Source organism: Streptomyces sp. NC-S4 (assembly GCF_054353315.1).
Genome location: NZ_CM135937.1, coordinates 1,295,471 through 1,410,813 on the forward strand (window position 1 = coordinate 1,295,471; position 115,343 = coordinate 1,410,813).

Consider the following 115,343-nt stretch of genomic DNA (forward strand, 5'->3'; position numbering starts at 1 on the left):
CCTGGCGGGAAGCGGCCGGGGCGCTCCTGCGGGGCCCTGCACGCCCGGTCCCTTCGCACCCGCGGCGCACTAGCATGCGACCTCATCGCGCGCGGCCGGTCGGGACACCGAAGCCGCGCGGGGAGCCGCCGTCGACGGAAGCGAGAGAACCTTGACTTTCCTCACCATCGGTCACCGCGGGGTCATGGGTGTCGAACCGGAGAACACCCTGCGGTCGTTCCTGCGGGCGGAACGCTGCGGCATGGACGCCATCGCTCTGGACCTGCGCCTGAGCAAGGACGGAGCCCTCGTCGCCGTGCACGACCCCGAGGTGGACCGGACCACCGACGGCTCGGGGGCCGTCGCCGATCTGACCCTGGCCGAACTGCGCGGGCTGGACGCCGGACAGGGCGAGCACGTGCCGGTCCTGGAGGAGGTCCTGGACGCGGTCCGGGTGCCCCTCCAGGTCTTCGTGGCCGACCTGGCCACGGCCCCGGTCCTCGCCGAGCTGGTCCTGCGCCGGGACCTGACCTCCCGGGTGGAGGTGGCCTCCGACCGGGAGGCGGTGCTCGCCGAGACGGCCCGGCTGGTGCCGGGCGTACGGACCGTCCTGTACGCGGCCTCCCCCGGCAGCGGAGCCGCGTCCGTCGTGGACCGGGCGCTGGCCGTGGGCGCCGCGACGATCGCCGTGTACATCCACCGGCTCAGCCTGGACACGGTGGAGTCGGCGCACGCGGCGGGCCTGCGCGTGACGGGCCGGGCGGTCGACACCCTGGGCCTGTTGCGGCTCGCGCGGGCGCTCGGACTGGACGGCGCGTCCACGGACTTCCCCGAGATCCGCAGCACCGGCCGCTTCACCGCCTGACGGCGGCGGGACCGGAGTCCGCCGTGCGGCGGCCCGCGCTCAGAGCGACTTGACCAGCAGCTCGAAGGCGAGGTCGTCGCGGAGCGGGACGCCGAAGCGCTCGTCACCGTAGGGGAAGGGGCTCATCTCGCCGGTGCGCCGGTAGCCGCGGCGCACGTAGTAGGCGATGAGCTCCTCCCGTACGTGCACCACGGTCATCCGCATCTCCTTGGCTCCCCACGTCTCGCGGGCGCGGCGCTCGGCCTCGGCCAGGATCTCCTTGCCGAGGCCCGCGCCCTGGAGGCCGGGGCGGACGGCGAACATCCCGAAGTAGACGTGGTCGTCACGGTGTTCGAGCTGGCAGCAGGCGACGAGCTGGCCCGCGCGCTCGACGACGAGCAGGACCCCGTCCGGTGCGGCGATGACGGCGCGGACCCCGTCCGGGTCGGTGCGCTGGCCGTCCAGGTAGTCGGCCTCGGTGGTCCAGCCGGCCCGGCTCGCGTCACCGCGGTAGGCGGACTCGACGAGTTCCACCAGTTCCGGCACGTCCGCCTCGACGGCGCTTCGGAAACTCAGGGCGGCGTGCTGGGCGGTCGACATCGCGTGCTCCGTTCGGTACGGCGGCATATGACATGCCTGGAAGGCAGGGAGAGCGTATCCCGGAGCCGCGTGAGGGTGCTGTGAGAGGGGCATCTCTCCCCGTGACGCCGACGAACCGGGAGGTTCCGCCGTGCACGGTTCCGCCACTTCCCTCGCCTCCTCCGTCTCCTCCTGGCTGCTGGTGCTGCTGTGTGCGGTGAGCGGCGCGTACTGCCTGCGGCGGGCGCGGGGGGCGGGCGGCGGCGCCGGGGAGGCGGTGATGGGATTCGGGATGGCCCTGATGGCCGTGCCCCTCGGCGGGCGCGGCGACGAGTGGCGGGCGCCCGTGCTGGGGGTGGTCTTCCTCGGGGCGGCGCTGCACTCCCTGTGGCTGCTGCGGGACGGACCGCACCACGCCCACCACCTGGTGGGCTCGCTGACGATGGTCTACATGACCTCGATGGCCTGGACCGGGCCGGAGCACGGGCCGCAGCACCCCCAGGCGGCCGGGCCGCCCCTGCTGACGGGAGCGCTGCTCCTCTACTACGCCGGATACGTGGTCCTCGGCGGAACCCGGCTGGTCACCGCGGGCGATGCCCCGTCCCGGCGGCCGGCCGCCGGGCGGGGCGGACCCGCCGTACTCGTCCGCGCCTGCCGACTCGCCATGGGAATGGGGATGTTGGCCATGCTGCTCACGATGTGACGGCACCGGCGGACGTGTCCTGCGTCACCAATGGCCCGCGGACGTACCCGCGGGTAGTCCCTCGCTCATAGGCTGGCGGCCATGATGGTCCCCGCCGTTCTCCTGTTGCTCGGCGCCCTGACCGCGGTGCTCGCCCCCCGTCTGCTGGCCCGGGCCCGATGGCCCGAGCGTGAGCCGGTCGTCGCCCTGTGGGTGTGGCAGTGCGTGGTCGGTGCCGTGCTCCTGTGCTTCGGGCTGTCGATGCTGCTGAGCTCGGCGGCCGCCTGGCAGGCGGTCCGGGGCCGGCTGTTCGCCTCCGCCCCGCACGGGGTGGCCGACGCGTACGCCCTGGGTGCGGCCGGCGGGCCCTGGGCCGCCGGCACCGCGCTCGCGCTGGCGGGCGGCGGGCTGTGGACCGGGGCGATGCTGACCGGCGAGGTGCTGCGGGCGCGGGCCCGGCGGCGGGCGCAGGGCAGCGAACTGCTGGTACGGGCCCCGCTGCTGCCCGGGGAGGATCCGGCGGGCGCGCGGCTCGTCGTCCTGGAGGGTCCCCGGCCGGACGCCTGGTGGCTCCCCGGAGCGGCCCCGCAGCTGGTGATCACGACGGCGGCGCTGGGCCGGCTGAAGGGCAGCCAGCTGGACGCGGTGCTGGCGCACGAGCAGGGACACGCGGCGGCCCGGCACGACTGGCTGCTGCACTGCTCGCGGGCGCTGGCCCGGGGCTTCCCGCAGGTTCCGGTCTTCGCGGCGTTCGAGGCGGAGATGCACCGGCTGGTGGAGATGGCGGCCGACGACGTGGCCTCCCGACGGTACGGACGGCTGACGATCGCGCTGGCGCTCGTCGGACTCAACGAGGACCGGGGGGTGTTCGCGGCATCCTCGCCCGAGCACGCGCACGTTCCGCAGCGGGTGCGCAGGCTGCTGTCGGCGGCGCCCCGGCTCTCCCCCGGCCGCCGGCTGCGGCTGACGGCGCTGGCCACGCTGGTCCCGGCGATCCCGCTGCTGGTGGCCTTCGTACCGGGGCTGAGCGCCCTGGCGTGAGCCGCACGCACGGCGCTGCCCCGCGCCGCATCGCGGGCGGCGGTGCGAGGATCGCGTCATGCGGAACGATCACTTGCGGTGGACGGGCATCGGCTGCGCCCTGCTCGGAGCGGTCCTGACGGCGCTGGTGGTCGCGCAGTGGAAGCCGCTGCTCGCCCACGACGAGCGGGTCGCGCAGGATCTGCACGCCCACGCCGTCGCCCACCCCGGGATCACGGACCTGATGCGGCTGCTCAGCGACTGGGTGTGGGACCCCTGGACCATGCGGGCGCTGGCCGCGGTCGCCTGCGTGCTGCTGTGGTGGCGGGGCGACCGGGGGCGGGCGCTGCGCGTGGCCCTGGTGACACTGGCGGCCTCGGCGCTGCAGCAGGGGCTGAAGGCACTGGTGGGGCGGGAGCGTCCGGTGTGGCCGGATCCGGTGGACTCGGCCCAGTACGCGGCCTATCCGTCCGGCCACGCCATGACGGCGACGGTGGTGTGCGGACTGCTCCTGTGGCTGCTCCCCCGTCCCGGCCGGGTGCCGGTCGCGCTGGTGGTGGCAGCCTGGGCGGTGGCCGTCGTCTCGGTGCTCGGGGTCGGCTTCACCCGCGTGTACCTCGGGGTGCACTGGCCGTCGGACGTGCTGGCGGGCTGGCTCCTGGGCGTGGCCCTGGTGGCTCTGGCGACGTCCGTGCCCGTCCGCGAACGCGGCGGCGACCCGGTGGAGCGGTGAGGGTACGGCGTGCCTGCCCTGGATGATCCCCCGTGTCACCCAGAGCAGGCGACCCCGTGCGCTGAGTATATTGGCCAGGAGCCAGTCAACGCAGGAGTAAGCATGTCCCCGCGCAGCGCATCGGTCAATGAAGAATTGCGCAGACGTTCCCGGGAGCGGCTGCTGCAATCCACGGTCGAACTCGTGGCCGAACGCGGCTTCGAGGCCACGACGCTCGGCGACATCGCCGACCGGGCGGGCGCGGCGCGCGGCCTGGTCTCGTACTACTTCCCGGGCAAGAGGCAGTTGCTGCAGTCCGCGGTGCACCGGCTGATGCACCTCACCCTGTACGCCGCCCTGGAGCGGGAGCCCCGCAGCGAGTGCGGGCGCGAGCGGCTCGCGCGCGCCGTCGACGCGGTCCTGGGGCTCGCCCGGGACGAACCCCTGCTGATGCGTACGCACATGGCGGGCATCCTCACGGCCGAGGGCTTCGTGCAGTGCCCCGAGCAGCAACGGCTCGCGGAGCTGCTGCGGGACACCGTCGTGCGGTACGGGTCGGCGGACCCGGACGCGGACTACCCGCTGCTGCGGGCCCTGCTGATGGGCGCGGTCGTGGCGGTCCTGCTGCCCGGCGCCCCGATGCCGGCACAGCGGCTGCGGGCCGAGCTGTTCCAGCGCTACGGGCTGGACTGGGAGCTCGGCGTCCCGCCGGACGGCGGGCCGCCCGGCGGAACGCTTCCCTCCTACCCGTCACACCCTTCGCACCCCTGAGGTCAGTGGTACGCGGGCTGGGTCTGGACGTTGAGCCGGTCCATCCGGACCCACTCGGCGCTCTCGGTGCGCCGGTCGTCGAGCCGCAGCACGTCGAGGCCCTTGACGATGTCGTTCGAGTAGATGTGCCCGTTGTAGTAGTACGCCGACCAGGAGCCGCCGAGTCCGAGCGCGTCCGTCGTCAGCGGTCCGCGCTCGAAGTAGGCGATCTCCCGGGGCCGGGCGGAGTCGGTGAACTCCCATACGGAGACGCCGCCCTGGTACCAGGCCTGCACCATGATGTCCCGGCCGCCGCCGACCGGGACCAGCGAACCGTTGTGGGCCACGCAGTTCTCGGTGTCGGCCTGGTGGCGCGGGATCTTGAAGTAGCCGCGGAAGGCGAGCTTGCGCTGGTCCCCGCGTCCGGTGATGTCGTAGATCCCGTCGGCGCCCCGGTTCGGGCCGGTGGCCTCGTTGCAGGTGGCGCCGCCACCGCCGCCGAGTTCGTCGGTGAACACCACCTTGTTCGCCCGTTCGTTGAAGGTGGCCGAGTGCCAGAACGCGAAGTTCACGTTGTCCTGGACCCGGTCGATGACCCGCGGCTGCTCGGGCTTGCTGATGTCGAAGAGGATGCCGTCGCCCATGCAGGCCCCGGCGGCCAGGTCCTTCGACGGCAGCACGGTGATGTCGTGGCAGCCGGTGGTCTTGGAGACGCCCGGGTTGGTGGGAGCGCCCGGGTTGCCGCCGTCGGGGAAGAGGACCGGGAAGGCGACGACCGCGGCCCGGGTCGGCGCCTTCTTCGGGACCTTCACGACCGAGATGCCGTCGTGCGGCGGCTTGCAGTCGGGGAAGGCCTCGTTCGGGGAGTACGAGGCGACGTAGAGGTAGATGTCGCGGTCGCCCGGCACCAGGGTGTGGGTGTGCGAACCACAGGCGGTCTCGACGGACTTGACGTACCTGGGGTTCTTCTTGTCCTTGATGTCGAAGATCTTGATGCCCTCCCACGAGGACTTCTCCGTGGCGGGCTGCGGGACGCTGTTGCAGGAGTCGTCGCTGCGCGAGGAGTCGGTGGAGAGGAAGAGCAGGTCGCCGTGGACGGAGACGTCGTTCTGGCCGCCGGGGCAGAGCACCTGGGTGACGGTCTTCGGTGCCTTCGGGTTCGCGATGTCGTAGATGGTGAAGCCGCTGTAGCTGCCCGCGTAGGCGTACCTGCCCTGGAAGGCCAGGTCGGTGTTGATCCCCGCGGGGTCGGTGCTGGGGATGTTGGCCAGGGGCTTGACGTTGGCGCTGTGCACGATCTCGTCCTGGCCGGGGATGTCGCCCGGGGCGAGCTCCCGGCCCTCGGCGAGGCCTGCGCCGTGCCGGTGCGCGCTGCCGGGTACCAAGTCGCCGGGGTCGGGGGTGGCGGCCGCGGGACCGGCCGCCAGGAGCGTGGCGAGGAGCCCGGCCGCCGCGACGGCCACCCCCACCGTCCTGTTCCGTAACCGCCTGGTGTGGAGCGAGGTCACTGTGCCCTCCCTTGAGAGCCCGATCGGTTCCGCCCGCAGGGGAGCGGAACCTGGACCCCGGAAGTATCTTCCCTTCATGGACATGGCAAAAGACCTCAGGGGTCGTCGCCGGGCCTTACCGGCCCCGCCCGTCCGGTTCGCCGCGGTGGTGGCGGCCGCCGCCGGCCTCCTGCTGACGCTCTCCGGCTGCCAGGGGGACGGCGGATCGGACCGGGCCGAGGACGGCCGGGCCACGATCGTCGCCCCCGGCCGGCCGGGCGAGGAAGCCCGCCGCCTCACCCCCGAGGAGGCCGCGAAGGCGAAACCCGACGACAGCCCGAACGCCGCCGACCACGCCTACGTCTCGCACATGATCGAACATCACCGGCAGGCGCTGACGATGAGCGCGCTGGCACCGGAGCGGGCCGCGGCGGACGGGGTCAAACGGCTGGCGGAGCGGATCACCGCGGCCCAGAAACCCGAAATCGGCGCGATGGAGAAGTGGTTGGCCCGCCACCCCGCCACGGCCGCACCCGGGGCACCGGCGGCGGGCCACGATCACGGCGCGATGCCGGGCATGGCGTCCGAGCAGCAGCTGGCCGAACTGACCGCGGCCAGGGGGACCGACTTCGACCGGCTCTTCCTGAGGCTGATGACCGCCCACCACGAGGGCGCCGTGAAGATGGCCGGCGAGGCGCTGGCGGGCGGGTACAACGTGGCGGTGGAGGAGATGGCCACCGAGGTGGTGGCCACGCAGAGCGCCGAGATCCACCGGATGCGCGGGATGGGCTGACTGCGCGGAGGGCCGGTGTCATGCTGGAAACACTTGCGGGAGGAGCTCCGCCGTGCTTCGTGTCGCCGTCGTCGGTTCGGGCCCCAGCGGGGTCTACGCGGCCCAGACGCTGGTGCAGCAGCGCGAAGTGCCCGGGGTGCGGGTGGACGTGCTGGACCGGCTCCCCGCCCCCTACGGGCTCGTCCGGTACGGGGTCGCCCCGGACCACGAGAAGATCAAGTCGCTCCAGGGCAACCTGCGCACCGTGCTGGAGGACGAGCGGATCCGCTTCCTCGGCAACGTCGAGGTCGGCGGGGAGGCACTGCCCACGGACCGGCTGCTGGAGCTCTACCACGCGGTGGTGTACTGCGTGGGCGCCGCCCGTGACCGGATGCTGGGGATCCCCGGCGAGGAGCTGGCCGGGGTGCACTCCGCCACTGCCTTCGTGTCCTGGTACAGCGGGCACCCGGACGCCGCCGCCGAGACCTTCGGCCTGCCCGGCGTGGATGCGGCGGTGGTGGTGGGGGCCGGCAACGTCGCGGTGGACGTGACGCGGATCCTGGCCCGGGGCCGGGCCGAACTGGAGCCCACGGACATGCCGCAGCCGGCGCTGGGCGCGCTGGCGCAGAGCGGGGTGCGCGGGGTGGCGATGGTGGCCCGGCGCGGTCCCTCGCAAGGCAGGTTCACCACCAAGGAGCTGCGCGAACTGGGCACGCTGCCGGGTGTGGACGCCTGGGCGGATCCGGCCGAACTGGCCCTCGACCCCGTGTACTCGGACCCGGCGGCGGCCGCCGCCCTGCCGGCGGTGGCCCGGCGGAACCTGGAGGTGCTGCGCGGCTGGGCCGGGGAGGCCCCGGGTTCGGGACCGCGCCGGATCGCGCTGCGCTTCTACCTGCGGCCGGTGGAGATCCTCGGCGGGCCGGACGGCCGGGTCACCGGGATGCGCTTCGAGCGCACCGCCCCGGACGGCCGGGGCGGGGTGACCGGGACGGGCGTGCACGAGGAGATCGAGGCGCAGTTGGTGCTGCGCTCGGTGGGCTACCGGGGCGTCCCGCTGCCCGGTCTGCCCTTCGACCCGGCGAAGGGCACGGTCCCGCACGCGGCGGGCCGGGTGCTGCGCGCGGGCCGGGCCTCGGTCGGCGAGTACGTGGCGGGCTGGATCAAGCGAGGTCCGACCGGGGTGATCGGCACCAACCGGCCCTGCGCGAAGGAGACCGTGTCCTCGCTGCTCCAGGACGCGGGGGCACTGGCCCGGCGCGACCTCCCCGAGGACCCGCTGGGCGCCCTGCGTGCGGCGGGCCTGCGCCCGGTGGAGTGGCCGGGCTGGCTGGCCATCGAGGCCGCCGAGGCCGATCTGGGCCGTTCCCTGGGCCGCCGCTCGGTGAAGATCCCCGACTGGACCGGTCTGCTGGCCGCGGCGGGCCCGGACCGGGCCTAGGTCGTCTCTTTCGGGTCTTGTCGGCCGAGCCCGCGGCGTCCGGTGCCGTACCCGGCAAGGCGGAGGTGCGCCCTGCGTACTGGACGTACTCGGGCGCGCCGACAACGCGGCCGGGTGCGGTGCCGGGCGTCGCGGGCCCGGCAGGATCCGAAAGAGACGGCCCAGGCCGGTGCCCGCGGGTCTCCGCTGCCCGGCGGAGCACCGACCGATGTTCCGCGGCCGCGGGGCGGGGCTCCTGGGGCGCCCTCGACCTGGTGCCGCACGGGCTGTTGGCCGTCGGCCGCGGCCCGGCCTTCGCCGAGGTGCTTCCGGGTGGTCATCCGGCCGCAATGCCCTCGTGCGAGGAGTGTCGCCGGGCCTGCCCGCGCGTACAGGCCGATCATGTCGCGGGAGCGTAGCCCCCGAGCAGCATGCGGATGGAGTGTCATGGCGCCGAACGGATTCCGCCGGTCATGGGCCGGGTGGCGGCCCTGGATCCTCGGGGTGGCGACGGCGGCACTGCTGGCGTCGACGCCCTCGTACGCGGCGGCGGCCGGGACGGGCCCGGCTGCCGGTGGAGGCGCGGCGGTCCACGCCCAGCCGGGCATCGCGAGCCGGGCTGCCGGGGGTGGCTTCCGGTGCCCGGACCACACCACGCAAGGCGGGCACCAGGGGTGGTGTCCCCCGCCCCGCTGCGACGCGGGGCCTCCCGGCTGCGGGGGCCCCGGCGTGCCCCTCGGTGCCGTCACGGTGGTCAAGGAGGACGCGCAGACCGGCGGCCCCCTGTCCGGCGCGGTCTTCCAGCTCTGGGAGGAGACCAACGGCATCCCGGGGCTCCAGACCACGGGCAGCGACCCGGACACCCGGATCGGCGACACCTGCACCACCGCCAACGACGGAACGTGCACGCGCACCATGCCGACGGGCCTCTACTACTGGCTGGAGACCCAGGCCCCGCCCGGCTACGACCTGCCCGTGAACCCGGTGTTCGGCCCCCTGCTCCTGACGGAGGAGAACATCTCCGAAGGCGTGACGGTGACCGCCGAGAACACGCCCACGCCCGTGTGACCGCCGGGCGTCTCAGCCGGTCCAGATCCTGTGGGTCATGTCGACCCGCCAGCCGTCGCCCAGCTCGCGGCACAGGGCGGCGAAGGCGGCGTCCGCCTGCCGGCGGAACAGCCGCCACTCCTCCTGCGGCCACGGCGACGGGCCCGGCGGATGGTCCCAGTCGATCGACGACTGGTACCACTGGCACAGGCGCGCCAGTTCGGTCCGGGTCCCCGCGCCGATCGGCAGCCGGTCCAGCTCGCAGGGGGAGCCGTACGGGCCGTCCAGGTCCGGGGCGGCCGGCCACAGCGGGGTGTGCGTGACGCCGGCTTCGAAGAAGAACCGCAGATGGGGCATGACGCCCTCTAGGCGCTGAGCCGTGCGGCCTCGGCCGCGGCCGCCGCGAGGACGCTGTCGAGGAGACCGGGGAAGAGCCCCTCCAGCTCCTCCCGGCGCAGGGCGTTGAGCTTGGTGGTGCCGCGGTAGGCCTGGCGTACGACGCCGCTCTCGCGCAGGACGCGGAAGTGGTGGGTGGACGTGGACTTGGTGACCGGCAGGTCGAAGGACGAGCAGGCCAGGTCCTCGGCCGAGGCAGCCAGGTCCAGGACGATGGACAGCCGGACCGGGTCGGAGAGCGCGTGCAGCACGCCTTCCAGACGGATCTCGCCCGCCTCGGGGTGGGCGAGGGTGCGGGAGGTGTCCTGTTCCGTCATGTCCCTGCTCCACTCGGTCGATCGGTCCGCTTCGGATGCCGCGCGCCCCCATCGTACGAGAGTCGTCGAAGAAGACGGACGGGGCCGTGGAAACCGGTGGTACGGCTCCGGGGCCGCCGGCGGCGCCGGAGCCGTACCCGCGTCACCAGGAGCGGTGGTACTGATCGGGCGTACGGACCTCCCCGCCCAGCTCCTTGGCCGCGCGGCGGGCCCAGTACGGGTCGCGGAGCAGTTCCCGGCCCAGCAGGACGGCGTCGGCCTCCCCGTTGGCGAGGATCTTCTCGGCCTGCTCCGGTTCGGTGATCAGGCCGACGGCGGCCACCGGGAGGGTGGTCCCGGCCTTGACCCGGGCCGCGAACGGGACCTGGTAGCCGGGGCCGACGGGGATCTGCGCGTGCGGTGCGAGGCCGCCGGTCGAGACGTCGAGCAGGTCCACACCGTGCTCCCGCAGCAGGTCCGCCAGCAGGACCGTCTCGTCGGCGGTCCAGCCGTCCTCCTCCAGCCAGTCGGTGGCGGAGATGCGGAAGAACAGCGGGAGCTCCTCGGGCCACACCGCCCGTACGGCGTCCACCACTTCGAGGGCGAAGCGGGTGCGGTTCGCGAAGGAGCCGCCGTACTCGTCGGTGCGCCGGTTGCTGTGCGGGGAGAGGAACTCGCCGATGAGGTAGCCGTGGGCACCGTGGATCTCGACGACCTCGTAGCCGGCGGCCAGAGAGCGCTCGGCGGCGGCCGCGAACTGACCGGTGATCTCCCGGATCTCCTCGACCGTCAGCTCGTGGGGTACCGGGTACCCCTCGGAGAAGGGCACGGGGCTCGGGGCAAGCGGCTGCCAGCCGTGTGCCTCGGGCCCGACCGGCCGCCCGCCCTTCCAGGTCCGGTCGGTGGAGGCCTTGCGGCCTGCGTGGGCGATCTGGATGCCGGGGACGGCGCCCTGCGCCTTGACGAAGGAGGTGATCCGGCGCAGCGCCTCGACCTGGGTGTCGTTCCAGATGCCGAGGTCGTAGGGCGAGATCCGGCCTTCCGGGGAGACGGCGGTGGCCTCCTGGACGATCAGCCCGGTGCCGCCCGTGGCGCGTGCGGCGTAGTGCGCGAAGTGCCAGTCGGTGGCCACGCCCGCGTTCGGTCCGAACGCCTCGGCGCTGTACTGGCACATCGGGGCCATCCACACCCGGTTGGGGATGGTGACGGAGCGGAGCGTGTAGGGCGCGAACAGGGCGGCGAAGGCGGCGGGTACAGCACTCATCGGGCTCTCCAGATACGACCGGGCGTGCCGGGGGGATCAACTAAGTACGAGAGACACCGTACTACGAATTTCCTCGTACTACGAGACCTCTCGTACAAGCTCGTCGAGTTCCGCGCGCAGCGCCCCGGCCAGGGCCGCCAGATCCGGGACGGCCGCCGCGTCGGCGACCAGTCCGTAGTGGACCGTCCCCTTGTACGTGGAGACCGCGACCGCCAGCGACTGCCCCCGGGCCAGCGGGGCGAGCGGGTACACCTCGCGGACCGGGCTGCCGCCGAGGGTGAAGGTGAAGCTCGGCAGCGGCACGCTGGTGACCAGGATGTCGAAGAGCAGCCGGGCGGCCTGGGCCACCAGCGGGCCACCGAGCCGGTGGCCGAGCGGGTGGACGTGGTCGGCCAGCAGGGCGACGGCCCCGGCGCCGCGGGCGGGTCCGGCGTCCTTGTTGCGGTCCATGGCGGCGCGCACGCTGTCCAGGCGGCGCAGCGGGTCGGATTCGGCGAGCGGCAGCCGGAGCAGATATCCGGAGAGCCGGTTCCCGGCACCCCCCGAGCCTCCGGGCCCGCGGCGGCGGGAGACCGGGATCAGCGCGCGCGGGCCCGCACCCCAGGGCTCGGGGTCGCCGCGCTGCGCCAGCCAGCGCCGCAGCGCGCCCGCGACCAGGGCGATCAGCACGTCGTTGACGGTGCCGCCGGCACCCTTGCGGACGAGGTTGACCTCGTCCAGGTCGAGCGCGAGCCCGGCGACCGCACGGGCGCCCGAGCCGGTGGAGTCCGCGGTGAGGGCCGCCGGCACTCCGAGCGGCAGTCCGGCGCGGGCCACGGCGGCGCCGATCTCCAGGGCCTGCCCGACGTCCTGGACCCGGGCCGCCAGGACTCCGGGGAGCCGGCGCAGGACGGATCCGCCCCGCTGCTCGGGTACCGGGCGCGCCGGCGGCCGCGGGGCCGTCGCCTCGTCGAACAGGGTGGCCGCGAGGGCCAGCGCGCCCATGCCGTCGGCGAGGGCGTGGTGGAACTTGAAGAGCACCGCGAAGGAGTCCGGATCGGGCCCGGCCAGCACGTGCGCCTCCCACGGAGGCAGCGCCCGCTCCAGCGGGCGCGCCATCAGCGGTCCGGCGGCGGCGTGCGGGACGCTCTCGTCGGTCCGGACGAGGAACACGTGGCGGGCCGGGTCGAAGCCGGGATCCGGCGACCAGGCGGCCGCGCCGACCGGCAGCAGCACGTCACGGATCCGGCGGCGCAGGCGCGGCACGGCCGCGCAGCGGGCGGCGAGCAGGCCGGCGGCCCGCTCCGCGGCGCCGGGGCCGGCGGCTCGGAAGACGGCGAGGGCTCCCAGGTGCATGGGGTGGTCGGCGGATTCGATCCGCCAGAAGGCGAGGTCGAGCGGGGACAGGTGCTCGGTGGCCACATATGTCCTCTCGCGTGCGGCGGCAGTGACCTGAAGTCAATCCATTACAGACACCCGCATGCAAGCAACAATCATTTCGGGGCGGTAAATGATCGGTATTGATCTGCTCATCAGCAACCCCGCGCCGTCCACCGGGTGACTGTCACCGGACAGGTGCAGACTGGCCGAAAAGATACCCCGCACGGAGGTGCCGGCCATGGCCGACGCAGTACTGCTCGTGGGAACCCGCAAAGGACTCTTCATCGGACGTCGCCGCGGTGCGGCGCCCTGGGTGTTCGACGGGCCCCATTTCAACGCCCAGGCCGTCTACGCCGTCGCCATCGACCGGCGGGGTCCGGCGCCCCGGCTGCTGGTCGGCGGGGACAGCTCCCACTGGGGGCCGTCCATCTTCAGCTCCGACGACCTCGGAGTGACCTGGCGGGAACCCGCCGCACCCGCCGTACGGTTCCCCCAGGACACCGGGGCCTCCCTGGAGCGGGTCTGGCAGCTGCACCCGGCCGGCCCCGAAGCCCCCGGCGTGGTGTACGCGGGGACGGAACCGGCCGCGCTGTTCCGCTCGACCGACCGGGGCGACTCCTTCGAGCTGGTCCGCCCGCTGTGGGAGCACCCGAGCCGCGCGAAGTGGGTACCGGGCGGCGGCGGTGAGGGCCTGCACACGGTGATCACCGACCCGCGCGACCCGGACGCCGTGACCGTGGCCGTGTCCACCGCCGGGGTGTTCCGGACCCGGGACGGCGGGGCCAGCTGGGCGCCGTCCAACGAGGGGGTCTCGGCGGTGTTCCTGCCGGACCCGCACCCCGAGTTCGGCCAGTGCGTGCACAAGATCGCCCAGGACGCCGCGGACACGGACCGGCTGTACCTGCAGAACCACTGGGGCGTCTACCGCAGCGACGACGCGGGCGGCCGGTGGACCGACATCGGCGGCGGCCTGCCCTCCGACTTCGGGTTCGCGGTCGCGGCCCATCCGCACCGGCCGGACACCGCCTACGTCTTCCCGCTCAACGCCGACTCCGACCGGGTCCCGGCCCAGCACCGGTGCCGGGTCTTCCGCACCCGGGACGCGGGTGCGACCTGGGAGCCGCTGGCGCGCGGGCTGCCGGCCGGGGACCACTACGGCACGGTGCTCCGAGACGCCCTCTGCACGGACGACGCGGACCCCGCGGGCATCTACTTCGGCAACCGCAACGGCGAGCTGTACGCCAGTCACGACGACGGCGACAGCTGGCAGCTGCTCGCCGAGCACCTGCCCGACGTCCTGTGCGTGCGGGCGGCCACGTTCGGCCAGTAGAGTGATCCACCGTGGCAGCACGACCGTTGAACGAGATCGTCGAGCCGGGCTGGGCCCGTGCTCTGGAGCCGGTGGCGGGGCAGATCGCCGCCATGGGCGACTTCCTGCGCGCCGAGATCGCGGCGGGGAGGACGTACGTACCGGCCGGGGCCAATGTGCTGCGTGCCTTCCAACAGCCCTTCGACGAGGTCAAGGTACTGATCGTCGGACAGGACCCCTACCCCACACCGGGACACGCGGTGGGCCTGTCCTTCTCGGTCGCCCCCGACGTACGGCCGGTACCGCCGAGCCTCGACAACATCTTCCTGGAGATGCACCGGGACATCGGCACCGGCCGCCCGGCGAACGGCGACCTCACCCCGTGGACCCGTCAGGGCGTCCTGCTGCTCAACAGGTCGCTCACGACCGCGCCGCGGCGCTCCAACGCGCACCAGGGCAAGGGCTGGGAGGCCGTCACCGACCAGGCCATCCGGGCCCTGGCCGCGCGCGGCAAGCCGCTGGTCTCGATCCTCTGGGGACGGGCGGCCCGCAACCTGCGGCCGCTGCTCGGCGAACTGCCCGTCGTGGAGTCCTCGCACCCCTCCCCCAAGTCGGCCGACTACGGGTTCTTCGGCTCCCGGCCGTTCAGCCGGACGAACGAGCTGCTGGTGGGCCAGGGTTCACAGCCTGTGGACTGGCGCTTGCCGTCCGTCAGTTGAACGTATCTGATATTCACCGGATAAATACGGACAGATGCCCCGCTGGAAGGCCCTGCCCGAACACCTTGTTCCGATAAGCCAGTAGCATGCGGCGCCATGAGCTCCCCCACTGGGCCCGCAAATGGCCTGCCCGTACGAATGCCGCGACCCCGCCAGACCGGACGGCACCGCCGGCCCGAGCCCGCGGTGGCGCCCGAGGGCGCGCCCGCGCTGGTGCTCGCCGTGCCCGGTGCCCCCTCGGCCCCCTCGCGAGGGCTCGCGGAAGAGATCATCAGCATCGGCCGCTCCGAGCTGCCGGGCCTCGACGCCCGGATCGGCTTCCTCGAAGGTGACGACGACACCGAGTTCCCGTCGCTGTCCGGCGTGCTGACCGCCGTCGCGACCGAGCGCGTCGCGCGCGCGGAGTTCGCCCGCGCGGCCGGCCACGAGGTGCCCGCGCCGACCGGCCCGGACGCCGTGGTCGTACCGCTGCTGGCCGGCCCCGACAGCGATCTGCTCCGCCGGATCCGCCAGGCGCTGATGGACTCCTCCGCCGCCGCCGAGCTGGCCGACGTGCTCGGCCCGCACCCGCTGCTCGCCGAGGGCCTGCACGTGCGGCTGTCCGAGGCGGGCCTGGCCCGTGCCGACCGCGCCCGGCTCTTCACCGTGACCACCGCCGCCGACGGCATCGTCCTGGCCACCACCGGTGGCGAGGAGGCCGTACAGGCCGCCGGGATCACGGGCATGCTGCTCGCCGCCCGGCTCGCCGTGCCCGTCAAGGCCGCCGCGCTCGACCAGGAGGGCTCGGTGGCAGCGGTCGCCGAGCAGCTGCGCCGCGAGGGCTCCACGCTGCTCGCGCTCGCCCCGTACCTGATCGGCCCGGAGGCCGCCGACGGGCTGCTCGACACCGCCTGCAAGGAGGCCGACTGCGCCACCGCCGAGGTGCTCGGCGCCTACGGCGCGCTCGGCAAGCTGGCCGTCGCGCAGTACACCGCGGCGCTCGGGATCACCCAGGACGCCGCCGCACACTGACCCGCCCGTACGAAGCGAAGGGCCCCCGACGGCCACGGTCACCCGTGGCCGTCGGGGGCCCTTTCCCATGCCCCGCGCGCCCGTGTCAGCCGAGGACCACGCAGGTGGCCGCGGGCACGGCCAGCGAGCCGGCCCGGTGCGGCTGGCCGGTCAGCGGGTCCACCTCGAACCAGGTGACGTCCCCCGAGCGCTCGTTGGCCGCGTAGAGCCGGTTCCCCGAGGGGTCGGGGGCGAGATCGCGCGGCCACGCGCCGCCGCAGTCGACGGCGCCGGTGAGCCGCGGCCTCCCGGGCCCGTCGGCGAGGGAGAGGGTGACGATCGTGTCGGCCCCGCGGACGGCCGCCCAGACGAACCTGCCGTCGGGCGAGGCGACGATCGCCGAGGGGTAGGCCCGTACGGCCCCTGAGGCGCCCGCTGAGGCGACCGGAACCTCACCGACCGGTTCCAGTCGCCCGGACGCCCCGTTCCAGCGGCAGACGGTCACCTGCGGCTCCAGCTCGTGCAGTACGTACGCCACCGCGCCCTCCGGATGGAAAGCGAGGTGACGGGGACCGGTCCCGGCGCGCAGCACGGTCTCGGTGTGCACCCGCAGCACCCCGGTGGCCGGGTCCGGCGCACAGACCCGTACCGAGTCGGTGCCGAGGTCCACGCTGAGCACCCAGCGGCCGGTCGGGTCGGGCAGCACCTGATGGGCGTGGGGTCCCTCCTGCCGGCTCATGTCGGGGCCCGAGCCCCGGTGGGGCAGGACCTGGGCGGGCCCGCCCGGGCGGCCGTCGGCGGCGAGCGGGAGGCTGCTGACGCTGCCGGAGGTGTAGTTGGCGGTGAGCAGCCTGCCCCCGGCCAGGCTGAGGTGGGTGGGTCCGGAGCCCCCGACGCGGACGGCCGTGCCGAGGGGGGCGAGGCCCGCCGCGGTGGGCCGGTAGGCGGCGACCGCACCGCGCTCGGTCTCGTTCACCGCGTAGAGCACGCCGGTGGCGCGGGAGAGCGCGAGGTACGAGGGGTCCTCGGCGGCGGTGACCGCGAGCGGGGTCAGCGCCCCGGTCTTCGGGTCCACGGCCGCGGTGGTGACGCCGCGGCCGCCCGCCGAGGTGAACGAGCCGATGTAGGCCCGGGATTCACCGTTCCGGTCCCTGCTGTCCGCGCCGCCCACGTCGAGCCCCTCTCACCGCTGCCGGATCCGTCCGGAGCCGACCGTAACAGAAGGTCTAGACCAAATCCCGCCCTTGGGCCCGCTCCTGCGCGCCGCGGTGGTGGACGTAGGCCGTACTGCTGCTGCGGTCCTCGTAGGTGCGGTGGAAGACCGGGGTGGCGGAGCCGGAGATCGGCGGCACGATCCAGGACCAGTCGGCACCCACCTCGCGCCCCTTTCGCTCCTCCCGCTCCATGTGCGCCAGGAAGCGCCGGGACTCGGTGTGGTGGTCGGCGATCGTGACCCCGGCGCGGTCGAAGGAGTGCAGGACGGCCCGGTTCAGTTCGACGAGCGCGCGGTCCTTCCAGAGGGAACGGTCGCTGGAGGTGTCCAGGCCCATGCGGCGGGCGACGGCGGGGAGCAGGTTGTACCGGTCGGTGTCGGCGAGGTTGCGCGCGCCGATCTCGGTACCCATGTACCAGCCGTTGAACGGCGCGGCCGGGTAGTGGATGCCGCCGATCTCCAGGCACATGTTGGAGATGGCGGGTACGGCGTGCCAGCGCAGCCCCCAGTCGGCCCAGCCGTCGCCGTCGGGATGGCCGATCGGCACCTCCAGGACGGCGTCCGCGGGGGTGTCGAACCAGCGGGGTTTGTCGTCGACGCCCTGGACCACCAGCGGCAGGAGGTCGAAGGGGGTACCGGGGCCGCCGGGCCAGCCGAGCCGCAGGAGGGCCTCGGTGAGCGGGGCGTTGCGGGCGTCGCCGACGGTTATGGACGGGTGGTCCCCGTAGCCCGCGTATCTGACCAGCTGCTCGCTCCAGATCAGCGGGCCGGGCCGGTCCGGGGCGTCCGGGGCGAAGACCGTGATCATGGGCCTGACCCGGCCCCGGTTGGTCGCCTCGCGCAGGTGGTCGAAGCACTCGGCGGCGACGTCGTCGGCGTCGGTGACCCCGCGGCGGTCGCGCACCCGCAGCGCGTTCCAGTAGAGCCGCCCTATGCAGCGGTTGCTGTTGCGCCAGGCCACCCGGGCACCGTGGGCCAGTTCCTCGGGGGTGTGCACATAACTGCCGGTCTCGGCGAGTTCGGCCCGCACGGCGGCGAGCCGGGCGCGCGGATCACCGGCGTCCGCGTTCTCCCGGTGGAAGAGTCGGATGAACTCCTCGGCCGCTTCCCACACCTGAGCGGTGGTGGAGCGCTGTTGAAGAATTTCCATTCCGGGCGGTTACCCCCTGTCCGACCAGATCCACCCTGTGCATGCCGGATGAATGTGCAGCAATCAATTACCCGTTGTACATGTCGCAGGTCAGCGTGGGGCGGTCGGGCATGAGGGAGCACTCCTCCGGGTGATCCCTCATGGATCGGGCTGCGGCAGGCCGCGCGGGGGCGTACGATCCGGCGCATTGCGGGAGTTGGCCACGCGCCGGTTCAGCGGCAGGGCCGACTCATGTACAGCGCCTGTTCGCCGGCCGCCGGAGTGCCTCCGTACAGCGCGGTGTCGAGACCGCAGAAGGTGAATCCCATCCTCAGGTAGGCGTGCACCGCCGGGGCGTTGACCGAGCTGACCTCCAACCACAGGTGCTCCGCGCCCCGTTCGCGGGCGAACCGCTCGGCGCGGTCCATCAGCGCGCGGCCGATGCCGCGGCCCCGGTGACCGGGCGAGACCTCGATGTCCTCGATGGTCAGCCGCCGGTTCCAGGGGGCGTAGCCGACGGCCGCGAACCCGCAGAGCAGGTCCCCGTCGAGGGCCACGAAGGTCCGCGCGTCGGCGTCCGAGTCCTTCCCGCCGCCGAAGACCTGCTCGTCGTGCTCCTCCGGCGGGAACACCTTGTGCACGGGCGGGTCCACGGGGACCTCGCGGAGCAGGAAGCCGAAGCCCGCGCCGTCGCCCGATCCGGGGTCGCTCACCTCGAAGACCGTGGTGGTGGTGAAGGAGCTGTCCAGGGCCTCGATGGCGCCCGCGTCCTCGGGACGGGCGAGGCGGTAGACGATTGCGTCGGCCGAGCCGCGTGCGGTGGTCATGGGATCCACCGTACGCAAAAAATCCCCCGGCCGAATTTACTGCCGAGGGAGAAGAGCGCGTATATTAAATGGTTCACGACTTCGCTCGAATCGAAGTCACAGTGAAGCTCACGAGCACACCATATCGCGACAGGAGCGCAATTGTCAACCGAGGAATTCCGGAAAGAGCAGCAATTCGTCACCGACCTCTATCGGCGCCTCGACGCTCTGCGTGACCAGGCCGAACGGGCGGTCGAGGGGGCGCTGCGCGATGTCGGTACCGGGCTTCAGGCACGCCTGGAACGGGACGTCCTGGTCGCCGAACAGTCCGGTCTGCTTTCCGCCCTGAATGCGGGCGAGAACGGCCTCTGTTTCGGCCGTCTGGAGTTCTCGGACGGCCGGGACCACCACATCGGCCGGCTCGGTATCCGGGCCGACGACGCGCAGCGCACTCCGCTGGTCCTGGACTGGCGGGCGGAGGTGGCCCGCCCCTTCTACCTCGCCACCGGGCACACCCCCATGGGGCTGCGCCGCCGTCGGCACATCAGCAGCCGGGAGCGCGAGGTCACCGCACTGCACGACGAGATCCTCGACCTGACCGACGCGGAGCGCACCGGCCACGAGGGCGCCGACGCGGACGCCGTGCTTCTCGCCGCGCTCGACGCCGCCCGGACGGGCCGGATGCACGACATCGTGCGCACCATCCAGGCCGAGCAGGACCGGATCATCCGCTCGACGCACCGCGGGGTGCTGGTCGTCGAGGGCGGTCCCGGCACCGGCAAGACCGCGGTAGCGCTGCACCGCGCCGCGTACCTCCTGTACGCGCACCGGGAACTGCTCGCCAAGCGCGGTGTGCTGATCGTCGGACCGGGCCCGGCGTTCCTCGGCTACATCGGCGGGGTGCTCCCGGCCCTCGGCGAGACGGGCGTACTGCTGGCCACCCCGGGTGAGCTCTTCCCCGGCGTCCACGCCACCGCCGCGGACCGCCCCGGGGCGGCCGCGGTGAAGGGGCGGGCCGCGATGGCGGAGGTCCTCGCCCAGGTGGTGGCCGACCGGCAGTGCCTGCCGGAGACCGTACCGGCGGACACCGGCGAGGAGTACGACACCGTCCCCGAGCCGGCGCTGGAGATCGACCACGAGGAGTACGGGACCCTGCTGCTGGACCGCACCATGGCGTACGAGGCGCGGGACCGGGCCCGGGCCACCGGGCTGCCGCACAACCAGGCGCGTCCCTTCTTCGCCTTCCCGGTCATCGACGCGCTCACCGCGCAGCTCGCCGACCGGCTGGGCGCCGATCCGTACGGCGGTCCGAACCTGCTGGGCTCGGATGACATCGCCCAGCTCGGCAAGGAGATCGCGACGAGCGCCGCCGTACAGGCGGCGATCGATTCGCTGTGGCCCTCCCTCACCCCCCAGCAGCTGGTCCGCGACTTCCTGGCGGACCCCACGCACCTGCCCGCGCACGAGGCCGACCTGATCCGGCGCGCGCCCTCGGCCCGGCCGGACTGGACCCCGGCCGACGTGCCGCTCCTGGACGAGGCCGCCGAGCTGCTCGGCGAGGACGACACCGCCCGGCGGGTCGCCGAGGAACGGGAGCGGCAGCGGCGCATCGCCTACGCGCAGGGGGTGCTGGACCTGTCCGAGGGTTCCCAGTCGTACGAGTTCGAGGACGAGGAGAGCGAGTACCTCGCGGCCCACGACATCATCGACGCGGAGCGGATGGCCGAGCGCCACGAGGAGGCCGACCACCGCAGCACCGCCGAACGGGCCGCGGCCGACCGTACCTGGGCCTTCGGGCACGTCATCGTGGACGAGGCGCAGGAGCTGTCCGCGATGGCGTGGCGGCTGCTGATGCGGCGCTGCCCGACCCGGTCCATGACCCTGGTCGGCGATCCGGCGCAGACGGCCGACGAGGCGGGCTGCGGCTCGTGGGAGGGCGTCCTCTCGCCCTACGTGGGCGAGCGCTGGGAGCTGGTACGGCTGGCGGTCAACTACCGCACGCCGGCCGAGATCATGGAGGTGGCGGCGGCCGTGCTGCGGTCGCGCGATCCCGGCTTCGAACCGCCGCGTTCGGTACGGGCCACCGGGGTGCGGCCGTGGGCGCACGCGACCGGCGACCTGGCGGCGGCGACCCGGGATGCCGTGGCGCGGGAGCTGCCGGCCGAGGGCCGGCTCGCGGTGATCGCGCCGCGGGCGCGGCACGCGGCGCTGGCCGCCGTACTGCCGGGGGTACGGGCGGGCGCGGAGCCGGACCTGACCCGGGAGGTGGTCCTGCTGGACCCGCGCCAGGCCAAGGGGCTGGAGTTCGACACGGTGATCGTGGTCGAACCGGACGAGCTCCGGCCGAGCGACCTGTACGTGGCGCTGACCCGGGCCACCCAGTCCCTCGGGGTGGTGCACACCGCCGGCCGGCTGCCGGCGGGGCTGGCGGACGCTCCGGAGGCTCTGCTCAGGCGCTGATGACCAGCGGCGCCCGGGGGTCGGTGCGCAGCGGGGTCGCCAGTGCCACGAGGGTGTGTTCCAGGCCGTGGAGGTGGGCGAGGGCCGGTTCCTCGGCAGCGGGCCGGGGGTGCGGCACGGTGGCGGGCCCGGGGGCGCCGTGCGGGGCGGTCAGGGCCTCCACCGCGGCCTCCACGCGCCAGCAGGCGGCGGCCAGCCGGGCGTCGTGCGAGGCCTGCGGGTCGGCGGCGACGGCGACCAGTCCGCGCACGTCCCGGGCGCAGTCGTCGAGCAGCGCGAGCACCTGCCGGGCCCGGGCCTTGCGGGCGCGCAGCGGGCTCAGCGGGTGGACGAGCGGCGCGAGCGCCATCCGTACCCGGCCCAGCAGCAGCTCCAGCTCGGCGGCGTGCGGGGCGGGGTCGGCGTCCGGGTCGCCCGCGAGGCGTTCCAGGGCGGCCGCGGTGGAGGCGCGCACGCAGTGCAGGGCGCGCTGGATCCACGCGTCGTTGGCGGCGTGGGTGGTGACCGGAAGGATGAGCACGACGGCGAGGGCGGCGCCGAGGGCGCCGATGGCGGTCTCCTGGAAGCGCAGGAGCAGCAGTCCGGGGTGCAGGACGCCGAGGAGGCCGTAGAGCAGCCCGGCCATGACGGTGACGAAGAACATCATCCAGGAGTACGAGGGCGCGGCCGTGTAGAAGATCCCGAAGACGCATACGGCGACCAGCGCCGCGGTGGGCACCGGCGCGCCGTGCAGGGGTACGGCGATCAGCAGGCCGGCGGCGATGCCGACGACGGTGCCGAGGACGCGGCGGAAGCCCCGTACGAGGGTCTCGCCCCGGGAGGCGGTGTTCACGAAGATCCACCAGGAGGTGCCGACGGCCCAGTACCAGCGGTCGTCGGAGAGCGCCTGGCCGATGCCGAGCGCGAAGGCGCAGGCGGCGGTGGCCTGGAAGGCCTGCCGGGTGGTGGGCCGCGCGAGCCCGGTTCCGGGCAGGCCGGGCGGGGCCGCGGGGGGCGGGGTGCGCCGCTCGATGGGCCACAGCAGGAAGCGCACGGCGCCGGCGGCCAGGAGCGCCAGGCCGACGGCGGCGTACAGCTCGGGCAGCTGTCCGGGCCGGGCGTGCAGGAACTGGGTGACGAAGAACATCATGAACGCGAAGATCCCGAGGGCGTGTCCGCGCGGGCCGAAGCGGCGGGCGTACACCCCGGCGAAGACGACGGCGAGGAAGGCGGCGTCCCGGGCGAGGGGCACCCCGTGCAGGGCGGTGGCGAGGGCCAGGACCGGGAACCCGGCGACGGGCAGCAGGGCGGTGGTGCGGCGCTGGGCGCGGACGTCCGCGTCGAGGACGGTGAAGAGGGCGAGCAGGGCCGCCAGTCCCCCGGTGATGGAGGCGGTCAGGGAGAGACCGCACACTTCGGCGAGGGCGACGGCGGCGGCGACGCCGATCACCGCGCGGGCCGAGTTCCGCAGTCTCATACGCCCCGGATCCGGAGCCACGAACATCCTCTTCACGGCGGTGTGCCGCCCCCCTTGCAGTGCTGCGCGCCGGCCCGGCGCCGCCCGGGGGTGGTGGGCGGTGGACGGGCACGGCGAAGGCGCCGCGCTCCGGAACCGGCTTCGTTGCCGTCCGGCGCTGCGCGGCGCCGTAAGTACATGGATACGCCACAGATAAGCATCCGGGAGCACACTGGCTCAACCGGGCTCATGAGGACTGGGCCATTGGTACAGTGCCCGACCGGAATTGTCGGCCACGGGACTGCCAACGGACCAGCCCGGCGACCCCCTCCACCGACCCGGGTCACCACGCCCGAGGGGTCGGCGCGCCGGCCGGGTCACGCCGCCGTGGCCGACTCTCGTCCACGTGACCACCCGCTGTTATCGTGCAGCGACCCGCGGGACGTACGGAAGGGGACCGACGTTGGCGCGCACGGTGGAGTCCGGGGAGGCCGAGGCGTTCAGCCGGGCCGCAGTGGCGGTCTTCCGGCTGAACGGACGGTTCACCGCGGCCCTCGACCGGCTCACGCTCGCCTCGGGGCTCAGCGCAGCGCGCTGGCAGATACTCAGCACGGTGACGGACGAATCACTGTCGGTGTCCGCCGTGGCGCGCCGGGTGGGGACCACCCGGCAGAGCGTGCAGCGGATAGCGGACCTGTTGGTACGCCAGGGGCTCGCGGCCTATCTGGACAATCCGGCACACCGGCGGGCCAAGCTGCTCACCGCCACCGAGCAGGGCGTGGCCGCGAAACGGGAGATCGACTCCTGTCTCGCCGAGCTGGCGCGGCAGCTGTGCGAGGGCCTCGGGGGCGAGGACGAGGTATACCGCACGGCCGAGGTGCTGCGGGGCCTGTCCGGCGCATTGTCGTCGCTCGGATCCGATGACCCTCAGTGATGCCCGCGCACGTGTCCACCGCTATACGGACAAGCTGGCCTGAAACTGACGGTGTTTTTCCCAAGAGTTGACTGCACCGAGGAACGCTCTTTGCGGTACCGTTCGCGCCTGACGGGGGTTTCAAGGCCGGGGGACCTTTTGAATCGGTTTGTCTTCAGAATGCTGGGGCCGCTGCTCGTCCAGACCGATGACGGTCCGCTGCGCATCAACGGCCGGCGCCAGGCCACGGTCCTGTCGATGCTGCTGCTGTACGCCGACCGAATCGTTTCGGTGGACACCCTGGTGGACGCCGTCTGGCCGGAATCTCCCCCGGCGACGGCCCGCAACCAGATCGCGATCTGCGTGGCGACCCTCCGCAAGACCTTCAAGCAGGCCGGGGTGACCGATCTGCTGATCACCTCTCCCCCGGGCTACCTGCTGGCCAAGGGGGAACACCGGATCGACGTCCAGGAGTTCATGGAGCGCGCCGAGCAGGGACGGGACGCCGCCCGGCACGGACGGACCGAAGAGGCGTGCACGCACTTCGAGGAGGCGCTCAGCATCTGGCGGGGCTCCGCGCCGGACGAACCGTCCGGGTCCCGGCTGGAGGCGGAGACCACCAGGCTGGAGCAGATGCGGCTCGCGCTGATGGAGGAGCGAGCCGGACTGATGCTCCAGCTGGGCCGGCACCGCGCGCTCACCGGCGAGCTCGGCGAGCTGGTGGCCCGGCACCCCCTGCGCGAGCAGTGCCGCGAACACCTCATGCTGGCCCTGTACCGGTCGGGGCAGCGGGCCGAGGCCCTGGAGGTGTTCCTGGACGGCCGCCGGTTACTCACCGACCAGCTCGGGATCGAACCGGGTCCCGGGCTGCGGCAGCTGCACGAGCTGATCCTGCGCGACTCCCCCGAACTGACCCGGCCGCCCGCCACGGCGACGCCCGCGCCGGCGGCCCTGAGCACCATCCCGGCACAACTGCCCGCGGACGTCATGGCGTTCACCGGCCGACAGCCGGAGATGACCTCCCTGGACCGGCTCCTGAAGGAGCCCTACAACCCGCACACCCCGGCGCTGGCGACCATCGTCGGCGTGGGCGGGGTGGGCAAGACCGCACTCGCGGTGCACTGGGCGAGCCAGGTAGCCGACCAGTTCCCGGACGGCCAGCTCTTCGCCGATCTGCGCGGTTACGACGAGGAGCACGCGCCGGTGTCCCCCGCCGCCGTGCTGGACCGCTTCCTGCGCGCCCTCGGGATCGGCGCAGCCCAGATACCGGCGGACCCCGACGAGCGGGCCTCGCTCTTCCGGAGCCTGCTCAGCACCCGCAAGACACTGATCGTCCTGGACAACGTACGCTCCTTCCACCAGCTCAGACCCCTGCTCCCGGGCGGCGGACGCAGCGTGGTGCTGGCCACCAGCCGGGAGAGCCTGGGCGATCTGACCGGGGACTACACGGCGCTGACCCTGCGGCTGCGGATGCTGGAGCCGACCGAGGCGACGGCGCTGCTGATCAAACTGGCCGGGGCCGACCGGTTCGGCAGCGACCCGGTGGCCGTCGAACAGCTCGGCGCCCTGTGCGACTGCCTTCCGCTCGCACTGCGGATCGCCGGGGCGAGGCTGGCGGCCAAACCCAACCTGAGCGTACGGAGCCTGGTGTCGCGGCTGCGCGACCACCGCTCCCGCCTCGACGTGCTGAGCCCGGGCGAGGGCGGGGTGCGCGCCGGCTTCCGGCTCACCTACCGCGACCTGCCGCCGGAGACGGCCCGGATGTACCGCAGGCTCGGCCTGCTGCGCACGGCGGACTTCGCCGCCTGGGCGGGGGCGGCCGTCCTGGACACCGACGTGTGGCACGCGGAGGAGCTGATCGACCACCTGGTCGACGCGCAGCTGCTGGAGGTGGCCGACACCGAGCCCGGGCGGGCCGCCCGCTACCGCTTCCAGGACCTGCTGCGGCTGTTCGCCCGCGAGCGGGCGGAGTCGGACGAGCCGGAGGGGGAGACCGACGCCGCACTGGAGCGGGCCTTCGCGTCCTGGCTCTGGCTGGCCGAAGAGGCCCACCGGCGGATCGACGGCCGCCGGTTCCCGGTGGGCCGGACGGCGGCACCGGCCCCGCGTTTCCTGCCGGAGCTGGCCGACGAACTGCTGGCCGCGCCGATGGACTGGTTCGAGTCGGAGCGCACCGCCGTCACGGACCTGGTGGCGCACGCGGCGGAGACGGGCCGGGCCCGGTACGCGTGGACGCTGACCGAGAGCGCGGTTCCGCACTTCGAGACGAAGAACTACCTGGAGGACTGGCAGCGCTGCGCCGAGCAGGCGCTGGCCTCGGCCCGGCGCACCGGCGACGAGCCGGGCGAGGCGACGATGCTGCGGCTGCTGGGGTCGCTGGCGATCTACCAGCGGCGGTACGAGCAGGCCGAGGGCTGGAACATGGCGGCGCTGCGGCTGCTGCGCAACACCGGTGACGTGGGCGGAGCGGCGCTCGCCCAGCGGAACCTGGCCATGTGCGCGCGGTTCCAGGGGGACTGGGAGCGGGCCCTGGAGTACTGCGAGGCGGCCCTCAGCGGCTTCCACACCTCGGGTGACATCGGGAACGAGGCCCATCTGCTCGGTTTCCAGGCGCAGATCGAGCTGGACCGGGGCAACGTGGGCGGGGCGCTGCCGCTCGCGGAGCAGGCGGTGGCGCTGAGCCGGCGTACCGGATCGGTACGGGCGGAGGCGCAGAGCGTGTACCGGCTGGCCGAGGTCCGGCTGCGCGCGGGGGATCTGGGCGAGGCGGCGGAGGCCTTCGGCGCGGTACTGCGGCTGACCCGGGGCGAGGGCGACCGGGTCGGGGAGGCCCACGCGCTGCGGGGGCTGGGGCAGACGCAGTGGAGCCAGGGCCTGCTGTCGGCGGCGGGAGGGACGCTGCAGCAGGCCCTGGAGATCACGGACGAGCTGGCGGACCGGTTCCTGTACGCCCGGGTGGAGACCGATCTGGGATGCGTGGAGGCGATCGGCGGCCGCCCGGCGGAGGCGGCGGAACGCTTCCGCCGGGCGCGGGCCGCGTTCGGAGAGGTCGGCGCGCCGCCCTGGCGCGCGCAGGCGGGCCGGCTGCTGGCGGCGGTCCAGGACGCGGCGGGCGAGGCGGGCGGCGGGGGCACCGGTGAGCTGCCGCATCGTTCCTTCACCGCGGCGGAACTGACCTCGCTGCTGACGTGTCCGGAGGGCTGATCGGCCTGACGGCCGGGGGCGCTTCGTAGGGCGGAGCGGGGGGCGGGTCAGCCCCAGGGCATGTCGCCGTGCTTGCCGGCGGAGCCGGGGTGCGGGGGGACCAGCGGCTTGACGACGCCCCAGGGCATGTCGTCGTCGGCCTGCGTGGTGGAGTGCGTGTCCGCCAGGACGGCCGACGCTCCCCCGGCGCCGACGAACACCCCCGCAAGAACGAGCAGGCAGGCCGCCGCCGTCGTGTTCGCCGTCTTCACCGTCAGCGTGCTGCGCATCTGGGAATCCCCTCTCGGTGGTGCATCACTGCCGCTCGCTGCGGCATGAATGGAACAGTAGGGACGCCTCCTTTTCCTTCTGTGTTCCATCGATTTCGTGACCCGGTCCGCCCTCGAAATCGCCACGATATCGAGGAGACAACGCACTCCACTAGCTTCGTTCAGAGATTCTTCTCCATGAATCACGGATGGGGCGGTACATGGAATTCCGAGTGCTCGGGCCAGTCGAGGTACGGCGGGACGGCCGCCGGGTCGCGTTCTCCGGGGCGAAGCTGCACACCGTGCTCGCGGCGCTCCTGGTGGCCCGTGAAGAGGTGATCTCCGACGAACGGCTGTGCCGGCTGCTGTGGGGCTGGGCTCCGCCGGCCACCGTCAGCGCACAGCTCTACACCTATGTTTCCCGCTTGCGCAAGATTCTCGGCAGCGATGTTCTGATCGATCGTCGGCCGCCCGGATATGCCATGAGCATCGGTAATGCGACCCTTGACCTGAGCGAATTCGAGAAGATGGCGCTCAGCGGCCGCGAAGCGCTGGTCGCCGAGGACTTCGAAAAGGCCGGTGAGCTGCTCCGCGGCGCCCTGGCCCGGTGGAACGGCCTGCCCTTCGCCAACGCCACGGAATACCTCGCCGACGCCGAGGCGCCGCGGCTCAACGAGGCCCGGGCGGTCACGCTGGAGCACCGCATCGCGGCCGATCTCGCGCTGGGCCGGCACGAGCAGATCACCGGCGAGCTCACCGGCCTGGTCGCCGAGTTCCCGCTGCGCGAGCGCATCCGGTGCCAGCTGATGACCGCCCTGTGCCGGTCTGGGCGGCAGGCGGACGCCATCCACCTCTACCACCACGGCCGCGCGGTGCTCGCCGACGAGCTGGGCGTGAACCCCGGCGAGGAACTCCAGGCCACCTACCGGGCGCTGCTGGAGGGCACGCTGGACCGGCGGCCGCGCACCGCGCCCGCCGTACTGGCCGGCCCCCGGCGGGACGCGGCCGACCGCCGGGAGGGCGCCCCGGCCATGCTGCCCCCCGACACCGTCGACTTCACCGGCCGGGAGCCCGAACTGGAGCTGCTGTGCCGTGCGCTGGACCCCGACGCGCAGGGCTCCGGGCGGCCCCGCCGGGTCCTGGTCACCGGTATGGCCGGACTCGGCAAGACCGCCCTGGCCGTCCACGCGGCGCACCGCTGCCGGCGGCACTTCCCCGACGGGCAGTTGTACGCCGACCTGCGCGCGCCCGACGGCACCCCCCGGCACCCCACCCGGGTGCTGCGCGGGCTGCTGCGCGCGCTGGGGCCGATGGACGGCGTACCGGACGGCGACGACCAGGAGCAGCTGGTCCGGCTCTACCGGGAGCGGACCCGGGGCCGGCAGCTGCTGATCGTCCTGGACAACGCCTCGGGGGCCGCCCAGCTGGGGCCGCTGCTGCCCAACACCCCCGAGCCGGCGGTCCTGGTCACCGGGCGGACCGCCCTGCCCACCGTGGCGGGGGCGCACACCGTGGCCCTCGCTCCCCTGGCGCGGCGGGACTCGCTGGAGCTGCTCTCGGCCGCGGCCGGTCCCGCCCGGGTGGCCTCGGCGCCCGGGGCGGCGTCCGCGATCGTCGAGCACTGCGCCGGTCTGCCGCTGGCCCTGCGGATCGTCGGGACCCGGATCGCCGCCCGGCCCCATTCCACCCCGGACCGGCTGGCCCGCCGGCTGGCGGACCCCGTCACCCGGCTGCGGGAGCTGCACTCCGGCGACCTGGACGTGCACAGCTCGCTGCTGCCGTCCTGGCGGGCGCTGGACCCCGAGGTGCGGGCGGCGTTCCCGGCGCTGGCCGCACTCGGTCCGCAGCCGTTCCCGGCGGCGGAGGCGGCGCTGTCGCTGGGCCTGCCGGAGACCGAGGCCGAGCGGCTGCTGGAGGCGCTGGCCGACGCGGCCCTGCTGGAGGTCAGCGGCGCGGACGAGTGGGGCCAGCCCTGCTACCTGTTCCATCCGCTCGTACGGCTCTTCGCGCTCTCCCTGGGCGAGGGGGCCGCGGCCGACCGCGGTGCCGCCGCCCGGACGGAGCATAACCGGCGGCTAACTCACCGCCCCTAGCCTCGCCCTGCCCCGCAGCAGGGCGCTCCGGCCCGTACCCACCCCGGGCAGGCACCAGCCAACGACCCTTGACACCGAATGGAGTTGGACCATGACCGAGCTCCTGCCCGCTCGCGCGGACAGTGCCGCGTCCTTCCCGATGACCGAGACGCAGCAGGCACTGATGATCGGGCGAGGTGAAGCAGTCGAGCTGGGCGGTATCGGCTGCTACGGATACTTCGAATGGGAGCGTGCGGACCTCGATCCCGAGCGTTTCGCCGCCGCCTGGCGCAAGGTGGTCGCCCGGCACGACATGCTCCGCGCGATCGGCCGCACGGACGGCACCCAGTGGGTGCCGTCCGACCCGCTGCCGTTCGAAATACCGGTCGTGGACCTGAGCGGGCTGACCGCCGAGGCCTCGCGGGAGCGGCTCGCCGCGCTGCGGGACGAGATGAGCCACGTGGTCTTCCCGGTGGGCAGCTGGCCGTTGTTCGACCTGCGGATCATCCGGCTGGGCGGTCCGGGGAACCTCAGCCGGGTCCACCTCGGGATCGACCTGCAGGTGCTGGACGCCTCCAGTGCCTTCCAGGTGCTCTTCCCCGAGCTGGTCGACCTGTACGAGGACCCGGACGCCGAACTCCCGGAACCCGGTATCGGCTTCGCGGAGTACGCCCGCTGGCGCGCCGACGCCCTGCCGCACACCGAGGCCTTCCGCACCGCCCGCGACTACTGGCTGGAGCGCGTCCCCACCCTGCCGCCGGCCCCCTCGCTGCCCACGGGCGGCTCCGCCGACGGCGGCCGCGAGGTGCGCTTCGACCGGCGCGAGCACCGGCTCTCCCCCGAGGACTGGCAGCTCTTCTCGGCCCGGGCCCGCGAGGCGGGGCTGACGCCGTCGGTGCTGCTCACCGCCGCCTTCGCCGAGGTGGTCCGGTGCTGGGCGGAGGAGTCCGACTTCACCATCAACTACCCGATCTTCCAGCGCCCGGCGGTGCACCCGGACATCAACGGTGTCCTCGGTGACTTCACCAACGCCGTGATGCTCGCGGCCGACGGTTCGGGCGCGACCTTCCTGGACCGGGCGCACGCCCTGCGCGACCAGCTCGCCCGCGACGCGGAGCACGGTGCCTTCAACGGCGTCCGGGTGCTGCGCGAGCTGACCCGGCTGCACGGGGTGGGCGCGCAGGCCGGCATGCCGGTGGTCGTGACCAGTCTGCTCGACTACCCGGTGCGCAGGCCCGTCACGGACCTGGGCCGGGAGGTGTACTCGATCTCGCAGACCCCGCAGGTCTCGCTCGACGTCCAGCTGCGGGAACTGGCCGGTGAGCTGCGCGTCATCTGGGACTTCGTCGACGGGGCGTTCGCGCCCGGCTTCGTCGACGCCGCCTTCGGCGTGTACGTGGACCTGCTGGAGCGGCTCACACGGGACCCGGAGTCCCTGCACACCCGGCGCTTCGACCTGATCCCGGCGGCCGAGCGGACCCTGCGCCGCCAGGTCAACGACACCGCCGGGCAGATCCCATACACCACCTTGCACGAGCTGTTCGCCGAGCAGGTGGAGCGCACGCCCGACGCCGAGGCCGTGGTGGACGCCTCCGGGCGGCGGCTGAGCTACCGGGAGCTGGCCTCGTACGCCTGGCGGATCGGGCACACCCTGCGCGAGCACGGGGCGGCCCCGGGCGAGCTGGTCGCAGTGGTGATGGAGAAGGGCTGGGAGCAGTACGCCGCGGTGTACGGGATCCTCGCCTCCGGCGCCGCCTATCTGCCGCTGGACCCGTCCGTGCCGCCGGAGCGGCTGCGCCGGCTGCTCACCGAGGCCAAGGTCGACCGGATCCTCACCCAGTCCCGGCTGGACTCCCGGATCGCCTGGCCCCCCGCGGCCCGCCGCTACCGGGTGGACCAGGACTTCGAGTCCGGGACCGGCACCCGGCCGGACACCGCCCAGACCCCGGCGGACCTCGCGTACACGATCTTCACCTCGGGCTCGACCGGTGAGCCCAAGGGGGTGATGGTCGACCACATCGGCGTGGTCAACCTGGTCCGCGATGTCGCGACACGCTTCGAGGTCGGTGCGCGGGACCGGCTGCTGGCCATCTCCGGGCTGCACTTCGACGCCTCGATCTACGACGTGTTCGGGGTGCTGACGCAGGGCGGGACCGTGGTGCTGCCGCCGCCGTTCGAGCACGCCGAGCCCGACGTCTGGGCCGATCTGGTCCACGCCGAGCGGGTCACCCTGTGGAACTCCGTACCCGTCCTGATGGAACTGCTGGTCGGCGAGGCCGAGGTGCGCGAGCGGCGCGGCGGCGGCCGGCCGCTGGAGTCCCTGCGGCTGTCGGTGCTCTCCGGCGACTGGATCCCGCTGACGCTGCCGGACCGGCTGCGGGCGCAGAGCCCCCGGATCCAGGTGGTGGGTTCGGGCGGCCCGACCGAGACGATCTGCTGGTCGCTGTTCCAGCCGATCGGCGAGGTCGACCCTTCCTGGACGAGCATCCCGTACGGCAAGCCGATCACCAACCAGCGCTACTACATCGTCGATGCGGCCGCCTACGAGCGCCCGCTCGGGGTGGTCGGCGAGATGGCCGTGGCCAGCGACGTCGGGCTCGCGCTCGGCTACTGGAACGACGCCGAGCGCACCGCGAACCGCTTCGTGCACCTTCCGGAGAGCGGTGAACGCGCCTATCTGACCGGTGACCTGGGGCGGTACCTGCCGGACGGCAGCATCGAGATCCTGGGCCGGGACGACTTCCAGGTGAAGATCCAGGGCCATCGGATCGAGCTCGGCGAGATCGAGGCCGTGCTGCGCCAGGACGCCGAGGTCGAGGCGGCCGTGGTGGTCGCCCCGGCCAGCGCGCACGGGGTGCGGCGGCTGCACGCCTTCGTCGTGGCAGGGGCCGGGGCCGGGGCGGCCGGACCGGTGCTGGAGCGGCTCGCCGCGCAGCTCCCCGGCCACATGGTGCCGGCCGCGCTCACGGTGCTTCCGGAGCTGCCCCTGACCCGCAACGGCAAGGTCGACCGGCTGCTGCTGGCCTCTTCCGCCGGGCGGCAGCAGTCCGCCGACGAGGAGGCCGTGCGCGACGCCGGGGACGGGCCGGGCAGCCCGCTGGAGCTCGTGCTGTGCGCGGCGGTCGCCGACATCCTCGGCCTCGACGGGGTGGCGCCCGGTGACAACTTCTTCAGCCTGGGCGGCGATTCGCTCAGCGGTACCCGGCTGGCCGGTCTGCTGGGGGAACTGCTGGGGGTGCCGGTGCCGGTGAAGACCGTGTTCCAGAACCCGCTGATCTCCGAACTGGCCGGGAAGATCGCCGCGGACGAGCAGCACGGCGCTGATGCGGTCGCGGCCGCCGAGGCCTTCGGTGAGCTGGACGCCGACGAGACGGACACCGCCGATGCGGACGGCTGAGGACACGAGCCGGTTCAGCACGGCCATCACGGACGATTCCGAGAGGGGACAGTCATGAGCCTCACCCTGCCCGCACCCGTCACCGATCCGCTGGACGAGGACGGGCTCCGGGACGGCGCGCCGCACATGCCCGCGCCCGACCTTGTCGACTTCGCCGCACACGCCAACACCCGTCTGAGAGAACGCGATTCGGTCCTTTACGACCTGCTGGCTCGGGAGTCGGCGCGCCAGCGCGACACCCTGATGATGGTCGCGGCGTCCAGCGTCGCCGATCCCTCCGTCCTGGCCTGCGAGGGCAGCGCGCTCGGCAACCTGACCGCCGAGGGCTTCCCCGGGAACCGCTACCACGCCGGCTGCGGGGTCGCGGACGAGATCGAGCGCCTCGCGATCGAGCGGGCGTGCGCGGCGTTCGGGGCCGAGGACGCGATCGTGCAGCCGCACTCGGGCTCCTCCGCCAACCTCGCCGTGATCACGGCGCTGCTGAGCCCCGGTGACTCCCTGCTCGGGCTGGACCTGGACTGCGGGGGTCACCTCACCCACGGCTCCCCCGCCTCGGTGACCGGCCGCTACTACCGCGCCCACGGCTACCGGGTGACACCGGAGGGGCTGCTCGACTACGACCAGATCCGCGAACTGGCCCTGGAGCACCGCCCGAAGCTGATCGTCTGCGGGGCGAGCGCGTACCCGCGCAGCATCGACTTCGCCCGGTTCCGGGAGATCGCGGACGAGGCCAACGCCTATCTCCTGGCGGACATCTCGCACATCGCGGGACTCGTAGCGGCCGGCCTCCACCAGAGCCCCGTCGACCACGCCCACGTGACGACCACCAGCACCTACAAGCAGCTGTACGGCCCGCGCGGCGGGCTGATCCTGCTCGGCAAGGAGGCCCGCAAGGCCGGACCGGAGCGCGGCACCCTGGCCGCGACCCTGCGCCGCGCCGTGTTCCCCTTCACCCAGGGCACCCCCGACCTGGCGTCGGTGGCGGCCAAGGCGCGCGCCCTGGACTTCGTGGCGAGCCCCGACTTCGCCGAGGTCGCCAAGCGGCTCGCCGACGGCGCGCAGGCGATCGCCGAACGGCTCCTGGACCGGGGGTTCCGGCTGGTCACCGGCGGCACGGACACCCATATGGTGCTGCTGGACCTGCGCGGCACCGGCGTCACCGGGGACATCGCCGAGCAGGCCCTGGAGTCCTGCGGGATCGTCGTCAACCGCAACCGGGTCCCCGGCGACACCACACCGGTCCGGGTGACCGGCGGCCTGCGGCTCGGCACCAACACGCTGGCCGCGCGCGGGATGGACCACTCGGTGGCCGCCGAGTGCGCCGACCTGGTCGCCGACGTCCTCACGGCGCTGCGCGCACAGGGCGGCGCACTGCCGGACGTGCTGCGCGACCGGGTGCGCACCCGGGTGTCCGAGCTGTGCGCCGCGCACCCCCTGCCGGGGTATCTGCCGTGACCTTCAGCGGCTTCCCGCCCTCGGCACTGCGCCTGTACGAGGACCTCGCGGCCGACAACAGCAAGGAGGCGTGGCGGCTGCGCCACCGCGAGCGGTACGAGCGTGACGTACGTGCGCCGATGGACGAGCTGGCCGCTGAACTGAGCACGCACTTCAAGGGGCCGGACTTCGAGGAGTCCACCGGGGCGGGCGGGGTGCGGGTGCTCGGCCCGGTCCGGGACACCCGGATGTCCCACGACAAATCCCCGTACAAGACCTACCAGGGCGCCTATCTGGATCTGCTGCCCTGCCTGGGCCTCTGGGTGCACCTGGACCGGCACGGCCTCTACGCCTCCGGCCGCTGGTACCCCTACGCCGGGGCCGAGGTCGCCCGGTACCGCGCCGCCGTCGAGCAGGAGGACGGCGGCGCGGAGCTGGCCGCGATCGCGGCCCGGCTGGAGGACCAGGGGTTCACCCTGGGCGGCGACCGGCTCAAGTCCCGGCCCCGGGGGGTCCCGGCGGACCACCCGAGGCTGGGGCTGCTGCGCCACCGCAAGATCGACGCGGGGCGCCGCCTCGGTCCGGACGCCGGGCTGCACACGGCCCGCGCCGGGGAGCTGGTACGGGAGACCTGGCAGCTGGTGCGCCCGCTGCTGGACTGGGTGGCGGCCCGCGAACTCACCCCACGGCCCCGCGAGCGAGGAGTTGACGTACCGTCATGAGCATCGGGAGTTTCGAGACCGTCGATCTGCGCAGCGACACGGTGACCCGGCCGGGCCCCGGGATGCGGGCGGCGATGGCCTCGGCCGAGGTCGGCGACGACCTGTTCGGCGAGGACCCGACCGTCCGCGCGCTGGAGGACCGGCTCGCCGGGCTCTTCGGCTTCTCCGGGGCCCTGTTCACCCCGTCCGGGGTGATGGCCAACCAGATCGCCCTCCAGCTCCTCGTCGGTCCCGGCGAGGAGCTGGTGTGCGACGCCGAGGCGCACATCCTGGCGCACGAGGAGGCGTCCCCGGCCCGCTACGGCGGGATCCAGACGCGCACGGTGGCGGCGGAGCGGGGGGTGGTCACCGCGGCCCTGCTGGCCGCGGTGGTCCGGCGGGGGAACCCGTACACCCTCGGGACCCGCGCGGTGGAGGTGGAGCAGACCCACACCCGGGCCGGCGGTACGGTCCACCCGCTGGACACGCTGCGCGCCGTCCGGGACCTGGCGTCCGGCGCGGGCCTGGCGGTCCACATGGACGGGGCCAGGATCTGGAACGCGATGGCCGCGACCGGCACTTCGGCGCGCGAGTACGGGCGGACGGCCGACTCGCTGTCCGTGTGCCTGTCGAAGGGGCTGGGCGCGCCGGTCGGGTCGGTGCTCCTGCTGTCGGCCGAAAGGCTGCCGCGGGCCCGCAAGCTGCGGCACGGTCTGGGCGGCGGCATGCGCCAGTCGGGCATCCTGGCGGCTGCGGGACTGTACGCCCTGGACCACCACGTGGAGCGGATCGCCGAGGACCACGCCAACGCCGCGCTGCTGGCGGCGGGGCTGCGGGACGCGGGGTTCACCGTGCGCCCGCCGGAGACCAACATCGTCCTCATCGAGGTCCCCGGCGCCGACGAGGTCGTCGCACGGGCCGCGCAGGAAGGAGTACTGGTGACCGCGCCCGGTCCGGAGACGGTCCGGCTGGTCACTCATCTGGACGCAGGACGACAGGCGTGCCGGCGGGCCCTCGGGGTGCTGGCCGCCGTGATGACCGATGTCGTCACCGGGTCGCGGGACACCGCGGCCGCGGGGCGCTCGTAAGCAGCGGAAGAGAGCGAAGTAGCAGCATGAGTTTAGAAGTACGGCCCGCCACGGCGGATCTGTGGGACGACATCCGCCAGGTGCTCCAGCCGAAGAAGAGCGCGCACACGTGCTGGTGCATGGCGTGGCGGCTGTCCACCGGCGAGTACGGGCGGCTCACGGCGGACGAGCGGGGCGAGCACCTGCGCGGCCTGATGGAGAAGGCCGATCCGCCGCCCGGGGTCCTCGGGTTCCTGGACGGCGAGGTGGCGGGCTGGTGCAACGTGGCCCCGCGCCGCCAGCTCGACCGGCTGACCTCCTCGAAGACGATCACACCGGTGGACGATCTGCCCGTGTGGTCGGTGACCTGCTTCGTCGTGCGCAAGGACTTCCGCGGCAAGGGGGTCGCCTCGGGTCTGCTGGAGGGGGCCGTCGAGCACGCGCGCGCCCACGGTGCGCCCGCCGTCGAGGGGTACCCGGTGGACCCGGAGGGCGGCCGGGTGAATCCGACGCTCGCCTACGTCGGGACGATGGACATGTTCGAGCGGGCGGGCTTCCGCCGGGTCCACCGCACCGAGGCCAAGAGCGACAAGCGGCACCGCTGGGTCATGCGCCGCGACCTGGTCTGACGGCCCTCGCGATACACGGAAGGGGCCCCCGCGGTGCGGGGGCCCCTTCCTCGTGTGCGCCGGTCAGGGCGTGTGCGCCGCGATGTCCCAGAGGTGGGCGGGGCGCCCGCAGCGCATGGCTTCCCAGGCCGCGCGCCGGTAGCAGCCCGCCACCAGGCCGTCGCGGACCAGGCCCGAGGCGCCGTGCAGATGGACCGCGTCGCGGGTCACGTCGAGCGTGGTCTCCGCCGTGAGGGCGATCAGGCCGGCGGCCTCCCCCGCGGTGAGCCGGTCCTCGTCGAGGTCGCGGGCCGCGTCGCCCACGGCCCAGCGCACCGCATCGAGGCGGGCCAGCAGGCCGGCCACGCGCAGCCGGGGGCCCTGGTGCTTGACCAGTGCCTGGCCGAACTGCTGCCGGCCGCGGATCCGGGTGACGACCGCGGTCAGGGCGGACGCCGTGATCCCGGCGAGCAGCGAGGCCTGGTGGACGGCCGCGCGCAGACCCACGCGGGCGAGGGCCTGTTCGGCGGCGAGGCCGCTCAGCAGCACCGCCCCGGGGGGCAGCCGTACCTCGTCGAAGACGGCACCGGCGACGGCACCCCCGCCGTGGTCGCGCAGCGGGCGGACCCGGACGCCCTCGGTGGGCAGGGGTACGAGGGCCACGCACGGGCCGTCGGGACCGTCGGCCAGGACCAGCAGGGCGCCCGGGCCGACGCCTGCGGCGAAGGGGCCACCGGATCCGGTGAGGACGACGGCGCCGGTGTCCGCGTCGGGCTTCCAGGTGATGCCCGGAGGTACGGTGCCGCGCGGATCGGGCAGCCGGCCCGGCACGGCGATCTCCAGTTCCCCGGTACGTACCCGGTCCAGGAGGCTCACGGCGGCTTCGGGTGCCAGCGGGCCGAGGCCGGAGACCAGGTCCAGGGCGAGGACGGTGTCGGTCAGCGGGACGGGCTGCATCGCGTTGCCCGCCTCCTCGCACACCATGGCGATGACGGCCTGGCCGAGGTCGAGGCCGTCGTGGCCGATGGGCAGGGCGAACTCCCACGCGCCGACCTGGGTCAGGGCCTCCCAGGCGCCGGCGGGGGTGTCCCCGTCGACCTCCAGGCCCTGGCGCACGGTGAGCCGGAGCTGCCGGAAGAGCGAGTCCTCGTCCTCCCGTACCCGCCAGCGCTCGGATGCCGTCGCCGGCCCCTGGCCGCCCGTGCCGTTCCCGCCTGCCGCCCGTGTCGTCACGGCCGTACCTCCGCCCCTGAGTCGAGACGCAGCCGGGCCAGCGTCTCCAGCATCATTTCGGCGGTGCCGCCCGATATCCGCATTCCCGGGGCTTCGCGCAACGCCGCGTCGAGTGGGTGTGCCACCCCGTCGACCTCGGGGTCGTCGAGGGTCATGCTCGTGTCGCCGTCGAGTTCCGCGGCCCACCAGGCCACCTCTGCGGCGAGCTCGGTGGTGTACCACTTGGCGGCGGCGGCTTCGTCCTCGTTGAGTTCGCCGCGGTCCAGGCGGGTCAGGACGCGGCGGACCAGTGTGCCCGCCGCGAGCAGCCGGGCGTTGAGCTTGGCCAGGCCGATCTGGTCGTGCTGGCCGGCCTCCAGCCGGTCGGTGTGGACCTCCAGCCGTTCCACCGCGGCCCGGTACCAGCGCAGCGCCTTGACGTAGTAGTCCAGGCCGGTGCGCTCGAAGGCGAGGGTCTTGACGACGATCGCCCAGCCCTGGCCGGTCTCGCCGACCACGTCGTCGGCGGTCACGGCGACGCCGTCGAGGGTGACCTCGTGGAAGGCGTCATCGCCCATGCCCGGGATCTGCCGGATGGTGACCCCGGGCTGGGCCAGCGGGACGAGGAACAGGCTGAAGGCGTCGTCCTCGCCGCGGGCCAGGCACAGGCCGTAGTCGGCGAGCCGGGCGAAGAGCGAGTGGACCTTGGTGCCGTACAGCTTGTAGCCGCCCTTGCCGTCGGAAACGGCCCGGGTGGAGAGGATGTTGAGGTCGGAGCCGGCCTGGGGTTCGCTGAACAGCACGCAGCCGAAGGCCGTGCCGGCCGCGAAGCCGGGCAGGTGCCGGGCCTTCATCGCCGGGCTCGCGACGTTGAGCAGGGTGGATCCGACGATCTGCACGGTGAGGGTGTGCAGCAGGTCGGGGACGTCGTGCATGGCCAGTTCCTCGACCAGTACGGCGGCCGCGACCTGGCTGATGCCGCGGCCGCCGTACTCCTCGGGCCACTGGGGGGCGAGGAGGCCATGCTCGCCCAGGGCCCGGTGCAGGGGCCGGGGGTCGCGGGTGCGCCGGGCCTCGGCCACGGGGGCCGAGACCAGGATGTCGTGAATGTCCTCGCGCAGGGCCCGCATGGGGGTGCGGGGCACGCCGGCTCCGCTCCGTACGAGCCCGCAGTCCGCGGGCGCACGGTAGAACTCGGTGGTGAGCACGGGCAACTCCCTAGGTGGTGAGTGGGGATGCGGGCGCGGCTACGGCCCGGTCCAGCACGTCCTCGATTCCGGTGAGCAGCCCTCGCACGTCCTCGGGCGTGGCCGCGTGGCGGTTGTACTCGGCGGTGCCGCCGATCTCGCCGTCCCGTTCCACGAGGCCGATGCAGGCGAGCGCGGCGGCCGGATCGGGGCTGTAGAGCTCCAGGTGCCGGGCGGGCGGGCCGGGCAGCTGGCCGACCTCGATGCCCGGCAGGTCCAGCGGGACCGACGGGTAGTTGTGGAGGGCGAACAGGACGTTGTACGGCGGGGGTGCGCCGTCGCCGAACAGGACGTCCACGGGCAGCCGTTGGTGGGCGAGCGCCTCGGCCACCGCGGCCCGGGTGCGGTGCAGCAGCTCCCGGAAGGCGGGGCCGCCCGCGAGGTCGAGCCGGATCGGTACGACGGTGGTGAACTGCCCGACGGCGCCTTCGAGCGGTCCGGCGAAGCGGCCGGCCGCCGGGGTGCCGATCACCACGGAGGTACGGCCCTCCCGGCGGGCCAGTACGACGGCCAGCGCGGCGAGCAGGGTCATGAACGGGGTGGCTCCCTCGGCCGCGCCCAGCTCCAGCCCGGCGTCGACCGGCCCGCGGGCGAGCCGTACGGGCAGGTGGCCGCGATCGAATCCGCCGGGCGCCCGGGGTGCGGGCGGATCGGCGGCGAACACCGCCCGGCGGCGGGCCAGTTCGGCCGATCCGTCGGGTCCGGCGAGCCACCGGTGCTGCCAGTCTGCGTAGTCGGGGAACTGGAGCTCGGGCGGGCCGAGGCCCTCGGGGCCCTCGCGGTAGCCGGCGGCCAGGTCCGCGAGGAAGACCCCGGAGGACCAGCCGTCGAAGACCGCGAGGTGGGAGGCGAGGATCAGGACGTGCTCGTCGGGGGCGAGCCGCAGCAGCCGGAAGGCGCTGGTGCGGCCGCTCTCCAGGTCGAGGACGGTGGAGGCGCTCTCGGTGCTCTGCAGGGCGGCGCGTTCGGCGGCGGCCTGCGGGGTGAAGCCCGAGAGGTCGGCCCGGGTGAGCCGCAGTACCGGTTCCTCGTCCACGTGCAGACGCGGCTGGCCGGTGGTGGAGACGGTGAGCCGGGTGCGCAGCGCCTCGTGGCGGCGCAGCACCCCGGTGAGGGCCGCCACGAGCCGCTGCGGATCGAGCGGTCCGGTCAGCCGCAGGGCGTGCGAGCCGGTGGCGACGGCCGGGTGGGTGCGTTCGCGGCGCCACAGCCGGGACTGGAGCGCGGTGGGCGGGACCGGCCCCGCGCCGGAGCGCGGGACCGGGTGGGCGGGGACGGGCCGGCGGGCGGCCAGCATCAGGCGGGCGAGTTCGCGTTTCGCCTCGGGGAGCGCGGCGAGCGCTCCTTCGAGTCCGGCCGGGTCGGCCATCAGGAACCGTCCGGCTGCTGGAGGGAGCCGAGGAGGGCGGCGGCCTCCTCGTCGCTCATGTTCTCGATCTGCTCGAAGACCGCGAGGAGCCGGTCCTGTTCGCCGGCGGCCTCGGCCTTGGCGGTGCGGACCAGTTCGGCGAGGCCGGAGACGGTCGGGCGGCCGAAGAAGTCGGCGAGGGCGATGTCGATGCCGAAGAGGGCGCGGACCCGGGAGACCACGATCGTGGCCTGCAGCGAGCTGCCGCCCAGGGCGAAGAAGTCGCCCTCCACGTCCGGGTTCTGCCATTCGAGCAGCGGGGTGAGGATGTCCCGGCAGATCTGCTCCTCGATGGCGTCGCGCGGGGCGGTGCCGCCCTCTCCCGACTGCTCGGTGGGCTGGGGCAGGGCAGCGGTGTCGACCTTGCCGTGCGGGGTGAGGGGCAGTTCGTCCAGGACGACGACGACCGGCACCATGTAGCCGGGCAGCCGGCCGGCCGCGTAGGCGCGCAGGCCTTCGGCGTCGGCGACCTCGGAGGCGTACGAGCCCACCTGTTCGACGGTGACGTAGGCGGCCAGCATGCGCTCGCCGCCCGCGGCGGGCTGGGCCACCACGACGGCCTGCTGCACGGAGGGGTGTCCGGTGAGTACGGCCTCGACCTCGCCGGGCTCGATGCGGTGGCCGCGGACCTTTAGCTGGCGGTCGGTGCGGCCGAGGAAGTCCAGGTTGCCGCCGGGCAGCCAGCGGACCAGGTCGCCGGTGCGGTAGAGGCGGGCCGTCTCGGGGCCGTCCGCGTAGGGGTTGTCGGCGAAGCGGTCGGCGGTGAGGTCGGGGCGGCCCAGGTAGCCGCGGGCGACGCCGGGGCCGGCGACGCACAGTTCGCCGGGTACGCCGGGCGGGACCGGGCGCAGCCGCTCGTCGAGGACGAAGGCCTGGTGGCCGGGCATGGGGCGGCCGATCGGCGGGTTGCGGTCGTAGCTGCCGGTGCAGTCCATGAGCGTGACGGCGACGGTCGCCTCGGTGGGGCCGTAGCCGTTGACGAACCGGCGCTCCCCCGCGGTCCATTCGGCGACGAGCCGGCCGGGGAAGGCCTCGCCGCCCACCGAGACCAGTCGCAGGTCGGGCAGGTCGGCCTGGTCGAGCAACGGCAGCAGGGCGGGCGGGAGTTCCGCGACGGTGACCGCGTCCTCGCGCATCCGGGTCCGGAGCAGCGCCGGGTCGCGGCGCTCGTCGTCGGTGGCGATGACGAGCGAGCCGCCCGCGAGCAGGGTGGTGAAGATCTCGAAGACGGAGACGTCGAAGGTGAGCGGGGCGAACTGCAGGACGCGGTCCTCGGCCCGGATCTCGTAGGCCTGGGCGATGGTGCGGGAGAAGTGGGTGACCGAGCGGTGCTCGATCATGACCCCCTTGGGGGTTCCGCTGCTGCCCGAGGTGTAGAGCACGTAGGCCAGGTCGCCGGGGGTGGCGGTCGGCGCGAGGGAGGGGACCTCCCGGACCGGGGCCGCCGTTCCGGTGGTCACCAGCTCCAGCGGTACGGGCAGTTGCGCGGACTCGTCGACGAGGGCGTGCCTGACCTTGGCATCGGCGAGGACCGTACGGGTCCGCTCGGCCGGGGCGGCCGGGTCGACCGGGATGTAGTGGGCGCCCGCCTTGAGGACGCCGAGGACTCCGGCGACGGCGGCCGGGCCGCGGGACACGCACACGGCGACGGGGTCGCCGTGGCGGACGCCGCGGTCGCGCAGCCGGTGGGCGATGGCCTCGGACCAGCGGTCGAGGGCCGCGTAGTCGAGCCGGGTGGAGCCGTGGCGGACGGCGACGGCGTCGGGGTGGATGGTGGCCCGCTCGCGGAACGCGCGGTCCAGGGTGGTGGTCCAGGCGGCCTCGTCGACGGGGCCGCCGCGGGAGAGTTCGCGGGCGTGCCGGGAGGCGGCCGGCTCCTCGACCAGGCTGATGTCGCCCACCTGGAGGTCGGGGTTCTCGGCGACCTGCTCCAGGACCTGGCGGAAGGCGGCGAGCAGGGCGCTCGCCGTGCCGTGCCGGTAGAGGGAGGTGTTGTACTCGAGGGAGAGTTCCAGGCCGTCGTTCTCGCCGACCAGGAAGCTCATGTCGAACTTCGCCGCACCGTCGTGCAGTTGGTCCATGGTGAACTCGACGTCGGCGGCCCGTGCCCGGTGGGTGCCCCAGCGGCCCAGCGAGGTGAACTCGATCTGGAAGAGCGGGTGGCGCAGCGGGTCGCGCACCGGGCGGACGGCTTCGACGACCTGCTCGAAGGGCAGCTCGCTGTTGGTGAAGGAGTCCATGACGGAGGACGCGGTGCGGGTGACCAGCTCGCGGAAGGTGAGCTGGTCGGTGACCTCGGTCCGCAGGGTGATCATCTGGACGAAGCAGCCGATGACCTGCTCCAGGTCGGGGTGCGGCCGGGAGGCGCTGGCGGTGCCGACGACGACGTCCTCGGTGCGGGTCCAGTGCCGCAGCAGCGCGTTGAAGGCGGCGAGCAGGGTGGTGAAGACGGTGGTGTTGCCGTCGTCGGCGAGCTCGGTGAGGCGGTCCAGCAGCTTCTGGTCCAGGGTCAGTTTCAGACCGCGGCCGTCGCCGCGGGTCTCGGGGCCGCGCGGGTGGTCGGGCAGGACCTCGGTGGCGACGGCGCCGGCCAGGATCTGGCGCCACTTGGTCGCGAGTGCCCGGCCGTGCTCGTCCTTCTCCAGCTTGGCGCGCTGCCAGGCCGCGAAGTCGGCGTACTCGACGGCGAGCCGGGATGCTTCGGGGCGCTTGCCCGCGGCGGCCGCCGCGTATCCGGCGGTCAGTTCCTCGGTGAAGATCCGGGTCGAGCCCGGGTCCCAGGCGATGTGGTGGACGACCCAGAGCAGGACGTGGCGCTCGGCGGCGAGCCGTACGAGGTGGGCGCGGACGGGCGGGCCGGCGGCCAGGTCGAAGGGGGCGGCGGCGCAGCTCGCGGTGAGCTCGGCGAGTTCGCGGTCCGCGTCCTCGCTGCCGGACAGGTCGGTGCTCTGGACGCCGAGCACGAAGGAAGGAACGGGCTCCTGCCAGGGGACTCCGTCGATCTCGACGAGTTTGCTGTGCAGCACCTGGTGGCGGGCGACGACGGCGTTCAGCGCCTCGTGCAGGGCGGCCCGGTCGAGGGGGCCGCCCAGGCCTATGGCCAGGGCTATGTTGTTGCGGGCCTTGCCGGCGCCGAGCTTGTCGACGAACCACATCTGCTCCTGCTGGAAGGAGGAGCGCGAGCGCGGTCCGTGGTCGGCGCGCCCCAGTTCGATGCGGCGGCCCACGCCGGCCGTCATCTGGTTGCGCATCCGCCCCAGCAGCCGGGAGCGCTGTCCCTGGGGCAGACGGCCGAGCCGTTCGGCGAGATCAGACATGGGTTCCTCCGTTGCGGTGCAGGTCGGCGAGGAGAGCGGCGAGCCGGTCGGGCAGGTGCTTGGCGAAGTAGTGGCGGCCCCCGGGGATCACGGCGAGGCGTACGTCGGCGGCGTACCGGCCCCAGGCGCGGTAGCCGTTCTCGTAGCCCTCGGTGGCGTCGTCGGCGTCGCCGATGATGCAGGTGAGCGGGGTGTCCAGGGGCCGGTCGTAGCCGCCCGGGGTGCGGGCGAAGAAGCGGGCGGCCTCGGTCATGTCGTGGCGGACCATCCGCAGGACCGCGGTGAGGTCGCTGTCGTCGAGGACGCCGTCGAAGCCGTCCATGGTGGTCAGGTAGGCGACGAGGTCGTCGTCGCCAGAGACCCGTTCCATCTCCAGGGCGTACTCGGGGTCCTCCTCGGGGAGGGCCGCGGCGAGGTCCAGGGCGATCGGGCGCTGCCCCATCCGTTCCAGTACGTGGGTGGTCTCCAGTGCGGTGACGACTCCGGCGCAGTGGCCGTAGACCGCGTACGGTCCGCGCACGGTGCGGACGATCTCCCGGGCGGCGATCTCCGCGAACTCGGGGACCGGCAGCATCGGGCCGGGGCGCAGCGGGTCGTGTCCGGGCGGGGACACGGCCAGGAGCTCGATGTGCGGCGGGAGCTGGGCGGCGAGGGGCTGGTAGGCGATGGCGTCGCCGCCGCCGTGCGGGAAGCAGACGAGGGTCAGTGTGGTGGTGCCGGCGGGGCGTTCGGGGGTGAGCCGGTGCAGCAGGCCGTGCGCCCGGGTTCCGGCCGCGCCGAGTTCGGCGGTCCGGGCGGCGAGTCCGGCGGGCGTCGGGTTGCTGAAGAGGTCGACGACGCGCAGGTCGGCGGCCGCGCCGTCCGGCAGGGCGGTGGCGACGGCACGGACGGCGCGCACGGCGGCGAAGGAGTCCCCGCCGAGGGCGAAGAAGTCGTCGCCGGGGGCGACGTCCGCTATCCCGAGCACCTCGGCCCAGACGGCGGCGATCCGCAGGGCGACCGGGTCCGCGTCCGCGGGTGCGGTGGCGGGCCGGTCCGGTGCGGGGGCGGCGGGGCGCGGGTCGGGCAGGGCGCCCCGGTCGACCTTGCCGTTGGGGCTCAGCGGCAGCCGCTCCAGCACGGCCAGTTCGGCGGGGACGCAGTGCGGGGGCAGGACGGCGGCGAGGGCGGTGCGCAGGGCGGCGGTGTCGAGGTCGGCGCCCTCCTCGGGCACGACGTAGCCGACGAGCCGGTCGGAGCCGGCGGTGCGGCGGGCGGCCACGACGGCCTCGCGGACGCCGGGGCGCTCGCGCAGGGCGCTCTCGACCTCGCCGGGCTCGATGCGGAGCCCGTTGAGCTTGATCCGGAAGTCGGTGCGGCCGAGGAGTTCGATGGTGCCGTCGGCGCCGTAGCGGGCAAGGTCGCCGGTGCGGTAGAGGCGTTCGGTGCGGCCCGGCTCCAGCTCGACGCGGACGAACTTCTCCTCGGTGAGCTCGGGCCGGTTCAGGTAGCCGCGGGCCAGTCCGACGCCTCCCAGGTGGAGTTCGCCGGGGACACCGACGGGGACGAGGCGGTCGTGCGGGTCGAGGATGTAGGTGAGTTGGTTGGCCATGGGCCGCCCGTACGGGAGCTTCGTCCACTGCGGATCGACCCGGCCGACGGGGAACTCCACCGAGTGGATGGAGGCCTCGGTGGCCCCGCCGAGCGCGACGAAGGACAGCCCGGGCGCGAAGGCGCGGATCCGGTCGGGCTGGGTGACGGGGATCCAGTCGCCGCCGAGGAACGCGGTGCGCAGCTTCGGCAGCCGGGGCCCGCCGGCGTGTTCGAGCTGGTCGGCCAGGAGGCCGAGGAGGGCGGGGGCGGAGTTCCAGACGGTGACGCCGTGCCGCTCGACGAGGTCGGCCCAGTGCGCCGGGTCCTTGGCGGCGGCCGGGTCGGGCAGGACGAGCGTGCCGCCCGCGGCCAGGATGCCGAGGGTCTCGTAGACGCTCATGTCGAAGCTGGGCGAGGACAGGGCGAGGACCGAGTCACCGGGGCCGATGCCGTACGAGCGGTTGAGGTCGAGGAGGTTGTTGACGACGCCGCGGTGCTCCAGGGCGATCCCCTTGGGGGTGCCGGTGGAGCCGGAGGTGAAGATGACGTAGGCCAGGTCCCGGGAGGTGACGGGGACGGCCGGGCGGGTCGCGGGCAGCTCGGCGAGCGCGGCCCGGTCGGTGTCCAGGAGCACCTGCGCGGTGCCGGCGGGAACGGGCAGCCGGCCGATGAGCTCCGCGTCGGAGACGACGATGGGCGGCGCGGAGTCCCGCAGCAGCAGGGCCAGGCGCTCGGCCGGGTAGTCCGGGTCGAGGGGGACGTAGGCCCCGCCGGCCTTGAGGACGGCGAGGATCGCGGTGACCAGTCCGGGGCCGCGGCGCAGGCACAGGGCCACGGTCCGGTCGGGGCCCGCGCCGGCTTCGACGAGCCGGTGCGCGAGCCGGTTGGCGCGCTCCTCCAGCTCCCGGTAGGTGATGCTCCAGCCACCGAGTCCGCCCAGGACCACGGCGGGCGCGTCGGGCCGCCGGTCGGCGTGCTGCTCGAAGAGGTGGTGCAGGCAGGCGTCCTGGGGGAAGGGGGCGCGGGTGGCGTTCCAGTCGTCCAGGGCGGCCCGGCGCTCGGCGTCGGTGAGCAGCGGCAGGGCGGACAGCGGGGCGCCGGGGCGGTCGAGCGCCCCTTCGAGGGTGGTGAGGAAGTGGCCGAGGAGCCGGTCCACGGTCGCGGCGTCGAACAGGGCGGTGGGGTACTCCACGAGGGCGCGGACGGCGGTGCCGGTGTCGTGGACGCTGATCATCAGGTCGTACTTGGTGGCGTGCGAGGAGAAGTCGATGGGCTCGGTGGCGACCCCCGCGAGGCCCGGGGCGGTGTCCGGGGTCTCGTCGAGGAGGAACATCACGGAGGTGAGCGGCGGCCGGCTGGGGTCGCGGGGCAGCCCGAGCGCGTCGACGATCAGATCGAAGGGCAGTTCCTGGTGCGCGTACGCCTGGAGGGTGGTGTGGCGGGTGGCGCGGACCAGTTCGGCGAAGCCGGGGTCTCCGCCGGTTCTGATGCGCAGCGGCAGGGTGTTGACGAAGAAGCCGATGAGCTCGCCGAAGGCCGGGTGGTCGCGGCCGGACACGGAGGTGCCGATGACGATGTCCTCCTGGCCGGTCCAGCGGCGCAGGGTGGCGGCGAAGCCGGCCAGCATCGTCATGTAGAGGGTGGCGCCCTCGGACTTGCCGAACTCCCGCAGCCGGGCGATGAGCCGGGGCGGGAGGTCGATGTAGCGGGAGGCGCCGGCGTGGCCGAAGACGGGCGGTCTGGGCCGGTCGGTGGGCAGGTCCACGGGCGTGGCGCCGCCCAGCTCCTCCCGCCAGAAGGAGGTGAGGCCCTCCAGCCGGTCCCCGCTGACGCGGCGGCGCTGCCAGGTGGCGAAGTCGGCGTACTGGAGGGCGAGCGGGGCCGCCGCCTCGGCGGACGCCCCGGTGCGGGCGGCGTAGGCGCGCTCCAGTTCGGTGTAGAGGACGCGCATGGACCAGCCGTCGGTGACGATGTGGTGCAGGTTGAGGACGAGGACGTGGTCCTCGGCGCCGATCCGGCCGAGCCGGGCCCGCAGCGGGACGGCGCCGGCCAGGTCGAAGGGGGCGCCCGCGTCGGCGTCGTAGAACGGCCGGGCCGCCGCCTCGTCGGGCAGTTCGGTCAGCGGCAGGGGCAGCCGGTAGCCGTCGATCACGCGGGGCACCGCCTCGGTGGCGCCCTCCTGGTACGTGTAGACGGTGCGCAGCACCTCGTGGCGGTCCACGATGTCCTGGAGCGCCGCGTGCAGGGCGGGGACGTCGAGCGGGCCGCGGATGCGGGTGGCGACCGGCACGTTGTAGGCGGGGCTGCCGGGCTGCAGCTGGTCGATGAACCAGAGCCGGCGCTGCGCGAAGGAGAGCACGGGCGCTTCGGCGGGGTCGCGGGGGGCCGGCTCGGGGTCCTCGCGTACGGCGGCGCGCCCGCCTCCTCGGCCGGTCAGGGCCTGGAACAGGGCCCGGCGGGACTTCGGCAGTGCGGCTATGCGTTCGGCGAGGGACTCGCTCACCTTGAGCCTCCGTGCGTCTTCGGGAGAGGGAGTACGGCAGGGAGCGCCGCGGGCGTGCGGCGCGGGCGTGCGGCGCGGGTGTACGGGCGTGCGGGCGCGGGCCTGCGGGCGCGAGGTGCGGGTGTGCCCGTGCGGGCGTGGGTGCGGGTGTCGGGAGCGGGTGCCGCTGGGCGGGCACCCGCTCCCGTGGGGCCGGGACGGACCGTCAGGCGGTGATCCTGCTCTCGTCCGCCGCCGGAGATCCCTCCTCGGCGGCGTCGTCTCCGCCGGGCATTTCCTTGATCTTGGCGACCGGCCCGCCGAGCAGCGTCAGGCCGCCGACGATGGTGACGGCACCGGCCACCGCGAGGCCGCCGGTCAGGCCGATGGCCTCGCCGAGCGCGCCGCCGGCGAAGTAGCCCAGCGACAGGGCGCCGTACACCGCGGAGAGCGCGGTGCCGCTGACGCGGCCCATCTGCTCGTTCGGGGTGACGCCCTGCACGAGGCTGAGGACGTGGATGTCGAACATCGGGGAGACGAAGCCGATGATGGCCTGGACCACGATCAGTCCGACGAAGCCGCCGATCGCGCCGCCGGTCGGGACCAGGATGTAGCCGGCGCCGAGCACGACCGCGGTGATGACCAGCAGGCGGCCCACCGAGAGGCTCTTGGAGACGACCTCGGAGAGCACCGCGCCGACGATGACGAAGACCGACATGACGGCGAAGGCGGCGCCGACCTGGCCGGGGCTGAGGTCCAGCACCTTGTAGGCGTAGACGATCAGGATGGCGTCACCCATCGCGGCGCCGAGGTTGACGACGACGTTGGCCGTGAACAGGCCGCGCAGGACCGGGTTGCCGAAGAGGGTCCGCATGCCCTCCTTCATCTCCGCCTTCGCGGAGGCCTTGCGCTCCTCGGTCCGCTCGCGCACGTCCCGGTGGCGGATCACCAGCAGGGCGACGAGCGAGATGAGGAAGGTGAACGCGTCGGCGGTGATGGCGCGTGCGGCGCCGAGCAGCTGGATGAGTGCGCCACCGGCGCCCGCGCCGACCGCTTCGGCGACGCTGCGGCTGATCTGGAGTTTGGTATTGCCTTCGATGAGGTTCTCGGTGCCGATGAGCTGGGGCAGCCAGGACTGGTAGGAGACCTCGAAGAAGGTGGTGAGGCAGCCGGTGATGCCGGCCACGATGAAGAGGTGGGTCATGCTGACGGAGTCGAGCGCGAACGCCAGCGGAATCGTGGCCAGGGCCAGGAAGCGGCCCAGGTCGGCGACGATCATGACGGTGCGCCTCGACACCCGGTCGGCCACCAGCCCGGCGATCGGGGCGAGCAGCAGGAAGGGGAGGAAGCGCAGCGCGCCGAGCACGCCGACCTCCAGGGCTCCGCCGTCCAGCACCACGACCGCGAGGGTCGGTAGCGCCAGGAGGGAGATCTTGTCGCCGAAGTTGCTGACGGTCTGCCCGAACCACAGGCGATTGAAATCGGAATGCCGACCGAGTGCCATGTCGACGCCCTTTTCTGATTGGGTACGGAATTGTCGGACGGCACTGACGCTATGGACCACGGGTTAGACCCCGGTTATGAATTCCGGGACTATAGAACGCTTGTAGACATGCGATGGGTTCAGCTGGAGAACCGTGCGATGTCGGCGCTCTCGCGGGCGATTCCGGCGGCCACGGCGGGGGTGGGCGGCTCGGCTCCGGGGAAGGGTTCGACCGTCACCGGCGCCCCGCGGCGGCCGCCCGACCAGGTGCCGACGGCCAGGCCGTCGACCAGCACGGTGGCGCGGATCTGCCCGCCGCCGGGCCACACCCGGCGTTCGTGCGCGGCGGGCACGGACAGGTCCCGGCTGCGGTAGCCGACGAGGTAGTTGTCATAGGCCGGCAGCAGCCGTACGTCGGGTTCCCCGGGGGCGGGCGCCGGCTCGGGCCCGGTCTCCCGTACGGCGGCCCACGCGTTCTTGCCGGTGGTGGCCTTGAGACCCGACCAGTGGACGAAGTCCAGCGCGTCGGAGGGTCCGTACGCCACGCGGTAGCGGCGCGCGAGTTCGCGTTCGGCGGCGGCCCCGGCGAAGGGCAGGGAGCCGGTGGCGGGCAGCCAGTCGTCGAGGAGGACGAAGGTGGCCTCGCCGTCCCGCTGCGGTCCGTGGCAGATGCGGCCGGCCAGGGCCGCCCGGCGGATCAAGTGGAAGGCGGACTGTCCCTTCGGCTCCACCCCGAGCGTGGTGAGCCGGTCGGTGAGCTGGGCGCGGGTCAACGGCCCCTCACCGTCGATCGCTTCGGCGATGAGGCGTTCCGAGCGCGTGCACAGGGACTCGTCCAGGCCCAGCTCGCGCAGCCGCCGGGCGGCGAGCGCCAGGTAGACCGGCCCGAAGAGGGCCAGCAGCCAGCGGGCGTCGGCGGCCGGCACCAGCTGGAGGGTGCCGCGCATGAACCAGCCGCGGACGGCGCTGCGTTCGGTGTCGGTGGCCCGGCGCACCGCCTCCCGGGTCAGCCCGCCGGCCCGCACCCGGAGCCCGAGCTCCGCCGCGGGCAGGTCCTGCGCCTGCACGGCCAGCACCCGGTCGAGGACGGCGGCGACCGATTCCTCCCGGACCTCGCCCCCGATCGCCTGTGCGCGCGCCCTGAGCAGCCGGTCGGTCGTACGTCGTTCCACGTGTCCAGTCTTTCAGCCGAGCGGCCGTGGCCGCGTCTTCTCCTTGCGTGGTCCGGCCCCACCGGCTCCCAACGACGCCGAGGCCCTGCGCCGGGCGGCCGGTGGCCGCCCGGCGCAGAGCCGGACCGGAGCGTGCGGACGTCAGCGCCTGCGGCGCAGCACCGCGTAGTAGCCGGGCAGCCGCAGGGCGTCGGAGTCCGACCTGGGGTCGATCGCGTGCAGTTCTATCGCCTCGTCGTCGACGACCTCCCACCCGTCCGCGCCGAACGCCTCAGCCATTTCGGGCCGGGTGAAGCGGTGCGAGTGCCGGACACCGGCCGCCTCCAGCGGGCCGACCAGGTCCTCGGCCCGGCCCCGCTTGCCGCCGACGAAGCCGAGGTAGCCGAAGGAGTTGCTGGAGTAGTCGGGCTCGTGCACGATCAGCGTGCCCTCGTCTCCCAGCAGCCGGCCGGCGACGGCGGCGAGCCGGGCCCGGGCCTCGCTGTCCAGGACGTGGAAGACGCCGCGGACGAAGATGTTGTACGGCCCCTCCCCCAGTACGGCGGCCTGCTCGGCGTCGGTCATGTCGATCGCCAGGTAGTCGACGTTCGGCACGCCCTCGGCCTCGCGCTTGGCGTGCTCGATGGCGCTGGCCGACACGTCGACGCCGGTGACCGAAGCGTAGTACGGGGCGAGTTCGCGGCTGTAGCGGCCGTTGCCGCAGCCCAGGTCGATGACCGGCAGGTCGCTGCGGAAGTGGCGCCGCGCCTGCTCCAGCAGCCAGTGGAACTCCTCGCCGCTGTCGGCGTCCCAGATGACGTCGCCGCCGCGGCCGGTGCGCCGGATCCCGGCCCAGTACCGCTCCCAGGCGTCGCCGGTGTCGCGCTCCTCGGCCTTGCCGGCGGCAGCGTCCTCCTCGCCGGGCGGCGGGGAGTGGCGCTCCCAGACCTCGTCCTCGGCGAGGGCGTCGAGCAGGGAGGTGAACTCCTCGAACATCGAGTCGATCAGGCCGTCCGGGTAGACGGCGGGCAGGAAGTCCCAGTTGAAGGTGAGGCCGTCGGGCTTCTCGAAGACCTGGAAGTCGAGGGAGACCTGCGGGGTCTGGGAGATGCCGTAGACCGGGGCGCCCAGCTCGGTCTCCTCGTACTGCGGCGGGTGGCCGGCCAGGCTGGTCATCACCACGGGCATGGCAGGGGCGAGCGAGCCGCGCAGCTTGGTCAGCTCGCGCAGCACCTGTACCCCGCTGAAGTAGCGGTGCTCCAGGTCCGCCCAGAGCCGGCGCTGGACGGCCTGGGCCCGTCCGGCGAAGGTGCTCTCCGTCTGCTCGACGGCCAGCAGCAGGGTGGTCGTGGTGTCCGCGAGCAGCGAGTTGACCTGCGGGTGCAGCGGAAGGCGGTTGAACAACGGGAAGTTGATGGTGAACCGGGCCTGTCCGGCGGCCCTGCCGAGGATCTCGGCGTAGGCGGCGGCCAGCACCCCGGAGGGGGTCACCTCGCGGGCGTGGGCGCGCTCCTGGATCCGGCTCCACCGCTCCGGGGAGACGACGTGGCTGCGGCGCTCGAAGCGGACCGGCAGCTCGGGGGCGTCGGCCGGGCGAGCGGGCAGTTCGGGGGCGGGCGGGAGGGTGGCGAGACGGTCGCGCCAGTACCACTCTGAGCGGCGGTAGAGCTCACTGTCGCGCAGCGAGTTCCCGACGGCGAGGACGTAGTCGCGGAAGGTCAGCTCCAGCGGGGCGAGCTCCGCGCCGGGTTCCACGTAGTAGGTGACCAGGTCGGGGATGAGGACCTGGAAGTAGCTCCAGGCGTCGGCGACGAGGAAGTCCAGGCAGAGGTGGATCCGGGCGCGGCCCCCGCCGAGCAGGCTGACTCGTACGTCGAACAGCGGCCAGGCGTCGCCGTCGAGGACCTGGTGGGACAGCCGCTCGCGCAGCGCGGCCAGCTCGGCCCGCCGGGACTCCTCGTCGAGTCCGCCGAGGTCGGTGACGGGGATCTCGTAGGCCGGGATCTCCTCGAGGACCTGCTGGGTGCCGTCGGGCAGGACCCGGGTGCGCAGGGCGTCGTGGCGTTCGACGAGCCGGCGCCAGGCGCCCTCGAAGCGCGGTACGTCGAGCTGCTCGCTCTCCCACTCGAAGTAGCCGTGGCAGCCGACGTTGCCCAGTTCCACGAGTCCGCCGCGGCCGATCCACAGGGCCTGCTGGCTCTCGGTGAGCGGGAAGGGCTCGAAGCGTGCGGCGGGGTCGGGGACGATCGCGGGGAGTCCGCCGAAGGAGCCGCGGCCGCCGGTGCGTCCGGTGGTGACGAGGGTGGCGAGCTCGGCGACGGTGGGGCAGGTGGAGAGGTCGGAGAGGCTGAGCTCGACGCCGTAGCGGCGGCGGATCTCGTCGATGAGCTGGAAGGCGAGCAGCGAGTGGCCGCCCAGCTCGAAGAAGTTGTCGTGGATGCCGACGGCGTCGGTGCGGAAGGCGTCGGCCCACAGCCTGCTCAGGCCGTCCTCGACCTCGTTGCGCGGGGCCTCGTAGCCGGCGCCGACCGCGTCGCGGCCCTCCGGGGGCTCGGGCAGGCTGCGCCGGTCGACCTTGCCGTTGGGCAGACGCGGGAGCGAGGGCAGCACGACGACGGTGGCGGGGACCATGTAGTAGGGCAGGGTCCGGGCGACATCGGCGCGCACCGCGGCCGGGTCCGGTGCGGCCGCACTAGCCGGGGACACGTAGGCGATGAGCCGCTTGTCGCCGGGGCCGCGCTCCTGGGTGACGACGACGGCCTCGGCGATGCCGTCGAGGCGGGCGATGTGCGTCTCGACCTCGCCGAGCTCCACGCGGAAGCCGCGGATCTTCACCTGGGAGTCGGACCGGCCGAGGAGTTCGACGGCGCCGTCCTCGCGGCGGCGGGCGAGGTCGCCGGTGTCGTAGAGCACCGGGTGCGGGTCGTCGGGGAGGAAGTTGGGGTGGAACTTGGCGGCGGTGAGCTCGGGGCGGCCGTGGTAGCCGGCCGCGACCCCGGCGCCGGAGACGTGCAGGCGGCCGACCTCGCCCTCGGGCACCGGGCTGCCGTCCTCGTCCAGGAGGTGCACGCGGAGGTTGGCGATGGGCACGCCGACCGGGACCTGGCGGGTGGCGCGGACCTCGTCGGAGGTGGCCTGGCTGGTGAAGTCGACCCCGGCCCCGAGGTCGAGGCAGGACAGGACGTTGGTGGTCTCGGTGGTGCCGTAGGTCATCACGACCCGGAACGGGGTGTCGACGGGCGGCCAGCTGTGGACGCGCTCGGCGGTGGTCACCAGGATCCGCAGCGCGGTGTCCGCGGGCCAGTCCAGGCCCCAGGCGGGCTCGGCCAGGGCGGCCACGAGCATGGTGTGGGTGATGCCCTCGCCGACGAGCCAGTCTCGGATCTGCTCGGGGGTCTGCGCCTGCCCGGCCTCGGGGATGTGGATCGCCGCGCCGGCGGGCAGGTAGGCGAGCCACTCCATGATCTGGACGGCGAAGCCGGGGGTGGACATCCAGGAGGCGCGGTCGCCGGGCCGGACCCCGTAGGCGCGGGTGGTCCAGTGCACGAGGTTGGTGAGCGCCCCGTGCCGTTCCAGGACGGCCTTGGGGGTGCCGGTGGAGCCGGAGGTGTAGATGAGGTGGCTGACGGTGTCGGGTCCGGTCACGGCGGCGGGCGCGGTGTCCGGCAGGTCCTGTCCGGCCGTGGCGACCTCGGCCCGGGGGACGTCCTCGGGTATCCGGCGGCCGAGGTCGGCCGGGGTGAGGACGAGCAGCGGGGCGGCGTCGGCGATCATCGCCGCGAGCCGGTCGTCGGGGTTGACCGGGTCGAGGGCGACGATCGCGGCGCCCGTCTTGAGGATGGCGAGGGAGCCGATGACGTATTCGGCGCTACGGGGGTAGCAGAGGCCGATCCGGGCGCCCTCGGCGGCTCCGCGGGCGATCAGGGCGTGCGCCAGCCGGTTGGTGGCGGCCTCCAGTTCGGCGTAGGTCCAGCTGCGGTCGCCCTGCGCGAGGGCGGTGGCCCGGGGGGTGCGGGCGGCCTGTTCGGCGAGCAGCTGCGGATACCCGGTGGCCGGGAACGCGGCGTCCGAACGGTTGAAGTCGACGAGTGCGGTGGTCACAGTGCGGGCCCTTTCTTACTTCGCGAAGGCTCGGCTGCGCAGCAGCCGCACGGGGAGACTGTTGATCCCCCAGGTGAAGTTGGAGGAGTTGAAGGTGACGGGGCCGGCCAGTTCGAAGCCGTCGAGCACGCCGAGCATCTCGGTGAGCAGGGCTCCGAGTTCGAAACGGGCGAGCCGGGCACCGAGGCACAGGTGGCGGCCGTGCCCGAAGGCGACGTGCCGGTTGGGGCGGCGGTCGACCCGGAAGGCGTGCGGGTCGGCGAAGACGTCCTCGTCGCGGTTGGCGGAGACGTTCCACAGCGTCACCCGGGCGCCCTCGGCCACCGGGATCCCGTTGATCTCGGTGTCGCGGACGGCGGTGCGCAGGGCGTGCACCCCGGGGGTGGTCCAGCGCAGGATCTCCTCGACGGCCGGGGCGATGCCGGCGGGGCCGAGGCCGCGCAGCAGCCGCCACTGGTCGGGGTGTTCGGCGAACATGTGGACCGCGCCGGCCGCCGAGTAGCGGGTGGTCTCGTTGGCCCCGGAGAGGACCCCGTTGAGGTTGAAGACGATCTCGTGGTCGCTGAGCGGCCGTTCGACGCCGTCGCCCTCGTCCACGAGCGTGTCGTGGGCGATCTGGCTGACCAGGTCGTCGCCGGGGCGGGCCCGGCGTTCGGCGAGCAGCTCGATGAAGTAGAGGAAGATCTCCGAGTGCGCGTTGGTGCGCACCTCGTCGTCCGGGGAGTCGAAGGCGTCGGTGGTCAGGGCCCCGATCCAGGCCCAGTCGGCGCGCGGGATGCCCATCATGGCGCAGACGACCCGGTTGGGCAGCTGCTTGGCGAGGTCGATGAAGTCCAGTTCGTCGGTCTCGGCGGCCTCGGTCACCAGCTCGCCGACCACCTTCTCGACCATGGCCTCGAGGCGCGGCATCTGCTGCGGTCCGAAGGCCTGGTGGAGGGCCCGTTTGAGCCGGGTGTGGTGGGGGACGTCGGAGACGATGAGCATGCGCTGGGCGACGGCGGCGACGGCCGCCGGGTCACTGCCGAGGCGCATCCCGCGCGCCGAGCTGAAGGTGTCGCTGTCGGCGTAGACCTTCATGATGTCGCGGTGGCGGCTCAGCACCCAGAAGCCCCCGTCCGCGCTGCCGGGCTCGGGGTGCCAGTGGACGGGCGAGTTGGCGCGCAGCCAGGTGAAGGCGGGCCAGAAGTCGTTGCGGCCGAAGGGGCCCGGGTCGAGCAGGTCGATCTGCATCTCAGGCTCCTCGCAGGCCGAGCGGGCGGGTGTCGGGCCAGTGGGCGTCCACGAAACCGGCGCATTCGTCCTCGGTGCCGTCGAACCCGGCCGGCGTCCAGCCGTCGGGGGTCTCGCGGGTTGCGGGGTACAGCGCGTACTGCCCCTCGTGGTTCACGAGGACCTGGTGGGTGGTGGGCACGGTGTCCTCCGGACTCGGGCGGGTGTGGACGGCCGGGCGCTCAGGCGCCGGTCGTGGTCGGGGCGGGGGCCGGCCGATCGGCGGCGGCAGCCCGCAACAGGGCGGTCAGGTGGTCCAGTACGGGCCGCGGGCGGCGCAGTACGGCGTGGTGGCCGCCCGTGGTGGTGTGCCGGGTGAAGGCGGCGGTGGTGACCGCGGCCCAGCCGTCCAGGTCGGCGGAGCTGACGGTCTCGTCGCCGTCGGCCCCCCAGGCGTGGACGGGCACGCCGAGGCGGACGCCCGGCTCGTGGACGTAGCTCAGGGACAGCTGGGCGTCCTTGCGGAGCATGGCGACCATCAGGGCGCGGGTGTCCTCGTCGAGCAGTTCGGGATCTAGGCCGGCCGTGTCGAAGAGCTTGTCCAGCTCCTCGCCGTCGTCGACGATGCCGCGGCCGGCGCCGTCCCAGTGGCCGGGGGCCCGGCAGCCGCTGACCACCAGGGCCCGCGGGGCGACCCGGCGGGAGACCTCGTAGCCGAGGAGGCCGCCGAAGCTGTGGCCGAAGACGATCAGCGGCCGGCCGTCGGCCACGAGGTCCCGCAGTTCCGCGGCGATGGCCAGGACGGCCTCGTCGAAGGTGTCCGGCATCGGCTCCCGCCAGCGGTTCTCCCGGCCCGGCAGCTGTACTCCGTACACCTGGGCGGTACCCGCCAGTTCGGGCTGCCAGGAGCGGAACTGCTGGCAGCCGGCTCCGGCGGGGGGCAGGCACAGCAGCACGGGCAGGGACCGGTCGGCGGGGTCGGTCGTCCAGGTGGAGATCCAGGTGCCCATGGCTCAGGCCCCTTCGGCGGAGTCGTCGGCCGGGACGGCGGCGGACGCCTCCCGCTCGGCGGAGAGCCGGTCGAGTTCGGCGGCGAAGTGCCGGGCCGTCGGTTCGGCCAGCAGCGCGCCGAGGCCGACGCGCAGTCCGGTGACCCGGCGCAGTTCCGACACCGCGCGGGCGGCGGCCAGCGAGTGGCCGCCCAGCTCGAAGAAGTCCGCGTCGGGACCCGGGACTTCGGTGGCGAGCACGTCGGCCCAGACGGCCATCACGATGCGCTCGCTCGTGGTCGGGCCGGCGCCCGGGGCGACCGCCGTTGCGTCGGCCGTCCGTTCCGGCGCCACCAGGGCCTTGGCCAGCGCCTCGCGGTCGGCCTTTCCGGTGCTGAGGGTCGGAATCCGTTCGAGTACCCGTACGGTGCTGGGCACCGCGGCCGCGGGCAGCTGCTTGCGGCAGCGTTCCACGACCAGTTCGGCGAGGCCCGCGGGGTCGGCGCCGGGGGCCGCGACCACGGCGAGGCCGAGGGTCTGCCCCGAGGCGAGCGGGCAGCAGGCGGCGGCGACGACCTCGGGGAGTTCGGCGGCGATCCGCTCCACCTCGCCCAGTTCGATGCGGTGGCCGCGGATCTTCACCTGGTCGTCGCGGCGGCCCCGGTACTCCAGTTCGCCGCCGGGCCGCCGGATCACCAGGTCGCCGGTGCGGTACATCCGGGTGCCGCCGCCCTGGAAGGGATCGGGCAGGAAGCGGCTCGCGGTGAGTCCGGGACGGCCCCGGTAGCCGCGCGCGACGGCGGGGCCGCCGAGGTAGAGCTCGCCCTCGGTGCCGGCGGGCACCGGGCGGAGCTCCTCGTCCAGGACGTACGCGCGGTAGCCGGGCAGCGGTAGTCCGATGGTGGTCACGTCGTCCCCTCGTCGGCTGTCGGCCCAGGTCGCGGCGATGGTCACCTCCGTCGGCCCGTACACGTTGAGCAGCCGCCGGCCGCGGGCGAACCGCTCGGCCAGGCCGGCCGGGCAGGCCTCTCCGGCGACCACGACCACCTCGGCGGTGTCGATCCCGGCGCCGTGGGCGGCGAGCAGCGACGGGGTGAGGGAGACGGTGCGCAGGCCGGCGGGCAGCGGTTCGCGGCCCTCGGCGGCGGCCTGGCGCAGGCCGTCCAGGGAGAGGTCGGTCAGGGCGACTCCCTGGCCGTGCGTCAGGTAGAGCAGGGTGCACCAGAGCCAGCCGTCGAAGGCGGGCGAGACGGCGTTGAGGCCGAGCCCGCCGGGCGGCAGGCCGAGGGTGCCGAGGGCGTCGACGAAGGTGTCCAGGCCCCGGTAGGTGACCTCGACGCCCTTGGGGCGACCGGTGGTTCCGGAGGTGTAGATGAGGTACGAGCAGCTGTCGGGGGCGGGTACGGACACCGCGAGCGCGCCGGGGGCGCTGCGGCGGATGTCCGCGGGGGCCAGCAGGGTGGTCCCGCCGGCCTCCAGGCCCGTGGGGACCTCGGGGGCGACCAGGACGGCGGCCCCCGCGTCGCCCAGGACCCGGCCGAGGCGCTCGACGGGGTGTGCGGGGTCCAGGGGGACGGCGGTCCCGCCGAGGCTCCAGACGGCGAGCAGGGCGGGCACGCTCTCCCGGGACCGGCCGAGCAGCAGACCGACGGGTGTCTCCGGGCCGACGCCGGCCCCGGCGAGCGCGGTGGCGTACCGGGCGGTGCGGGCGGTGAGCGCCGCGTAGGTGAGGGTGCCGTCGAAGGCCTTGACGGCGGTCTCGTTCGGCTGTTCGCGGGTCCACCGCTCCAGGCGGGCGAACAGCGGCGGGAGTGCGTCGTCCGCCGGGCCGGCGGGGCCCGGTTCGGCCCGTGCCGCGCGGGGCGGTGCGTCGTCGGCCGGTACGCCCGGGGCGGTGGCCCCGGCGGACTCGGCGTGCCGGTCGGTCATCCGTCGTTCCTCTCGGTGTCCGCCGGACGGGCTGCGGCGGTGGCCCGCAGGCGCGGGCCGACCACCTGGCCTCCCGTGCCCTGCGGGAGCTGCATCGACTTGGTCTCCAGGAAGGCCTCCAGCCCGGCGGCGCCGCATTCGCGCCCGATCCCGGACTGCTTGAAGCCGCCGAACGGGGCGGCCGGGTTGAACTGGCCGCCGTTCACGTCGACCAGGCCGGAGCGGAAGCGCCGGGCCACCCGTTCGGCGCGGGCGCCGTCGCCGGACCAGACCGCGCCGTGCAGCCCGTAGCGGGTTGCGTTGACGATCCGGACCGCCTGGTCCTCGTCGTCGTAGGGGATGACCGAGAGCACCGGCCCGAAGATCTCCTCCTGGCCGATCGTGCTCAGCGGGTCCACGTCGGCGAAGACCGTCGGCTGGACGTAGTAGCCGGTGTCCAGGCCGGCGGGCCGGTCGGGGCCGCCGCGGACCAGCCGGCCGGCGCCCTCGTCGACGCCGCGGCGGATGTAGCCGGTGACGCGGGCGTGCGCGGCGGCGGACACCAGGGGGCCGAGGTCGGTCGCCGGGTCGCGCGGGTCTCCGGTCACGTAGCCGGCCATGGCCTCGCCGGCGAGCTGTACGGCCTCGTCCTGGCGGTCCCTCGGTACCAGCAGCCGGCTCCACTGCAGGCAGGTCTGGCCGGTGTTGAAGAGCATCTGGTCGACGGTGGCGGCCACGGACGCGGCCAGGTCGGCGTCGTCGAGGACGAGGCTCGCGTTCTTCCCGCCGAGTTCGAGGTGGACGCGCTTGAGGGTGTCGGCGCCGAGCGCGGAGACCTCGCGGCCGGCCCGGGTGGAGCCGGTCAGCGAGACCACGTCGATCAGCGGGTGGGTGACCAGGGCGGTGCCGACGGCGGCGCCGGTTCCGACGACCATGTTGAAGACGCCGGGCGGCAGATCGGCCTCGGCGATCGCCTCGGCGAGCAGCCGGGCGTGCAGCGGGGTGATCTCGCTCGGTTTGTGCACGACCGTGCAGCCGGCCGCGAGCGCGGGGAGGATCTTCTGCACGGTGAGCAGCAGCGGGGTGTTCCACGGGGTGATGCAGGCGGCCACTCCGGCGGCCTCGCGCACGACGAGCGAATGGCCGACGCGCTCCTCGAAGCCGTAGGAGGCGGCGGTCTCGACGCAGTGCGCCGCCATGCCGAGGGAGAGCCCGACATGGGTCTGGCGGGCCATCCGGGCGGGCGCCCCGACCTCGGCGGTGATGGTCTCCGCGAAGCGGTCGGCCCGCACCTCCATGGCCTCGACGACCCGGCGCAGCAGGGCGGTGCGTTCGCGCACCGGGGTGGCGGCCCAGCGCGGGAAGGCGGCCGCGGCGGCGCGCGCGGCGAGGTCGGCGTCCCGGGCGGTGCCCGCGGGCACGGTGGCCAGGGCGCGCTCGGTGGCCGGGTCGGTGACGACCAGACGGCCGTCGGCGTCGGAGGCGACCCAGGCGCCGCCGATCCACTGGTCGGTGTAACGGGGCGGCAGGGGGGCCGTGTCGGGCTCGGCCCCGGCGGGTCTGGAGTCCTGTGGCTCGGTCGGCACGGTCAGCACGGTCACGGTGGGGTCCTCACTCGGTCACGGATCACGGGCTCGCTGAACAGCTGGGTCGGTGTCACGCGGTCGCCTGGTCGGCCGCGCGGGCCAGGGCGGCCGCGGCCCGGTTGTCGGGCCTGGCCCGCCGCACGGGGCGGGCCGGGGCGGTCGTACGGGCGTCCGGGGTCCAGGCCGGGGTCCCGGCCACCCGGCGGGCCGCCGGCCGCAGTGCGCGGACCGTGGCGGGCGGGGCGCCGGTCACGGCGGACACGGGGGCGGCGGCGCGGGCCGCGGCCGGGATCAGGGTGCCCAGCAGCTGCTGGGTCTCGTGGCCGGGCGCCACGGCCAGTTCCTCGCGCATCCGGCGGGCGCACAGCTCGTACCAGCGGCGGACGCAGGCGAGTTCGCCGCGCCGGCCGTGTGCGGCCATCAGCGCGCGGTAGGTCTCCTCGTGGTGGCGGTCGATCTCCAGCGTGCGCTTGCAGATCTCGATGAGCTCGACGAAGTCCTCGCGGTCCTCGGCGTCGGCGCGCAGCACGCCCAGGGCCCGCAGCGCGAGCGCCCTGAGGTACTCGCGCTGCTCGACGACCCAGTCGGCGCTCTCGCCGCGCAGGAACTCGCCTCCGTAGAGGCCGATCGCCGCCCGCAGCCGGGTACGGGCGAGCGGGGCGTCGCCGGCCGCGGCGGCGCGCAGCCCGGTGTGCACCAGTTCCTGGAAGCGGTCGAGGTCGGACCAGAGCCCGGTGATGTGCAGGACGTAGCCGAAGTCCCGGTAGACCAGCCGGATCCCTGAGTCCCCGGGCCGGTCGGGGTGGGCGTCGAGCACCCGGCGCAGTGCGTGGGCGGCGACCTTGAGGGAGCTGCCCGCGGTGGCGTCGGCGCCGGGCCACAGGGAGGCGTAGAGCCGGTCCCGGGTGAGCATCTGGCCGCGGTGGACCACGAGGTACTGGAACAGGCCGCGGGCCTTGCCGGCCCGCCAGCGCTGGACGGGGGCGCCGTTGACGGTCAGTTCGAAGTCGCCCAGGAAACGGACCCGTACAGCCGGCCCCGCCGTCCCGTCCGCTGCGGTGGTCATCGCGTCCTCCCGGTGGTTTTCAGCCTGCCGCTCTGCCTGCGAGGAGTGTGTCCGGGGGGTCTACGACGGCCCTACAACGGCTGGATCCGATCGGTGTAGAGCGGTGATAGGGCGTTTTTCGACACTGATGAGCACGACCACCCGAACCGCCGAATCCGAAATGAGGGCTGTTTCATGACCAGCAGCGACACCCGGCTTCAGAAGGTCGTCATCCTGGGCGGCGGCACGGCCGGCTGGATGACCGCCGCATACCTCGGAAAGGCGCTGCAGGGAACGGTCGACATCACCGTGCTCGAAGCGCCGACGATCCCGCGCATCGGTGTCGGCGAGGCCACCGTGCCCAACCTCCAGCGCTCCTTCTTCGACTACCTGGGCATCGCCGAGGACGAGTGGATGCGGGAGTGCAACGCGAGCTTCAAGATGGCCGTGCGCTTCGTCAACTGGCGGACCGACGGGCAGGGCGAGTCGACGGCCCGCGAGCTGCCGGGCGGCGGCCCGGACCACTTCTACCACCCGTTCGGGCTGCTCCCCGACTACGACCAGACCCCGCTGTCGCACTACTGGTTCAAGCGCAAGTACGAGGGCCGCACCACCGAGCCGTTCGACTACGCCTGCTTCCGCGAGCCCCCGGTGATGGACGCGATGAAGGCCCCGCGCTGGCTCGACGGCCGGCCGGCGACCCGGTACGCCTGGCACTTCGACGCCCAGCTGGTGGCCGACTTCCTGCGCCGGTTCGCCACCGAGAAGCAGGGCGTCAACCACGTGCAGGACGAGATGGTGCGGGTCGAGCAGGACGAGCGCGGCTACGTGACCACGCTGCACACCAAGGGCGGACTGGCCCTGGACGCGGACCTGTTCGTGGACTGCTCGGGCTTCCGCGGTCTGCTGATCAACCAGGCGATGGAGGAGCCCTTCATCGACATGAGCGACCACCTGCTGTGCGACAGCGCGGTGGCGACGGCCGTCCCGCACGACGACGAGGCGAACGGGGTGGAGCCGTACACCTCGGCGATCGCCATGTCCTCCGGCTGGGCCTGGAAGATCCCCATGCTGGGCCGCTTCGGCACCGGGTACGTGTACTCCAGCAAGTTCACCGACCAGGACACCGCCACCCGCGAGTTCGCGGACATGTGGGGCCTGGACGTGGAGGAGACGAAGTTCAACCACATCCGCTTCCGCGTGGGCCGCAACCGCCGCGCGTGGGTGAAGAATGTCGTGAGCATCGGCCTTTCTTCCTGCTTCCTGGAGCCGCTGGAGTCGACCGGCATCTACTTCATCACGGCCGCGATCTACCAGCTGGCCAAGCACTTCCCGGACAAGACCTTCAACGAGGGCCTGGTCAACAGCTTCAACCATGAGATCGAGGTGATGTTCGACGACACCCGCGACTTCATCCAGGCGCACTTCTTCTACGCGCCGCGCAACGACACGCCGTTCTGGCAGGCCAACAAGAAGCTCGTCCTCCCCGACAACATCCAGCAGAAGATCTCCGCCTACAAGGCCGGCCTGCCCATCAACTCCCCGATCACCGACGAGTCCACGTACTACGGCAACTTCGAGGCGGAGTTCCGCAACTTCTGGACCAACGGCAGCTACTACTGCATCTTCGCCGGCCTCGGTCTGGAGCCGGACGCCCCGCTGCCCGCCCTCGCGCACCGGCCCGAATCGGTGGCCGGCGCCGAACCCCTCTTCGACACCGTCAAGCGCCAGCAGCAGAACCTGCTGGAGACCCTCCCCAGCGCGTACGACTACCTGCGCCAACTGCACGGCGCGTAAGGCCCACCGCTCCCACGGCCCGGCAGTACGGCTCTCCCGCCGGCTGCCGGGCCGCAGTTGCTTCAGCCACCTCAGGAGTCAGACATGCCCCACCGCTCCGTGCCCCATCCCGCCGCACCGGACGAGTCGGCCGGGAGCCGGCCGGCGGACCTCCGCCCCTTCATGGCCGCCTTCCCCACCGGGGTCTCCATCTGCACCACACTGGACTCCGATTCCGTGCCGCACGGCCTGACCTGCACCTCCCTCGCGAGCGTGGCCCTCGAACCGGCGACGCTCGTGGTGTGCATACGGGCGGCGAGCCCGACCCTCGCGGTGCTGCTCGCCCAGGGCCATTTCGCCGTCAACCTGCTGCACGAGCGGGCCCGTGGCACCTCGGACCTGTTCGCCTCCGGAGCGCCCGACCGCTTCGACCGCGTCGAGTGGCGGCTGCCGCTGGGCGCGGGCGGACCCCACCTGATCGCCGACGCGCACGCGGTCGCGGACTGCGCCGTGGTCAGAACCGTCGGCTTCGGGGACCACACGGCCGTCTTCGCCGAGGTTCGCCGCGTGACCGTACGGGACGACCCGGAACCCCTGCTCTACGGGCTGCGCCGGTACGCCCCCTGGTCCGCGGCCGCCGCGGCCCCGCAGCCGGCCGCACAGGCCGCCCCGCACCGCGAGCTGCCCGCCGCCCTGCGACCCGCCGCGCCCGATGGAGGTACCCGTGTCGTCCGCTGACCCGTTGCCCGCCCTGCTGATCGCCGTTCCGGTGGTGATCCTGGCCAGTCAGGTGGGGGCCGCCGTCTGCCGACGGTTCGGCCAGCCCCCGGTGGTGGGCGAGATCGCCACCGGCATCCTGCTGGGCCCCTCGCTGCTGGGCTGGCTCTGGCCACAGGCCCAGCACGCGCTCTTCCCGCCGTCCGTGCTGCCGTACACCTCGGTGCTCGGACAGCTCGGGCTGCTCGCCTTCATGTTCCTGGTCGGGCTGGAGCTGGACCTGAAGAGCCTGCGCGGCCACACCCGGGTCGCGGTGGCGGTGAGCCAGGCGGGCATGCTGCTGCCGCTGGCCCTGGGCGCGCTCCTGGCGGTCGCGATGTACGACGGGTTCGCGCCCGAGGGGGTGGGCCGGATGCCGTTCACCCTGTTCATGTCGGTGGCCATGGCCATCACCGCGTTCCCGGTCCTCGCCCGGATCCTCATCGACCGGGGCCTGTACGCAACTCCGCTCGGGGCTCTCGCCATGGCCTGCGCGGCCGTGGACGACGTCGTCGCCTGGTGCCTGCTGGCGCTGGTGGTGGCCCTGTCCACGGCCGGGTCCCCGATGGAGGCGGCCACCACGGCCGGCCTCGCCGTGGCCTTCACGCTCGTCATGCTGTACGCGGTGAGACCGCTGCTGGCCCGCTGGTCGGCCCGCGCCGACCGGGCCGGCGACGCGGCGGTGCTGGTGGCGCTCTTCAGCGGGCTGAGCCTGTCCGCGCTGGCCACGGACCTGATCGGCGTGCACGCGCTGTTCGGGGCGTTCCTGTTCGGGGTGGTCACCCCGCGCACCGGGCAGCGCATCGAGGCTTCGGCGGCCCGGCTGCGCGCGTTCACGGTGCCGGTCCTGCTGCCCCTGTTCTTCGTGCACACGGGGCTGCGTACGGACATCGGGGGCCTGACGGGCTCGCCCGGACTGTGGCTGTGGACGGCCGCCATCCTCTTCGTCGCCTTCCTCGGCAAGTGGGGCGGCGCGGCGGGCGCGGCGCGCGCCTGTGGAAGACCGTGGCGGGAGGCCCTGTCGATCGGTGCCCTGATGAACTGCCGTGGACTGACCGAGCTGGTGGTGCTCAACGTCGGGCTGGAACTCGGCGTCATCGGGCCGCAGCTGTTCACCATGCTGGTGCTGATGGCCCTGGTGACGACGGCGATCACCGGCCCGGCGCTGACCCGGCTGCGCGCCGGGAAGGACGTGGGCGGCCGGGCCCCGGCGCGGGCCGAGCCGGAGAGCGCCCTCTCCGGGCCCTGACGGGCGGACCGGTCCCGGAGGGTGTCCGCCCCGGTCGCGCCACGGCCGTTCAGGCGCCCTCCGGCCCGGTCGGTACGCACAGCACCGGGATCGGCGACAGGTGCAGGAGCTTGTGCGGGGTGGACCCGAGCAGCGCGCCGCGCATCGGGCTGTCGCCCCAGCTGCCGACGATGATGACGCGGGCCCGGTGGCGCTCGGCGGCCTCCAGCAGGGCCTGCGCGGGCTTCTCGTCGGCCACCTCGACCGTGGAGGGCACCCCGGCCTCGTCGGCCGCCTCGACGGCGTGCGCCAGCGCGCTGCGGCCCACCTGGCGGACGGCTTCGCGGTGGGCACGGGACTCCTCGCCGGTGGGGCCCGGGGCGGCCGCCCCGTAGACGAGGACGAGGGGCTCGCCGAATGCGGTGGCCACTTCCAGCGCCACCTGAAGGGCCCGCTCCGCACCGGGGGATTCGTCGTATCCGAGGACCACGGACATGGAGGGCCCCTAACTCTTCCCGGCGTGGACGAGTTCCGGGTCGACGACGCCGCGGCGTTCCTGCCAGAACCTGCCGTCCCGTACCCGCCAGAAGCACATGACGGCCACGCCCACGAGCGCGATGCCGATACCGATGACCAGCGGCGGGCCGAGCCCGAACCAGGAGACTCCGCTGGCGGAGTTCTCCGGGTTGGACATGTCGCCGATCGACTCCACGAGCAGCCAGGTCAGGAGGGCGGCGCCGACCACCGGGCCGAGGCCGATCAGGAAGAAGTTGTGCGCGTTCTCGAAGAGGTGGCGGCGGTAGTAGATGGCACAGGCCAGACCGGTGAGCGCGTAGTAGAAGGCGATGAGCAGGGAGAGCGCGGTCAGCGAGTCCAGGAGGGCGTTCTCGCTGATCTGGTTGACGATCAGATACCAGCCGATGGCGATGCCCGCCACCCACCACGTGCTCACGTCCGGGGTGCGGAACCGCGGGTGGATGTGGGCGAGCCGGTGCGGCAGCGCGTGCCGGCGGGCCATGGACAGGGCGGTGCGGGAGGCGGGGATGATCGTGGTCTGGGTGGAGGCGAGCGCCGAGGTGCAGACGGCGAGGAGCACCACCCAGTCCCAGCCGCCCATGACCTCGTGGGCGAGGACCGCGAAGATGGCCTCCTCCTCGCCCGCGTTCTCGGCGAGGTAGACGGTGCCCGCGTAGGCGACGACCGCGAAGCCCACGGACAGGTAGGTGACCAGGAGGATCACGGTCGACCAGAGGCCCGCCCTGCCGGGCGCGGTGGCGGAGTTCTCCACTTCCTCGGTGAGGTTGACCGCGGACTCCCAGCCCCAGTACATGAACACGCCGAGCAGCAGCCCGCCGGTGAGCGCGGCGCCGCCTGCGCCGAAGGGGTTGAGCCAGGCGAGGGAGGGTTCGATCGATTCCAGGGTGCTGGTGTCGGCGTAGACGCGGTAGATGGCGACCACGGCGAAGGCCAGCAGGAAGAAGACCTGGGCGAGGATGAGGATGTCCTGGAGGTGGGCCGAGAGCTCGGTGCCGATGACGCAGATGCCGGTCATGGCGAGGATCACCGCGACAGTGAGGCCCTGCCGGATCCAGGCGTTGGCGGCCCAGCTGTCGAGTCCGAAGGCGAGCAGGCCGAAGTTCACGGCGACGTCCGCGAGCGACCCGATGACGAGTACGCCGGTCATGGCGATGGCCCAGCCGCCGAGCCATCCGGCCCACGGGCCCATGGCCCGGGTGACCCAGGAGAAGGTCGTCCCGCAGTCCTGGTCCACCTTGTTGAGGTAGTAGAAGGCGGCGGCGATGAGCAGCATCGGAACGAAGGAGGCCAGCATCACGCCCGGCGCGTAGATCCCGACCAGCGCGACGATCGGCCCGAGGACGGCGGCCAGGGAGTAGGCGGGCGAGGTGGAGTTCAGGCCGATGACGAGCGCGTCGAGGAATCCGATCGCGTTGGCCTTGAGCCGCGCGTCCTTGCCCTCCGGTCCGGCGCCCGCATCGCCGTCGTCCATGTACGAGTCGTGACCCATGTACGAATGGTCACGCAGACGGCACCGCCGCGCGAGGCGAGGCGGCGCGGGTCGGGGCGCGGGTCAGGGGCGGGTGTTCCAGCCCGCGATCACGGGGAGGCCGTGCTCCGTGGAGAGCACGCTGACGGTGCCGGTGCGCAGCAGGAACAGCCGTCCGTGCTCGGGTTCCAGGCGCAGGTAGCGGGCGGTGAGGACGCGCAGGAAATGGCCGTGGGCGACGAGCACCGCGTCGCCGCCGTCCGCGCGGAGCACGGGGGCGACGCGTGCCAGGGCCCGGTCGGCGCGGGCACCCACCTGGGCGGCGCTCTCGCCCGGATGGTCGCTGTCGCCGGGCGGCACGCCGTGGGTCCACAGGGACCAGTCCGGTGTGGTCTTGCGGATCTCCGCGGTGGTGATCCCCTCGTAGCCGCCGTAGTCCCATTCGTACAGGTCGGGGTCGGGCTCCCCGCCGGTGAGACCGGCGAGCTCGGCGGTGGCGACGGCCCGGCGCAGCGGGCTGGTCAGCACCAGGGCCGGCGGCCGGTCCCGGAAGAAGGGGGCCAGCGAAATGGCCTCTTCGACTCCGCGCGCGGTCAGCGGGAGGTCGGTGCGTCCCGTGTGGCGCCCGTTCGCGCTCCAGGCGGTCTCGCCATGCCTCACCAGCAACAGGTCACTCATCCTCGGGACCCTAATGCCTTCCGGCATGTCGGTGCCGGGGCGCCGGGGCGGGCGTGTCACTGTCGGGCGTGATGGACGAGAACCGGGAGGCCGGGCGGACGGCCGGTTCGACGCTGCTCCCGCCGCGCATGCCCGCGGTGATGGTCGTACTGACCTGGGTGACCGGGATGGTGGAGGCGGCGAGCCTGTTGGCGCTCGGGCCGGCCTTCACGGCCATGCAGACGGGCAACGTGCTGTTCCTGGCCTTCGGCGCGGCGGGGGCGGGGAGACTGGAGACGCTCGCTCCGGGGGTCTCGCTGGCCGCGTTCGTCGTCGGGGTGGTCTGCGGATCGCATCTGGAGTCCGTGACCGAGGTCCGCGGGAGGCGCTGGTTCGTCATCGGCCTCATCGCCGAGGCGGGGCTGATCCTGACCGCCGCGGTCATCGGCTGGGGGCTGGCCCCGCAGTACGGGTCCCCGGCCCCGCGGCATCTGGCGGCGACGGCGGTCCTGGCCCTGGCGATGGGGCTGCGCAACACCACGATCATGCGGGCGAACCTGCCGGGCGTGCCGACGACACTGGTCACCCGGTCCATGACCGCCTTCCTGGGTGCTTCGGCCATGGGGCGGGAGAACACCTACGGGTTCGGGACGCCCGGCTGGAAGCTGCGCGGCCTCACGGTCCTGGCCATGTTCGCGGGCGGGTTCCTCGGGGCGCTGCTGCTGCGGGCCGGCTGGACGGTGGGCTGGCTGCTGCTGCCGGCCGCCGCGACGGTGCTGGTCGTGGGCCTGCTCTACCTGAGTCAGCCCGGTCTGCACACGGACCGGGCCCCCGGCCGGGAACGGCCGGGGTGAACGGGGCCATTGGTACAGTCGGGGCGTGGCGGTGGACGAGCTCGACACCAGAATCCTGCGCCTGCTGATCGAGCAGCCGCGCACCAGTGTCCGCGAGTACGCCCGGATCCTGGGCGTGGCGCGCGGCACCCTGCAGGCACGGCTGGACCGGCTGGAACGCACGGGCGTGATCACCGGCACCGGGCCGGTGCTCTCCCCCGCCGCACTGGGCCATCCGGTGCTGGCCTTCGTGCACATCGAGGTCACCCAGGGTCATCTGGACGACGTGGGTGACGCGCTGGCCGCCGTACCCGAGATCATCGAGGCCTTCTCGATCACCGGCGGCGGGGACCTGCTGACGCGCGTGGCGGCCCGGGACAACGGGCACCTGGAGGACGTGATCCAGCGGCTGATCCAGCTCCCGGGCGTGGTGCGCACCCGTACCGAGGTGGCGCTGCGCGAGCGGGTGCCGCACCGGCTGCTGCCGCTGGTCGAATCCGTGGGCAGAAATGCCGGCAAAACCTGACAGGATTGTTGATACAGGACACGACCGGCAGGACGGGCCCAACGGATGATCTCCGTCATATTCGACCTCGACGGCACCCTCGTGGACAGCGAGCCGAACTACTACGAGTCCGGGCGCCGCACCCTGGAGCGGCACGGGGTCCCCGATTTCACGTGGGAGCAGCACTCCCGCTTCATCGGCATCGGCACGCGGGAGACCCTGGAGGTCCTGCGGGAGCGGTACGGGATCCGGGCACCGGTCGAGCAGCTGCTCGCCGAGCAGAACGCCGCCTACCTGGAGCTGGCCCGCACCCGCACCGAGGTCTTCCCGCAGATGCGGGGGCTCGTCGAGCGGCTGCACGCCCGGGGCGCGGCGATGGCGGTGGCCTCCGGCTCGTCGCTCGCGGCGATCGACGCGGTGCTGTCGGGCACCGGCCTGGACGCGCTGCTGACGACGGTGGTCTCCGCCGAGGAGGTGGCGCACGGCAAGCCCGCGCCGGACGTGTTCCTGGAGGCGGCCCGGCGGCTGGGCGCCGCGCCCGCCGACTGCGTGGTCGTCGAGGACGCGGCGCCCGGGGCTCGGGCCGCGCACGCCGCGGGCATGGCCTGCGTGGCGGTCCCGTACACCCCGGCCATCGCGGGGGACCCGGCCTTCGCCTCCGCCGGGCTCCTCTTCCCCGGAGGCCAGCCGGAGTTCAGCGCGGACGCGGCGTACGACTGGCTGGCCGCGCTCCGGCCCGGCCCCGCCGGATCCGGTCCGTCCCGGGCGGCGCCGTCGTGATCCGCGTACCCGCCGAGGAGACCCTGTCCGTTGCCTGGCGGCCTGCGGAGGCGGCTGTCACCATGCCTGCGTGACCGCGACCCTGACCCCGGGCCACCGGAGCGCCGGACCGCGCCGATGGCCGCTGCTCGGCAACCTGCCCGCCTTCGCCCGCGACCCCCTGGCCTTCTTCGAGTCCCTGCGCGACGACTACGGCGACTGGGTGCCCTGGGCGCTCGGCCCACAGCGCAACATCCTGGTCTCCCGGCCCGAACACGCCGGCGAACTGCTCGGGGCCGTCGAGTCCGCCTTCCGGCCGACGGAACTGGGCTGGGCCTTCCGCCAGTTGCTGGGCAACGGGGTGGTCGTCGCCACCGGGGACGACTGGCGCCGCAAACGTGCCCTGGTCCAGCCCGCCGTCCGGCCGCGCCAGGTACGTTCGTACGCCGCCACGATGGTGGAGTGCGCGGACGCCCTGGCGGGCGGCTGGCGCGCGGGCCAACGGATAGACGTGCACCGGGAGATGGCGGGCCTCACCCAGCGGATCGCGGTGCGCACGCTGTTCGGGAGCGACGCCGCCGGCCGGGAGGCGCCCATCAGCGCGGCCATGGCCACGGCCCAGCGGGAACTGGGGGCGGAGTTCCGCGGACTGACGCTGTTCCTGCCGCCCTGGGTCCGTACTCCCGGGCGGCGCCGGATGCGGGAGGCCGTGGCGGTGCTCGACCGGGAGATCGAGCACGTCATACGGGAGCACGAGGCGGCATCGCGCGCCGGCGCGGAACGGGACGACCTGCTGAGCCGACTGCTCGCGGCCCGCGACGACACCGGGGGCCCGCTCTCCCGCAAGGAGCTGCGGGACGAGTCGATCACCCTCTACATCGGCGGCCACGAGACCACTTCGACCACCCTGACGTGGGCCTGGCAGCTGCTGTCGGGGGCACCGCGGGCGCGGGCCCGGTTGACGGAGGAGCTGGAGCGGGTGCTCGGCGGGCGGCTGCCGGCCTACGACGACTACGCGCGGCTGACCTGGACCCGGCAGGTGGTGAAGGAGGCCCTGCGCATCTATCCGCCGATCTGGCTGATCTCGGCGGTGGCCACGGAGGGGGCGACGCTCGGCGGGCGCGCGGTCCCCGCCGGAACCTCCGTCTGGACCAGCCCCTGGTCGATGCACCGCGACGCCCGGTGGTTCCCCGACCCGGAGGCCTTCCGCCCCGAGCGGTGGAACGCGGACGCCCCGCATCCGGTGCCCGAACACGCGTGGTTCCCCTTCGGCGGCGGCCCGCGGGCCTGCCTGGGAGCGCGGTTCGCGCTGGTGGAGGCCGCACTCGTCCTCGCCGTACTGGCGCAGCGGTTCCACCTGGACAGCGGGAGCGAACGGGCCGGGGTCTTCCCGGGGCTCACCCTGCAGCCGACCGGTCCGGTCCTGGCGACCTTGCGCCGTACCGACAGCGGCACGGACGACGCGAGGGCCTGAGCCACCGGGAACGCGTCCGGCCTCGGGAGCTGCCCGCACCCGGAGGGGGCGCAGGGAAGATCCGGCGCCCGCCGCAAGTTAGTAGAACCGTGAACGACATGATGCGGGGTGCTGACGTGCCGGTGGACGCGGACGTGGACGTGGTGGTCATCGGGGCCGGGCAGGCCGGCCTGTCCAGTGCCTATCACCTGACGCGGGCGGGGATCGCCCACGTGGTCCTCGACCACGCACCCCGCCCCGGCGGGGCCTGGCAGTTCCGCTGGCCCTCGCTCACCTACGGCAAGGTCCACGGCATGCACGCCCTGCCCGGCATGGAGCTGACCGGCGCCGACCCGCTGCGCCCGTCGTCGCAGGTCATCGGGGAGTACTTCGCCGCCTACGAGGACCGCTTCGACCTGCGCGTACGCCGGCCCGTGGACGTGTCCGCCGTACGCGAGGGGGATGCGGGCCGACTGCGCGTGGAGACCTCGGCCGGCATCTGGTCGGCCCGGGCCGTGGTCAACGCCACCGGGACCTGGGACCGGCCGTTCTGGCCGCGCTACCCGGGTCAGGAGACCTTCCGCGGCCGTCAGCTGCACACCGCGAACTATCCGGGACCGCAGGAGTTCGCTGGGGCCCGGGTGATCGTCGTCGGCGGTGGCACCTCGGCGGTGCAGCACCTGCTGGAGATCGCCGAGGTGGCGGCCGGGACCACGTGGGTGACCCGGCGGCCCCCGGTCTTCCGTGACGGGAGCTTCGGCGAGGCCGAGGGCCGAGCCGCGGTGGCCCTGGTGGACGAGCGGGTGCGCCGGGGACTGCCGCCGCAGAGCGTGGTCAGCGTGACGGGACTCCCGCTGAACGACGCCGTCCGGGCCGGTCTGGCCTCGGGCGTGCTGGCCCGGCGGCCCGTCTTCGACCGGATCACCGCCACCGGCGCCGTCTGGGCCGACGGGAGCCGTGTGGACGCGGACGTCATCCTGTGGGCCACCGGATTCCGGGCGGCCGTCGACCACCTCGCCCCGCTGCGCCTGCGCGAGCCGGGCGGGGGCATCCGGGTCGAGGGGACCCGGGCCGTGCGCGACGAGCGGATCCACCTGGTGGGCTACGGCCCGTCGGCATCGACCATCGGCGCCAACCGCGCGGGCGGCGCCGCGGTCCGCGAGATCCGCCGGCTCCTGGCCCGCGAGCGGGCCGGCAGTGCGGTCCCGGTCCCCGTCCCGGCGGCCTGATTCAGCCGGCCGCGGGGGCGTCGAGGGGGATGATCCGGTCCGGGGTGCCTCCGGCCGCGCGGGCCTCACGGGTCGGGTACACCCGGCCCGTCCCGTCCGTCACGTCCAGAACGGGATCGGTCCAGCTCTCGGTGGCCTCCGGGACGAGGATGCGCGTGGTGCCCCGCTCCGCGTCGTGGATCAGGAGCGAGACGATGTTGCAGAGCTCGCGGCCCATATCGCCGAGCCCCTGCTCGGGGTGGTCCTTCGGGCCCTCGATCCGGATCGTGAAGTAGCGCTCGTCCTCCCAGTAGCCGCCATTGTCCAGACCTTCGCCCTCCCCCACGCGCACGCCGTCCACCCAGAGCCGGGCCTTGCCCGGATGGTCGCGGAACAGGAGCACCGACCGGTGGTCGTCGCCGTCGGCGAAGGTCACGTCGATCTGGTGCTTGGACCAGCAGTCGAGGAAGCTGCTGCACGCCCCGGGCACCTCCCCGTGCCGATAGCTCGCGAGCTTCTCGCCCGGCGGTACGACGGGGTCCTGACTGCAGGTCTCGGCGAAGCGGCAGGCCCGGTCGACACGCCGGGTACAGCCGATCCCCATCGCCGCGACGTCGCGCGCCGATGCCTGCGAGAGCAGCTCTCCCAGGCGTTCCACGTACCGTTCCTCACCGACCAGGGCGGTCAGTTCGGCCTCGTCGTACCACCAGTGGAGCAGGTCCACTCCCGTGGCGGAACGGGCCAGCCAGCCGCGCCACTCGACGACCCTGCTGCCCCAGCGTTCGACCATCCGCTCGTGTCCTGCCCGCTCGGCGGCCGCGGCGGCCTTCGCGTCCGCGTCGATGCGCGCCTGGATGAGCTTGCCGAACGAGTCCTCGCCGAAGGCCGGTTCGCCGACCCCTGCAGCGCTGTCCTCGGCCTCGGCTTCGGTCTTCGTCTTCGCTCTCCATGGCCATTTCACGGTTCGCCCCCTCGGTCCACGTACTCGGCAGGCCGCCGATCGTAGATCCGTTGCGAGGTCCGCCGCCCCTCATTTCCCGGGGGGACCCGCCTGACCTGCGCGGGGGCCGGCGCCGGCGCGAATCCGGTTGAATTCCGCGACATGCTTGCGGTGTTCCTCGTACGTCGCCGAGAAGCGGGTGTCCCCCGGCTTGACGGTGACGAAGAACAACCAGTCGCCCGGCGTCGGTGCGACCGCGGCCGCCATCGCCTCCAGTCCCGGGCTGTCGATGGGCGTGGGCGGCAGCCCCTGGCGTGCGTAGGTGTTGAAGGGGCTGTCGATCCGGGTGTCGCTCAGCTTCGTGTCCACGGTCGTGCGGTTCAGCGCGTAGTTGATGGTGGAGTCCATCTGGAGGGGCATCGACTTCCCCAGCCGGTTGTGCACCACCCGTGCGACCTTGCCCATGTCGGCGCGGCTCTCGGCCTCCGCCTCGACGATGCTGGCCAGGGTGGCCGTCTGGTACGGGGTCATCCCGTGGGCCTTGCCCCCGTCGGCGACGGCCCGGGTGGCGAGCTTCTGGTTCGCCGTCGCCACCATGTGCGTGAGGAGGGTGGCCGGAGTGGACTTCGAGGTCACCGGGTACGTCGCCGGGAAGAGGTAGCCCTCCGGATTGCCCTTGGCCTCCGCGGGCAGGGCCAGCCCGGCGGTGGACACCGCCGCCTTCGTGGATCCCGGCGGGAGCTTCAGCTCGCGGTCGACCGCGGCGTACACCTGCGGGGCCCGCCAGCCCTCGGGGATCAGCAGCCGGCGCGGCTTCTCCGGTACGTCGCCACCGCGCAGGACCGGGATCAGGACTGCCGCACCGAGGGCGAGCAGCGTGCCGAGGAAGAGCGCCAGCCGGCCCCGGCGGGTCAGCCGGGAACGGCGTTGCGGCGGCCGGTAGTCATGGCGCATGCGGGCACGCTAACCCGTGGTCTACTACATTTCCGGCACCGGACCCGTATACCGGTCATACGGTCACACATTTACCGGAGCCAGCTGGACGCCCTCGGGCGGTTCGGGCGCGAGCGCCGCGTCCCGGTCCCGGCGGACCAGCGCCGCGTAGCGCCCGTCCACCTTCAGCAGTTCCTCGTGGGTACCGCGTTCGGCGATGCGCCCGGCGTCCAGGACCACGATCTGGTCGGCGTCGCGGACGGTGGAGAGGCGGTGCGCGATGGTGATGGTCGTACGGCCTGCGGAGAGGTTGTCGATGGCCCGCTGGACGGCATGCTCGGTACGGGTGTCCAGAGCACTGGTGGCCTCGTCGAGGATCAGCACCGGCGGGTCCCGCAGGATGGTGCGGGCGATGGCCAGGCGCTGCTTCTCGCCTCCGGAGAAGCGGTAGCCGCGCTCGCCGACCAGGGTGTCGTACCCGTCGGGCAGGGAGGCGATGTGGTCGTGGATCTGGGCAGCCCTGGCCGCCTCGGCGATCTCCTCGTAGGTGGCGTCCGGCTTGGCGAAGCGCAGGTTGTCGGCGACCGAGGCGTGGAAGAGGTAGGTCTCCTGGGAGACCACGCCGATCGAGCGGGCCAGCGAGTCGAAGTCGAGGTCGCGCACGTCGACCCCGTCGAGGGCGACCCGTCCGCCGGTGACGTCGTAGAGCCGGGGCACCAGGTAGCTGAGGGTGCTCTTGCCGGAGCCGGTCGGGCCGACGACGGCGAGGGACCCGCCGGCCGGAACGGTGATGTCGATCCCCGAGAGGGTCGGACCGTTCTCGGCGTCGTACGTGAAGTGCACGTCCTCCAGGGTGACCTCGCCCTTGGCCCGGTCCAGCCGCACCGCGTCCGCGCGCTCGGTGATGTCCACCGGCAGGTCGAGGTACTCGAAGATGCGGGCGAACAGCGCGAGCGAGGTCTGTATCTGCACTCCGGTCGACAGCAGGCTCACGGCGGGCCGGAACAGGCCCTGCTGGAGCGTGACGAAGGCGACGAGGGTGCCGACGGAGAGCGAGGGGGCGCCCGTCTGGAGGGCGATGCCGGCCGCCCAGTAGATGAGGGCGGGCATCGCGGCCATGACGATGCCGATGGTGGACATCCGCCAGCGCCCGGCCATGCTGGCGCGCACCTCGAGGTCGACGAGCTTCTCGGACTCCGCGGAGAAGGCGGCCGTGAGGGACTCGGAACGGCCCATGGTGCGGCCGAGCAGGATGCCGCTGACCGAGAGCGACTCGGTGACCGTCGCGGCCATGGCGGCCATCTGCTTCTGCCGCTTCGTCGTGATCTTCTTCCGCTCGTTCCCGACGCGGCGGCTGATCCACACGAACACGGGCAGCAGGAACAGCGAGACGAGGGTGAGCCGCCAGTCGAGCGCGAGCATGGCGACCACGGTGGCGATGACGGCCGTCAGGTTCGAGACGAGCGAGGTCGCGGTGGAGGTGACGGTGGCCTGCATGCCGCCGATGTCGTTGGCGATGCGGGACTGCACCTCTCCGGTGCGGGTCCGGGTGAAGAAGGCCAGCGGCATCCGCTGGAGCTGCTCGTAGACGGCGGTGCGCAGGTCGTGCATGACGCGCTGGCCGACGGTGGTGGAGATGAGGGTCTGGAGCACGCCGAAGACGCTGGTGACCACGGCGGTGAGGATCATGCCGAGCGCGAGCAGGCTCAGCAGTCCGGTGCGGCCCTGCGGGATCGCGACGTCGAGGATCTCCTTGAGCATGAACGGGGAGGCGACACCGACCAGCGAGGAGGCGCCGACCAGCAGGCCGACGACGGCGAGCCGGCCGCGGTAGGGCCGGAAGAGCCCCACGATGCGGCGCAGCTCGCGCGGCTGCTCGGCCGGGGCGGGACGGGCGGGGTCGACGGGGTCTTTCGATGGGATCCACTTCGGTTCGTCGTGCGGCATGGGCACCCTCTCGGGGGTCAGGGGTCAGGGTCTTCGCGATGTCCCCTTCGGTGAGGTCGGGGCCATTGGAGCATAGATCATTGTTACCTATACTCACAATGAACCGCATCCTGATATTGTTCCCGCATGAGCTCCGCCTCCGACACCGATCGCCTCCTCGCCGAACAGCTCCTGCGGCTGACGCGCAGGCTGCACCGGATCCAGAAGCGCCACATGGTGCCGCTCGGGATCACTCCCGCCCAGAGTCGTTTGCTGCGCCTCGTCTCGCACTACGAGGGCGAGCAGGCACCCCGTATGGCGGATCTCGCCACCCGTCTGGAAGTCGTACCGCGCGCGGTGACCACCCTCGTGGACGGCCTGGAGGCGGCCGACTGCGTGCGGCGCGCGCCCGACCCCGCGAACCGCCGCGTCATCCGGATCGAGCTCACCGACACCGGCCGCGCCACGCTGCGCCGTCTGCGCAACGCGCGAACCGACGCGGCGGAGGAGATCCTGGCTCCGTTGACCGCCGACCAGCGCGAAGTGCTCGGCGGTCTGCTGAACGCCCTGTCGGACGCCCCGGCGGAGCGCACCTGCTGAGTGGGCCACCCGTGGGCCCCGACGACGCGAGGGGTCGCAGATGCCGCTGCTGGAACCGAAGCCAGGGTCCCTGCGCCCCCGCAGCATCAGCGGCCCCGCCCCCGACCGGCTCCCCGGACACCGGGCAGGCGGCACGCCGGAGCCGCTGCGCACCGAGCTGACCGAGCTGCTCGGCCCCGAGAAGGTGCTGTGGAAGGTCTCCGACCTGGTCCGCTACGCCTCCGACGCCTCCCCCTACCGCTTCGTGCCCCAGGTCGTGGTGATCGCCGAGGACCTCGACGACGTCTCCGCGGTGCTCTCGTACGCCCATGGCCGCCGGCGCGACGTCGTCTTCCGCGCCGCCGGGACCTCGCTGAACGGCCAGGCCCAGGGGGAGGACATCCTGGTCGACGTACGCCGCCACTGGACCGGGATCGAGGTCCTGGAGGAGGGCCGCCGGGCCCGGATCCGGCCCGGCACCACCGTGGCCCGGGCGAACGCCGCCCTGGCGCGGCACGGCCGGATCCTCGGCCCCGACCCGGCCAGCGCCATCGCCTGCACCCTCGGCGGGGTCGTCGCCAACAACGCGTCCGGCATGACGGCGGGCACCACCCGCAACTCCTACCGCACGCTCTCCTCCCTCACCTTCGTCCTGCCGGGCGGCACGGTCGTGGACACCGCCGACCCGCTGGCCGACGAGGAGCTGTCGCGTGCCGAACCGGCCCTGTGCCACGGGCTGATGGAGATCAAGCGGGAGATCGAGGCCGACCCCGCGCTCGTCGCCCGGATCCGCGCCAAGTACGAGATCAAGAACACCACCGGCTACCGCCTCGACGCCTACCTGGACGGCACCACCCCCGTCGAGATCCTGCGGGGGCTCATGGTCGGCTCGGAAGGCACCCTCGGCTTCATCTCCGAGGTCGTCTTCGACACCCTCCCGCTGGACCGCGAACTCTGCTCCGCCCTGCTGTTCTTCCCCTCGCTGCCCGCGGCGGCCGCGGCCGTACCCCTCTTCAACGAGGCGGGCGCCGTCGCCGTCGAGCTGATGGACGGCAACACCCTGCGCGCCTCGGTCGCCGTCGAGGGGGTGCCCGCCGACTGGGCGGACCTGCCCCGGGGGACCACCGCTCTGCTCGTGGAGTTCCGGGCGCCGGACCGGGCCGGCCGGGACGCCTGCGCGGAGCGGGCCGCCCGGCTGCTCGACGGACTCGGCCTGGTCGCCCCGGTGGCCTCGGTCACCAACTCCTTCACCGGCGACCCGAAGACCGTGGGCGGCTACTGGCGTGCCCGCAAGGCCTTCGTGACCGCCGTCGGCGGAGCCCGCGCCCGGGGCACCACCCTGATCACCGAGGACTTCGCGGTACCGCCGTCCCGGCTCGCCGAAGCCTGCGAGGCGCTCCTCGCGCTCCAGGAGGAGCACGGTTTCGACGCGGCCGTCGCCGGTCACGCGGCCCACGGCAACCTGCACTTCATGCTGGCCTTCGACGCCGCCGACCCCGCCGACGTCGAGCGGTACGGGGCCTTCATGGAGGCCTTCTGCCGGCTCACCGTGGAGCGGTTCGACGGTTCCCTGAAGGCCGAGCACTCCACGGGCCGCAACATGGCCCCCTTCCTGGAGCTGGAATGGGGCCCCGCGGCCGTGGCCCTCATGTGGCGCACCAAGCGGCTCGTGGACCCCGAGGGGGTGCTCGCCCCGCGCGTCCTCCTCGACCGCGACCCGCGGGCCCACCTGCGCGGCCTGAAGACCATTCCACAGGTGGAGGCGGTGGTGGACCCCTGCATCGAGTGCGGCTTCTGCGAACCGACCTGCCCCAGCGGGGACCTGACGACCACTCCGCGCCAGCGCATCGTGCTGCGCCGCGAGATGCTGCGCCAGCAGCCCGGCTCCCCCGTGCTGGACGGACTGCTCGCCGCCTACGGCTACGACGCGGTGGACACCTGCGCGGTCGACTCCACCTGCAAGCTCGCCTGCCCGGTCGGCATCGACACCGGCGCGCTGATGAAGGACTTCCGCCACCGCCGCCACGGCCCGCGCGAGGAGGCCGCCGCCGCGCTGGCCGCCCGGCGGTTCGGGGCCGCCGAGTCCGCCGCACGGCTCGCGCTGGACGCCGCCGACCGGATCCCCTCCCGGGCCGGCGACCGGCTGCTGGCAGCGGTCACCGGGGCCGCACGCAAGGCCGTACGTCCGGATCTGGTTCCGCAGTGGCCGGCGGGGATCCCCGGTGCCGCCGCCCGTCACCTGCCGTCGACCCGGCGGGTGGGCGCCGCGGCCGTGTACTACCCGGCCTGCGTCAACCGGATCTTCGGCGGCCCTGAGGGCCGGCCCGGCCCCTCCCTGCCCCGGGCCGTGGTGACCGTGTCGCAACGGGCCGGGCGGCCCGTGTGGATCCCCGACGACGTCGGCGGCACCTGCTGCGCGACGATCTGGAACTCCAAGGGCTACGAGGCCGGGACGCGGGTGATGGCCAACCGGATCGTCGAGGCGGCCTGGGGCTGGACGGCCGGCGGACTGCTGCCGCTGGTCGTGGACGCCTCCTCCTGCACGCTGGGCATCGCGCGCGAGGTGGTCCCGTACCTGACGCCGGAAAACCGGGCCCTCCACGCGGAGCTGCGGATCCTCGACTCGATCGTGTGGGCCGCCGAGGAGCTCCTGCCGCGGCTCCGGGTCCGGCGCAGGGTCGGCTCGGCCGTGCTCCACCCCACCTGCTCGATGCGGCACCTGGGCGACGAGGACCGGCTGCGGACGGTCGCCGAGGCGTGCGCCGAGGAGGTGGTGGTCCCCGACGACGCGGGCTGCTGCGCCTTCGCGGGCGACCGGGGAATGCTGCACCCGGAACTGACGGCCTCGGCGACGGCGCGCGAGGCGGCGGAGGTGACCGCGCGGGCCTTCGACGCGCACCTGTCGGCGAACCGGATGTGCGAGGTGGGCATGGACCGGGCGACGGGTCGGACCTACTACTCGGCCCTGCTCGAACTGGAGCGCGCCACCCGCCCGTGAGCGCCGGGGCGCGCAACCCCCGTGACCAGGCATCGCGTTCTCCCCCGCGGCCGCAAACCTGCTGGCCGCGGCGTGCGTCCCGCGGAAAATCGATTGCCTGTGGCGAACCCCGAAGGCGAACCTTGCACGGTTTGAAGCACTCGACCAGTCATGGGGCGTCATGCAGATCAGCGATCTTCCGTATCCGGATCCAGGGGTACCCGACGCTCGTTCCGGCCCCCGGTTCCTGCTGTGGCTGGGGCGCGGTCAACTCGGCGGACAGCTCAAGAGCCTGTGCTGGGGGATGCTGCACTTCACCGGCGTCGCCGCACTGCCGTACGCGGTGGGTCTCGGCGTCGACGCGGTCGTCGACCGCGATCCTGACGGACTGCTGCTCGTCGGCGTGCTGCTCCTGGTCACCGGCGTCGCGATCTCGGTCGGCGACGCCATGCTCCACCGCACGGCCGTCACCAACTGGATCACCGCCGCGGCCCGGGTGCAGCAGCTCCTGGCACGCAAGACGGCCGAGCTGGGCTCCGCCCTCACCCGACGGGTCGCCGCGGGTGAGGTGGTCGCGGTGTCCACCGGCGACGTGGAGAAGATCGGCTGGTTCGTCGAGGCGGTCTCGCGCTTCCTCGCGGCCGTTTTCTCCGTCGTCCTCGTCTGCGTCGGGCTGCTGTTCTACGCCCCCGAGCTCGGTGTGGTCGTGGCCATCGGCGTGCCGGTGATCGCCCTGGCCTCGCTGCCGCTGCTGCCGCGCGCCACCCAGCGCGCCGACATCCAGCGGGAGAAGGCGGGCAAGGCCACCGAGCTGGCTTCCGACACCGTCGCGGGGCTGCGCGTGCTGCGTGGCATCGGCGGTGAGGAGCTGTTCCTCGGCCGCTACCGCGAGGCCTCGCAGGAGGTCCGCAAGGCAGCCGTGCGCAGCGCCCGGATGTGGGCGCTGATCTCCGCGATCCAGGTCGTGCTCCCGGGCGCGCTGATGATCACGGTGGTCTGGTACGGCGCCACGCTCGTCTCGGACGGGCGCATCGCGGTGGGCGAGCTGGTCGCCGCGTTCAGCGCGGTGGCGACCCTGCTCTATCAGCTGCGGCACTTCCAGGAGATCGCCATGGCGTACTCCTTCTCGCGTCCCTCCGCCCAGCGGGCCGCCCGGGTGCTGTCGCTGACCCGGACGGAGGCCGCCGCCGAGCGGGCCGCGCGCACCGATCCGGTGGCGGCGCCGGCCGCGGGCGGGGACCTGTACGACCCGCGGACCGGGTTGCTGGCGCCCGCCGGACGGTTCACCGCCGTCGTGTGCGGGGACCCGGACCTGGCCGGACGGCTCGCCGAACGCCTGGGCGGCCATCCGATGGACGGGGATCCGGCGCCGGAGGCCGGAGCCGAAGCCGGGACCGAAGCCGCGACCGAAGCCGGGACCGACACTGCCGACGCCGCCGGGGCGCCGTCCGTGCTCCTCGGCGGAGTCGCGCTGGACGAACTCGAACTGGACACCGCGCGCTCCCTGGTCCTCGTACAGGACAAGGATCCGGTGCTGCTGTCCGGGACCCTGCGGGAGCTGTTCGACGTACCGGCCTCCGGAGCGGTCGAGTCCACTGCGGCGCTGGGCGCGGCCCAGTGCTCGGACGTCCTGGACGCGCTGCTGCAGTCGGCCCCGGACGGGGTCGAGGACCCGATGGACGCCCGGATCACCGAGCGCGGCCGGTCCCTGTCGGGCGGCCAGCGCCAGCGGCTCGCCCTGGCCCGCTCCCTGGTCACCGACCCGGAGGTGCTCGTGCTCGACGAGCCGACCTCCGCGGTGGACTCCCACACCGAAGCGCGGATCGCGGACGGGATCGCGGCCCTGCGCGCCGGGCGTACCACGGTGGTACTGGCGTCCTCGCCGCTGCTGCTGGACCGCGCGGACCGGGTCGTGCTCATCGACGGGGGCGCGGTGGCGGCAGTGGGTACCCACCGCGAGCTGCTGCGGCAGGAGCCGCGCTACCGGGCGGTGGTCACCCGCGAGACCGACGAGGAGCAGCGGCCCGGCGGGCTGGAACTGACAGAGCTGGAAGAACTCACAGAGATCGAGGAATCCGCATGATCGGCGTGGCGCCGCCGGAGTACGATCCGGCGGCCCCCGACTCGGCCGCGACCCTGCCCGTGGGCACGTCGGCGACCGTACGGGACTATGTGCGCGGCCTGTTCCGGCGCCACCGGCGGGCCTTCGTGGCGCTGGTGGGCGTCAACGCGGCCGCGGTGATCGCCTCCATGGTCGGCCCCTACCTGCTGGGCCGGATCGTGGACGACCTCTCGGAGGGGGCGCGCGAGCTGCATCTGGGGCGGGTGGCGCTGCTGTTCGCGCTGGCGCTGGCGGTCCAGACGTTCTTCACCCGGCTGGTCCGGCTGCGCGGGGCGATGCTCGGCGAGGAGATGCTGGCCGATCTGCGCGAGGACTTCCTCGTGCGGTCGGTGGGTCTGCCGCCGGGCGTGCTGGAGCGGGCCGGTACCGGTGATCTGCTGTCGCGGATCACCACCGACATCGACCGGCTGGCGAACGCGATGCGCGAGGCCGTGCCGCAGCTGGCCATCGGTGTGGTGTGGGCGGGGCTGCTGTTCGGGGCGCTCGCGGTGACCGCGCCGCCGCTGGCGCTGGCCGCGCTGGTGGCGCTGCCGGTGCTGGTGATCGGCTGCCGCTGGTACTTCCGGCGGGCGCCGTCGGCGTACCGCTCCGAGGCGGCCGGCTACGCCGCGGTCTCGGCCGTGCTCACCGAGGCGGTGGACGCGGGCCGCACGGTCGAGGCGCACCGCCTCGGGCCGGAGCGGATCGCGCTGTCGGAGCGGCGGATCTCTCAGTGGGTGGCATGGGAGCGGTACACGCTCTTCCTGCGGACGGTGCTCTTCCCCGTCATCAACGTCACCTTCGTGACGATCCTCGGCTCGGTGCTGCTGATCGGCGGTTACTGCGTGCTGCGGGGCTGGATGTCGGTCGGGCAGCTGACGACGGGCGCGCTGCTGGCGCAGATGCTGGTCGACCCGATCGGTCTGATCCTGCGCTGGTACGACGAGTTGCAGGTCGCGCAGGTCTCGCTCGGCCGCCTGGTGGGCGTGCGGGAGATCGAACCGGACGCGGGGGACGCGAAGGTGGCTCCCGAGGGCAGGGACGTGCGCGCCCAGGAGGTCCACTTCGGCTACCGGGAGGGCGTGGACGTCCTGCACCAGGTGTCGATGTCCGTGCCGCCGGGCACCCGGATGGCGCTGGTCGGCCCCTCGGGGGCGGGCAAGTCCACCCTGGGACGGCTGCTCGCGGGCATCTACGCTCCCCGGACCGGCGAGGTCACCCTCGGCGGGGCGCGGCTGGCGGGGATGCCCGCGGAGCGGGTGCGCGAGCACGTGGCCCTGGTCAACCAGGAGCACCACGTGTTCGTGGGCACGCTGCGGGACAACCTCCTGCTCGCGCGGACGGGGGCCGGTGACACCGAGCTGTGGGCGGCGCTGGCAGCGGTGGACGCCGACGGCTGGGCGCGGGCCATGCAGGCCGGCCTGGACACCGAGGTCGGTTCCGGCGGCACGGCGCTGACCCCGGCGCAGGCGCAGCAGATCGCGCTCGCCCGGCTGGTGCTGGCCGACCCGCACACGCTGGTGCTGGACGAGGCCACGTCGTTGCTGGACCCGCGCGCGGCACGGCACTTGGAGCGCTCACTGGCCCGGGTGCTCGACGGCCGCACGGTCATCGCCATCGCCCACCGGCTGCACACCGCGCACGACGCCGATGTGATCGCGGTGGTCGAGGGCGGCCGGATCAGCGAACTCGGCTCGCACGACGAGCTGGTCGCGGCCGATGGGGCGTACGCGGCCCTGTGGCGCTCCTGGCACGGCTGAGCAGGGGGCGCAGGCCCGTCAGCTGGTCCAGGGAAGCCGGACGGCCTCGATCACCGGGGCACGGAGCAGTGCTCCGACCAGGTGCTCGGGGCCGACGACTTGGGTGGCCCAAAGGTCGTAGTCGGTGCCGAGCACCCACGAGCGGTCCTCGGGCCACAGGGTGGAGGGGCTGAAATCCGCCTCGGGGTTGTCGTAGAGGGCGTGTGCGTCGCCGAGCCGGCCGGTGCGGACGTGGAGGTTGTCGAAGTCGCCCGCGGGCAGCGTCGGCGGGCAGTAGTGGGCGAAGACCCGGGTGTCCGCGCGTTCGGTGCTGTGTGCCACGAGCAGGTCGACGAGCCGGTCCCATGCCGGACGGTCGAGGCTGCCTTCGGGGGGCACCTCGATGCCCACGGGCCAGCTGCCTCCCGGCCGGGCGGAGGGGAAGCAGCGCCGCGAGGGGTACTTCCCCTCCGGGACCGCCGGGTCCCCGCACCGGGCCGCCAGCTCGGCCCAGCGCAGTCGGCGGTAGGACGGCCCGGGGTGCTCCGAACGTCCCAGGGCACCGCCGGTGACGATGCCCACTTCGAGGTCGGCGTCCCCGAGCACGTCGGGCTCGATGACACCCGCCGCGAGGGCTTGCTGCCGCAGCTCGTGGTGGGAGACGCCGCCGGGTCCGCGTTCGTGCTCGTACATGGCGTGCAGCACCCAGGCCGCGGCGGGGCACCGGGGCGGCTCGAAGCCGGTGGTTCCGTCACCGCAGAGCTCGGTCAGTCAATCGGCCTCGGAGGAGGGTGCCACCGGCCACAGGTCGGACGTTGCGGCCATCGCTCTAGATGAAACCGAGGGCCGAGGCGCCGCCGAAGCCGCCCAGCAGGATGAAGACCGGCATGAGGACCTTCAGCTCCACCCAGCTGCCGGCCCGGAATCGCATCGCCTTCGGCGGGCCGATCGGGTACCAGCGCTTGCCGGCGATCGGCAGCGGCCACAGGACCGGGCAGCCGGAGACGGTGAGCGCGTCGCCGATGTCGTGGACCAGGGCTCCGAGCACGATCGGCAGGCCGAGCCAGAGGTATTCCTGGCCCGCTCCGTCGAACAGCCAGTTCGCGCCGTTGCCGGGCTGGTCGAGCACACCCGCCAGGATCCACGCGCTGGTCGCGCCGAGCAGCCAGACCAGGACGTCGCTGGACATCCGCGCGGCCCGCCACAGCAGGCCTTCGACCGCCAGGACCAGGTGCACGAAGAGCAGGGCGAGCACACCCCAGCGGTCGGCGGTGACGGCGAGCAGGGAGGCCCCGCCGCCGATCAGGACGGCCCAGAGCCAGGTGTGCGTCAGGGTGCGGTGGCCCCCGGTGCGGCGGGCGTCCTTCTTGGAGCGGGTGCCCTTGTAGACGGCGTAGGAGATCTTGTCGACCACCTCGCACACGCCTTTGGAGAGCGGGCCGAAGGCCCGCGAGATCGTCGCCGACTTGTGATCGAGGTCGGGGGCGAGGGCCGCCCCGGCGCAGATCAGCGCGCCGACGACGAGGACGGGCCAGGGCATGGGGTGTCCGGCGGCCGCGGTGGCCGCGCCAACCCCCAGCCAGGCCGCTGCCCCGGACAGTGAGTGCGCCGGACCCATCATGGTCGTTTCCCGCCCCGCTGGTGTGTGTTCGGGCCCGGTCGACTGTTTCGTTCGGGCCGCATCGACGGCACAGCGTACCGTCGGCGATCTTCATTCCGTCCTCCGGTTCCCTGATCCGGGCGGAAGCCAGGCAAGATGGGGGGTGTGACCCTCATTGATCAGCTCCCGCCGAACGCCGACCCCGACGCCCTCTTCGAGGCTTTCTCCTCGTGGGCGGAGGACCAGGGCATCACCCTGTACCCGGCTCAGGAGGAGGCGCTGATCGAGGTCGTCTCCGGGGCGAACGTGATCCTGTCCACCCCGACCGGCTCCGGCAAGAGCCTGGTGGCCGCCGGAGCGCACTTCACGGCCCTGGCCCAGGACAAGGTCACCTTCTACACCGCCCCGATCAAGGCGCTGGTGTCGGAGAAGTTCTTCGACCTGTGCAAGCTCTTCGGCACGGAGAACGTCGGCATGCTGACCGGCGACGCCTCCGTGAACGCGGACGCTCCGGTGATCTGCTGCACGGCCGAGGTGCTGGCCTCGATCGCCCTGCGCGACGGCAAGCACGCCGACATCGGCCAGGTCGTGATGGACGAGTTCCACTTCTATGCCGAGCCGGACCGGGGCTGGGCCTGGCAGATCCCGCTGCTGGAACTGCCGCAGGCACAGTTCATCCTGATGTCGGCGACCCTCGGCGACGTCAAGCGGTTCGAGGAGGAACTGACCCGGCGCACCGGTCGGCCGACCTCGGTGGTCCGTTCCGCGACCCGGCCCGTCCCGCTGTCGTACGAGTACGTCACCACACCGATCACCGACACGATCACCGAGCTGCTGGAGACCCGGCAGGCCCCGGTCTACATCGTGCACTTCACGCAGGCCCAGGCGGTCGAGCGGGCGCAGTCGCTGATGAGCATCAACATGTGCACCCGCGAGGAGAAGGACAAGATCCAGGAGCTGATCGGCAACTTCCGCTTCACCACGAAGTTCGGCCAGAACCTCTCCCGCTACGTGCGGCACGGCATCGGTGTGCACCACGCCGGCATGCTGCCCAAGTACCGCCGGCTCGTCGAGAAGCTCGCCCAGGCCGGTCTGCTGAAGGTCATCTGCGGTACGGACACCCTCGGGGTCGGCGTCAACGTCCCGATCCGCACGGTGCTGTTCACCGCGCTCACCAAGTACGACGGCAACCGGGTCCGCACGCTGCGCGCCCGGGAGTTCCACCAGATCGCGGGGCGCGCCGGCCGGGCCGGCTTCGACACCGCGGGCTATGTGGTCGCGCAGGCTCCCGAGCACGTCATCGAGAACGAGAAGGCGCTCGCGAAGGCGGGCGACGATCCCAAGAAGCGCCGCAAGGTGGTGCGCAAGAAGGCGCCCGAGGGCTTCGTCGCGTGGTCGGACACCACCTTCGAGAAGCTCATCGCCGCCGACCCGGAGCCGCTCACCTCGCGCTTCAAGGTCACCAACATCATGCTGCTGTCGGTCATCGCCCGGCCCGGCGACGCCTTCCAGGCGATGCGCCACCTGCTGGAGGACAACCACGAGCCGCGCAAGGCCCAGCTGCGGCACATCCGCCGGGCCATCGCGATCTACCGCTCGCTGCTGGACGGCGGCGTGGTCGAGAAGCTCGACACCCCGGACGCGGAGGGCCGCACCATCCGGCTCACCGTCGACCTCCAGCAGGACTTCGCGCTCAATCAGCCGCTGTCCACCTTCGCCCTGGCCTCCTTCGACCTGCTGGACCCGGAGTCCCCCTCCTACGCGCTGGACATGGTCTCCGTCGTGGAGTCCACGCTGGACGACCCGCGGCAGATCCTGGCGGCCCAGCAGAACAAGGAACGCGGCATCCAGGTCGGCCAGATGAAGGCGGACGGGATCGAGTACGAGGAGCGGATGGAGCGGCTCCAGGACGTCACCTATCCCAAGCCGCTCGAAGAGCTGCTCTCCCACGCCTACGACGTGTACGCCAAGAGCCACCCGTGGGTGCGCGACCACCCGGTCTCCCCGAAGTCGATCATCCGCGACATGTACGAGCGCGCGATGACCTTCACCGAGTTCACCTCCTTCTACGAGCTGGCCCGCACCGAGGGCATCGTGCTGCGCTACCTGGCGAGCGCGTTCAAGGCGCTGGACCACACCATCCCCGACGACCTCAAGTCGGAGGACCTCCAGGACCTGATCGAATGGCTCGGCGAGCTGGTCCGCCAGGTCGACTCCAGCCTGCTGGACGAGTGGGAGCAGCTGGCGAACCCGGAGGTGGAGACGGCGGAGCAGGCCCAGGAGAAGGCCGACCAGGTCAAGCCGGTCACCGCGAACGCGCGCGCCTTCCGCGTCCTGGTCCGCAACGCCATGTTCCGCCGGGTGGAGCTGGCCGCCCTCGACCACGTCAACGTGCTGGGCGAGCTGGACTCCGAGTCCGGCTGGGACGCGGATGCCTGGGGCGAGGCCCTGGACGGGTACTGGGACGAGTACGACGACCTGGGCACGGGACCCGACGCGCGCGGCCCGAAGCTCCTGCAGATCGAGGAGGACCCGGCGCACGGCCTGTGGCGCGTCCGCCAGACCTTCGCGGACCCCAACGGGGACCATGGCTGGGGCATCAGCGCCGAGGTCGACCTGGCCGCCTCCGACGAGGAGGGCCGGGCCGTCATCCGGGTCACCTCGGTCGGCGAGCTCGGAGCGCTCTGACCGTCCACCGCACGCCGCCGTACCCGCCCGGCCCACCGGACCCGCCGGACCCGACAGTGGAGATCCTCTGATGACGAACCCCGCCGAGAGACTGGTCGATCTGCTCGATCTGGAGCAGATCGAGGTCAACATCTTCCGCGGCGCCAGCCCGCAGGAGTCCCTCCAGCGGGTCTTCGGCGGGCAGGTCGCCGGCCAGGCTCTGGTGGCCGCCGGGCGCACCGTGGAGAGCGACCGCCCGGTCCACTCGCTGCACGCGTACTTCCTGCGCCCCGGCATCCCCGGGGTGCCGATCGTGTACCAGGTGGAGCGGGTCCGCGACGGGCGGTCCTTCACCACGCGCCGGGTCACCGCGGTCCAGCAGGGCAAGACGATCTTCAATCTCACCGCCTCCTTCCATCATCCGGAGGAGGGCGGCATCGAGCACCAGCTGCCTCCTCACCACGTCCCTCACCCGGACACGCTCCCCAAGGTCGCGGACGAGATCCGCGAGCACCTCGGGGCGCTGCCGGAGGCACTGGAGCGGATGGCCCGCCGCCAGCCCTTCGACATCCGGTACGTCAACCGGCTCCGCTGGACTCCAGAGGAGCTCACGGGATCCGATCCCCGCAGCGCGGTGTGGATGCGCGCGGTCGGCCCCCTGGGCGACGACCCCCTCATCCACACCTGCGCCCTCACCTACGCAAGTGACATGACCCTCCTCGACGCCGTGCGCATCCCGGTGAACCCCTTTGGGGCATGCGCGGTTTCGACATGGCCTCGCTGGACCACGCCATGTGGTTCCACCGGCCCTTCCGGGCGGACGAGTGGTTCCTGTACGACCAGGAGTCGCCCATCGCGCACGGCGGCCGGGGCCTGGCCCGGGGCCGCATCTACGACGTGGAGGGCAGGCTGCTGGTGTCCGTGGTCCAGGAGGGCCTCTTCCGTCCGTACCCCGCCAAGCCGTCCGAGCCCGCCCCGGAGAACTGAGCACACCCATGTCCACCCCTGCCCTCCCCTGCCCCTGCGGGCTGCCCGCCACCTACCCGGAGTGCTGCGGCCCCTTCCACTCCGGTGCCCGCTCGGCGCCCACGGCCGAGCGGCTGATGCGCTCCCGGTTCAGCGCCTTCGCCGTCGGCGACACCGCCTACCTGATGCGCTCCTGGCACCCCGCCACCCGTCCGGACCGCCTCGACCTGGATCCCGAACAGCGCTGGGAGCGGCTGGAGATCCTCGCCACCGAACGCGGCGGGATGTTCGAGACGGAGGGCTCGGTGGAGTTCCGCGCCCACTACCGCGAGGGCCGGCACACCGGCTCGCTGCACGAGCACAGCAGCTTCTCGCGCGAGGGCGGGGCCTGGGTCTACGTCGGCCCCCTCTCCCCCGTCGACTTCGACTGACCCCGCGCCCCCGCCAGGGCGAAGTCCAGGCTGGTGCGGTACCAGTGGACCTCGTCCGGCGGGCCGGCCTTCAACAGCCCCGTCGCCACCGCGGCCGCCGCCGGAGCCTGCGGGTGCCCGTACGGCGGGGGCGGGCCGAGGGCGGCCAGGACGATTCGCTCCGCGGGGTCGGGCACGGCTTCCAGCAGCTCGCCCTCGGGCAGCACGGAAGCCAGTACCGCGGCGCGCTCCCACGGGTCGGCGGTCCGCCTCAGCAGTAGCCCGACATGCCGCTCGCGCCACGTGCGCGGGCGCAGATCCGCCTTGGCCGCCATCAGTTCCCGGTCCGCCGGGGGCGCGGTCCCGCGCAGCATTCCCGGATCCCGCGCGGCGAAGCTCCGTAGCTCGGCGGTCAGATAGAGCCACACCACGGCCCGGTACCGGTTGATCCGGTAGCCGACCGGGGTCACGTGCCCGCAGCGTGCGAGCCGTGTGAAGCGGCTCGGGCCGATCCCCACCACCTCGGCCGCGGCCTCCGCCCCGGCCACCGTCTCCACCCGCTCGCGCAGCGTGCCCGGCGGGCCGGCCTGCGACCTGACGCGGTCGAGCTCGGCCCGTGCGTAGCGCGCGGCCCCGGCGGGCGTGCGCGGCCCGGCCCGGACGATCCCCAGCTGAACGGCTCTGGCGAACTCGCTTCGGCTCAGGCCCAGTTCGCCCGCGGCCTGCACGCCGCCCACCAGCAGGTCCGCGGCGCCGTCCGCCCCGGCGCCGTCGGCCGCATCGTCCCGAAGTGCGGTCTCCATCTGCTTCATCACGGTCCTCCCCCACGAGCAATGATTACTCTGTGTGAAGACCGTAACTCAGCGCAATGACACTCCGCGATGCCTGTGGACAACTCCCCCGCCGCGCCGAAGCGTGCCGGACTCAGCCGCCGGTGATGCGCCGTTCCGCAACGCCCAGGTGCTCGCCCACCCGGTTGACCAGCAGCGTCATCTCGTAAGCGACCTGACCGATGTCCGACTCGGCGGCGCTCAGCACACACAGGCTGCTGCCCGCTCCCGCCGCCATGACGAAGAGTGCTCCCTCGTCGTACTCGACCATCGTCTGGCGCACCTCACCGGCCCGGAAGTGGCGGCCGGACCCCTTGGCAAGGCTCTGCAGACCGGCCGCGACAGCCGCCAGGTGTTCCGCGTCCTCCCGTGCCAGTCCGGCGCTCGCCCCCGTGACCAGGCCGTCGTTGGACAGCACCACCGCGTGCCGCACCTGCTGGACCCTGCGTGTCAGGTCGTCCAGCAGCCAGTCCAGTTGCTTGTCCAGTGCCATTCCCGGCCCCTCCCCGTTGACGTCGGCCACCTGGCCGCGCCCCACCCCGCGTACTCGTGCCGCAAGCCTTCCCCACCAGCGCCTTTCGGGCAAGGAGGATGTCCCCATGGCGAAGAAGATGACTCAAGAGGAATGGCGGGCGTTCGTCTCGCACTCCACCCGCACCGGAAAGCTCTCCACCGTGAGCGAGGACGGAAGTCCGCACATCGCTCCCATCTGGTTCGTACTCGACGGCGATTCCTTCGTTTTCAACACCGGAAAGGACACCGTCAAGGGACGCAACCTCGCCCGCGACGGCCGGGTCGCGCTCTGCGTGGACGACGAGCGGCCACCCTTCTCCTTCGTCGTCCTCCAGGGCCGCGCCCAGATCAGCGAGTACGGCGACGGCCCGGAGGAAGTGCACGCCTGGGCGGCCCGGATCGCCACCCGCTACATGGGTGAGGAGCAGGGGGAGGCCTTCGCCCGCCGCAACGCCGTCCCGACCGAACTCCTCGTCAGGGTCCCGATCGACAAGGTGATCGCGCTCGCCGACCTCGCCGACTGACACCCGCAGCCGACCCGTCCCGTTCACACGGGATCGGCCTGCGACCCCACCGAGTCCAGCAGCCGGGCGGTGTGCACCCGCCCGGCGTACTCGACCAGCCGGATCAGCACTTCCTTCCCCGAGTCCCGGTCCCGCGCGTCGCACAGCACCACCGGTGTCCCCTGCTCCAGGTCCAGGGCCCGCGCGACGTCGTGCGCCCCGTACCGCCGCGCGTCCGTGAAGCAGTTGACCGCCACCACGAACGGGATGCGCCGGTGCTCGAAGTAGTCGACCGCCGGAAAGCAGTCCTCCAGCCGCCGCGTGTCGGCCAGTACCACGGCGCCCAGCGCGCCCTGCGACAGCTCGTCCCACAGGAACCAGAACCGGTCCTGCCCCGGCGTGCCGAACAGGTAGAGCGACAGCCCGGACCGGATGGTGATCCGCCCGAAGTCCATGGCCACCGTCGTGGTCGTCTTCTGGTCCACGCCGCCCGTGTCGTCGACCAGCTCACCCGCCTCGCTCAGCGCTTCCTCCGTCCGCAGCGGCCGGATCTCGCTGACCGCGCCCACCAGCGTGGTCTTGCCCACCCCGAACCCGCCCGCGACCAGGATCTTCAGGGCGAGTGCGGCCAGTTCGGGGTCCTCCCCGGGGCTGTGATCCGCGCCCGCGTCCTGGGCCGGAGCAGATCCGGCAGGCCCGGCAGATCGGTCGTCGTACTGTCCCATCAAAGCGCTCGCAATCCCTCGATGACTTCACGCAGAATCCGCTCGTCCGGCAGTTGCGCGGGCGGTACGGGCCGGCTGACCCTGACGTACCCGCCCTCCAGCAGGTCCCCGAGGAGCACCCGCACCACCCCCACGGGCAGGTCCGCGTCGGCGGCGAGTTCGGCCACCGACTGGGTCTCGGACCGGCAGAGTCCGAGCAGTGCCCGGTGTTCGGGGCCCAGGAGCGACTCGGCCGCCTCGTCCGTGCCCGTCGCGTCGACCGCGACCAGCGCGATCAGGTCGAAGCGGACCCCGTGGGGTCCCGGCTTCGTACGCCCGCCGGTCATGGCGTACGGACGGACGAGCGGGCCCGCTTCGGCGTCGTACCACTGGCCGTCCATGTGCCGGACCGCCGCCCTCAGCCTGCGGCCGGCGGGTGCGCCGCGAACCGGGGCGGGGTGTAGAGGTGCTCGCCGACCCGCTTCACCAACCGGGCCATCTCGTAGGCGATCAGGCCGATATCGGCACTGGCGGCACTGATGACGGCCAGGCATGAGCCGTCGCCGGCGGCCGCGACGAAGAGGAAGCCCTCGTCCATCTCGACCATCGTCTGGCGCACGCCCCCGGCGTGGAAGTGCCGGCCCGCGCCCTTGGCCAGGCTGTGGAAGCCGGAGGCCACCGCCGCCAGGTGCTCGGCGTCCTCCCGGCCGAGCGCGCTGGAAGCGCCGACCGCCAGGCCGTCGTTGGAGAGGACCACGGCATGCCGGACCTCGCGCACCCGGAGCACCAGGTCGTCGAGCAGCCAGTCCAGTTCGCCGGACCTGCGGCCGCCGTCGAGGTCGATCCTTTGGTGTTCGATCATCACACTTCTCCTTCGCTGCCTTCGTGAGGGGAGTTCTCCTGGGCGCCGCGGACCCAGCCGGCGCGGTAGGCCGCCATCCGGTCCCGGGCCTGTTCGGGGCTGCGGCCCGGCGGCTCCTCGGGGAGGCGTGATGCGGCCGGTTCCTGCGGGGCGGGGGCCTCGCGAAGCTGCGGGACGAGACTGGCCTGGCGCACCCTGCGCGGCAGTTCCGTCACCGACGCCGGGGGCGCGGCGGCCGTCCGGGTACGGGTGCCCGCGCCACCGGGGATGCGGGGCCGGAGCGAGGCCACCGGAGCCGGGCGCGGCTCCTCGTGTTCGGGATCCGGGGCCGAGTCCGGAGCCGGGGACTGCGCGTCCTCCCGTACGACGGCCATGGCGGGTGGCCGTTCCGCCCCCGCGACCGCCCCCGCGACCGACTTCGGTGCCGGAACAGGAGCAGGAGCAGGAGCGGGCGGCTCCGGGCGGGGCGCTGGGCCGGAATCCGGGGCCGAGCCGTGGGCGGAGGCAGCAGCGGCAGCGGCCGGGGCTCCGGTCGTGATCGCTTCCTGGAGCATGGTCTTGGGCAGGAGCACCACCGCGGTGGTGCCGCCGTAGGGCGACTTGCGCAGGTGCACCTTCACCCCGTGGCGGGCCGCGAGGCGGCTGACCACGAAGAGCCCGAGCCGGTCACTGTCGAAGAGGTCGAGGGACTCGGACTGCTCGATGCGGCGATTGGCGTCGCCGAGGGATTCGAGGCCCATACCGAGACCGCGGTCCTCGACCTCCAGGACGTAGCCGGTGCCGACGGGCTCGCCGCTGACCCGGACCTTGGTGTGCGGCGGGGAGAACTGTGCCGCGTTCTCGATGAGTTCGGCGAGCAGGTGGGTGAGGTCGGCGACGGCGCCCCCGACCACGGCGGCCTCCGCGAGCTGCCGGACCTCGATCCGCGGGTAGTCCTCGATCTCGGAGACGGCGGCCCGCACGACGTTCGTGAGGGGGACCGGCGTCCGCCAGGCCCGGCCCGGAGCGGCCCCCGACAGGATGATCAGACTTTCTGCGTGCCGGCGCATCCGGGTGGTCAGGTGGTCGAGGCGGAAGAGGTCGCCGAGCTCGTTCGGGTCGTCGGCGCGACGCTCCATCGAGTCGAGCAGGGTGAGCTGTCTGTGGACGAGTACCTGGCTGCGGCGGGCGAGGTTGACGAAGACACCGGAGATCCCGTCGGCGAGTTCCGCCCGTTCGACGGCGGCGCTGAGCGCGGCCCGGTGGACGGTGCCGAGCGCCTCGCCGACCTGGGTGATCTCGTCCTCGGCCGGCGGCCCGGGCGGGGTCTCGGCGTCGACGTCGATCTCCTGGCCGGCGCGCAGCCGGTCCATCGCCTGCGGCAGTTTGCGGTGGGCTATCTCCAGGGCGGTGTTGCGCAGCGAGACGAGTTCGACGACCAGCGCCCGGCCGATCCGGACCGAGATGACCAGGGACGCGGCGACGGCCGCCAGACCCAGCAGCACGGCGGCCCCGGCCGGGGTGAGCGCCCCCTCGGTGAACGGGCCGGCCCGGTCGGCGGCCGCGGCCTGCGCGGCGGCCTCGACCTCCCTCATCGAGGAGGCGATGCCGTTGTGGGCTGCCTCCCATCCGGCGGGCAACCCGCGGCTCTCCTTGGAGGTGCCCGCGGCCAGCGCCCGGTCCTCGGCGCCGGTGAGGTCGGCGTAGGCGGCGCTCTTGGCGGCGGACTCCCAGACGGCCTGCTGTTCGGCGGGGAGGTCACGGGCGGCGGCGTCGGTGAGTGCGCGGCGGGACTCGACGGCGCCGGTCAGCTGCCGAAGCGTTTCGGCCGTACGCGGTCCGGGGGCGGCGAGCAGCGCGTCCTCCCGTGAGAGCAGTTCCGCGGCGCGGGAGAACTCGAGCAGGACCCGGGCGTCGGGGCCGAGTTCGGCCTTCTCCCCGCCGGTCAGGGCGCCGCCGACGGCGAAGGCGGAGTCGACCACGCGGGTGTAGATGGTGTAGGCCGCCTCGGGGGTGGCGCGGCGGTCGGTGATGTCCTTGCGCGACGCGCCCAGGCCTTCGACGGCGGCTACGAACGCCTCCAGCCGGACCACGATGTCGGAGCGGTAGTCGCCGGAGTCGGCGACGGTGTGCTGGTCACCGAGCCGCAGCCGCTGCACGGCGGCGTCGGTCCGGCGGGCCTGCTGGTCCAGGGCGCCCGGGTCGGAAGCGGGGTCGGCGAGCAGACGGACGGCGGCCCGCCGTTCGGCCTGGAGCTCGGTGACGGCGGCGGCGACGGGCGTGCGTATCTCGGTGTCGACCTGGTGGACGCGGCTGAGCCGGGCCATGTCCTGGGCGGTGTTGACGGTGGCGAAGGCCCAGAGGGCGAGGAGCGAGACGACCGGGACCATCAGCAGCGAGACGATCTTCGCGCGGACGGTGGCGGGGCGCAGGCGCAACCGCCGGCGGCCTCCACTCGCGCGCGCGGCGGGCGGGTCGGGCCGGTGGCCCGGGAGCTCGGCCGGTTCCTCGGCCGGCGGCCCGGCGTGGGCCCGGCGGCCGCGTGCCGGGGGCGCGGGCAGCCGCGGCGCCGCTGCTTCCGGTCTTCTGCGGGGTGTTCGCATGGGCTCCTCGTTCCGGGCGGTGCCTACGGGTGCGGTGTGGGAGGTGGGACGGACAGGTGATGGCCGGTACGCGGCGGTGGGGGCAGTGGGGGGCAGTGGGGGTCAGTGGGCGGTCACGGTGTGCTCCCCCAGGTGCCGCGCCGAAGCGGAGGCGGTGCGTTCGTCGATCGTCGGGGAGAGCGCGACGAAGGCGGCGGTGATGAACAGGTAGGAGCCCAGCCCGACGGCGAGCGGGAAGATGAACTGCATGGCCGTGGCTCCGGGCAGGGCCGCGTCCGAGGGGCTGACGCTGACGGCGACGGCCATCATCCCCGTGTAGTGCATGCTGCTGACAGCGGCGCCCATGACGAGCGAGGCGACGGCGACCGCCACCGGTGACTTGATGTTGAGCGCGGCCCACAGGGCCGCGGTCGCCGCGATCACGGCGATGGCGACGGAGAGTCCGACGGTGAGCGGATCGTAGGAGACGTCGCCGTGCAGACGCAGGGCCGCCATGCCCAGGTAGTGCATGCTGGCGACGCCGAGCCCGGTGGTCAGACCGCCCAGAACGAGAGACCGGCCGCGGTCCTTGCCGTAGCCGACGGCGAAGACTCCGGCGCCGACGACCAGCACGGCGACGAGCAGGCTGAGGATCGTGAGCGGCACGTCGTAGTGGATCTCGGTGCCCGTGACCTCGAAGCCGAGCATCGCGACGAAGTGCATGGTCCAGATGCCGGTGCCGATGGCGGAGGCCGCGGTGAGGAGCCAGTTGCGGCGGGAGGCTCCGGTCGTGGCGAGAGCCCGGACGGTGCAGCGCAGCCCGAGGGCGGCACCGATCGATGCCATCACATATGACAGCGCGGGTGTCAGCCACCCGTAGGCGGCGTGGTCCAGATGTCCCAGGTGTCCCATGGCCACGGGACGCTAGTCCGGGTGAGGGCGCGAACAGGGGGCGCATTTCGAAAGCAGCTGGAACTGCTGGAATATGACAGAGCTACGTTCATCTTCGATCACACCACGTGCCAGCTTGCACACGGTCCGCAGGTGGGCGGGGACTCCGGCGGGTGCCTGTGGGGGATCATGGCCGCATGAGCGAAGACCACACACACGTGCAGGAGTTCTTCGGGGCGCGTGCGGCCGACTGGGACCGCAGGTTTCCCGGGGACGGGCCCGCGTTCACCACCGCCGTGACCGAGTTCGGGCTGCGGCCCGGAGACCGCGTGCTCGACGCGGGCTGCGGCACCGGGCGCGCCATGACCGCGCTGCGGGCCGCCGTCGGACCCGCCGGGACCGTGCTCGGCGTGGACCTCACCCCGCAGATGCTGGCCGCCGCGCGGCGGGCGGGGCGGGACGCCGAGGGCGCCCTGCTGCTGGCCGACGTGGCCCGGCTGCCGCTGCGCGACGAGGTGCTCGACGCGGTGTTCGCCGCCGGGCTCATCGCCCACCTGCCCGATCCGGGGGCGAACCTGCGCGAGCTCGCCCGGGTGGTCCGCCCCGGTGGCGGGCTCGCGCTCTTCCACCCGATCGGCCGAGCGGCCCTCGCCGCGCGGCACGGCCGCGAGCTGACCCCGCAGGACATGCGTGCCGAGCACAACCTCGGCCCGCTGCTCACCGGTTCGGGCTGGGACATGACCTCGTACGCCGATGAAGACGACCGTTTCCTGGTGCTGGCCGTACGGCGTTCCTGAATGCACCCGTACGCCGGTCCCGCGCCCGGGGTCCGCGCAGGCGCCCGGGATCAGGCCGGAGGCTGGGCGTCCGCTCCGGCGGGCCGGCGGGGATGCGGAACGGGGCAGCCGCCCGAGCCGGGCACGGGGAACGTGCCGAGCTCGCCCACGTCGTAGCCGTCCGGATAGCCCTTGATCTCCGGGTTCTGGCGGGCGTAGTGCGGGGCTCGGCGCGGGGGCAGGAGCCGTACCGCGCGGCCGCGCAGCCACAGCGCGCCGTGGACGAGGCCCCGGACCGGGGCGCGGGGGGTCTCGTAGCGGAATGCGTCGAGCAGCGACTCGTCGAGGAGGGCGAGGCTCGCGCGCCGCACGGCGGGGGCGACCGGCGCCGGGTACCAGGAGGCCATGAGGTCGAGGGTGGAGTCGGCGACCTTGCGGGCGCCCTCGTCCCAGCCGAAGTGGGCCTCCTCGTAGGCGTCGAGGGTGGTTTCGAACTCCTCGTAGGTGCCTGGGATGTCCGTGATGCCCAGGTGGCGGCCGAGGGTGGCGTAGTAGTTCGCGCAGGCCCTGCGCTCGTGATGGGTCAGCGGACGCCAACCGTAGGCGTCCAGCCAGCGCGCCGGAATCACCACGAAGGTGCTCAGGACGTAGCGCATGTCCTCGTTGGAGATGTCGTAGCTGCGGTGCATCTGGTTGACACGGCGGATGGCGGTGCGCGCGGTGTCGCTCTCGAAACCGTGCTCGACGACCGCGTCCAGGAGCAGTGCGGTGTCGTCGTAGCGCTTCTGGGTCCGGTCGGTGAACTCGGCCGTCTCGGCTAGCAGGCCGCCGATGCTCGGGACGGCATATGTCCGGAACAGGGCGAGTTCCAGGGCGCGGGTGAAGTCCCAGGGGAACTCGTAGGTGGCGGTGAGCCGGTAGATGGCGAGGAAATCCTTGTCGGGATCGAGACGGAGGATCTCCCTCAGCCGATCGTAACGCTGCACCGGGTGTCCCTTTCTGTGGCGGGTTCCCAACTCTACGTGCAGGTAGCAGCCTTGGAAATCGTGTCCCGCAGGCTCTCGACGGGCGGGTTACCCGCTGGTTAAGGTGCGCCGACGAGAGAGCTACCGGGAGGCCAGGTGTCCGACGACGAGGGCGGCGGCTCGCTGTACGTGCTGACCGCCGTGCTGCTGACCCCGGCGCAGTTCCCCAGCATCCTGGGCGACGACTTCCCCGAGGCCTGCGCCCTGCTGGGCGTGGCGCCGGGCGGGGAGGGGTACGGGCTGGTGCTCGGCCAGGACGAGGAGGGCGCGCGCTGGACGGTCGTCGTGGACGACGTCTCGCTCGTCGCGACGGCCATCGCCTCCTGGGACTGCGGGATGGAGTACGACCTGTCCCCCGACGAGCGGACGATCGTGGTCTCGCTGGCGGGCTGGCCGCTGGACCTGTCGGTGGCCGCTTCGGGGATCCCGGAGCCGCACGATCCCGAGCAGGGCGCGGACGGTACGGGGCGGGTCCCGCTCGCCCCGCCCTCGGCGGACGCATGGGGTCCGGTACAGCGGCGGATGGGCGCGGACCAGATCGCGCGGGAGTGGGCGGACTGGCGGGAGCGCGTGGCCACGGACGGCGGGGCGGCCGCCGCCGCACACCCCGGGCTCGCGCGGGCGCTGGAAGAGGCCGTGGCGTACACGGAGAACCCGCCACCGCCCGGCCGGGTGCGGTCCTCGTTCGCCGGCGAGGAGGCCCGTACCCTGCGGGTGGACGGGCCCGGCTGGTCTCTCGTGGCGCGCACCGGAGAGACGGCCTTCGTCCTGCTGGACGAGGAACCGAGCGAGGTGCTCACGGTCCCTCACGAAGGCTCCTCGGCCCTGCCGGACCTGCAGGACCTGCTGACGGCACTCGACCGCATCGCGGTCCGCCCCTCGTGAACGGCCATCGGAGCGGGCGGCGGCAGTGACGGCCGCGAAGGCAGAGGCGGTGGCCCCGGCGCACGACGCGTACCGGGTGGTCGGTCGGCGCCCGGCCTCCCCGCGCGGACCGTCCCGACCTCTCGTGATCGAAAAGAACCAGCCACGGAGACCGGAAATCGCTCTGGATCCCCCTCCTCCGGAATGATCGAATCGGCCAGTCAAGCGGCTCAAAGGTGCGCACCTCGCACCTGTGGCCCATTCCACGACGGAGGCCATTCTTGAATTCCATGTCCTACCTGGACCTGCACCGGGAAGTCTCGCAGGACATCGACGCGGAGATCGACACCGCGCTGGAGCGTCTCGGCCCACTGGCGAGCACGACCAGGAACTCAGTGGCCAAGCTCTTGGAGCACCGCAAACTGAGACATCCCCTCTCGGTGCTGCCGCTCCTCACGCACGCCATAGAGACCGGTAATCCGAGGCCGGCCATACCGCTGTCCGCCGTCCATCTGCTGTGGTGGACCTCGGCCTGCTACCTCGACGACCTGGCGGACGCCAACGGCGCCTCCATCTCGGGCGAGCTCACCGAGAACGAAGCGCTGCTCGCGTCCGTCATCACGGGGAACTCGCTGCCCATTCAGATCCTCCTCTCGCAGGATCTCCCGGAGGCGGCGCGCAGCGCACTGATAACCGAGATCCTGAACGGCTGGATCATCGGCGTCGACGGCCAGATCGACGACATGCGCGGGGACATCTGCAGCGCCTCGCGGAAATCGGTCGTCGAGACCTACCGCGGCAAGTCCGGTGCGCCGTTCGGAATGATCACGGCAATGGCCGCGATATTTTCGGGAGCATCGGCCGAGAAGGTCGAGCTGTGGCGTGAATTCGGCTACGTCTTCGGCATCCTTTGGCAAATATTCAACGACCAGGAAGACATCCTGTCCGGCCGCAACGAGGACGTGCTGAACGGCACGGTCACCTATCTGCTCGCCTCCGTCCTCGAGGACGCCTCGCCGGATTCCCGGGAGCGGATCCTGGACCTGTGCGCCATCGCCGGGCGCTCGCACCAGGCCAGAGCGGAACTCGAGGGACTGCTGCGGACCCCCACCGCCCTCGACCGGTACCGGGCGGAGATCGACGCGTTCCGCGCCGAGGGATACCGAATCCTCGACGAGCTGGGCGGCGACGAGACCTACCTGCCGGTGCTCCGGCACCTCGTGGACCACGCGTCCCAGATGCTGCTCGAAGCGGACCTCGCCCCGGTCGCCGTGAGCGGCGCCGCCTGACCCGGCCACCGTCCGGGCGAGCCGCACCCTCCGGGCGTCGCCCCCACCCAATGGGTTCAGGACCGGGCCCCGGCCCCGCGGTCATGCCTGCCGGGCTCCGCGTCGAAACCGGAGCCCGGCCACCCCGCCGGGCGAGTGCGCGGCGGCCGCGGTCAGCGGCCTATCTGCTTCCTGGACAATCCCCGCAGACGACGCCGCTGGGAGGAATCCAGCAGGAGGTAGGCGGCGACCGGCACGCCGATCAGGACCAGCAGCCCCGCCCAGAACCCCACGGTCCAGAACAGCACGATGGCTGCCACGACTCCGGCAACCGCGATCTTTCCGCTCGTGGACATCTGCGGACACCTCCTCCTGCCGTCGACCACTCCTACCCGCTCAACGCCCCGTCGCGACCGCGCGTTCCCCGACACCCGGACGGCCCTCGAAGTCGCCCGGGGCGCAGCCGAGGCCCCCGTCGCCGGCGCCCTCGGTGAGGTACCCTCGGCAACCCCGTACCCGGTAGTCAAATTTGAGGAATGCGTGCTTCCTGAAATCTCCGGCCTCGCCCACCACCACTGCGCCGTGTTCCTTCCCGCCGACCCGCCGCGCGGCTCCCGGATCGCCCTCTGGCGGACCGGCGGCACGGTGCCCGGCGCTCCTGCCGGTGCCGACGGCTCGGAGGAGCTCACGGTCATCACCCCCGGCCTGCGCCGGGCCACCGTGGTCGCGCGCGTCCTGTCCATGGACGAAGCCCTGCCCCTCCTCACCCGCGCCCGGTCCGCGGCGGCCGCGGCGGGGACCGCCGGTGGGGGCGAGGCCACCGTCAGCTCCGCCACGGCGTTCTGGGGCGCCGCGGCGCTGCTCGCCCTGCGCTTCGCCGCGCGCGGGCAGCTGCTGCCCGGGCTGAGCCCCACCGGCCACGACGCCTGGCGGATCGGGCCGCTGGAGCCCGGAGACCTCGACGAGGTCCGGGAACTGGCCGCCGCCATGCCGCCCGCCGCCCACTGCGTGCCGCTGAACGCCGACGGCCCGGCCCGGCTGCCCGCACCGGAGCCGCTGCTGCGGGCCTTCCTCGACGCCGTCGCCGACACCCTGCCCCGCTCCCCCGCCGCCCCCGCGGCCGCCGGTGGCCCCGTCTACGCCGACCGCCCGCCGCGGCTCCACCCCGAGCTGCGCGGATGGGCCGCCGAGGTCGCCGCCGGCCATGACGCCGGCGTCCGGATCTCCCTGCGGATCGAGCTCGATCCGGCCCTCGATCCGGCCCTCGATCCGGCCCTCGCCCCGGTGCTCGACCCGGCCGCGGAGCAGTCCTCCGACGCCGCCCCGGGCTTCCGGGCCGTCCTGCAGATGCACAGCCTGTCCGACGCCGCCCTCGTCGCCGATGCCGCCGACGTCTGGTCCGGATCCGGTGCCGCCGCGGCCGCCTTCCCGCCCGGCGTCCGGATGGACGCCCTCCGCGCCCTGCGCCGCGCCGCCCGGCTGTGGCCCCCACTCGCCCCGCTGCTGGGCTCGGCCGTCCCGGACGCGGTGGAACTCGCCGACGAGGAGGTCACGGAGCTGCTCGGCGAAGCCGCGGCCGCCCTGGCCGCCGACGGGGTCCAGGTGCACTGGCCGCGCGGGCTCGTGCGCGACCTGAACGTCCGGGCCGTCCTCGGCTCCCCCGACGCCACGCCCGACGACGCCTCCGGCGACACCTCCGTGGGTACCCGCCCCTCCGGCCTGCTCTCCCCCGGCGCGCTGCTCTCCTTCAGCTGGCGCCATGCCCTCGGCGACCAGGGCGATCTCACCCGCGCCGAACTCGACCGGCTCGCCGAGGCCAAGCGCCCCCTGGTCCGGCTGCGCGACCAGTGGGTCCTGGTCGACCCCGCCGAGGCCCGGCGGGCCCGCGCCCGCCAGGATCGCAGGATCGCGGGCGCGGACGCACTGGCCGCCGTACTCACCGGGTCGGCGGAGATCGACGGCAAGCGGGTCGACGTAGAGGCCACCGGCCCGCTGGAGGGGCTACGGGCGCGCCTCGCAGCCGAACCGCGGGAAACCCCCGCGACCCCCGACACCCCCGATACTCCCGACGCCCCCGGCGCGCCGCCGGAGCTGCGGGCCACCCTGCGCGACTACCAGCTGCGCGGTCTGCGCTGGCTGGTCCGGATGACGTCGCTCGGCCTCGGCGCCTGTCTCGCCGACGACATGGGCCTCGGCAAGACCGTCACGCTCATCGCACTCCACCTGCACCGCAACCGGCCGTCGGCCCCGGACACCGAACCCGCCACCGCCGGGCCCACCCTGGTGGTGTGCCCGGCCTCGCTGCTGGGCAACTGGCAGCGGGAGATCGAGAAGTTCGCCCCCGGCACCCCCGTACGCCGCTTCCACGGACCGGGGCGCAGCCTCACCGGACTCACGGGTCCCACGGGACCCACGGGTCCCACGGGTCCCACGGGCGGGTTCGTGCTCACCACCTACGGCACCATGCGCCTGCACGCGCCCGAACTCGCCACCACCCGGTGGGGCATGGTCGTCGCCGACGAGGCCCAGCACGTCAAGAACCCGCGTTCCGCCACCGCCAAGGCCCTGCGCACCATCCCGGCCCCGGCCCGCGTGGCTCTGACCGGCACCCCCGTCGAGAACGACCTCGCCGAGCTGTGGGCCATCCTCGACTGGACCACTCCCGGAATCCTCGGCCGCCTCGGCACCTTCCGCTCCCGCTACGCCGACCCCGTCGAGAGCGGCAGCGACCCGCAGGCCGCCGCCCGGCTGTCCGCGCTGGTACGGCCGTTCCTGCTGCGCCGCAAGAAGTCCGATCCCGGCATCGCGCCCGAGCTGCCGCCCAAGACCGAGACCGACCACACCGTCGCCCTCACCCGTGAACAGACCTCGCTCTACGAGGCGGTCGTACGCGAGACCCTCGCCGCGATCTCGGAGGCGGACGGGATGGAGCGGCGCGGTCTGGTGGTCAAGCTGCTGACCTCCCTGAAGCAGATCTGCAACCACCCGGCCCACTACCTGCGGGAGCACGGCCCCTCGGAACGCGGCGCCAAGGAGGCCGGTGGGGCCGGTGGGGCCGGCGGCGCCGTTGCCCGCTCCGGAAAGCTGGAGCTGCTCGACGAGCTCCTCGACACGATCCTGGCCGAGGGCGGATCCGCCCTCGTCTTCACCCAGTACGTGGCGATGGCCAGGATCCTGGAGAAGCACCTGCGGGCCCGGGGGATCAGCTCGCAGTTCCTGCACGGCGGGACGCCGGTGCCGCACCGTGAGGAGCTGGTCGACCGCTTCCAGGCCGGCGAGGTGCCCGTCTTCCTGCTGTCCCTGAAGGCGGCGGGCACCGGGCTGAACCTCACCCGGGCCGGGCACGTCATCCACTTCGACCGCTGGTGGAACCCGGCCGTCGAGGAACAGGCCACCGACCGCGCCTACCGCATCGGCCAGACCCAGCCCGTCCAGGTCCACCGGATCATCGCCGAAGGCACCGTCGAGGACCGGATCGCCGAGCTCCTGGCCCGCAAACGCGCCCTCGCCGACTCCGTCCTCGCGGGCGGGGAGGGCGCGCTGACCGAACTGACCGATGCCGAACTGGCCGAGCTCGTGGCGCTGCGCCCGGGCCTGCGGCGCGGGGAGTGAGCGATGAACACCCGAGACCCGTACGAGAAGACCTTCCCGGCCGTGCCGCCCACCCGCGGCCGCGGCTTCGCCCACACCTGGTGGGGCCATGCCTGGCTGCGCGCCCTGGAGGACAGCGCGCTCGACGGGACGCAGGTCAAGCAGGGGCGCCGGTACGCGCGCTCGGGCGCGGTCGGCGCGGTGTCGGTGCGCCCCGGCGGGCTCACCGCGGTGGTGCGCGATCCGGACGGGACGGCGCACCGGACGGACGTACTGGTGCAGGAGTTCACGGAAGCGGAATGGGACCGCCTGCTGGATCTGGCCGCCGCGGCGGCCGGGCACATCGCGGCGCTGCTCGACCGGGAGGTTCCGCCCCAGCTCGCCGAGGACGCGGCCGCGGCCGGGGTGGAGCTGCTGCCCGGCATCGGGGACCTCGATCCGCGCTGCGACTGCGGCGAATGGGACCACTGCCGGCACACGGCCGCGCTCTGCTACCAGGTGGCCCGGCTGCTGGACCAGGACCCCTTCGTGCTGCTGCTCCTGCGGGGCCGGGGCGAGCGCGAGCTGGTGGACGAACTGGCGGAGCGGAGCGCGGCGGAGGCGGACGCAGCGTCAGGGACCGACACCGATAAGGACGTTCAGCAGCAGCCCGCCGACGGGGGGATCCCGGCGGCGGAGGTCTTCGCGGCCGGCGCGGCCCTGCCCGCCCTGCCCCCGCTGCCGGGACTGCCGTCGGCGCCGGGCCAGCCCCCGACGCTGGACACGGAGGGCGGAGCGCAACCGGAACTCGATGTGGACGCGGTGGAGTTCCTGGCGCAGGCGGCCGCGACCGAAGCCCATCGGCGGCTCGCGGAGGCACTGGCTCCGGGCCACGCCGATCGCGCCCCGGCGGCCCCGCTCACGCTCTCCGAGGACGCCGTGCGGCTCGCGGCCGAGGGCGGTGACCTCCGGGTCCGCTCCCGCCTGGCGGCGGCCACCGGGCGCAGCCCGGCCGCGCTGGAACTGGCCGTACGCGCCTGGGGCTTCGGCGCGGCCGCGGGCCTGGCGGCGCTGGAGGACGACCGGACGCCGAGCCGGAGCGAACTGGCGGGGGCCCGCGCGGCCCTGGCCGCGGCCTGGGCGGACGAGGAGGCTCCGGTGCTCCGCCGGGTCCGCGCCCGCTGGACGCAGGAGGGCACCGGCCGCCAGCTCCGGCTGGGCCGGGAGGGACGCTGGTGGCCGTACCGCCGCGAGGCGGGCCGTTGGATCCCGTCGGGCCCCTCCGCCCCGGACCCGGGCTCCGCGCTGGAGGCCGATCCCGCCCCGTGAGTTCCAGGGGTGTCCTGGCCGACGTACGGCTTGCCGGGACCCGCTACCCGGACGACGATGGTGGCGCTCCGCAGCTCCGCAGCTCCGCAGATGCGCAGCTCCGTACCGCGGTACCACGGGAGGGTGACATGGGCGATCCGTCGGTGGCGCTGCCGGGCGGGGCCGATCCGGCCGCGCGCACACGCGAACTACGGCGGGCCCATGCCGCGTTCACCCGGGACGGGCGGGTCGAGGGCCCGGTCCGGGCGGTCATCGCGCGCTCCTGGCGGCGGTGCGCGCGGGCCCGGCTCAGCCCGGAGTGCGCACCCCGGGTGGAGCTCGCGGAGGCGGAGCTGCGCCCGTACCGCGAGGGGCACCCCCTGGCCCGGGTGATGCCGCTGTTCCGGGATCTCGTCGGGGCGTTCGCCGCGCACGGGGCGCATCTGCTGGCGGTGTGCGACGCGCGCGGCAGCCTGCTGTGGGTGGAGGGCGAACCGGGCACCCTGCGCAGGGCCGAGGGCCTCGGCTTCGTTCCGGGCGCGCACTGGGCGGAGTCGGCGATGGGGACCAACGCGCCCGGGACGGCGGTCGCGACGGGCGAGCCGGTGCAGGTCTTCGGGGCCGAGCACTTCAGCCGCCGGGTGCACCCGTGGACCTGTGCGGCGGCTCCGGTGCGGGATCCCCGGACGGGCAGGCTGCTGGGCGCGGTGGACATCACCGGGGGCGACGGCCTGGCCCACCCGCACTCCCTCGGCTTCGTACGGGCGGTGGCCCGGGCGGCGGAAGCCCAGCTGACCCTGCTCGAACCGGATCAGCCCGCCGCCGGCGACACCCTTGCCGCCCTCGGCCAGGACGAGGCGCTGCTGGTCACCGCCGGTCGCAGGCTCCGGCTGGGGCGGCGGCACAGTGAGATCATGACGCTGCTCGCCCACCATCCCGAGGGCCTGTCGGGCGAGGAGCTGACGATCGCCCTGTACGAGGACGAGTCGGTGTCACCGGTGACGTTGCGCGCCGAGATCTCCCGGCTCCGAGCCCTGCTGGGGCCGTCGGCGCCGCGTTCGCGCCCGTACCGCACGGCCGGTCCGCTGGACGCGGACTTCACCTCCCTGACGCGGCAGTTGGCGGCCGGGGCGGTGTCCGCGGCCCTCCACCACTACCCCGGCCCCCTGCTGCCGGGCTCCACCGCGCCCGGGATCGTCCGGCTGCGGCGCCGGATCGAGGACCAGGCGCGGGCGGCCGTGATCGCGCGGGCGGATGCCGGGCTGCTGACCGACTGGGTGTGCAGCCCGTGGGGCGCGGACGACCCGCAGGCGTGGCAGGCGCTGGCGGCGGCCCTGCCGCCGGAGCGACGGCCGGCCGCGCTGGCCCGCGTGCACGCCCTGGACCGGGAGCTCGGCGCGCGGCCGCGGCCCTAGCCGTCTCTTCCGGATCCTGCCGGGCCCGCGACGCCCGGCACCGCACCCGGCCGCGTTGTCGGGGCACCCGCATACGTCCAGTACACGGGCACCCCTCCGCCTTGCCCTGCACGGCACCGGAGGCCGCGGGCTCGGCCGACAAGATCCGAAAGAGACGACCCAGCCCGGTGGACGGCGGCGTGCAACGTATCCGCAACCTGCCCGTCCCTAGCCTCCACCCGAGCGCTGTCCGACGGCGGCCGGCGCCCGGCAAGGGGAGGACACCATGGCCCGCTACGCTGCGCCCGGTACCGAGGGGGCGCTCATGTCGTACGCGTCCCGCTACGACCACTTCATCGGCGGCGAGTACGTTCCGCCCGCCCGCGGCCGGTACTTCGAGAACCCCTCGCCCGTCAACGGCCGCGTCTTCACCGAGGTCGCCCGGGGCACGGCCGAGGACGTGGAGCGGGCGCTGGACGCGGCCCACGCGGCGGCGCCCGCGTGGGGGCGCACCTCGGTCACCGAGCGGTCGTCGATCCTGCTGCGCATCGCGGACCGGACGGAGCAGCACCTGGAAGCCCTGGCGGTCGCGGAGACCTGGGAGAACGGCAAGCCGGTGCGGGAGACCCTGGCGGCCGACCTGCCCCTGGCCGTCGACCAGTTCCGGTACTTCGCGGGAGCCCTGCGCGCGCAGGAGGGCGCGCTGAGCCAGCTCGACGACGACACCGTCGCCTACCACTTCCACGAACCGCTGGGCGTGGTCGGGCAGATCATCCCGTGGAACTTCCCGATCCTGATGGCGGTGTGGAAGCTGGCCCCGGCGCTGGCGGCGGGCAACACCGTGGTCCTCAAGCCCGCCGAGCAGACCCCGGCCTCCGTCCACTACTGGCTGAGCCTGGTGGCGGACCTGCTGCCGCCGGGCGTGGTCAACATCGTCAACGGCTTCGGGGAGGAGGCGGGCAAACCGCTCGCGTCCAGTCCCCGGGTGGCGAAGATCGCCTTCACCGGCGAGACCTCCACCGGCCGCCTGATCATGCAGTACGCGGCGGAGCACCTCAAGCCGGTCACCCTCGAACTCGGCGGCAAGAGCCCCAACCTCTTCTTCGACGACATCTGGTCGACGGACGACGACCTGCGCGACAAGGCGCTGGAGGGCTTCACGATGTTCGCCCTCAACCAGGGCGAGGTGTGCACGAGCCCGTCGCGCGCTCTGATCGAGCGGGGCCGGTACGGGGACTTCCTCGACGCGGCCGTGGCCCGCACCGAACTGATCGTGCCGGGGCACCCGCTGGACACGGACACGATGATCGGGGCCCAGGCCTCGGAGGAGCAGCTGAAGAAGGTCCTGTCGTACGTGGAGATCGGTCAGCGGGAGGGCGCCAAGGTGCTCACCGGCGGCGAGCGCCGGGAACTGGAGGGCGACCTCGCCGGTGGCTTCTACGTCCAGCCGACCATCTTCGAGGGGGACAACCGGATGCGGATCTTCCAGGAGGAGATCTTCGGGCCGGTGGTGTCGGTGACCTCCTTCCAGGACTTCGACGACGCCCTGCGGATCGCGAACGACACGGCGTACGGCCTGGGCGCGGGCGTCTGGACCCGGGACATCAACACCGCCTACCGCGCCGGCCGCGCGATCCAGGCGGGCCGCGTGTGGACGAACTGCTACCACGCGTACCCTGCCCACGCCGCTTTCGGCGGATACAAGCAGTCGGGCATCGGCCGCGAGACCCACAAGATGATGCTGGAGCACTACCAGCAGACGAAGAACCTCCTCGTCTCGTACTCGCCGAAGCGGCTCGGCTTTTTCTGAGCCTCTTCGGCGTCCCTGCCCCGACTCACCGCCACCGGTGCGCAGGAGGTCACCGGGTCGTCGCGACGGCCCGCAGGGCGATCCACGTGTCGCCCTGCGGGCGTGGTCCATGACCAGGCGTAGCGGCCCGGTCGTGTGGGTGCCGGACACCGTGACCGAGATCAAGCAACACTCGCATGCCGGCACTCACCCGACAGCCCGTGGTCCCTCACGGGCAGCGAGCCTCCCGCATGCCCTCTCACAGCGGCTCCGGATCCGTTGCCAGTCGGGCATGGAGTTCCACATCGAAGCGGACTCCGTCGTATTCGAGCTTCTGCCGCTGCCGCCCTTCCACCGCGAAGCCGGCAGCGCGAGCCACCCCGCACGAGGCCGGATTGTTCACCCGGTGCCCGAGCTCCAACCGGAAGAGTTCCGCATCGCCGAAAGCCCAGCGGGCCACACCACGGCAGGCGCCGGACGCCGCACCCCGGCCGCGAGCCGTTGCCGTCGTCCAGTAGGACACCCATCCGACGCCGTGGCGCCGGTCCACCGAGCCGACACACACCTGACCGAGGACGAGGCCACCGCCATCGACGACGGCGAAGGAATAGGCGGAGTCAGTAGCCCATCGGTCACCACGAGCCGCTATCCACCGCTCGGCAGCCTGGACGGAATCAACCGGCTCATCGGACTGTCCACGCATGAGCGGATCCGCGAACGCGGTCATCACCGCCCGGGCATCCTCGGTCTTCCATCTCCGCAACGCCAGGCCGGGGGCGGCATTCACATGATCGCGCACCGCCCGAGTCTTCCTCAGCAGGCATCGCCCGTCACGTCGGTTACCCCAGTAGCGGCCCTTACGGCCACGACCGGCAGTACGACGTCCGGATCGGCCGGATCCAAGCCCCGGGCCGGCCAGAGGCGTGCCGTCATGCTGCTCTCCCCTTCCACTTCGGCAGACGGCCCAGGGTAACTGCGCGCAGCAGCCACTCCACGGGCCCGTAGCGATGGCGGGCCAGCCACCACCGGCTGAAGAGGAGTTGGGCGGCGAACAGGGTCAAGGCGGTGAGGGTGACCGGAGCGGGGGCGACGCGGCCGACGAGGGCGGCGCCGAAGCCGGTGAACACGAGCGCCAGCACCAGCGACTGGGTGAGGTAGTTGGTCAGCGTCATCCGGCCGGCGGGGGCCAGGACCGCCGCCAGCCGTGGGCCTCGGGGGCCGGCCAGGATCCGCAGGACGGTGGCGCCGTAGGCGGCCGCGAGCAGCGGTGCGGTCACCACGTCCACGGCGACCGCGACCAGTTGGTACGCGGTCCCCGGGTGTGCGTGGCCGGCGTGCGCCCAGACCAGGCCGCCCGCCAGGCCGACGGTGAAGCCGGTCCACTGCAGGCGCCGCAGGACCGGCAGGTGGCGGATGGGGTCGGTGAGCGCCTTCCGCTTGCCCGCGGCCAGGCCGAGCAGGAACGCGGCGAAGGCGGCCGGGGCCTGGAAGAAGGCCAGCATGAACGCGACGTCCGGCAACTGGCGCAAGTGGGTGGCGATCACCGAGCCCGCGTCGCCGCGCAGCGCCTCGGTGGCCTGCCTGCCCTGCTCGCCGACCGCTGCGGTGTCGATGCCCCCGCCGCCGGCGGCGGCGACCAGCGCGGCCAGCAACAGGTAGGCGACCGCGGTGGCACCCAACAGTACGACGGCGGTGCGCGCGGCGGTACGCGGCCGGAGCCGGTGCACGGCGAGCAGGACCAGGCCGAGCACGGCGTAGGTGGTGAGGATGTCGCCGGGGAAGAGCAGGACGGCGTGGCAGAGACCGAGGACGAACAGCCCCGCGCAGCGCCGCAGGAAGCGGGGCAGGAACGTCGCGCCGTCGCGTTCCGCCGAGGTGAGCTGGAGGGTGAAGCTGTACCCGAAGAGGAAGGAGAAGAGCAGGTAGAACTTGGCCTCGAAGAAGGTCTCCGTGACGAAGCGGACGGCGGTGTCGAGGCCGGAGCCGAACGCCGGGTCGTCCACCCCGCTTCCCCGGTAGGCGGAGGCCATGAAAGTGATGTTGACGAGCAGGATGCCCCAGAGGGCGAAGCCGCGCAGGGCGTCGACGTCGGCGAGGCGCCGTGCGGCCGGCGCGGACCCGCCCGTGGCGGCGTTCCCTCCGGGGTCCTTCCCGGTGTTCCTCCCCGGGTCCTTTCCGACGGCGGGTCCTGTGGTGGGTCCGCTGGTCATCGCTTCGCCCCTTCCATGTCGACGGAGGCCAGGAAGTTCTGCTGGTCGGTCAGGAAGCCTTCGGTGAACAAGGCCCTCGGTGCGGACACCGCGGTCGCGGTGAGGCGCAGCCACGAAGCCTCGACCTCGCGTTCGACCAGGCCGTGGGTGGCACCGGGGTAGTGGGCGACGCGCAGGGCGGGCCCGGGCAGCAACCGCTCGTAGCGGGCCTCGGTGTCGGCGGTGTCCACGTTCACGTCGTGTCCGGCGAGGACCAGCAGGACGGGCACGCCGCGCAGCGCCGGGAGGTCGGCGGTGGCGTCCGCCGTGTGGTTCTTCGAGACGAACCGCCAGCGGGCGGGCGTCATGCCCTGCGGATCGCCGACGGCGCGGACGTACTCCTCGTACGGGGCTCCGCGCGCGAGCAGTTGCAGGCCCGTCTCGCGGCGGCGCAGCGCGGCGGCGGTCTCGGTGTCGGAGGCGCCGTGGCGGCGCAGCTCGGCGAGGAGGTTGTAACGGCCCTGCTGGTGCCAGTTGACGGCGGGCGGGACGGCGATGACGAACCGGATCCCGGGGTCCTTGGCCGCGATCCTGGGCAATACCCACCCCGCCCGGCCGGCGCCCCACAGGCCGATCCGGTGCCCGTCGATGTCGGCGCGGCGCCGGGCCCAGGCGATGGCGTCGACGGGGCCGTCGCCGTGGACGAGGACGACGAGGGGGAAGGGCCCCTTCCCCTCCTCGGGCAGGGCCGGCACGCCGTTCGGGGTGCGTCCGCCGTGGCGTACGGTCACCGCTCGTTCGCGCAGGTCGTAGCTGTTCTGCCAGGCCGCCAACCCGCCCGGCGCGGCTGCCACGAGGGCCAGTGCGGCGAGTGTCGCGCCCACGGCCCGGGCGTTCCGTCGGCGTTTCGTACGTACCGCTGTCATCGGTGGCATTCCACCTCTCCTCAAAAACTATCGAACAGCAAACGCTCGTTTTGATTTCGACCGTACTATCTTCGTACGAAGAACGCGAGGAGGAATCGTGGACACAGCAGTCGTCATCCGCCGCGGCGTACCGCACGGGGCCGAGGACCAGGTCGCGGCCCTGTACTGGGAGGCCTTCGGCCGCAAGCTCGGGGCCGCCCTCAACCCGCCCGAGCACGGACGCGCCTTCATCGCCCGCCACCTCCACCACGACCGCGCCGTGGTCGCCCTCGCCCCGGACGGGGAACGGGTGGCCGGGGTGGCCGGGTACCGGCTGGGCGGGCGCGGACTGACCGGTGGGACCGTGCGCGACGTGCTGTCGGCCTACGGGCTGTTCCGGGGGCTGCCCCGGCTCGCCGTGCTGGCCCTGCTGGAACGCACCCCCGAGCCCGGGGAGCTGGTCATGGACGGCATCGCCGTCGACCCGGCCGGCCGGGGCAAGGGCGTCGGCAGCCTGCTGCTCACGGAGATCGCCGCCGTGGCGGCCGAACACGGCTGCTCGCGCGTCCGCCTGGACGTCATCGACGTCAATCCCCGCGCCCGCGCCCTGTACGAACGTCACGGCTTCGACGCCGTGCGCACCGAACGGACGCCGTACCTCAAGGGCCTCATGGGCTTCGGCGCGGTGACCACGATGCATCGGGCCGTCCCCGCCCGCCCTGGCGGCGGCACCCCCGGCAGCCTCGAGGAGCAGCAGCGATGACCAGCGGACCCGCGACGGAGCCGGCCGCGCCCGAAATCGGGACCAGGACGCCGGTGTTCGCCCTCGTCCGCGAGGACGGGACGGTCGACGCCGGCGAACTGTACGCCGTCGCCGAGACCCTCGGCACGACCGGCCAACAGGTCCGGCTGTGCCTCAAACGTCTCGTCGCCGAGGGCCGGTTCACCCAGGAGGGCCGCGGCCGCAAGGCACGCCTGTCAGCGCCAACGCGATCGGCGACATCGTCGAGGCGCACGCGCGCCACCTCGGGGTCCTCGCCTCCCTGACCCGCCTGACCAGCCGGGACCTGCGGCTCGGCGAGGAGGACGACGCCACCCGGCTCGCCGCCCGGATCTGGCCGCTGCGGGCGGTCGCCGAGCGGTACGAGGAGCTGGCCGCGCTCGCCTCGGGCCGCCTGACCCGGCTGTCCGCGCCGCGACCGCTCACCGGGACCGAGCGGCTGACGTACGCGATCGAGCTCGCCGCGGCCTTCACCACCGCCATGGAACCCGACCCGCTACTGCCCCCTGAGCTGCTCCCCCAGCCCTGGCCGGGTACCCGCGCCCGCGCGCTGGCCGCACAGTGCTGGGACGCCCTGGCCGTCGGCGACGACGAGGGCCCCGGGCGGCTGCGGCTGTTCCGCCTCTACAGCGGCACGGCCACCGCCGCGGCCCCCGCGCCTCCGTCGGAGCGCGAGGAGGGCTGACCGGCCCGGGCGTCGGCCGGAGATCTCCTCGTCTCGTACCCGCCCCAGCGGCCCGGCTTCTTCCAGGGGAGCAAAAATGGCGCCTGAACTGGGCTTCTGCCCGTCAGGCGCCGTTGGCTCGACCCGCTCGACGCGGACATCGCCCCTTCTCGGTCCCGATCAGGGTCAGGCGTTCTCGTCGACGGGGAGGAAGCGTTCGATGCCGCGCTCGGTCATCTCGTCGAGTACGCGCTGCCATTCCTTGACGTACTCGTCCAGCTGTTCCCGTCGCACGGCCAGCTCGACGCAATACCCCGGCATGCTGGCATCGTACCTGCGTTGCGCCTCTCGCCTCTGTGCGGAGACACCGTCGCGGTCGAGTCCCACCGCCTTCTCCTGCACGTTCCTTCGGATTGCCTCTTCAGACTCGAACACTCTTCTCCCCAATTCAGCAGACGACCTCGTCGGACCGATACGCCCACTGCGGCGGCGCAGCGGCACGATATGCGACGCGGGAGAACCAGAACAACATCGAATCGAGTCGCGGTCCGGCAGGTTTGCGACGTGAACCATCGCGCGCCGATTTTCCTGCGCGGACAGTTTCTCGACTTGGCGAAGTCGTCGCGGGCCACACGGCGCCTCCCGCGCGCCGCATCGTGACGAACGGCCCGCTCCGCCACCTGAAGCAACCCGTTGACCTGCTGAAACACCGGAGCTGATGACTCCGTGGGTGCAGCCGGATCACTCCCGACGCCTCGAGGGGCCGGTTGTTGGTGTCGAGAACCTGCCAGAAGATGGTGCCCGTTCCTGCTGGACTAGAGATCACGCAACTCTGCATGTGATGCCCAACTCAGGACGGGATTCATGTCCACAGCAACCACCACTTCTGTCCAATCCCCCGCACCGACGGACCGCTCGCCGTTCATCTCCTGGCTGGCCGTCATTTCGGTAATGCTGGGGATCTTCTCCATCGTCACGACCGAGATTCTTCCGATCGGCCTTCTCACGTCGATCGGATCGAGTTTCACCATTTCGGACGGAATGGCTGGTCTCATGATGACCATGCCGGGATTCCTCGCCGCGGTCTCGGCCCCCGTGGTCACCGTGGCCACAGGGCGCATCGACCGGCGGGTCATGCTGGCTGTGTTCATCCTGCTCCTGGCGCTGGCCAACTTCCTGGCCGCCGTCGCCTCGAGCTACTGGCTGGTCCTGATCTCCCGCGTCATGGTGGGCATCACCATCGGCGGATTCTGGTCCATCGGCGCCGGACTCGCCGGCCAGCTGGTCCCCGCGAAGTCCGTGGGCCGCGCGACCTCGGTGATCTTTTCCGCCGTACCGCTCGGCTCCGTACTCGGCGTGCCGCTGGGCACGTTCATCGGTGACGTCGCAGGCTGGCGGACGGCGTTCCTCGTCATGGGCTGCTTCACGCTGGCCGTCCTCGTGCTGCTGCTCGTGGTAGTCCCGCCCCTGCCTTCCGACCGGGCGACGCGCCTCGACGTCCTCGGTGGCATGCTCCGAAGCGTCAACACCCGCTTCGCACTGGTCATGACCTTCCTCGTCGTGCTCGCCCACTTCGGCACGTACACCTACGTCACCCCGTTCCTCGAGCAGGTGACCCATGTCGGTTCGGGTCTCATCACGCTCTACCTGCTCATCTACGGAGCGGCCGGCATCGCCGGCAACTTCCTGGGCGGAGCCACGGTGGGGCGCTACCCGCGGTCCACCTTCGCCGCGGCCGCCGCGCTGATCGCCGGCGCCACCCTCCTCCTGCCCGTCCTGGGGCACTCGGACGCCGGCGCAGTGGCACTGCTGGTCGTCTGGGGCGTCGCCTACGGCGCTGTCCCGGTCTGCTCCCAGACCTGGTTCTCCAAGTCGGCCCCGGACTCCCCCGAGGCGTCCTCGGTCCTCTTCACCGCCTCCTTCCAGGCCACGATCTCCATCGGAGCCCTGGTCGGAGGGGCGGTCCTCGACCGCTCCTCGCCCTCCGCGGTCATGGTCCTGGGCGGACTGGCAGCCGTCCTGATGGTCCTCGTGGCCTGGGCCCACTGGGCCGGAAAGTACACGTGGCCCAAGGCCTCCTAGCCACACCCGCGAACGGGGCGGCCGCCCGCCCCGGCGCATGCTCCACCGCTTCCCCCCTCCCGCCCACGGTCGCGCCCGCTCCAGCGGGCCGGCCCGGCGAGAGGTGTCTCCACCTCCCTTTCCCGGACCACCTCGATGAGCCAGGTGCTCACGATCGCCTATCTAAGGAGAACGTCGCTTATGTGCGGCATTGCGGGCTGGATAGATTACGGGCGCGATCTCACCCAGGAGCGCGCCATCGTCGACGCGATGACCCAGACGATGGCGTGCCGCGGTCCCGACGCCGAAGGCGTGTGGATCGATCAGCACGCCGCCATCGGTCACCGTCGTCTCTCCGTCATCGACCTGGAGGGCGGACGTCAGCCGATGACCGCCGAACAGGACGGGCGCATGCTGGCGGTGCTGACCTTCAGCGGTGAGATCTACAACTACCGCGAGCTGCGCGCGGACCTGATCTCCCGCGGACACCGCTTCCGTACCGAGAGCGACACCGAGGTGGTCCTCCGGGGCTACCTGGAGTGGGGCGAGGGCGTCGTCGACAAGCTGAACGGCATGTTCGCCTTCGGCATCTGGGACGTCCGCAACGAGGAGCTGCTCCTGGTCCGTGACCGGATGGGCGTCAAGCCGCTGTACTACTACCCCACGGCGAACGGCGTCCTGTTCGGCTCGGAGCCCAAGGCCATCCTCGCCCACCCGGAGATCCCGCGCCGGGTGAACGAGAACGGCCTGCGTGAGCTCCTCGACATGGTGAAGACCCCCGAGCACGCCATTTTCACCGGGATGTACGAGATCCGGCCGGGGCACACGGTCCGCGTCCGCCGCCAGGG

The 115,343-nt window shown here is 73.2% G+C and carries 93 protein-coding genes and 1 pseudogene (1 of these 94 cut by a window edge); 47 read left to right on the plus strand and 47 right to left on the minus strand.

Annotated elements, in window-relative coordinates:
* The first annotated feature begins 151 nt into the window (after positions 1-151).
* Complete coding sequence (locus tag ACXNSR_RS05420; RefSeq protein WP_458641000.1) at positions 152-844, plus strand: glycerophosphodiester phosphodiesterase; 693 nt, start codon at positions 152-154, stop codon at positions 842-844.
* Between the two features lie 39 nt (positions 845-883).
* On the opposite strand, the gene ACXNSR_RS05425 is transcribed toward ACXNSR_RS05420, so the two are convergent.
* Positions 884-1,423: a GNAT family N-acetyltransferase gene (locus tag ACXNSR_RS05425; RefSeq protein WP_458641001.1), complete on the minus strand. Its 540-nt coding sequence runs from the start codon at positions 1,421-1,423 to the stop codon at positions 884-886.
* 130 nt (positions 1,424-1,553) lie between these two features.
* Between ACXNSR_RS05425 and ACXNSR_RS05430 the strand changes: the two genes are divergently transcribed.
* From ACXNSR_RS05430 to ACXNSR_RS05445, 4 genes are all read left to right on the plus strand, one after another.
* Entirely contained in the window at positions 1,554-2,105 is a 552-nt protein-coding gene (locus tag ACXNSR_RS05430; protein WP_458641002.1) for a DUF5134 domain-containing protein, read from the plus strand.
* 81 nt (positions 2,106-2,186) lie between these two features.
* Positions 2,187-3,125 (plus strand): M56 family metallopeptidase, encoded by a 939-nt coding sequence (locus ACXNSR_RS05435; RefSeq protein ID WP_458641003.1) that lies wholly within the window; start codon positions 2,187-2,189, stop codon positions 3,123-3,125.
* 58 nt (positions 3,126-3,183) lie between these two features.
* The gene (locus ACXNSR_RS05440) at positions 3,184-3,837 is read left to right on the plus strand and encodes a phosphatase PAP2 family protein (protein ID WP_458641004.1); all 654 of its coding nucleotides are present in this window, start codon (positions 3,184-3,186) and stop codon (positions 3,835-3,837) included.
* 102 nt (positions 3,838-3,939) lie between these two features.
* Positions 3,940-4,587 (plus strand): TetR/AcrR family transcriptional regulator, encoded by a 648-nt coding sequence (locus ACXNSR_RS05445; RefSeq protein WP_458641005.1) that lies wholly within the window; start codon positions 3,940-3,942, stop codon positions 4,585-4,587.
* 2 nt (positions 4,588-4,589) lie between these two features.
* On the opposite strand, the gene ACXNSR_RS05450 is transcribed toward ACXNSR_RS05445, so the two are convergent.
* Positions 4,590-6,074: an LVIVD repeat-containing protein gene (locus ACXNSR_RS05450; RefSeq protein WP_458641006.1), complete on the minus strand. Its 1,485-nt coding sequence runs from the start codon at positions 6,072-6,074 to the stop codon at positions 4,590-4,592.
* Between the two features lie 76 nt (positions 6,075-6,150).
* On the opposite strand from ACXNSR_RS05450, the gene ACXNSR_RS05455 reads away from it, so the two are divergent.
* The 3 genes from ACXNSR_RS05455 (at position 6,151) to ACXNSR_RS05465 (ending at position 9,310) form a co-directional block, all read left to right on the plus strand.
* Positions 6,151-6,846: a DUF305 domain-containing protein gene (locus ACXNSR_RS05455; protein WP_458641007.1), complete on the plus strand. Its 696-nt coding sequence runs from the start codon at positions 6,151-6,153 to the stop codon at positions 6,844-6,846.
* 52 nt (positions 6,847-6,898) lie between these two features.
* Complete coding sequence (locus ACXNSR_RS05460) at positions 6,899-8,263, plus strand: FAD-dependent oxidoreductase (protein WP_458641008.1); 1,365 nt, start codon at positions 6,899-6,901, stop codon at positions 8,261-8,263.
* Positions 8,264-8,689: 426 nt separating this feature from the next.
* Complete coding sequence (locus tag ACXNSR_RS05465) at positions 8,690-9,310, plus strand: prealbumin-like fold domain-containing protein (protein WP_458641009.1); 621 nt, start codon at positions 8,690-8,692, stop codon at positions 9,308-9,310.
* Positions 9,311-9,322: 12 nt separating this feature from the next.
* Here the strand turns inward: ACXNSR_RS05465 and ACXNSR_RS05470 are convergent, their stop codons facing one another.
* From ACXNSR_RS05470 to ACXNSR_RS05485, 4 genes are all read right to left on the minus strand, one after another.
* On the minus strand, positions 9,323-9,646 hold the full coding sequence (locus ACXNSR_RS05470) for a hypothetical protein (protein ID WP_458641010.1): 324 nt from the start codon (positions 9,644-9,646) through the stop codon (positions 9,323-9,325).
* Between the two features lie 8 nt (positions 9,647-9,654).
* Complete coding sequence (locus tag ACXNSR_RS05475) at positions 9,655-10,002, minus strand: ArsR/SmtB family transcription factor (RefSeq protein WP_458641011.1); 348 nt, start codon at positions 10,000-10,002, stop codon at positions 9,655-9,657.
* Positions 10,003-10,144: 142 nt separating this feature from the next.
* A complete protein-coding gene (locus tag ACXNSR_RS05480; protein ID WP_458641012.1) occupies positions 10,145-11,245 on the minus strand; it encodes an NADH:flavin oxidoreductase/NADH oxidase in 1,101 nt (366 codons plus the stop codon).
* Positions 11,246-11,323: 78 nt separating this feature from the next.
* The gene (locus tag ACXNSR_RS05485; protein ID WP_458641013.1) at positions 11,324-12,646 is read right to left on the minus strand and encodes a wax ester/triacylglycerol synthase family O-acyltransferase; all 1,323 of its coding nucleotides are present in this window, start codon (positions 12,644-12,646) and stop codon (positions 11,324-11,326) included.
* Positions 12,647-12,842: 196 nt separating this feature from the next.
* Between ACXNSR_RS05485 and ACXNSR_RS05490 the strand changes: the two genes are divergently transcribed.
* The 3 genes from ACXNSR_RS05490 (at position 12,843) to ACXNSR_RS05500 (ending at position 15,643) form a co-directional block, all read left to right on the plus strand.
* Positions 12,843-13,934 carry a WD40/YVTN/BNR-like repeat-containing protein gene (locus ACXNSR_RS05490; RefSeq protein WP_458641014.1) on the plus strand — a complete coding sequence of 364 codons (1,092 nt, stop codon included), beginning with the start codon at positions 12,843-12,845 and terminating at the stop codon, positions 13,932-13,934.
* Between the two features lie 11 nt (positions 13,935-13,945).
* The gene (locus ACXNSR_RS05495; protein ID WP_030012774.1) at positions 13,946-14,632 is read left to right on the plus strand and encodes a uracil-DNA glycosylase; all 687 of its coding nucleotides are present in this window, start codon (positions 13,946-13,948) and stop codon (positions 14,630-14,632) included.
* A gap of 96 nt (positions 14,633-14,728) precedes the next feature.
* Positions 14,729-15,643 carry a sirohydrochlorin chelatase gene (locus ACXNSR_RS05500; protein WP_458641015.1) on the plus strand — a complete coding sequence of 305 codons (915 nt, stop codon included), beginning with the start codon at positions 14,729-14,731 and terminating at the stop codon, positions 15,641-15,643.
* Positions 15,644-15,728: 85 nt separating this feature from the next.
* Here ACXNSR_RS05500 and ACXNSR_RS05505 read toward each other — a convergent pair whose 3' ends face one another.
* From ACXNSR_RS05505 to ACXNSR_RS05515, 3 genes are all read right to left on the minus strand, one after another.
* Positions 15,729-16,793, minus strand: coding sequence for a lactonase family protein (locus ACXNSR_RS05505; protein WP_458641016.1), 1,065 nt, complete (start codon positions 16,791-16,793; stop codon positions 15,729-15,731).
* Between the two features lie 55 nt (positions 16,794-16,848).
* The gene (locus ACXNSR_RS05510; protein ID WP_458641017.1) at positions 16,849-17,985 is read right to left on the minus strand and encodes a nitric oxide synthase oxygenase; all 1,137 of its coding nucleotides are present in this window, start codon (positions 17,983-17,985) and stop codon (positions 16,849-16,851) included.
* Positions 17,986-18,197: 212 nt separating this feature from the next.
* Complete coding sequence (locus tag ACXNSR_RS05515; protein WP_458641018.1) at positions 18,198-18,791, minus strand: GNAT family N-acetyltransferase; 594 nt, start codon at positions 18,789-18,791, stop codon at positions 18,198-18,200.
* Between the two features lie 141 nt (positions 18,792-18,932).
* On the opposite strand from ACXNSR_RS05515, the gene ACXNSR_RS05520 reads away from it, so the two are divergent.
* Entirely contained in the window at positions 18,933-21,230 is a 2,298-nt protein-coding gene (locus tag ACXNSR_RS05520) for a HelD family protein (RefSeq protein ID WP_458641019.1), read from the plus strand.
* Here ACXNSR_RS05520 and ACXNSR_RS05525 read toward each other — a convergent pair.
* Positions 21,220-22,713 (minus strand): FUSC family protein, encoded by a 1,494-nt coding sequence (locus ACXNSR_RS05525; RefSeq protein WP_458643573.1) that lies wholly within the window; start codon positions 22,711-22,713, stop codon positions 21,220-21,222. The two genes, ACXNSR_RS05520 and ACXNSR_RS05525, sit on opposite strands and share 11 nt — an antisense overlap.
* Positions 22,714-23,128: 415 nt before the next feature.
* On the opposite strand from ACXNSR_RS05525, the gene ACXNSR_RS05530 reads away from it, so the two are divergent.
* Both ACXNSR_RS05530 and ACXNSR_RS05535 read left to right on the plus strand, forming a co-directional pair.
* A complete protein-coding gene (locus ACXNSR_RS05530) occupies positions 23,129-23,599 on the plus strand; it encodes a MarR family winged helix-turn-helix transcriptional regulator (RefSeq protein WP_458641020.1) in 471 nt (156 codons plus the stop codon).
* Between the two features lie 159 nt (positions 23,600-23,758).
* The gene (locus ACXNSR_RS05535; RefSeq protein ID WP_458641021.1) at positions 23,759-26,782 is read left to right on the plus strand and encodes an AfsR/SARP family transcriptional regulator; all 3,024 of its coding nucleotides are present in this window, start codon (positions 23,759-23,761) and stop codon (positions 26,780-26,782) included.
* 47 nt (positions 26,783-26,829) lie between these two features.
* Here ACXNSR_RS05535 and ACXNSR_RS05540 read toward each other — a convergent pair whose 3' ends face one another.
* Positions 26,830-27,051, minus strand: a complete 222-nt coding sequence (locus tag ACXNSR_RS05540) for a hypothetical protein (RefSeq protein WP_458641022.1) — start codon at positions 27,049-27,051, stop codon at positions 26,830-26,832.
* 200 nt (positions 27,052-27,251) lie between these two features.
* Between ACXNSR_RS05540 and ACXNSR_RS05545 the strand changes: the two genes are divergently transcribed.
* From ACXNSR_RS05545 to ACXNSR_RS05570, 6 genes are all read left to right on the plus strand, one after another.
* Complete coding sequence (locus tag ACXNSR_RS05545) at positions 27,252-29,123, plus strand: AfsR/SARP family transcriptional regulator (RefSeq protein WP_458641023.1); 1,872 nt, start codon at positions 27,252-27,254, stop codon at positions 29,121-29,123.
* A 91-nt stretch (positions 29,124-29,214) separates the two neighbouring features.
* Positions 29,215-32,499 carry a non-ribosomal peptide synthetase gene (locus ACXNSR_RS05550; protein WP_458641024.1) on the plus strand — a complete coding sequence of 1,095 codons (3,285 nt, stop codon included), beginning with the start codon at positions 29,215-29,217 and terminating at the stop codon, positions 32,497-32,499.
* Positions 32,500-32,553: 54 nt separating this feature from the next.
* Positions 32,554-33,954: a serine hydroxymethyltransferase gene (locus tag ACXNSR_RS05555; RefSeq protein WP_458641025.1), complete on the plus strand. Its 1,401-nt coding sequence runs from the start codon at positions 32,554-32,556 to the stop codon at positions 33,952-33,954.
* Complete coding sequence (locus tag ACXNSR_RS05560; protein ID WP_458641026.1) at positions 33,951-34,655, plus strand: DUF2461 domain-containing protein; 705 nt, start codon at positions 33,951-33,953, stop codon at positions 34,653-34,655. Before ACXNSR_RS05555 ends, ACXNSR_RS05560 begins: the two co-directional genes overlap by 4 nt.
* Positions 34,652-35,722 (plus strand): threonine aldolase family protein, encoded by a 1,071-nt coding sequence (locus ACXNSR_RS05565; protein WP_458641027.1) that lies wholly within the window; start codon positions 34,652-34,654, stop codon positions 35,720-35,722. Before ACXNSR_RS05560 ends, ACXNSR_RS05565 begins: the two co-directional genes overlap by 4 nt.
* Before the next feature lie 26 nt (positions 35,723-35,748).
* On the plus strand, positions 35,749-36,330 hold the full coding sequence (locus ACXNSR_RS05570; protein WP_266599772.1) for a GNAT family N-acetyltransferase: 582 nt from the start codon (positions 35,749-35,751) through the stop codon (positions 36,328-36,330).
* A 63-nt stretch (positions 36,331-36,393) separates the two neighbouring features.
* Here ACXNSR_RS05570 and ACXNSR_RS05575 read toward each other — a convergent pair whose 3' ends face one another.
* The 14 genes from ACXNSR_RS05575 to ACXNSR_RS05640 all read right to left on the minus strand — a co-directional run bounded on the left by ACXNSR_RS05575 (position 36,394) and on the right by ACXNSR_RS05640 (position 61,040).
* Positions 36,394-37,542 carry an acyl-CoA dehydrogenase family protein gene (locus ACXNSR_RS05575; protein WP_458641028.1) on the minus strand — a complete coding sequence of 383 codons (1,149 nt, stop codon included), beginning with the start codon at positions 37,540-37,542 and terminating at the stop codon, positions 36,394-36,396.
* A complete protein-coding gene (locus ACXNSR_RS05580; RefSeq protein WP_458641029.1) occupies positions 37,539-38,729 on the minus strand; it encodes an acyl-CoA dehydrogenase family protein in 1,191 nt (396 codons plus the stop codon). The genes ACXNSR_RS05575 and ACXNSR_RS05580 overlap by 4 nt, the downstream gene beginning before the upstream one ends.
* A 10-nt stretch (positions 38,730-38,739) precedes the next feature.
* Complete coding sequence (locus tag ACXNSR_RS05585) at positions 38,740-40,137, minus strand: condensation domain-containing protein (RefSeq protein ID WP_458641030.1); 1,398 nt, start codon at positions 40,135-40,137, stop codon at positions 38,740-38,742.
* Entirely contained in the window at positions 40,137-43,493 is a 3,357-nt protein-coding gene (locus ACXNSR_RS05590; RefSeq protein ID WP_458641031.1) for a non-ribosomal peptide synthetase, read from the minus strand. Before ACXNSR_RS05590 ends, ACXNSR_RS05585 begins: the two co-directional genes overlap by 1 nt.
* Positions 43,486-47,568: a non-ribosomal peptide synthetase gene (locus ACXNSR_RS05595; RefSeq protein WP_458641032.1), complete on the minus strand. Its 4,083-nt coding sequence runs from the start codon at positions 47,566-47,568 to the stop codon at positions 43,486-43,488. The genes ACXNSR_RS05590 and ACXNSR_RS05595 overlap by 8 nt, the downstream gene beginning before the upstream one ends.
* Positions 47,569-47,773: 205 nt before the next feature.
* Positions 47,774-49,051, minus strand: a complete 1,278-nt coding sequence (locus ACXNSR_RS05600) for an MFS transporter (RefSeq protein WP_458641033.1) — start codon at positions 49,049-49,051, stop codon at positions 47,774-47,776.
* 119 nt (positions 49,052-49,170) lie between these two features.
* Positions 49,171-50,202 carry a winged helix DNA-binding domain-containing protein gene (locus ACXNSR_RS05605; RefSeq protein WP_458641034.1) on the minus strand — a complete coding sequence of 344 codons (1,032 nt, stop codon included), beginning with the start codon at positions 50,200-50,202 and terminating at the stop codon, positions 49,171-49,173.
* A 141-nt stretch (positions 50,203-50,343) separates the two neighbouring features.
* Complete coding sequence (locus ACXNSR_RS05610) at positions 50,344-54,282, minus strand: amino acid adenylation domain-containing protein (RefSeq protein ID WP_458641035.1); 3,939 nt, start codon at positions 54,280-54,282, stop codon at positions 50,344-50,346.
* A 15-nt stretch (positions 54,283-54,297) separates the two neighbouring features.
* Positions 54,298-55,512 (minus strand): cytochrome P450, encoded by a 1,215-nt coding sequence (locus ACXNSR_RS05615; protein WP_458641036.1) that lies wholly within the window; start codon positions 55,510-55,512, stop codon positions 54,298-54,300.
* 1 nt (position 55,513) lies between these two features.
* A complete protein-coding gene (locus tag ACXNSR_RS05620; protein ID WP_458643574.1) occupies positions 55,514-55,783 on the minus strand; it encodes an MbtH family protein in 270 nt (89 codons plus the stop codon).
* Positions 55,734-56,501 carry a thioesterase II family protein gene (locus tag ACXNSR_RS05625; protein ID WP_458641037.1) on the minus strand — a complete coding sequence of 256 codons (768 nt, stop codon included), beginning with the start codon at positions 56,499-56,501 and terminating at the stop codon, positions 55,734-55,736. Before ACXNSR_RS05625 ends, ACXNSR_RS05620 begins: the two co-directional genes overlap by 50 nt.
* A gap of 3 nt (positions 56,502-56,504) precedes the next feature.
* Entirely contained in the window at positions 56,505-58,409 is a 1,905-nt protein-coding gene (locus tag ACXNSR_RS05630; RefSeq protein WP_458641038.1) for a non-ribosomal peptide synthetase, read from the minus strand.
* Positions 58,406-59,917 carry an aldehyde dehydrogenase family protein gene (locus ACXNSR_RS05635; protein WP_458643575.1) on the minus strand — a complete coding sequence of 504 codons (1,512 nt, stop codon included), beginning with the start codon at positions 59,915-59,917 and terminating at the stop codon, positions 58,406-58,408. The genes ACXNSR_RS05630 and ACXNSR_RS05635 overlap by 4 nt, the downstream gene beginning before the upstream one ends.
* A 127-nt stretch (positions 59,918-60,044) precedes the next feature.
* A complete protein-coding gene (locus tag ACXNSR_RS05640; protein ID WP_458641039.1) occupies positions 60,045-61,040 on the minus strand; it encodes an AfsR/SARP family transcriptional regulator in 996 nt (331 codons plus the stop codon).
* Positions 61,041-61,214: 174 nt separating this feature from the next.
* Here ACXNSR_RS05640 and ACXNSR_RS05645 point away from each other — a divergent pair, with 174 nt between their 5' ends.
* From ACXNSR_RS05645 to ACXNSR_RS05655, 3 genes are all read left to right on the plus strand, one after another.
* The gene (locus tag ACXNSR_RS05645; RefSeq protein ID WP_458641040.1) at positions 61,215-62,816 is read left to right on the plus strand and encodes a tryptophan halogenase family protein; all 1,602 of its coding nucleotides are present in this window, start codon (positions 61,215-61,217) and stop codon (positions 62,814-62,816) included.
* An 84-nt stretch (positions 62,817-62,900) separates the two neighbouring features.
* The gene (locus ACXNSR_RS05650; RefSeq protein ID WP_458641041.1) at positions 62,901-63,533 is read left to right on the plus strand and encodes a flavin reductase family protein; all 633 of its coding nucleotides are present in this window, start codon (positions 62,901-62,903) and stop codon (positions 63,531-63,533) included.
* Complete coding sequence (locus tag ACXNSR_RS05655) at positions 63,520-64,800, plus strand: cation:proton antiporter domain-containing protein (RefSeq protein WP_458641042.1); 1,281 nt, start codon at positions 63,520-63,522, stop codon at positions 64,798-64,800. The genes ACXNSR_RS05650 and ACXNSR_RS05655 overlap by 14 nt, the downstream gene beginning before the upstream one ends.
* 49 nt (positions 64,801-64,849) lie before the next feature.
* Here the strand turns inward: ACXNSR_RS05655 and ACXNSR_RS05660 are convergent, their stop codons facing one another.
* The 3 genes from ACXNSR_RS05660 to ACXNSR_RS05670 all read right to left on the minus strand — a co-directional run bounded on the left by ACXNSR_RS05660 (position 64,850) and on the right by ACXNSR_RS05670 (position 67,462).
* Entirely contained in the window at positions 64,850-65,275 is a 426-nt protein-coding gene (locus ACXNSR_RS05660) for a universal stress protein (protein WP_458641043.1), read from the minus strand.
* Positions 65,276-65,284: 9 nt separating this feature from the next.
* Complete coding sequence (locus ACXNSR_RS05665) at positions 65,285-66,805, minus strand: APC family permease (protein WP_458641044.1); 1,521 nt, start codon at positions 66,803-66,805, stop codon at positions 65,285-65,287.
* Between the two features lie 63 nt (positions 66,806-66,868).
* On the minus strand, positions 66,869-67,462 hold the full coding sequence (locus ACXNSR_RS05670) for a histidine phosphatase family protein (RefSeq protein ID WP_458641045.1): 594 nt from the start codon (positions 67,460-67,462) through the stop codon (positions 66,869-66,871).
* Positions 67,463-67,533: 71 nt separating this feature from the next.
* Here ACXNSR_RS05670 and ACXNSR_RS05675 point away from each other — a divergent pair, with 71 nt between their 5' ends.
* The 5 genes from ACXNSR_RS05675 to ACXNSR_RS05695 all read left to right on the plus strand — a co-directional run bounded on the left by ACXNSR_RS05675 (position 67,534) and on the right by ACXNSR_RS05695 (position 72,220).
* Complete coding sequence (locus tag ACXNSR_RS05675; RefSeq protein WP_458641046.1) at positions 67,534-68,295, plus strand: YoaK family protein; 762 nt, start codon at positions 67,534-67,536, stop codon at positions 68,293-68,295.
* A 25-nt stretch (positions 68,296-68,320) separates the two neighbouring features.
* Complete coding sequence (locus ACXNSR_RS05680; protein WP_030713436.1) at positions 68,321-68,800, plus strand: Lrp/AsnC family transcriptional regulator; 480 nt, start codon at positions 68,321-68,323, stop codon at positions 68,798-68,800.
* A gap of 45 nt (positions 68,801-68,845) precedes the next feature.
* Positions 68,846-69,559: an HAD family hydrolase gene (locus ACXNSR_RS05685; protein WP_458641047.1), complete on the plus strand. Its 714-nt coding sequence runs from the start codon at positions 68,846-68,848 to the stop codon at positions 69,557-69,559.
* A gap of 70 nt (positions 69,560-69,629) precedes the next feature.
* Positions 69,630-71,012 (plus strand): cytochrome P450, encoded by a 1,383-nt coding sequence (locus tag ACXNSR_RS05690; RefSeq protein WP_458641048.1) that lies wholly within the window; start codon positions 69,630-69,632, stop codon positions 71,010-71,012.
* Between the two features lie 98 nt (positions 71,013-71,110).
* Positions 71,111-72,220 (plus strand): FAD-dependent oxidoreductase, encoded by a 1,110-nt coding sequence (locus ACXNSR_RS05695; protein WP_458641049.1) that lies wholly within the window; start codon positions 71,111-71,113, stop codon positions 72,218-72,220.
* A 1-nt stretch (position 72,221) separates the two neighbouring features.
* On the opposite strand, the gene ACXNSR_RS05700 is transcribed toward ACXNSR_RS05695, so the two are convergent.
* The 3 genes from ACXNSR_RS05700 to ACXNSR_RS05710 form a co-directional block, all read right to left on the minus strand.
* On the minus strand, positions 72,222-73,160 hold the full coding sequence (locus ACXNSR_RS05700; RefSeq protein WP_458641050.1) for a hypothetical protein: 939 nt from the start codon (positions 73,158-73,160) through the stop codon (positions 72,222-72,224).
* A 69-nt stretch (positions 73,161-73,229) separates the two neighbouring features.
* On the minus strand, positions 73,230-74,093 hold the full coding sequence (mltG, locus tag ACXNSR_RS05705; RefSeq protein WP_458641051.1) for an endolytic transglycosylase MltG: 864 nt from the start codon (positions 74,091-74,093) through the stop codon (positions 73,230-73,232).
* 63 nt (positions 74,094-74,156) lie between these two features.
* Positions 74,157-76,019, minus strand: a complete 1,863-nt coding sequence (locus ACXNSR_RS05710; protein WP_458641052.1) for an ABC transporter ATP-binding protein — start codon at positions 76,017-76,019, stop codon at positions 74,157-74,159.
* A gap of 126 nt (positions 76,020-76,145) precedes the next feature.
* Here ACXNSR_RS05710 and ACXNSR_RS05715 point away from each other — a divergent pair, with 126 nt between their 5' ends.
* From ACXNSR_RS05715 to ACXNSR_RS05730, 4 genes are all read left to right on the plus strand, one after another.
* Positions 76,146-76,598 (plus strand): MarR family winged helix-turn-helix transcriptional regulator, encoded by a 453-nt coding sequence (locus tag ACXNSR_RS05715; protein WP_458641053.1) that lies wholly within the window; start codon positions 76,146-76,148, stop codon positions 76,596-76,598.
* Between the two features lie 40 nt (positions 76,599-76,638).
* Positions 76,639-79,575 carry an FAD-binding and (Fe-S)-binding domain-containing protein gene (locus tag ACXNSR_RS05720; RefSeq protein WP_458641054.1) on the plus strand — a complete coding sequence of 979 codons (2,937 nt, stop codon included), beginning with the start codon at positions 76,639-76,641 and terminating at the stop codon, positions 79,573-79,575.
* A 160-nt stretch (positions 79,576-79,735) separates the two neighbouring features.
* The gene (locus tag ACXNSR_RS05725) at positions 79,736-81,637 is read left to right on the plus strand and encodes an ABC transporter ATP-binding protein (RefSeq protein WP_458641055.1); all 1,902 of its coding nucleotides are present in this window, start codon (positions 79,736-79,738) and stop codon (positions 81,635-81,637) included.
* Positions 81,634-83,415, plus strand: coding sequence for an ABC transporter ATP-binding protein (locus ACXNSR_RS05730; RefSeq protein WP_458641056.1), 1,782 nt, complete (start codon positions 81,634-81,636; stop codon positions 83,413-83,415). The genes ACXNSR_RS05725 and ACXNSR_RS05730 overlap by 4 nt, the downstream gene beginning before the upstream one ends.
* An 18-nt stretch (positions 83,416-83,433) precedes the next feature.
* Here ACXNSR_RS05730 and ACXNSR_RS05735 read toward each other — a convergent pair whose 3' ends face one another.
* Both ACXNSR_RS05735 and ACXNSR_RS05740 read right to left on the minus strand, forming a co-directional pair.
* Positions 83,434-84,087: a hypothetical protein gene (locus ACXNSR_RS05735; protein ID WP_458641057.1), complete on the minus strand. Its 654-nt coding sequence runs from the start codon at positions 84,085-84,087 to the stop codon at positions 83,434-83,436.
* A gap of 136 nt (positions 84,088-84,223) precedes the next feature.
* Positions 84,224-85,015 (minus strand): metal-dependent hydrolase, encoded by a 792-nt coding sequence (locus tag ACXNSR_RS05740; RefSeq protein ID WP_189734282.1) that lies wholly within the window; start codon positions 85,013-85,015, stop codon positions 84,224-84,226.
* 144 nt (positions 85,016-85,159) lie between these two features.
* On the opposite strand from ACXNSR_RS05740, the gene ACXNSR_RS05745 reads away from it, so the two are divergent.
* From ACXNSR_RS05745 to ACXNSR_RS05755, 3 genes and pseudogenes are all read left to right on the plus strand, one after another.
* Entirely contained in the window at positions 85,160-87,682 is a 2,523-nt protein-coding gene (locus tag ACXNSR_RS05745) for a DEAD/DEAH box helicase (RefSeq protein ID WP_458641058.1), read from the plus strand.
* Positions 87,683-87,752: 70 nt separating this feature from the next.
* A pseudogene (locus ACXNSR_RS05750) lies at positions 87,753-88,648 on the plus strand (acyl-CoA thioesterase).
* A gap of 8 nt (positions 88,649-88,656) precedes the next feature.
* Positions 88,657-89,058, plus strand: coding sequence for a YchJ family protein (locus ACXNSR_RS05755; protein WP_458641059.1), 402 nt, complete (start codon positions 88,657-88,659; stop codon positions 89,056-89,058).
* On the opposite strand, the gene ACXNSR_RS05760 is transcribed toward ACXNSR_RS05755, so the two are convergent.
* Together ACXNSR_RS05760 and ACXNSR_RS05765 are read right to left on the minus strand one after the other, a co-directional pair.
* Entirely contained in the window at positions 89,022-89,849 is an 828-nt protein-coding gene (locus ACXNSR_RS05760; protein WP_458641060.1) for a DUF6397 family protein, read from the minus strand. The two genes, ACXNSR_RS05755 and ACXNSR_RS05760, sit on opposite strands and share 37 nt — an antisense overlap.
* A gap of 112 nt (positions 89,850-89,961) precedes the next feature.
* Positions 89,962-90,360 carry a roadblock/LC7 domain-containing protein gene (locus ACXNSR_RS05765; protein WP_189734290.1) on the minus strand — a complete coding sequence of 133 codons (399 nt, stop codon included), beginning with the start codon at positions 90,358-90,360 and terminating at the stop codon, positions 89,962-89,964.
* Positions 90,361-90,466: 106 nt separating this feature from the next.
* On the opposite strand from ACXNSR_RS05765, the gene ACXNSR_RS05770 reads away from it, so the two are divergent.
* Positions 90,467-90,904 carry a PPOX class F420-dependent oxidoreductase gene (locus ACXNSR_RS05770; RefSeq protein ID WP_458641061.1) on the plus strand — a complete coding sequence of 146 codons (438 nt, stop codon included), beginning with the start codon at positions 90,467-90,469 and terminating at the stop codon, positions 90,902-90,904.
* Between the two features lie 23 nt (positions 90,905-90,927).
* Here ACXNSR_RS05770 and ACXNSR_RS05775 read toward each other — a convergent pair whose 3' ends face one another.
* The 5 genes from ACXNSR_RS05775 to ACXNSR_RS05795 all read right to left on the minus strand — a co-directional run bounded on the left by ACXNSR_RS05775 (position 90,928) and on the right by ACXNSR_RS05795 (position 95,913).
* Complete coding sequence (locus ACXNSR_RS05775; RefSeq protein WP_458641062.1) at positions 90,928-91,608, minus strand: GTP-binding protein; 681 nt, start codon at positions 91,606-91,608, stop codon at positions 90,928-90,930.
* Positions 91,608-91,988, minus strand: coding sequence for a DUF742 domain-containing protein (locus tag ACXNSR_RS05780; protein WP_458641063.1), 381 nt, complete (start codon positions 91,986-91,988; stop codon positions 91,608-91,610). The genes ACXNSR_RS05775 and ACXNSR_RS05780 overlap by 1 nt, the downstream gene beginning before the upstream one ends.
* Before the next feature lie 17 nt (positions 91,989-92,005).
* A complete protein-coding gene (locus ACXNSR_RS05785; protein WP_458641064.1) occupies positions 92,006-92,449 on the minus strand; it encodes a roadblock/LC7 domain-containing protein in 444 nt (147 codons plus the stop codon).
* Positions 92,449-95,031, minus strand: coding sequence for a sensor histidine kinase (locus ACXNSR_RS05790; protein WP_458641065.1), 2,583 nt, complete (start codon positions 95,029-95,031; stop codon positions 92,449-92,451). The genes ACXNSR_RS05785 and ACXNSR_RS05790 overlap by 1 nt, the downstream gene beginning before the upstream one ends.
* Before the next feature lie 102 nt (positions 95,032-95,133).
* Positions 95,134-95,913 (minus strand): MHYT domain-containing protein, encoded by a 780-nt coding sequence (locus tag ACXNSR_RS05795; RefSeq protein ID WP_458643576.1) that lies wholly within the window; start codon positions 95,911-95,913, stop codon positions 95,134-95,136.
* Positions 95,914-96,098: 185 nt separating this feature from the next.
* Between ACXNSR_RS05795 and ACXNSR_RS05800 the strand changes: the two genes are divergently transcribed.
* On the plus strand, positions 96,099-96,698 hold the full coding sequence (locus tag ACXNSR_RS05800; protein WP_458641066.1) for a class I SAM-dependent methyltransferase: 600 nt from the start codon (positions 96,099-96,101) through the stop codon (positions 96,696-96,698).
* A gap of 50 nt (positions 96,699-96,748) precedes the next feature.
* On the opposite strand, the gene ACXNSR_RS05805 is transcribed toward ACXNSR_RS05800, so the two are convergent.
* Entirely contained in the window at positions 96,749-97,663 is a 915-nt protein-coding gene (locus tag ACXNSR_RS05805; RefSeq protein ID WP_458641067.1) for an oxygenase MpaB family protein, read from the minus strand.
* A 135-nt stretch (positions 97,664-97,798) separates the two neighbouring features.
* On the opposite strand from ACXNSR_RS05805, the gene ACXNSR_RS05810 reads away from it, so the two are divergent.
* Positions 97,799-98,587: a hypothetical protein gene (locus ACXNSR_RS05810; RefSeq protein ID WP_458641068.1), complete on the plus strand. Its 789-nt coding sequence runs from the start codon at positions 97,799-97,801 to the stop codon at positions 98,585-98,587.
* A 269-nt stretch (positions 98,588-98,856) separates the two neighbouring features.
* Positions 98,857-99,855, plus strand: coding sequence for a polyprenyl synthetase family protein (locus ACXNSR_RS05815; RefSeq protein ID WP_458643577.1), 999 nt, complete (start codon positions 98,857-98,859; stop codon positions 99,853-99,855).
* Positions 99,856-100,007: 152 nt separating this feature from the next.
* On the opposite strand, the gene ACXNSR_RS05820 is transcribed toward ACXNSR_RS05815, so the two are convergent.
* A complete protein-coding gene (locus tag ACXNSR_RS05820) occupies positions 100,008-100,190 on the minus strand; it encodes a hypothetical protein (protein ID WP_458641069.1) in 183 nt (60 codons plus the stop codon).
* 184 nt (positions 100,191-100,374) lie between these two features.
* Between ACXNSR_RS05820 and ACXNSR_RS05825 the strand changes: the two genes are divergently transcribed.
* From ACXNSR_RS05825 to exaC, 4 genes are all read left to right on the plus strand, one after another.
* Complete coding sequence (locus tag ACXNSR_RS05825) at positions 100,375-103,446, plus strand: DEAD/DEAH box helicase (protein ID WP_458641070.1); 3,072 nt, start codon at positions 100,375-100,377, stop codon at positions 103,444-103,446.
* A 3-nt stretch (positions 103,447-103,449) separates the two neighbouring features.
* Entirely contained in the window at positions 103,450-104,733 is a 1,284-nt protein-coding gene (locus ACXNSR_RS05830) for an SWIM zinc finger family protein (RefSeq protein ID WP_458641071.1), read from the plus strand.
* A gap of 128 nt (positions 104,734-104,861) precedes the next feature.
* A complete protein-coding gene (locus ACXNSR_RS05835; RefSeq protein ID WP_458641072.1) occupies positions 104,862-106,127 on the plus strand; it encodes a GAF domain-containing protein in 1,266 nt (421 codons plus the stop codon).
* Between the two features lie 265 nt (positions 106,128-106,392).
* Complete coding sequence (exaC, locus tag ACXNSR_RS05840) at positions 106,393-107,916, plus strand: acetaldehyde dehydrogenase ExaC (protein WP_458641073.1); 1,524 nt, start codon at positions 106,393-106,395, stop codon at positions 107,914-107,916.
* 238 nt (positions 107,917-108,154) lie between these two features.
* On the opposite strand, the gene ACXNSR_RS05845 is transcribed toward exaC, so the two are convergent.
* From ACXNSR_RS05845 to ACXNSR_RS05855, 3 genes are all read right to left on the minus strand, one after another.
* Complete coding sequence (locus tag ACXNSR_RS05845) at positions 108,155-108,694, minus strand: GNAT family N-acetyltransferase (protein WP_458641074.1); 540 nt, start codon at positions 108,692-108,694, stop codon at positions 108,155-108,157.
* A gap of 130 nt (positions 108,695-108,824) precedes the next feature.
* Positions 108,825-110,105, minus strand: a complete 1,281-nt coding sequence (locus ACXNSR_RS05850) for a DUF418 domain-containing protein (protein WP_458641075.1) — start codon at positions 110,103-110,105, stop codon at positions 108,825-108,827.
* A complete protein-coding gene (locus ACXNSR_RS05855; protein ID WP_458641076.1) occupies positions 110,102-110,968 on the minus strand; it encodes an alpha/beta hydrolase family protein in 867 nt (288 codons plus the stop codon). The genes ACXNSR_RS05850 and ACXNSR_RS05855 overlap by 4 nt, the downstream gene beginning before the upstream one ends.
* Before the next feature lie 139 nt (positions 110,969-111,107).
* Here ACXNSR_RS05855 and ACXNSR_RS05860 point away from each other — a divergent pair, with 139 nt between their 5' ends.
* Both ACXNSR_RS05860 and ACXNSR_RS05865 read left to right on the plus strand, forming a co-directional pair.
* Entirely contained in the window at positions 111,108-111,752 is a 645-nt protein-coding gene (locus ACXNSR_RS05860; RefSeq protein ID WP_458641077.1) for a GNAT family N-acetyltransferase, read from the plus strand.
* Positions 111,753-111,900: 148 nt separating this feature from the next.
* On the plus strand, positions 111,901-112,455 hold the full coding sequence (locus ACXNSR_RS05865; RefSeq protein WP_458641078.1) for a PaaX family transcriptional regulator C-terminal domain-containing protein: 555 nt from the start codon (positions 111,901-111,903) through the stop codon (positions 112,453-112,455).
* A gap of 165 nt (positions 112,456-112,620) precedes the next feature.
* Here the strand turns inward: ACXNSR_RS05865 and ACXNSR_RS05870 are convergent, their stop codons facing one another.
* Together ACXNSR_RS05870 and ACXNSR_RS05875 are read right to left on the minus strand one after the other, a co-directional pair.
* Positions 112,621-112,755 (minus strand): hypothetical protein, encoded by a 135-nt coding sequence (locus ACXNSR_RS05870; protein WP_458641079.1) that lies wholly within the window; start codon positions 112,753-112,755, stop codon positions 112,621-112,623.
* A gap of 494 nt (positions 112,756-113,249) precedes the next feature.
* Positions 113,250-113,498, minus strand: coding sequence for a hypothetical protein (locus ACXNSR_RS05875; RefSeq protein ID WP_234319456.1), 249 nt, complete (start codon positions 113,496-113,498; stop codon positions 113,250-113,252).
* Here ACXNSR_RS05875 and ACXNSR_RS05880 point away from each other — a divergent pair.
* Complete coding sequence (locus tag ACXNSR_RS05880; RefSeq protein ID WP_458643578.1) at positions 113,386-114,516, plus strand: MFS transporter; 1,131 nt, start codon at positions 113,386-113,388, stop codon at positions 114,514-114,516. The genes ACXNSR_RS05875 and ACXNSR_RS05880 overlap by 113 nt on opposite strands.
* Before the next feature lie 180 nt (positions 114,517-114,696).
* Positions 114,697-115,343, plus strand: partial view of an asparagine synthase (glutamine-hydrolyzing) gene (asnB, locus tag ACXNSR_RS05885; RefSeq protein WP_458641080.1) — the start only. 1,204 nt of this gene lie beyond the right edge of the window; 647 of the gene's 1,851 nt are visible here — the first part of the coding sequence; its start codon is at positions 114,697-114,699; the stop codon falls past the right edge of the window.

Excerpts from the sequence above, each read along its gene's own strand:
- ACXNSR_RS05615 (WP_458641036.1), bottom strand. The coding sequence starts at position 55,512 with ATGCAGATCGACCTGCTCGACCCGGGCCCCTTCGGCCGCAACGACTTC.
- ACXNSR_RS05545 (WP_458641023.1), top strand. The coding sequence starts at position 27,252 with ATGGAATTCCGAGTGCTCGGGCCAGTCGAGGTACGGCGGGACGGCCGC.
- ACXNSR_RS05540 (WP_458641022.1), bottom strand. The coding sequence starts at position 27,051 with ATGCGCAGCACGCTGACGGTGAAGACGGCGAACACGACGGCGGCGGCC.
- ACXNSR_RS05670 (WP_458641045.1), bottom strand. The coding sequence starts at position 67,462 with ATGAGTGACCTGTTGCTGGTGAGGCATGGCGAGACCGCCTGGAGCGCG.
- ACXNSR_RS05590 (WP_458641031.1), bottom strand. The coding sequence starts at position 43,493 with ATGTCTGATCTCGCCGAACGGCTCGGCCGTCTGCCCCAGGGACAGCGC.
- ACXNSR_RS05470 (WP_458641010.1), bottom strand. The coding sequence starts at position 9,646 with ATGCCCCATCTGCGGTTCTTCTTCGAAGCCGGCGTCACGCACACCCCG.
- ACXNSR_RS05720 (WP_458641054.1), top strand. The coding sequence starts at position 76,639 with ATGCCGCTGCTGGAACCGAAGCCAGGGTCCCTGCGCCCCCGCAGCATC.
- ACXNSR_RS05555 (WP_458641025.1), top strand. The coding sequence starts at position 32,554 with ATGAGCCTCACCCTGCCCGCACCCGTCACCGATCCGCTGGACGAGGAC.
- ACXNSR_RS05695 (WP_458641049.1), top strand. The coding sequence starts at position 71,111 with ATGATGCGGGGTGCTGACGTGCCGGTGGACGCGGACGTGGACGTGGTG.
- ACXNSR_RS05715 (WP_458641053.1), top strand. The coding sequence starts at position 76,146 with ATGAGCTCCGCCTCCGACACCGATCGCCTCCTCGCCGAACAGCTCCTG.
- ACXNSR_RS05830 (WP_458641071.1), top strand. The coding sequence starts at position 103,450 with ATGAACACCCGAGACCCGTACGAGAAGACCTTCCCGGCCGTGCCGCCC.
- ACXNSR_RS05780 (WP_458641063.1), bottom strand. The coding sequence starts at position 91,988 with ATGGACGGCCAGTGGTACGACGCCGAAGCGGGCCCGCTCGTCCGTCCG.
- ACXNSR_RS05535 (WP_458641021.1), top strand. The coding sequence starts at position 23,759 with ATGCTGGGGCCGCTGCTCGTCCAGACCGATGACGGTCCGCTGCGCATC.
- ACXNSR_RS05465 (WP_458641009.1), top strand. The coding sequence starts at position 8,690 with ATGGCGCCGAACGGATTCCGCCGGTCATGGGCCGGGTGGCGGCCCTGG.
- ACXNSR_RS05725 (WP_458641055.1), top strand. The coding sequence starts at position 79,736 with ATGCAGATCAGCGATCTTCCGTATCCGGATCCAGGGGTACCCGACGCT.
- ACXNSR_RS05875 (WP_234319456.1), bottom strand. The coding sequence starts at position 113,498 with ATGGTCATCATGAGACCAGCCATTCCGTCCGAAATGGTGAAACTCGAT.
- ACXNSR_RS05785 (WP_458641064.1), bottom strand. The coding sequence starts at position 92,449 with ATGATCGAACACCAAAGGATCGACCTCGACGGCGGCCGCAGGTCCGGC.
- ACXNSR_RS05445 (WP_458641005.1), top strand. The coding sequence starts at position 3,940 with ATGTCCCCGCGCAGCGCATCGGTCAATGAAGAATTGCGCAGACGTTCC.
- ACXNSR_RS05880 (WP_458643578.1), top strand. The coding sequence starts at position 113,386 with ATGCTGGGGATCTTCTCCATCGTCACGACCGAGATTCTTCCGATCGGC.
- ACXNSR_RS05645 (WP_458641040.1), top strand. The coding sequence starts at position 61,215 with ATGACCAGCAGCGACACCCGGCTTCAGAAGGTCGTCATCCTGGGCGGC.
- ACXNSR_RS05775 (WP_458641062.1), bottom strand. The coding sequence starts at position 91,608 with ATGGGACAGTACGACGACCGATCTGCCGGGCCTGCCGGATCTGCTCCG.
- ACXNSR_RS05500 (WP_458641015.1), top strand. The coding sequence starts at position 14,729 with ATGAGCTCCCCCACTGGGCCCGCAAATGGCCTGCCCGTACGAATGCCG.
- ACXNSR_RS05740 (WP_189734282.1), bottom strand. The coding sequence starts at position 85,015 with ATGATGGGTCCGGCGCACTCACTGTCCGGGGCAGCGGCCTGGCTGGGG.
- ACXNSR_RS05730 (WP_458641056.1), top strand. The coding sequence starts at position 81,634 with ATGATCGGCGTGGCGCCGCCGGAGTACGATCCGGCGGCCCCCGACTCG.
- ACXNSR_RS05835 (WP_458641072.1), top strand. The coding sequence starts at position 104,862 with ATGGGCGATCCGTCGGTGGCGCTGCCGGGCGGGGCCGATCCGGCCGCG.
- ACXNSR_RS05765 (WP_189734290.1), bottom strand. The coding sequence starts at position 90,360 with ATGGCACTGGACAAGCAACTGGACTGGCTGCTGGACGACCTGACACGC.
- ACXNSR_RS05660 (WP_458641043.1), bottom strand. The coding sequence starts at position 65,275 with ATGTCCGTGGTCCTCGGATACGACGAATCCCCCGGTGCGGAGCGGGCC.
- ACXNSR_RS05480 (WP_458641012.1), bottom strand. The coding sequence starts at position 11,245 with ATGAGTGCTGTACCCGCCGCCTTCGCCGCCCTGTTCGCGCCCTACACG.
- ACXNSR_RS05850 (WP_458641075.1), bottom strand. The coding sequence starts at position 110,105 with ATGACCAGCGGACCCACCACAGGACCCGCCGTCGGAAAGGACCCGGGG.
- ACXNSR_RS05565 (WP_458641027.1), top strand. The coding sequence starts at position 34,652 with ATGAGCATCGGGAGTTTCGAGACCGTCGATCTGCGCAGCGACACGGTG.
- ACXNSR_RS05770 (WP_458641061.1), top strand. The coding sequence starts at position 90,467 with ATGGCGAAGAAGATGACTCAAGAGGAATGGCGGGCGTTCGTCTCGCAC.
- ACXNSR_RS05650 (WP_458641041.1), top strand. The coding sequence starts at position 62,901 with ATGCCCCACCGCTCCGTGCCCCATCCCGCCGCACCGGACGAGTCGGCC.
- ACXNSR_RS05815 (WP_458643577.1), top strand. The coding sequence starts at position 98,857 with ATGTCCTACCTGGACCTGCACCGGGAAGTCTCGCAGGACATCGACGCG.
- exaC (WP_458641073.1), top strand. The coding sequence starts at position 106,393 with ATGGCCCGCTACGCTGCGCCCGGTACCGAGGGGGCGCTCATGTCGTAC.
- ACXNSR_RS05600 (WP_458641033.1), bottom strand. The coding sequence starts at position 49,051 with ATGGCACTCGGTCGGCATTCCGATTTCAATCGCCTGTGGTTCGGGCAG.
- ACXNSR_RS05550 (WP_458641024.1), top strand. The coding sequence starts at position 29,215 with ATGACCGAGCTCCTGCCCGCTCGCGCGGACAGTGCCGCGTCCTTCCCG.
- ACXNSR_RS05755 (WP_458641059.1), top strand. The coding sequence starts at position 88,657 with ATGTCCACCCCTGCCCTCCCCTGCCCCTGCGGGCTGCCCGCCACCTAC.
- ACXNSR_RS05440 (WP_458641004.1), top strand. The coding sequence starts at position 3,184 with ATGCGGAACGATCACTTGCGGTGGACGGGCATCGGCTGCGCCCTGCTC.
- ACXNSR_RS05735 (WP_458641057.1), bottom strand. The coding sequence starts at position 84,087 with ATGTACGAGCACGAACGCGGACCCGGCGGCGTCTCCCACCACGAGCTG.
- ACXNSR_RS05425 (WP_458641001.1), bottom strand. The coding sequence starts at position 1,423 with ATGTCGACCGCCCAGCACGCCGCCCTGAGTTTCCGAAGCGCCGTCGAG.
- ACXNSR_RS05870 (WP_458641079.1), bottom strand. The coding sequence starts at position 112,755 with ATGCCGGGGTATTGCGTCGAGCTGGCCGTGCGACGGGAACAGCTGGAC.
- ACXNSR_RS05515 (WP_458641018.1), bottom strand. The coding sequence starts at position 18,791 with ATGACCACCGCACGCGGCTCGGCCGACGCAATCGTCTACCGCCTCGCC.
- ACXNSR_RS05685 (WP_458641047.1), top strand. The coding sequence starts at position 68,846 with ATGATCTCCGTCATATTCGACCTCGACGGCACCCTCGTGGACAGCGAG.
- ACXNSR_RS05510 (WP_458641017.1), bottom strand. The coding sequence starts at position 17,985 with ATGGAAATTCTTCAACAGCGCTCCACCACCGCTCAGGTGTGGGAAGCG.
- ACXNSR_RS05585 (WP_458641030.1), bottom strand. The coding sequence starts at position 40,137 with ATGGCCGACCCGGCCGGACTCGAAGGAGCGCTCGCCGCGCTCCCCGAG.
- ACXNSR_RS05640 (WP_458641039.1), bottom strand. The coding sequence starts at position 61,040 with ATGACCACCGCAGCGGACGGGACGGCGGGGCCGGCTGTACGGGTCCGT.
- ACXNSR_RS05570 (WP_266599772.1), top strand. The coding sequence starts at position 35,749 with ATGAGTTTAGAAGTACGGCCCGCCACGGCGGATCTGTGGGACGACATC.
- ACXNSR_RS05625 (WP_458641037.1), bottom strand. The coding sequence starts at position 56,501 with ATGGGCACCTGGATCTCCACCTGGACGACCGACCCCGCCGACCGGTCC.
- ACXNSR_RS05475 (WP_458641011.1), bottom strand. The coding sequence starts at position 10,002 with ATGACGGAACAGGACACCTCCCGCACCCTCGCCCACCCCGAGGCGGGC.
- ACXNSR_RS05710 (WP_458641052.1), bottom strand. The coding sequence starts at position 76,019 with ATGCCGCACGACGAACCGAAGTGGATCCCATCGAAAGACCCCGTCGAC.
- ACXNSR_RS05435 (WP_458641003.1), top strand. The coding sequence starts at position 2,187 with ATGATGGTCCCCGCCGTTCTCCTGTTGCTCGGCGCCCTGACCGCGGTG.
- ACXNSR_RS05525 (WP_458643573.1), bottom strand. The coding sequence starts at position 22,713 with ATGTTCGTGGCTCCGGATCCGGGGCGTATGAGACTGCGGAACTCGGCC.
- ACXNSR_RS05800 (WP_458641066.1), top strand. The coding sequence starts at position 96,099 with ATGAGCGAAGACCACACACACGTGCAGGAGTTCTTCGGGGCGCGTGCG.
- mltG (WP_458641051.1), bottom strand. The coding sequence starts at position 74,093 with ATGCGCCATGACTACCGGCCGCCGCAACGCCGTTCCCGGCTGACCCGC.
- ACXNSR_RS05490 (WP_458641014.1), top strand. The coding sequence starts at position 12,843 with ATGGCCGACGCAGTACTGCTCGTGGGAACCCGCAAAGGACTCTTCATC.
- ACXNSR_RS05675 (WP_458641046.1), top strand. The coding sequence starts at position 67,534 with ATGGACGAGAACCGGGAGGCCGGGCGGACGGCCGGTTCGACGCTGCTC.
- ACXNSR_RS05820 (WP_458641069.1), bottom strand. The coding sequence starts at position 100,190 with ATGTCCACGAGCGGAAAGATCGCGGTTGCCGGAGTCGTGGCAGCCATC.
- ACXNSR_RS05760 (WP_458641060.1), bottom strand. The coding sequence starts at position 89,849 with ATGAAGCAGATGGAGACCGCACTTCGGGACGATGCGGCCGACGGCGCC.
- ACXNSR_RS05455 (WP_458641007.1), top strand. The coding sequence starts at position 6,151 with ATGGACATGGCAAAAGACCTCAGGGGTCGTCGCCGGGCCTTACCGGCC.
- ACXNSR_RS05630 (WP_458641038.1), bottom strand. The coding sequence starts at position 58,409 with ATGACCGACCGGCACGCCGAGTCCGCCGGGGCCACCGCCCCGGGCGTA.
- ACXNSR_RS05790 (WP_458641065.1), bottom strand. The coding sequence starts at position 95,031 with ATGCGAACACCCCGCAGAAGACCGGAAGCAGCGGCGCCGCGGCTGCCC.
- ACXNSR_RS05665 (WP_458641044.1), bottom strand. The coding sequence starts at position 66,805 with ATGGGTCACGACTCGTACATGGACGACGGCGATGCGGGCGCCGGACCG.